Origin of the sequence: Chryseobacterium taeanense, assembly GCF_900099685.1 — a bacterium.
GTDB classification, from domain to species: Bacteria; Bacteroidota; Bacteroidia; order Flavobacteriales; family Weeksellaceae; genus Chryseobacterium; species Chryseobacterium taeanense.
Genome location: NZ_FNDW01000001.1, coordinates 576,714 through 681,630, shown reverse-complemented (window position 1 = coordinate 681,630; position 104,917 = coordinate 576,714). Strand labels below are relative to the sequence as shown.

89 protein-coding genes and 1 pseudogene (1 of these 90 running past the window's edge) are annotated in these 104,917 nt (G+C 37.4%); 37 read left to right on the top strand and 53 right to left on the bottom strand.

What is annotated here, in order from left to right; translation table 11 throughout:
* Nucleotides 1-454: 454 nt before the first annotated feature.
* From BLR30_RS03155 to BLR30_RS03140, 4 genes are all read right to left on the bottom strand, one after another.
* Nucleotides 455-1,804 carry an alpha-amylase family glycosyl hydrolase gene (locus tag BLR30_RS03155; RefSeq protein ID WP_089854657.1) on the bottom strand — a complete coding sequence of 450 codons (1,350 nt, stop codon included), beginning with the start codon at nucleotides 1,802-1,804 and terminating at the stop codon, nucleotides 455-457.
* A gap of 249 nt (nucleotides 1,805-2,053) precedes the next feature.
* Complete coding sequence (locus BLR30_RS03150; protein WP_089854550.1) at nucleotides 2,054-2,650, bottom strand: IS1096 element passenger TnpR family protein; 597 nt, start codon at nucleotides 2,648-2,650, stop codon at nucleotides 2,054-2,056.
* Between the two features lie 130 nt (nucleotides 2,651-2,780).
* Complete coding sequence (locus tag BLR30_RS03145) at nucleotides 2,781-3,812, bottom strand: sensor histidine kinase (protein WP_089854547.1); 1,032 nt, start codon at nucleotides 3,810-3,812, stop codon at nucleotides 2,781-2,783.
* 45 nt (nucleotides 3,813-3,857) lie between these two features.
* The gene (locus BLR30_RS03140; RefSeq protein WP_089854544.1) at nucleotides 3,858-4,535 is read right to left on the bottom strand and encodes a response regulator transcription factor; all 678 of its coding nucleotides are present in this window, start codon (nucleotides 4,533-4,535) and stop codon (nucleotides 3,858-3,860) included.
* Between the two features lie 192 nt (nucleotides 4,536-4,727).
* Here BLR30_RS03140 and BLR30_RS03135 point away from each other — a divergent pair, with 192 nt between their 5' ends.
* The 3 genes from BLR30_RS03135 to BLR30_RS03125 all read left to right on the top strand — a co-directional run bounded on the left by BLR30_RS03135 (nucleotide 4,728) and on the right by BLR30_RS03125 (nucleotide 10,382).
* Nucleotides 4,728-7,523: a TonB-dependent receptor gene (locus BLR30_RS03135; protein WP_089854541.1), complete on the top strand. Its 2,796-nt coding sequence runs from the start codon at nucleotides 4,728-4,730 to the stop codon at nucleotides 7,521-7,523.
* A 40-nt stretch (nucleotides 7,524-7,563) separates the two neighbouring features.
* On the top strand, nucleotides 7,564-8,988 hold the full coding sequence (locus BLR30_RS03130) for a hypothetical protein (RefSeq protein WP_089854538.1): 1,425 nt from the start codon (nucleotides 7,564-7,566) through the stop codon (nucleotides 8,986-8,988).
* 230 nt (nucleotides 8,989-9,218) lie between these two features.
* Nucleotides 9,219-10,382: a hypothetical protein gene (locus BLR30_RS03125; protein ID WP_089854535.1), complete on the top strand. Its 1,164-nt coding sequence runs from the start codon at nucleotides 9,219-9,221 to the stop codon at nucleotides 10,380-10,382.
* Nucleotides 10,383-10,874: 492 nt separating this feature from the next.
* Here BLR30_RS03125 and BLR30_RS03120 read toward each other — a convergent pair whose 3' ends face one another.
* The 4 genes from BLR30_RS03120 to BLR30_RS03105 form a co-directional block, all read right to left on the bottom strand.
* Nucleotides 10,875-11,606: a DNA-binding domain-containing protein gene (locus BLR30_RS03120; RefSeq protein ID WP_089854532.1), complete on the bottom strand. Its 732-nt coding sequence runs from the start codon at nucleotides 11,604-11,606 to the stop codon at nucleotides 10,875-10,877.
* A 26-nt stretch (nucleotides 11,607-11,632) separates the two neighbouring features.
* On the bottom strand, nucleotides 11,633-12,595 hold the full coding sequence (locus BLR30_RS03115) for a C-type lectin-like domain-containing protein (protein ID WP_089854529.1): 963 nt from the start codon (nucleotides 12,593-12,595) through the stop codon (nucleotides 11,633-11,635).
* 121 nt (nucleotides 12,596-12,716) lie between these two features.
* A complete protein-coding gene (locus tag BLR30_RS03110; protein ID WP_139164575.1) occupies nucleotides 12,717-14,492 on the bottom strand; it encodes a complement C1q domain-containing protein in 1,776 nt (591 codons plus the stop codon).
* 479 nt (nucleotides 14,493-14,971) lie between these two features.
* The gene (locus tag BLR30_RS03105) at nucleotides 14,972-15,526 is read right to left on the bottom strand and encodes a hypothetical protein (protein ID WP_175443589.1); all 555 of its coding nucleotides are present in this window, start codon (nucleotides 15,524-15,526) and stop codon (nucleotides 14,972-14,974) included.
* Nucleotides 15,527-16,391: 865 nt separating this feature from the next.
* Between BLR30_RS03105 and BLR30_RS03100 the strand changes: the two genes are divergently transcribed.
* Nucleotides 16,392-16,988: a Crp/Fnr family transcriptional regulator gene (locus BLR30_RS03100; RefSeq protein ID WP_089854521.1), complete on the top strand. Its 597-nt coding sequence runs from the start codon at nucleotides 16,392-16,394 to the stop codon at nucleotides 16,986-16,988.
* Between the two features lie 53 nt (nucleotides 16,989-17,041).
* Here BLR30_RS03100 and pafA read toward each other — a convergent pair whose 3' ends face one another.
* Entirely contained in the window at nucleotides 17,042-18,688 is a 1,647-nt protein-coding gene (gene pafA, locus BLR30_RS03095; protein WP_089854518.1) for an alkaline phosphatase PafA, read from the bottom strand.
* A 249-nt stretch (nucleotides 18,689-18,937) separates the two neighbouring features.
* Between pafA and BLR30_RS03090 the strand changes: the two genes are divergently transcribed.
* The 3 genes from BLR30_RS03090 to BLR30_RS03080 all read left to right on the top strand — a co-directional run bounded on the left by BLR30_RS03090 (nucleotide 18,938) and on the right by BLR30_RS03080 (nucleotide 21,626).
* Nucleotides 18,938-19,261 carry a hypothetical protein gene (locus BLR30_RS03090; protein WP_089854515.1) on the top strand — a complete coding sequence of 108 codons (324 nt, stop codon included), beginning with the start codon at nucleotides 18,938-18,940 and terminating at the stop codon, nucleotides 19,259-19,261.
* Between the two features lie 36 nt (nucleotides 19,262-19,297).
* Nucleotides 19,298-19,837, top strand: coding sequence for a GNAT family N-acetyltransferase (locus BLR30_RS03085; RefSeq protein ID WP_228400689.1), 540 nt, complete (start codon nucleotides 19,298-19,300; stop codon nucleotides 19,835-19,837).
* Nucleotides 19,838-19,913: 76 nt separating this feature from the next.
* On the top strand, nucleotides 19,914-21,626 hold the full coding sequence (locus tag BLR30_RS03080; protein WP_089854509.1) for a S41 family peptidase: 1,713 nt from the start codon (nucleotides 19,914-19,916) through the stop codon (nucleotides 21,624-21,626).
* A gap of 158 nt (nucleotides 21,627-21,784) precedes the next feature.
* Here BLR30_RS03080 and BLR30_RS03075 read toward each other — a convergent pair whose 3' ends face one another.
* The 4 genes from BLR30_RS03075 to BLR30_RS03060 all read right to left on the bottom strand — a co-directional run bounded on the left by BLR30_RS03075 (nucleotide 21,785) and on the right by BLR30_RS03060 (nucleotide 27,005).
* On the bottom strand, nucleotides 21,785-22,711 hold the full coding sequence (locus BLR30_RS03075; protein ID WP_089854506.1) for a malate dehydrogenase: 927 nt from the start codon (nucleotides 22,709-22,711) through the stop codon (nucleotides 21,785-21,787).
* A 204-nt stretch (nucleotides 22,712-22,915) separates the two neighbouring features.
* Nucleotides 22,916-23,470: a biliverdin-producing heme oxygenase gene (locus tag BLR30_RS03070; RefSeq protein ID WP_089854503.1), complete on the bottom strand. Its 555-nt coding sequence runs from the start codon at nucleotides 23,468-23,470 to the stop codon at nucleotides 22,916-22,918.
* A 24-nt stretch (nucleotides 23,471-23,494) separates the two neighbouring features.
* Nucleotides 23,495-25,687 carry an ATP-binding protein gene (locus BLR30_RS03065; protein WP_089854499.1) on the bottom strand — a complete coding sequence of 731 codons (2,193 nt, stop codon included), beginning with the start codon at nucleotides 25,685-25,687 and terminating at the stop codon, nucleotides 23,495-23,497.
* A 304-nt stretch (nucleotides 25,688-25,991) separates the two neighbouring features.
* Nucleotides 25,992-27,005, bottom strand: a complete 1,014-nt coding sequence (locus tag BLR30_RS03060; protein ID WP_089854496.1) for a nucleoid-associated protein — start codon at nucleotides 27,003-27,005, stop codon at nucleotides 25,992-25,994.
* A 304-nt stretch (nucleotides 27,006-27,309) separates the two neighbouring features.
* On the opposite strand from BLR30_RS03060, the gene BLR30_RS03055 reads away from it, so the two are divergent.
* On the top strand, nucleotides 27,310-27,705 hold the full coding sequence (locus BLR30_RS03055; RefSeq protein ID WP_089854494.1) for a DUF7674 family protein: 396 nt from the start codon (nucleotides 27,310-27,312) through the stop codon (nucleotides 27,703-27,705).
* Between the two features lie 50 nt (nucleotides 27,706-27,755).
* Here the strand turns inward: BLR30_RS03055 and BLR30_RS03050 are convergent, their stop codons facing one another.
* The 13 genes and pseudogenes from BLR30_RS03050 to BLR30_RS02990 form a co-directional block, all read right to left on the bottom strand.
* Entirely contained in the window at nucleotides 27,756-28,271 is a 516-nt protein-coding gene (locus tag BLR30_RS03050) for a thioredoxin family protein (RefSeq protein WP_089854654.1), read from the bottom strand.
* Nucleotides 28,272-28,381: 110 nt separating this feature from the next.
* Nucleotides 28,382-29,143 carry a phosphatase PAP2 family protein gene (locus BLR30_RS03045; RefSeq protein WP_089854491.1) on the bottom strand — a complete coding sequence of 254 codons (762 nt, stop codon included), beginning with the start codon at nucleotides 29,141-29,143 and terminating at the stop codon, nucleotides 28,382-28,384.
* Between the two features lie 6 nt (nucleotides 29,144-29,149).
* Nucleotides 29,150-30,340, bottom strand: coding sequence for a DUF3570 domain-containing protein (locus BLR30_RS03040; RefSeq protein WP_089854488.1), 1,191 nt, complete (start codon nucleotides 30,338-30,340; stop codon nucleotides 29,150-29,152).
* A gap of 30 nt (nucleotides 30,341-30,370) precedes the next feature.
* The gene (locus BLR30_RS03035; protein ID WP_089854484.1) at nucleotides 30,371-30,598 is read right to left on the bottom strand and encodes a DUF4266 domain-containing protein; all 228 of its coding nucleotides are present in this window, start codon (nucleotides 30,596-30,598) and stop codon (nucleotides 30,371-30,373) included.
* Between the two features lie 118 nt (nucleotides 30,599-30,716).
* Entirely contained in the window at nucleotides 30,717-31,646 is a 930-nt protein-coding gene (locus BLR30_RS03030) for an FAD:protein FMN transferase (RefSeq protein ID WP_089854481.1), read from the bottom strand.
* Between the two features lie 4 nt (nucleotides 31,647-31,650).
* Nucleotides 31,651-32,097 carry a thioredoxin family protein gene (locus BLR30_RS03025; protein WP_089854477.1) on the bottom strand — a complete coding sequence of 149 codons (447 nt, stop codon included), beginning with the start codon at nucleotides 32,095-32,097 and terminating at the stop codon, nucleotides 31,651-31,653.
* 80 nt (nucleotides 32,098-32,177) lie between these two features.
* The gene (locus tag BLR30_RS03020; protein ID WP_089854475.1) at nucleotides 32,178-32,567 is read right to left on the bottom strand and encodes a hypothetical protein; all 390 of its coding nucleotides are present in this window, start codon (nucleotides 32,565-32,567) and stop codon (nucleotides 32,178-32,180) included.
* A 60-nt stretch (nucleotides 32,568-32,627) separates the two neighbouring features.
* A complete protein-coding gene (locus BLR30_RS03015) occupies nucleotides 32,628-35,123 on the bottom strand; it encodes a cation-translocating P-type ATPase (protein WP_089854472.1) in 2,496 nt (831 codons plus the stop codon).
* 73 nt (nucleotides 35,124-35,196) lie between these two features.
* The gene (locus tag BLR30_RS03010; RefSeq protein ID WP_089854469.1) at nucleotides 35,197-35,664 is read right to left on the bottom strand and encodes a heme-binding domain-containing protein; all 468 of its coding nucleotides are present in this window, start codon (nucleotides 35,662-35,664) and stop codon (nucleotides 35,197-35,199) included.
* Between the two features lie 46 nt (nucleotides 35,665-35,710).
* Nucleotides 35,711-36,847, bottom strand: a complete 1,137-nt coding sequence (locus BLR30_RS03005; RefSeq protein ID WP_089854466.1) for an efflux RND transporter periplasmic adaptor subunit — start codon at nucleotides 36,845-36,847, stop codon at nucleotides 35,711-35,713.
* 3 nt (nucleotides 36,848-36,850) lie between these two features.
* Nucleotides 36,851-38,077 carry a TolC family protein gene (locus BLR30_RS03000; protein WP_089854463.1) on the bottom strand — a complete coding sequence of 409 codons (1,227 nt, stop codon included), beginning with the start codon at nucleotides 38,075-38,077 and terminating at the stop codon, nucleotides 36,851-36,853.
* Between the two features lie 244 nt (nucleotides 38,078-38,321).
* A pseudogene (locus BLR30_RS02995) lies at nucleotides 38,322-41,426 on the bottom strand (efflux RND transporter permease subunit); the annotation flags it as partial.
* 126 nt (nucleotides 41,427-41,552) lie between these two features.
* Nucleotides 41,553-41,936: a hypothetical protein gene (locus tag BLR30_RS02990; RefSeq protein ID WP_089854458.1), complete on the bottom strand. Its 384-nt coding sequence runs from the start codon at nucleotides 41,934-41,936 to the stop codon at nucleotides 41,553-41,555.
* Between the two features lie 216 nt (nucleotides 41,937-42,152).
* Here BLR30_RS02990 and BLR30_RS02985 point away from each other — a divergent pair, with 216 nt between their 5' ends.
* Nucleotides 42,153-42,890: a YoaK family protein gene (locus BLR30_RS02985; protein WP_089854455.1), complete on the top strand. Its 738-nt coding sequence runs from the start codon at nucleotides 42,153-42,155 to the stop codon at nucleotides 42,888-42,890.
* Between the two features lie 78 nt (nucleotides 42,891-42,968).
* On the opposite strand, the gene BLR30_RS02980 is transcribed toward BLR30_RS02985, so the two are convergent.
* The 11 genes from BLR30_RS02980 to BLR30_RS02930 all read right to left on the bottom strand — a co-directional run bounded on the left by BLR30_RS02980 (nucleotide 42,969) and on the right by BLR30_RS02930 (nucleotide 56,807).
* Nucleotides 42,969-43,175, bottom strand: a complete 207-nt coding sequence (locus BLR30_RS02980) for a YgaP family membrane protein (RefSeq protein ID WP_042721742.1) — start codon at nucleotides 43,173-43,175, stop codon at nucleotides 42,969-42,971.
* Nucleotides 43,176-43,185: 10 nt separating this feature from the next.
* A complete protein-coding gene (locus BLR30_RS02975; RefSeq protein WP_042721743.1) occupies nucleotides 43,186-43,485 on the bottom strand; it encodes a hypothetical protein in 300 nt (99 codons plus the stop codon).
* A gap of 32 nt (nucleotides 43,486-43,517) precedes the next feature.
* Nucleotides 43,518-46,745: an efflux RND transporter permease subunit gene (locus BLR30_RS02970; protein ID WP_089854452.1), complete on the bottom strand. Its 3,228-nt coding sequence runs from the start codon at nucleotides 46,743-46,745 to the stop codon at nucleotides 43,518-43,520.
* Between the two features lie 127 nt (nucleotides 46,746-46,872).
* The gene (locus tag BLR30_RS02965) at nucleotides 46,873-47,961 is read right to left on the bottom strand and encodes an efflux RND transporter periplasmic adaptor subunit (protein WP_089854448.1); all 1,089 of its coding nucleotides are present in this window, start codon (nucleotides 47,959-47,961) and stop codon (nucleotides 46,873-46,875) included.
* Nucleotides 47,962-48,045: 84 nt separating this feature from the next.
* The gene (locus BLR30_RS02960) at nucleotides 48,046-49,353 is read right to left on the bottom strand and encodes a TolC family protein (protein WP_089854650.1); all 1,308 of its coding nucleotides are present in this window, start codon (nucleotides 49,351-49,353) and stop codon (nucleotides 48,046-48,048) included.
* A 136-nt stretch (nucleotides 49,354-49,489) separates the two neighbouring features.
* On the bottom strand, nucleotides 49,490-49,924 hold the full coding sequence (locus BLR30_RS02955; RefSeq protein ID WP_089854445.1) for an OsmC family protein: 435 nt from the start codon (nucleotides 49,922-49,924) through the stop codon (nucleotides 49,490-49,492).
* Between the two features lie 4 nt (nucleotides 49,925-49,928).
* Entirely contained in the window at nucleotides 49,929-50,237 is a 309-nt protein-coding gene (locus BLR30_RS02950) for a rhodanese-like domain-containing protein (RefSeq protein ID WP_089854442.1), read from the bottom strand.
* Between the two features lie 65 nt (nucleotides 50,238-50,302).
* Entirely contained in the window at nucleotides 50,303-50,911 is a 609-nt protein-coding gene (locus BLR30_RS02945) for a Crp/Fnr family transcriptional regulator (protein WP_089854439.1), read from the bottom strand.
* Nucleotides 50,912-51,226: 315 nt separating this feature from the next.
* A complete protein-coding gene (locus BLR30_RS02940) occupies nucleotides 51,227-52,507 on the bottom strand; it encodes a TolC family protein (protein ID WP_089854436.1) in 1,281 nt (426 codons plus the stop codon).
* Between the two features lie 101 nt (nucleotides 52,508-52,608).
* The gene (locus tag BLR30_RS02935; protein ID WP_228400688.1) at nucleotides 52,609-55,755 is read right to left on the bottom strand and encodes an efflux RND transporter permease subunit; all 3,147 of its coding nucleotides are present in this window, start codon (nucleotides 55,753-55,755) and stop codon (nucleotides 52,609-52,611) included.
* An 11-nt stretch (nucleotides 55,756-55,766) separates the two neighbouring features.
* Complete coding sequence (locus BLR30_RS02930; RefSeq protein ID WP_089854433.1) at nucleotides 55,767-56,807, bottom strand: efflux RND transporter periplasmic adaptor subunit; 1,041 nt, start codon at nucleotides 56,805-56,807, stop codon at nucleotides 55,767-55,769.
* Between the two features lie 944 nt (nucleotides 56,808-57,751).
* On the opposite strand from BLR30_RS02930, the gene BLR30_RS02925 reads away from it, so the two are divergent.
* From BLR30_RS02925 to BLR30_RS02890, 8 genes are all read left to right on the top strand, one after another.
* On the top strand, nucleotides 57,752-58,201 hold the full coding sequence (locus BLR30_RS02925) for an SRPBCC family protein (protein WP_089854430.1): 450 nt from the start codon (nucleotides 57,752-57,754) through the stop codon (nucleotides 58,199-58,201).
* Nucleotides 58,179-58,430 carry a hypothetical protein gene (locus BLR30_RS02920; RefSeq protein WP_089854427.1) on the top strand — a complete coding sequence of 84 codons (252 nt, stop codon included), beginning with the start codon at nucleotides 58,179-58,181 and terminating at the stop codon, nucleotides 58,428-58,430. The genes BLR30_RS02925 and BLR30_RS02920 overlap by 23 nt, the downstream gene beginning before the upstream one ends.
* An 18-nt stretch (nucleotides 58,431-58,448) precedes the next feature.
* On the top strand, nucleotides 58,449-59,003 hold the full coding sequence (locus BLR30_RS02915; protein WP_175443588.1) for a TetR/AcrR family transcriptional regulator: 555 nt from the start codon (nucleotides 58,449-58,451) through the stop codon (nucleotides 59,001-59,003).
* A 99-nt stretch (nucleotides 59,004-59,102) separates the two neighbouring features.
* Nucleotides 59,103-60,008, top strand: coding sequence for an AraC family transcriptional regulator (locus BLR30_RS02910; RefSeq protein WP_089854420.1), 906 nt, complete (start codon nucleotides 59,103-59,105; stop codon nucleotides 60,006-60,008).
* Between the two features lie 145 nt (nucleotides 60,009-60,153).
* Nucleotides 60,154-61,173, top strand: a complete 1,020-nt coding sequence (locus tag BLR30_RS02905) for a sensor histidine kinase (RefSeq protein ID WP_089854417.1) — start codon at nucleotides 60,154-60,156, stop codon at nucleotides 61,171-61,173.
* Nucleotides 61,170-61,940: a LytR/AlgR family response regulator transcription factor gene (locus BLR30_RS02900; RefSeq protein ID WP_089854413.1), complete on the top strand. Its 771-nt coding sequence runs from the start codon at nucleotides 61,170-61,172 to the stop codon at nucleotides 61,938-61,940. The genes BLR30_RS02905 and BLR30_RS02900 overlap by 4 nt, the downstream gene beginning before the upstream one ends.
* A 100-nt stretch (nucleotides 61,941-62,040) precedes the next feature.
* A complete protein-coding gene (locus tag BLR30_RS02895; protein ID WP_089854410.1) occupies nucleotides 62,041-62,427 on the top strand; it encodes a hypothetical protein in 387 nt (128 codons plus the stop codon).
* Nucleotides 62,424-63,509 carry an alpha/beta hydrolase gene (locus tag BLR30_RS02890; protein WP_089854408.1) on the top strand — a complete coding sequence of 362 codons (1,086 nt, stop codon included), beginning with the start codon at nucleotides 62,424-62,426 and terminating at the stop codon, nucleotides 63,507-63,509. Before BLR30_RS02895 ends, BLR30_RS02890 begins: the two co-directional genes overlap by 4 nt.
* 70 nt (nucleotides 63,510-63,579) lie before the next feature.
* On the opposite strand, the gene BLR30_RS02885 is transcribed toward BLR30_RS02890, so the two are convergent.
* The 6 genes from BLR30_RS02885 to dnaK all read right to left on the bottom strand — a co-directional run bounded on the left by BLR30_RS02885 (nucleotide 63,580) and on the right by dnaK (nucleotide 68,036).
* Nucleotides 63,580-64,032: a DsrE family protein gene (locus BLR30_RS02885; RefSeq protein WP_089854406.1), complete on the bottom strand. Its 453-nt coding sequence runs from the start codon at nucleotides 64,030-64,032 to the stop codon at nucleotides 63,580-63,582.
* On the bottom strand, nucleotides 64,029-64,637 hold the full coding sequence (locus BLR30_RS02880) for a TlpA family protein disulfide reductase (protein WP_089854403.1): 609 nt from the start codon (nucleotides 64,635-64,637) through the stop codon (nucleotides 64,029-64,031). The genes BLR30_RS02885 and BLR30_RS02880 overlap by 4 nt, the downstream gene beginning before the upstream one ends.
* 1 nt (nucleotide 64,638) lies before the next feature.
* Nucleotides 64,639-65,343, bottom strand: coding sequence for a thioredoxin domain-containing protein (locus tag BLR30_RS02875; protein ID WP_089854400.1), 705 nt, complete (start codon nucleotides 65,341-65,343; stop codon nucleotides 64,639-64,641).
* Nucleotide 65,344: 1 nt separating this feature from the next.
* Nucleotides 65,345-65,641 (bottom strand): thioredoxin, encoded by a 297-nt coding sequence (gene trxA / locus BLR30_RS02870; RefSeq protein ID WP_089854396.1) that lies wholly within the window; start codon nucleotides 65,639-65,641, stop codon nucleotides 65,345-65,347.
* Nucleotides 65,634-65,885 (bottom strand): hypothetical protein, encoded by a 252-nt coding sequence (locus tag BLR30_RS02865; protein ID WP_139164574.1) that lies wholly within the window; start codon nucleotides 65,883-65,885, stop codon nucleotides 65,634-65,636. The genes trxA and BLR30_RS02865 overlap by 8 nt, the downstream gene beginning before the upstream one ends.
* A gap of 255 nt (nucleotides 65,886-66,140) precedes the next feature.
* On the bottom strand, nucleotides 66,141-68,036 hold the full coding sequence (gene dnaK, locus BLR30_RS02860) for a molecular chaperone DnaK (RefSeq protein WP_089854644.1): 1,896 nt from the start codon (nucleotides 68,034-68,036) through the stop codon (nucleotides 66,141-66,143).
* 392 nt (nucleotides 68,037-68,428) lie between these two features.
* On the opposite strand from dnaK, the gene ppk1 reads away from it, so the two are divergent.
* From ppk1 to BLR30_RS02840, 5 genes are all read left to right on the top strand, one after another.
* Nucleotides 68,429-70,501, top strand: a complete 2,073-nt coding sequence (ppk1, locus tag BLR30_RS02855) for a polyphosphate kinase 1 (RefSeq protein WP_089854389.1) — start codon at nucleotides 68,429-68,431, stop codon at nucleotides 70,499-70,501.
* The gene (locus tag BLR30_RS02850) at nucleotides 70,498-71,382 is read left to right on the top strand and encodes a Ppx/GppA phosphatase family protein (protein ID WP_089854385.1); all 885 of its coding nucleotides are present in this window, start codon (nucleotides 70,498-70,500) and stop codon (nucleotides 71,380-71,382) included. The genes ppk1 and BLR30_RS02850 overlap by 4 nt, the downstream gene beginning before the upstream one ends.
* 307 nt (nucleotides 71,383-71,689) lie before the next feature.
* Nucleotides 71,690-72,343, top strand: coding sequence for an NAD-dependent epimerase/dehydratase family protein (locus BLR30_RS02845; protein ID WP_089854382.1), 654 nt, complete (start codon nucleotides 71,690-71,692; stop codon nucleotides 72,341-72,343).
* Nucleotides 72,340-72,492, top strand: a complete 153-nt coding sequence (locus BLR30_RS17645; protein ID WP_175443587.1) for a hypothetical protein — start codon at nucleotides 72,340-72,342, stop codon at nucleotides 72,490-72,492. Before BLR30_RS02845 ends, BLR30_RS17645 begins: the two co-directional genes overlap by 4 nt.
* 189 nt (nucleotides 72,493-72,681) lie before the next feature.
* Nucleotides 72,682-75,723, top strand: coding sequence for a choice-of-anchor I family protein (locus BLR30_RS02840; RefSeq protein WP_089854377.1), 3,042 nt, complete (start codon nucleotides 72,682-72,684; stop codon nucleotides 75,721-75,723).
* A gap of 121 nt (nucleotides 75,724-75,844) precedes the next feature.
* Here the strand turns inward: BLR30_RS02840 and BLR30_RS02835 are convergent, their stop codons facing one another.
* From BLR30_RS02835 to BLR30_RS02825, 3 genes are all read right to left on the bottom strand, one after another.
* Nucleotides 75,845-76,459 (bottom strand): response regulator transcription factor, encoded by a 615-nt coding sequence (locus BLR30_RS02835; protein ID WP_089854373.1) that lies wholly within the window; start codon nucleotides 76,457-76,459, stop codon nucleotides 75,845-75,847.
* Nucleotides 76,460-77,063: 604 nt separating this feature from the next.
* Nucleotides 77,064-77,312, bottom strand: a complete 249-nt coding sequence (locus BLR30_RS02830) for a NifU family protein (RefSeq protein ID WP_051289253.1) — start codon at nucleotides 77,310-77,312, stop codon at nucleotides 77,064-77,066.
* Between the two features lie 40 nt (nucleotides 77,313-77,352).
* Nucleotides 77,353-78,459, bottom strand: a complete 1,107-nt coding sequence (locus BLR30_RS02825; RefSeq protein WP_089854369.1) for an Mrp/NBP35 family ATP-binding protein — start codon at nucleotides 78,457-78,459, stop codon at nucleotides 77,353-77,355.
* 129 nt (nucleotides 78,460-78,588) lie between these two features.
* Between BLR30_RS02825 and BLR30_RS02820 the strand changes: the two genes are divergently transcribed.
* Nucleotides 78,589-81,390: a GH92 family glycosyl hydrolase gene (locus BLR30_RS02820; RefSeq protein WP_089854366.1), complete on the top strand. Its 2,802-nt coding sequence runs from the start codon at nucleotides 78,589-78,591 to the stop codon at nucleotides 81,388-81,390.
* A 154-nt stretch (nucleotides 81,391-81,544) separates the two neighbouring features.
* Here BLR30_RS02820 and BLR30_RS02815 read toward each other — a convergent pair whose 3' ends face one another.
* From BLR30_RS02815 to BLR30_RS02805, 3 genes are all read right to left on the bottom strand, one after another.
* The gene (locus tag BLR30_RS02815) at nucleotides 81,545-82,132 is read right to left on the bottom strand and encodes a hypothetical protein (RefSeq protein ID WP_089854363.1); all 588 of its coding nucleotides are present in this window, start codon (nucleotides 82,130-82,132) and stop codon (nucleotides 81,545-81,547) included.
* A gap of 257 nt (nucleotides 82,133-82,389) precedes the next feature.
* Nucleotides 82,390-83,619 (bottom strand): PorV/PorQ family protein, encoded by a 1,230-nt coding sequence (locus BLR30_RS02810; protein WP_139164573.1) that lies wholly within the window; start codon nucleotides 83,617-83,619, stop codon nucleotides 82,390-82,392.
* Nucleotides 83,620-83,632: 13 nt separating this feature from the next.
* Nucleotides 83,633-84,973 (bottom strand): DUF4270 family protein, encoded by a 1,341-nt coding sequence (locus BLR30_RS02805; RefSeq protein ID WP_175443586.1) that lies wholly within the window; start codon nucleotides 84,971-84,973, stop codon nucleotides 83,633-83,635.
* A 227-nt stretch (nucleotides 84,974-85,200) separates the two neighbouring features.
* On the opposite strand from BLR30_RS02805, the gene BLR30_RS02800 reads away from it, so the two are divergent.
* The 4 genes from BLR30_RS02800 (at nucleotide 85,201) to BLR30_RS02785 (ending at nucleotide 88,313) form a co-directional block, all read left to right on the top strand.
* Nucleotides 85,201-86,184, top strand: a complete 984-nt coding sequence (locus BLR30_RS02800; protein ID WP_089854354.1) for a Kelch repeat-containing protein — start codon at nucleotides 85,201-85,203, stop codon at nucleotides 86,182-86,184.
* Nucleotides 86,171-86,479, top strand: coding sequence for a DUF4907 domain-containing protein (locus tag BLR30_RS02795; RefSeq protein ID WP_175443585.1), 309 nt, complete (start codon nucleotides 86,171-86,173; stop codon nucleotides 86,477-86,479). Before BLR30_RS02800 ends, BLR30_RS02795 begins: the two co-directional genes overlap by 14 nt.
* A 76-nt stretch (nucleotides 86,480-86,555) precedes the next feature.
* Nucleotides 86,556-87,599, top strand: coding sequence for a sensor histidine kinase (locus BLR30_RS02790; RefSeq protein WP_089854348.1), 1,044 nt, complete (start codon nucleotides 86,556-86,558; stop codon nucleotides 87,597-87,599).
* A gap of 3 nt (nucleotides 87,600-87,602) precedes the next feature.
* Nucleotides 87,603-88,313: a LytR/AlgR family response regulator transcription factor gene (locus BLR30_RS02785; RefSeq protein ID WP_089854346.1), complete on the top strand. Its 711-nt coding sequence runs from the start codon at nucleotides 87,603-87,605 to the stop codon at nucleotides 88,311-88,313.
* A 656-nt stretch (nucleotides 88,314-88,969) separates the two neighbouring features.
* Here the strand turns inward: BLR30_RS02785 and BLR30_RS02780 are convergent.
* Complete coding sequence (locus tag BLR30_RS02780) at nucleotides 88,970-89,173, bottom strand: hypothetical protein (protein WP_175443584.1); 204 nt, start codon at nucleotides 89,171-89,173, stop codon at nucleotides 88,970-88,972.
* Nucleotides 89,174-89,431: 258 nt separating this feature from the next.
* Complete coding sequence (locus BLR30_RS02775; RefSeq protein WP_089854343.1) at nucleotides 89,432-90,682, bottom strand: dicarboxylate/amino acid:cation symporter; 1,251 nt, start codon at nucleotides 90,680-90,682, stop codon at nucleotides 89,432-89,434.
* Nucleotides 90,683-90,902: 220 nt separating this feature from the next.
* Here BLR30_RS02775 and BLR30_RS02770 point away from each other — a divergent pair, with 220 nt between their 5' ends.
* The 8 genes from BLR30_RS02770 (at nucleotide 90,903) to BLR30_RS02735 (ending at nucleotide 101,008) form a co-directional block, all read left to right on the top strand.
* Complete coding sequence (locus tag BLR30_RS02770; protein ID WP_089854340.1) at nucleotides 90,903-91,397, top strand: BON domain-containing protein; 495 nt, start codon at nucleotides 90,903-90,905, stop codon at nucleotides 91,395-91,397.
* A gap of 6 nt (nucleotides 91,398-91,403) precedes the next feature.
* Nucleotides 91,404-91,823, top strand: a complete 420-nt coding sequence (locus BLR30_RS02765; RefSeq protein ID WP_089854337.1) for an SH3 domain-containing protein — start codon at nucleotides 91,404-91,406, stop codon at nucleotides 91,821-91,823.
* 173 nt (nucleotides 91,824-91,996) lie between these two features.
* Complete coding sequence (locus tag BLR30_RS02760; protein ID WP_089854332.1) at nucleotides 91,997-94,768, top strand: TonB-dependent receptor; 2,772 nt, start codon at nucleotides 91,997-91,999, stop codon at nucleotides 94,766-94,768.
* A gap of 438 nt (nucleotides 94,769-95,206) precedes the next feature.
* A complete protein-coding gene (locus tag BLR30_RS02755; RefSeq protein ID WP_089854329.1) occupies nucleotides 95,207-97,066 on the top strand; it encodes a CocE/NonD family hydrolase in 1,860 nt (619 codons plus the stop codon).
* Between the two features lie 65 nt (nucleotides 97,067-97,131).
* Nucleotides 97,132-97,701, top strand: coding sequence for a cob(I)yrinic acid a,c-diamide adenosyltransferase (locus tag BLR30_RS02750; RefSeq protein ID WP_089854326.1), 570 nt, complete (start codon nucleotides 97,132-97,134; stop codon nucleotides 97,699-97,701).
* A complete protein-coding gene (locus tag BLR30_RS02745; RefSeq protein WP_089854323.1) occupies nucleotides 97,691-98,320 on the top strand; it encodes a thiamine diphosphokinase in 630 nt (209 codons plus the stop codon). The genes BLR30_RS02750 and BLR30_RS02745 overlap by 11 nt, the downstream gene beginning before the upstream one ends.
* Before the next feature lie 306 nt (nucleotides 98,321-98,626).
* Nucleotides 98,627-99,502, top strand: a complete 876-nt coding sequence (locus BLR30_RS02740; protein WP_089854320.1) for a tyrosine-protein phosphatase — start codon at nucleotides 98,627-98,629, stop codon at nucleotides 99,500-99,502.
* Nucleotides 99,503-99,613: 111 nt separating this feature from the next.
* Nucleotides 99,614-101,008 (top strand): type III PLP-dependent enzyme domain-containing protein, encoded by a 1,395-nt coding sequence (locus BLR30_RS02735; protein ID WP_089854316.1) that lies wholly within the window; start codon nucleotides 99,614-99,616, stop codon nucleotides 101,006-101,008.
* Between the two features lie 126 nt (nucleotides 101,009-101,134).
* Here the strand turns inward: BLR30_RS02735 and BLR30_RS02730 are convergent, their stop codons facing one another.
* Both BLR30_RS02730 and BLR30_RS02725 read right to left on the bottom strand, forming a co-directional pair.
* Nucleotides 101,135-101,794, bottom strand: a complete 660-nt coding sequence (locus BLR30_RS02730) for an HAD family hydrolase (RefSeq protein ID WP_089854313.1) — start codon at nucleotides 101,792-101,794, stop codon at nucleotides 101,135-101,137.
* Nucleotides 101,795-101,890: 96 nt separating this feature from the next.
* Nucleotides 101,891-103,186: an MBL fold metallo-hydrolase gene (locus BLR30_RS02725; protein ID WP_228400687.1), complete on the bottom strand. Its 1,296-nt coding sequence runs from the start codon at nucleotides 103,184-103,186 to the stop codon at nucleotides 101,891-101,893.
* 231 nt (nucleotides 103,187-103,417) lie between these two features.
* On the opposite strand from BLR30_RS02725, the gene speB reads away from it, so the two are divergent.
* The gene (speB, locus tag BLR30_RS02715) at nucleotides 103,418-104,275 is read left to right on the top strand and encodes an agmatinase (protein WP_089854303.1); all 858 of its coding nucleotides are present in this window, start codon (nucleotides 103,418-103,420) and stop codon (nucleotides 104,273-104,275) included.
* Between the two features lie 66 nt (nucleotides 104,276-104,341).
* Nucleotides 104,342-104,917, top strand: the 5' portion of a protein-coding gene (locus BLR30_RS02710; protein ID WP_175443583.1) for a bifunctional helix-turn-helix domain-containing protein/methylated-DNA--[protein]-cysteine S-methyltransferase. The gene runs 273 nt beyond the window's last position; only the first 576 of its 849 coding nucleotides appear in the window; the start codon lies at nucleotides 104,342-104,344; the stop codon falls past the right edge of the window.

The window sequence follows — 104,917 nt, the reverse complement described above, 5'->3', positions numbered from 1 at the left end:
TTAATTTTTTAATTTGAACATCAAACTCTTTACAGAAATCATCAATTTGTACAAAAATATTTGTAATTTGGTCTTTTAAATTCATAGCAATAAATCGTTTAAATATTTGAATGTCAGAAACTTAAATATACGAATTATTGCTATTTTTTACAAAGTTTATCTCAATTATTATCCCGAACTCAGGTTAAATTTATCAAAAACAAAGGATATATTTGACCTTTAATTTTTAATAACGTATTTAAAATTAAAACGATAATAAACAAACCTCTAAGCCAAACTTTAATAAAATATATTTATGAGAAAAACTACTAATCCAAAATTTAAAAAATTCTAATTTTAAATAATACATAATTATGTAAAATTAGTTGTGTCATGCAATATTTCATAAAGAGGCTGCCCGAACAATTTGGGCAGCCTCTTTTAATTCTGATTTCCAGGTAATTTTCCGGATTATTTATTTTTCAAAAACCGCATAATCTCCCGGTTTAAAACTGAAATTTTTTCCTTCTTCAAAATTTTTATTCATTCTGGTAAATACATTTTTAAAAACACCTGATACATTTGCATCTTCAATGCTAAAATCTACAGGCTCTTTTGACATATTCAACACCACCAAAACTTCATCATTTCCATTTTTTCGGAGGTAAGCAAAAATTTTATCATTCGCTGTTGTATTCAGAATATAAGTTCCTACGTTGGGATCTCCACCTCTTAAAGCAGGACTTGTAGATTTCAAATCCAGTAATACCTTATAAAAGTCCGCCATCTGATAAGTATTCGTCCATTCTATAGGATCTTTTTCAAAGAATTCAAGCCTTTTCATATTAGGAAGTTCCTGCCCGGAATATAATAACGGAATCCCATTCCAGGTTACCGAAAATACAGCCATGGGTTTGGTGATAATACCGTATTTTTCGTATTCGGTACCGTTCCATGAATTTTCATCATGATTGGTGGTAAACCATGCTCTCATAGAACCATCACCGATATTGGAATATTGTATCAGAAGATCTTTCAGCTCCTGTAACGGGAGATCTTTCTTATAATAATCTTCAGATTTGTGCATCCATTTCCAGGAATAACTAGCATCAAAAACTTTCCCATATTCCGGATTTTCAAGTTCATCATATTCTCCGATCCAAAATAATGGTTTTATTTTTTCTACTTCCGGACGGGCCTGTTCCCAGAAATCTACTTCGACCCAGGAAGCAAGATCACATCGGAAACCATCTATATCCGTCTCTTTGATCCAGAATTTCATAGCATCGATCATCGCGAGACGCATCTCCGGATTTTTATAATCCAGTTCTATAATATCATCCATTCCCGATGCACGGTGAAAACTTCCGTCAGGATCTTTTAAATAAAATTCAGGATGTGTTTTTGTCCATACATGATCCCAGCCGGTATGGTTTGCTACCCAATCAATAATTACTTTGAAGCCGAGCCTGTGTGCTTCATTCACCATGTGTTTAAAATCATCCATCGTTCCGAACTCCGGATTGATCGATGTATAATCTGCTGCCGCATAAGGACTTCCCATGCTTCCTTTTTTTTGTTCCTGTGCAATAGGAGTTATGGGCATGAACCATAGTGTTCTTATTCCCATATTCTTTAGACGTGGCATTTCTTTTTCAAATGCTTTAAAGGTTCCTTCTTTCGTATATTGTCTTACATTAACTTCATAGATATTGGTTGTGTGCTTCCATTCTTTTGGGAGGTCCTTCATGTTTTTTGCTGTATTTTGAGTGGCACAGGAGATAATTCCTAAGCCGATTATCGCTATTAAAATTAATTTTTTCATTAATTCTCTTTTAACAAAAATAGGAATTGTGATCGGAAAACAGGAAAGCATGCTTATGAATTTTAAAGAACAACGAAATATTTAGAAATCTAAACGTTGAAAATAGAAGGTTTTCCCTAAATGTCCATAATTACTTAAAAATTTAACCTTTACTATTCAACATCATTTATGAAAGCTGCCCTATCCTTGGAAAATTGAATTAAAAAAGCCCCGAATAAAATTCAGGGCTGTATATTTTATATGTTTTGATTATCTCTCATCATCATTATCATCTTCTTCATCGAAAACATCGTCATTGTAATCTTCTTCCTCATCATCATCGAAGTTTTCGTCGTCGTCATCTGCAAAGTTGCCGGTCACTGCAAAGTCATCATCAAACCCGAAATCATCATCCATCAATGGCATTGCTGATTTCTTTTTAGATCCTCCGCTTCCGCTTTTGCTTGGCGCTTTTAAAGGAACATTTCCGAATCTGTAAACCGTGATAGGATAATTAACGCCTTTTGTTTCTTCGATCACTTCTACCAATTCGCAGAAAAATTCCCAAAGATCAAGAAGTCCGTACTGGAATTGAGCTTTATCACCCGCTTTCCCGAAAGCTTCATCAATGTACACATCCGACATAATCTCTCCGTCACCATCATCACTCATATCTTCCAACGGAACACTTTTCACGATCGTTCCGTCTTCTTCCAGTAAATTAAAAGCAGAAAGCTCATCTCCCTGCAAGCTGAACGCACTTTTAATTCCTAAATGTAAGTTCCATAGCGTCTGTTTTCCTTTAACTTCGATATCACGGAAAATATCTTCTTTCGCATCTAATATTACGCGGATTTTGTAAACCATCAGTTTAAAATTACTTTTTTGCCTTTGTTATTATGATAAATCTCTGTTGCAAATATAAAATAAATGAGATGTGACAAAAAAATATTTCTCGATTTTTTAAAATATTTTTTTTTCTTACATTTTGCAAAAACTATTTACATTTTTCAAGCATAAAACTGAATTTCGTACCCTCAAGGTAGACGCTTTCTACCGTAATATTTTCGTTGTGTGCCTCGAGAATGTGTTTTACGATAGCAAGCCCCAGCCCGGACCCGCCTTCTCTTCTGCTGCGGCTTGTTTCTACACGGTAAAATCTTTCGAAGATTCGGGGCAGACTTTCGGCTTTTATGCCCATTCCGTTGTCTATAACTTCGATCAGAACTTTATTTTTAAGAATGCTTGTTTTCACCACCACTCTGGCTTCCTGCCTGTTGGCGTAATGAATGGCATTAGAAATAAGATTAATAAAAACCTGCGAAATTTTCTGTTTATCGGCTTCTACGAAGATCTGCGGGTGCAGGGTCTGAATCTGAAGCGTGGCGTTGTGCTTTTCGGCTTCAAGATCAAGAAGATCGAAGATTTCCTTGATGAGCAAATTAACATCAAACTTGGAAACGGTAAGATTGATCTCACCTGCTTCCAGTCGGTTTATCATATCAAGATCGGTAACGATGGCAATAAGTCTTTCTACCGATTTATCTATTCTTTCTAAGTATTTGTCGCGAATGGTAAGATTATCCACGCCGCCGTCCCGCAATGTTTCCACATATCCCTGAATAGAAAACAGAGGCGTTTTAAGTTCGTGCGAAACATTTCCAATGTATTCTTTACGGTAGCTTTCCATTTCTTTCATCATATCGAGCTCTGTAACTTTCTGCTGGTTGAGATCTGAAAAACGTTCTCCAAGTTCTTTTATCGTAATGTTTTCGTTATCATTATGAACAATTTCCTGAGGCAGAAGCATCGAAAGGCCACGAACCTGTTTCTTTCCGTAATAGTTGAAAAGCAGCTCAAGCACAATGTAATTAATGATAAAAATAAGAATAAGGCAGATGAAAAGCCCGATTTTAAAGAAGGGCGTATTGTAATAGATATCTTTTAGCAGATCGAAAGTGATTACTAAAAGAAACATCACCAATGTCAGGAGACAAGAGGCGACGAGTGTAAGTCTGTAAAATTTCAATTTTACAAGTTTTTATAGGTTTATGTAAAAGTAATGAATTGAGTATTAAACAATAAGTTTATACCCAATTCCTTTTAATGTCTGAATCGTATTGATTCCTAACTTTTCTCTCAATCTTCGGATGTGTACATCAATCGTTCTTTCTCCAACGATCACGTCATTTCCCCAGACTTTCTCCAGAATCTCTTCTCTTTTGAATACTTTTTCCGTATTGGAAGCCAATAGATAAAGAAGATCAAATTCTTTCTTCGGAAGCAGAAACTGCTGACCGCTTTTTGATACCCTGAAGTTATCCTTATCAATCACAAGATCACCAATCTCAATAAGTTTTGAATTGTCGGAAACCTGAGACGTAAGCTGCAATAAAGCATTTACTTTTGAAATAAGGATTTTCGGTTTGATGAGTTTAACGATGTAATCGTTGGCTCCTGCCTGAAAACCAGCCAGCTGTGAAAATTCTTCGCTTCTTGCAGAAAGAAAAACGATGAGTGTTTTCTGAAGCTCTTTAATCTTGCGAAGTTCCTGGCAAGTTTCAATACCGTCTTTTTCAGGCATCATGACATCTAATAAGATAAGATCAGGGACAATTTCTTTGGCTTTGTCGATACCTTCGCTACCGTTTGTGGCTGTATAGATATCGTAGCCTTCCTTTTCTAAATTGTAAGACAGAATCTCTAAAATATCCAGTTCGTCGTCTATTAAGAGGATTTTCTTTTGGTTCATTTTCAATTTTTACGCATCAAAGTTAATAATATTTTAATCACAGTTTAACAAAACGGATATCGTTCACATAAAGTTAACAATTATATCCTTTTCTTAATGTTTAGTTAAGAAAAAATTAAATTTTGCTAAACCATATACCCGGTTTATTCTTTATTTCTTTGCACCGAAAGAATCGAGTAAGATATAGTAAAAATGAAAAAACAAATCCAGAAGAGCATTATGCTGCTTGCCTTGTTTTCCGCTGGTTATGCATTCGCACAAAGCCAGGTTCTAGAAGGTAGGGTATTGGACGAGAAAGATAATACGCCTATTGAAGGGGTAAAGGTAAAGGTAAATGACCAGGAGGTAACGACTGACATTTCCGGAAACTACTCTCTAAGCCTTCCGCCCGGAACTAATTACGTCATTACGGTAACTTCCAACGGCTACAACAGAAAAGAAATCAGTGAGGTTATTGTAAAAAACGATGCCAACACGCACCTGGATATCGTTCTGGATAAGCCTACTTCTACAAAGGAAAAACAAATTGAAGGAATTGTTATAAAATCCAATGCAAGAAAAGAAACCATTGCCGCTACTATCGGTTTACAAAGAAATTCCGGGGTAGTTTCACAGGTGATCGGTGTGGAAGCCATCAAAAGAAGTCCGGATAAAAACACGGGTGAAGTTCTGAAAAGAGTTTCCGGGGTAAGTTTATTCGACGGAAAATACATTGTGGTAAGAGGTTTATCAGACCGTTACAATCAGGCAATGCTTAATGGCATTCAGCTATCCAGTACAGAGCCGGACAGAAAAACGTTCTCTTTCGACCTTTTCCCAGCCAATGTGATCGAAACACTTGTTATCAACAAAACCTTTATTCCTGAATATAGCGGTGAATGGGGAGGCGGACTGATCCAGGTAAATACCAAAGACATCCCGAATAAAAACTTCTTCAATGCACAGGTGGGAGTTGGAGGAAACTCTATCACCATGGGCCACGAGTTTAAAATGCAGAAAGGAGGAAAATGGGATTTCCTGGGAATTGATGACGGAACAAGAAAACTTCCTACAGGATTCCCTGCAAAGAACTCTTTCAGTATTTTGGGAGATGCAGAAAAAACGGAATTCGGAAAACAATATGTAAAAAATCTGGGATACAATTCTAATGGTTTCCCTGAAAATGTAAGCTTGCAGCTGGACGGAGGTTTCAATACGAAGCTGTTCGGAAAAGATTTAGGAGTTATTGCCGTATTAAATTACACCAACAACAAAAGAAAAATCGAAACCAATAACAGATTTTTCACCATCAACGGTCTTTTAGCTGATACCAACTTCGATTACTATACTGAAAAATATCAGAACGATATTATTTTAGGAGGTTTATTAAATTTAACTTTAAAGCTTAACAGCAATAACAGAATTTCCCTGAAAAACATCATCACCAACAATACGGTGAACCATATGTCTTTCAGAACAGGAAAAGATTTTGAATTTGATCCTGTAAACGGAACAAACATCATCGCGAGAGAAATTGGCTTTAAAGAAACAACATTCTACAATTCAACACTTACCGGAACACATAAGATTGATGCTTTGGGAGGCCTTACCTTCAACTGGTACGGAAGCTTTGGGATTTTGGATCAATACATTCCATTATTGCAACGTTTGCAGTACAACCAATATCCTGACATCAACGGAAGCCCTTATCTGGCTTTGATCTCAAATGGTCTTTCTCAAAAATCAGGAAGTGTATTCTACTCTACTTTGAGCGATTACTTATATAATGCCGGTGGAGACGTATCCAAAACTTTTGAGATGTTTGGTCAGAAACAAACTATTAAAGGAGGATATTTATTCCAGGTAAAAGACAGGGTTTATAACTCAAGACCTTTCTCTGTAAGACTTTCATCATATAACCAGGGATTGCTTTCTCAGCCGTTTGAAACGATTTTCAATCCTGAAAACTTCGGAACGGATAGCAATAAATTTTCCTTTGATGAGATTGCAGGTAACCAATATAGATACATCGCCAATACAATCCTGAATGCAGGTTATTTACAATTTGACAATAACATCAACTCATGGTTCAGAGCAGTTTGGGGATTAAGAATTGAAAACTTCGACCAATTGGTAGGAAGCACCAAAAAGAGCGACGACCGTTTTGTAAATACGCGTGTTACCGACTTTTTACCGGCATTAAACATGACATTCAAGCTTACCAATAACATGAATCTACGTGTTGCAGGTTCGCAGACTGTGGTAAGACCGGAATTCAGGGAAGTATCTCCATTAGCATACTATGATTTTGATTTGGGAGCTACTGTGATCGGTAACAAATTTATCCAGAGAACTAAAATTACCAGTGCCGATGTACGTTGGGAGTGGTATCCTAGAAACGGAGAGATCCTTTCCGTGGCAGGTTTCTATAAAAACTTCAAAAACCCTATCGAGTTGTATTTCAACCAATCGGGGGTAGGAACAAGTAATACTTTCAACTACTTAAACGTAGATAAAGCTGATGCTTACGGAGCTGAATTGGAATTCAGAAAGAAGCTTGATTTCATGAGTGCTCTTAAAAACTTTACCTTGGGTGGTAACTTCGCTTTAATTAAAAACAGAGTGACAGACGAGGCTACAAATGTAGACAGACCAATGCAGGGCCAGTCACCTTATACCGTAAACGTAAGCCTTCAGTATGATACTGAAAAATCAGGATGGTCTTCTACTGTGCTTTTCAACATGATCGGAAGAAGGATCTTATATGTAGGAAACGATCAGGTTCCGCCGATCTGGGAAAACCCAAGACCTCTTCTTGATTTCCAGGTAGCTAAGAAAATCTGGCAGAACAAAGGAGAAATTAAACTGAATATTTCAGATATCCTGAATCGCCATGCGAAATTCTACCACGACCTAAACGACAACAAAAAATACGACAGTGCAGATGCACTTGCTATCGACAGAGTAACAGGTACAAACATCAGTCTTACTCTTGGATACAGCTTTTAATTAAAATCAATTATCTAATAAAAAAATAAGTCTTTATATCATGAAAAAATTTGTTTTATACGCTTTAATGCTTGGTACTCTAGCAACTACTGTAACAGCATGTAGAAACATAGAAGAAGATGGACAAACTATAGTTCAGAACAGTAACTCAGGTGGCGGAAGTACCGAAAACCTTATCCTTTCAGGAAAAATCACTTCAAACCTTACTCTTAAAGCCAATAATATCTATAAGCTAAGAGGATTGGTATATGTAACAAACGGGGCAACGTTAACGATTGAGCCAGGTACAAAAATCGTTGGAGAGGCTGATAAAAACGGTGCTTTGATTATTACAAGAGGAAGTAAGATTATGGCAGAAGGTACTGCTAATAACCCAATTATCTTCACTTCAGAAAAACCAAGTCCGAAAAGAGGAGACTGGGCAGGTTTAGTAATCTTAGGAGCTGCTCCTACCAATGCATCTTTCAACGGACAGGCTGGTGTAGGTGAAATCGAAGGAGGGATCAACAACACAGAAGGGTTGGGTCTTTACGGAGGAACAAATGCTGCTGATAATAGTGGTGTATTAAAATATGTAAGAGTAGAATATGCAGGATATGCTTTCTTACCGGATAAAGAAATCAACGGTATTACTTTCGGGGGTGTAGGTAGCGGAACTACGGTAGATTACGTACAGGTTTCTTATGCTAATGACGACAGCTTCGAGTGGTTCGGAGGAACGGTAAACTGTTCTCACCTTATTGCTTACAAAGGTCTTGATGACGATTTCGATACAGATAACGGGTTTTCAGGAAAAGTTCAGTTTGGTATCGGGGTAAGAGATTCTCAGGTTGCTGACGTTTCAGGATCTAATGCTTTTGAATCTGATAACGATGCCAACGGATCTTCTTTAACGCCAAAAACATCGGCTACATTCTCGAACATGACGATCATTGGCCCAATCAGCTCTACAAGTACTTCTACAAACGTAGGTACAATCAACTCTTTATTCCAGAATGCATTACAGATCAGAAGAAACTCTTCAATCTCTGTATTCAACTCTGTATTCACAGGATATCCTGTAGGTTTATTTATTGATGCTACCAAAGGTACTCCAACAGATAACAATATCGGGAATTCAAGTCTTGCTTTCGAGAATAATATCATTGCTGGTGCTGTAACGCCGTTGAAATACGGAGCTTCAACGTCATCCCCTACAAACTATACATTAGCAGATCTTACGACATGGTACACAAACCACGGAAACTCAACGTTAATGTACACTGCTGATGTTAAATTAACCAATGCATGGGCTCCTGCAGGAACAACACCAAACTTCTCTCCTGCTTCAGGTTCTCCTTTATTGACAGGCGGAGTATTCACTAATGCTAAATTAACAAGCTGGTTTACTGCCGTTACTTACAGAGGAGCTGTAAAAGATGCCAATGATACTTGGTATGCAGGCTGGACAAATTATAACTTATAATTAGTAATTAGTTTCTTCATATTAAATTTTAAAGAAGGCATCGGAATTAATTTTCCGATGCCTTTTTTTATTTATATAAAAGATTGATAAAAGAACGATTATTTAACCATTAAGAAATATTGTTTAATATTCTTTTACATCAGATTGTCTGTTCACATATGATGAAAATACACGGAAAAATGGTAATTTGGTATCCTGAAAACAGAAACAGTATTTAATCTGAAAATATTATGAAAAAAAACTATCTGAAGCTCATCATGGCAGCTGTTATTATAAGTTCGTCTTTTATCTTTCACTCCTGCTCGGAAGATGATGATGTGGCCACGATAGCAGTCGTAGGGATAGCACAGGATCCTGCCAATTTCAAAGGAGATGTTACCAGCGGGCAGGTAGTAACGCTTGATGCCACGAAAGTGTATGTACTCAACGGAGCCGTAAGAGTAAAAGACGGCGGTAAGCTGATAATCCCTGCCGGTACAAGAATCGTTGCGACGGCGGCGGCAGAATCATATATCCTGGTAGAACAGGGCGGCCAGATTTATGCCAACGGAACATCGGCTTCACCGGTGACCTTCAATTCATCTGCAGCTACTGCAGGAAGCTGGGGAGGACTTATCATTTGCGGAAAAGCACCGGTAAACACAGGAACAACGGCTTCTTCCGAGATCGGGAATGCATCATACGGAGGAACGGCAGATACAGATAATTCCGGATCATTAACTTATGTAAGAATTGAAAATGCGGGTATTAATTTCAGTACTGATATAAAATTCAACGGACTTTCACTGTTCGGGGTCGGAAGCGATACCAAAGTTGAAAATATCGCGGTGGTAAACGGTGCTGAAGACGGCATCCAACTGTACGGAGGAACAGTAAATCTCACCAATATCGTTTCAATAGGAAATGAAGACGACGCTTTTGTCTGGACAGACGGATGGGTAGGAACCGTTTCCAATATTTATACAAAAAGAAAAACCAGCGGTACGGGAAATACAGGAATCAAGGGACTCAACAATGCTACCAATGCAGATGCTTCCCCAAGATCCAAACCTACCCTAAAAAATATAACGCTCCTCGGCGCGACTTCCGGAGAGTCGCAGGCCATAAGACTGTATTCAGGAACGTATGCCAGTTTTGAAAATGTAGTCCTTTCTGACTGGACAGACGGTTTCAGCATTGAAAGCGATTCTACCGTAACCTATCTCAACGGGCAAAGCAAAATAAAAGATGTTTTTTTTGACACCACTGTCACCAATAAAATGACGGCAAAGGCTACCGATGGTTCTCCTGTCACCATACAGCCATCAACCTATACTGAAAAATCGGATGCGACCGGCGCAGGAAACAAGATAGCAAATCCGGCCTGGGCGATAGGCTGGTCTACCCTACAATAAAGAGTTTCTTTTAAAATAATAAAGCGGCATCAGAAAATTCTGATGCCGCTTTTGCTATGCTGAGAAATCGTTAAACTATTCAAAGTTCTCAAAAGAATAAAAATCGAAGCTTTTTTAAGTTATTGTGACATTTTTTCATCTCTATTCATCTACTTTAAATATAAGTTAAACTCATCTTTTGAGACTTTGGCTCCGCCGAACCTTCAGTTTGTGATTATATAAAAAGTTTAAACAGACTTACAATCATATAAAATAAAACCTTTGCGCTACAGCGTTAAAAATAAATAAAAAATTCGCGTTTACATAACCACATAAAAAAGACTGCCCTTTCAGACAGTCTCTCGTTTCAGGCCAATCGTTAAACCCTAAACTATGAATATTCATACCGTACGGTCAACACACCCACACTCGGGCGGTCAACACACCCTTGACCGAGCGGTCAACGCACCATTGATCGGGCGGTCAACACGGTGTTGACAAATACACCTGTCCTTACATCACAGTAAGAAGCTTATCAAGGGTAGCTGTTCGCGGTTCTTTAAGAAGAGCGCCTTGTGTGAACTGCGTCACCACTTCCAGATTATACGTTCCTGCCGGTAATGCAGGAATCACCACCATAAGCTCGGAGGGATTGTTCGTTACAATATCGAACGCCTCTACCATTGTTCTGTCCTGTGTAGCGGTATTGATGAAATAAACTCCCCGCGTAGGGTTATCGCCCATGATTTTGATCTTGCTGCCCACAATCCTCAGATTTCTGCCCGGAGTGAGAAGATCATTAACAGAACCACTCTTCATATCGGTTACCTGCAAGATCACCGAAGAAGCTTCTGCCACTCCCAGAATATCTACTTCAATATTTGAAATCTCAGCCCGTAACTTTTCTCCCTGATTGAACTGGAAAATAATGTTGTGCTTGTCTTTGTTAAAAGTCTCCGACGGACTGTCGAATACCCCGCGGATGGTAGTACTTGCAGTAAAATATCCGGTATTGACCGAAAAGCCATCACACAGTTGGTACGCCATTTCTTTCAGGAACAGCTCGGTAGCATGTTCCATCGCCGAAGCGGAAACATCTGCCCCACCGCGGCTGGCGGCGGCTTCACAAATCTGTTTTACAGAAAGAGAACGCTCGCTTGCGGTACGGGCAATGAAATCATTGGGATTGTCTTTGGTTAAGGTGTTATCGTAGAGATACGCTTTGATTTTGTGTAAGATTGACATTATGCTTTATTTTAAATTATTAATTATTATTGCTGAAATTCTACTATGAAACCTCCCCCAACGGTAATTACATTACCATTAGCAATATTATCATTCCATGTATGAGTACAGGTATAGCCATTATATGTTTTTGTATAGCCTAAATTTTTAGGCCAGACATGAACAAATCCTTCGACACCTGTATTATTATTAGGTTCTCCTGAACCAAACCAGTTGGACTTTCTCACCGCAGAAGTACCCCCGGCAGAATAATCATGATTGGGTTGTTCTCCTGTAATCCATTTCATTTCAGGATCGGGTGTGAGAGCAGTCCCTGCGAACCATGAAAATTTCACCATTCCAATCCATGCTCCATTGGTGTCAAATATAGAATAAGCTGTTAATAAATTAGTTTCTACATATTGCCATTCTGCATCAGAAGTGAAAGCGGCCAAATAGCCTCCCATATTCTTTGCAGCATTATAGGCTTGGTACCAGGTTACCGCGGCACTGGTAGAATAGGATGCATAGGTGTGCCCACCAAAAGTCCCTATTCCTCTACGAGTAGCAGTAGCAGAACCTAACGTTAAACTAGCCGGTGCATCTACCGAAGCTGTTGCTGTATTGCTGGGTATATAGCCTAAGATGTTGGGGTCTGCAATGGTGGTATAGCTTATGGTGCTTCCTGAGCTGTTTATCTTTTTCCATTTGGTCCCGTTGAAATAATAGAATCCCGGCTCGGTAATTTCCGCAGTAACGGTATTGGGTGCAGAAGGAACCGCAGTGGCATATACCAAAGTCCCTGTCTGGTTAGTTCCATACGGCCCGTTCTGGATATCGGTACCGCTTAATTTTGGGATAAGAAGTCCTTCAGGGTTGGTGCCTGGTGATTTAGCCTTGATATCAAGAGTAGCATAAGGAGTTTTTGTATTGATCCCCACCTGACCAAACACGGATTTAGAAAAGACTGCCATCGCTAATAAATAGGCTGTTGTAATAAATTTTTGCATTGTGTAATTGTATTTATGAATTTATTGGTTGATCTCTTTTTTTGATAATTCAGTATGTATTTAGTTGTTATTAAATCCTCACAGGTTTTGAATCTGTGAGGATATAATATTACTTTTTCCTTTAATTTGCACTTAATTTTGTTATAGAAAATACACCTGAATTATAAGTATAAGTACTTGCGGAACAACCATTACATGTTTGGGACGCGATACTTATTTGTTGTCCTGCTGTCATATAGTATGCTACTGAACCTCCCATGTCAACATTAGTATTTTGAAGATCTTTAATAGTATACATTATAACATAAACTCCGTTAAAAACTCCTTTTATATCAAATGCATTACTGAAATTATTAGGACTAACGTTAAAGGCTCCCGAAACCATATATAAACCCGATTCGCCCGCAGGTATTGTATAAATACCTGTGGTTGCATTGTATGCACCATCAGGATTACTTACAACAGTTGGAAAAGTTATAGTGGCTGTTGAATTAGTACCTATGCTTTGTGCAGTTGTTTTACGCGCAACCAATTTAACAACAGGTACAAAACCACCATATAGATCACTTTTTGCAAGGCTACTCCAGCTAGCACCATCTGAGTATTGTATATCTTTAGAAGTTGTATTGTATCTCATAGCACCCGCTCCGGCAGCACTTGCTGTCTGTGTAGTTTCCCCAATTGCAATGGCACCATTGCCGGGAGAAGCATTACCCGGATTTGTTCTGGTATCTAATTTGGTAATAGGCGCATTCGTTCCTACTCCCACATTACCGGAAGACTTTATCACCATTCTGGAATCATAATCTGTTGCATTTCTTGTAAAGAATGACAGCCCTGCATAATTATTGGTAGCGTCTCGGTCTATACCCTGTATAGAAGCCCCGGAATCCCCCAATGGATCTGTCCCAGGAACAAAGTCAATAGAGGCAAAGAGACTGTTGTTTGCCTGCGCATTATTAAGAACAATATTTTTAGCCGTACTTTGGGCACATCCCGCTCCGCAATTTACGATGGAAAAAGCAGCAATTGGGGTTGATTGTCCGGCGGGTGAAGTTACATGAAGATTAGTTTTCGGAGCTGTTGTCCCTATTCCTACCCTCCCATTTTCATCGATCAGCATACGATTGATTCCACTGGCATTAAACGTTAAACTTGAAAGATTTGTTGTACCATCCCCTTTATATCTGGCTATAATAGACGAGCTATTGGTTACATTTCCCCCTATTCTACCTGAAGATATAATATTTACCAAATCATCACCATTCTGTAAATTGGCTGGTGCAGCTGCCGTACCTCGTGCTACCCTGAATATCAGTCCCGCCGATGGAGAACCGGTAGAGTTATATGAGCTGAGAGTGAGGTCATCCTGTCCTGCCGTTCCTTTATTATCAGCAACCAGATCTAATAAAGAACCGGGGGTCGCTGTGCCTATGCCTACCTTCCCATCGTCTTTTACCACAAAATCTGTTCCTGCAGCTCTTGCTGTACCATCTGCTTTTGCTCCAAGTTTTACCATCGAATTAGTTGTATCATTAACCCAGCCATCATTGGTAGTATCTCCTGAAGAGGTTTCCAATATTCTCTGCCATGCACCGCCATCGAAATAATAATATCCCGCACTGGTAATATTAGCTGTTGTACTTATAGGAGAAGAGTCAGCGGAGGTTGCATAGATGATAAGTCCTTTCTGGTTTGATCCATAGACACCTGCTGCTGTGGCAGTATGGATATTATTACCTGATAATTGTGGGATAATTAATCCTTCGGGTTTGCTGCCGTCGGTGGTTTTAGCGGTAATATCAAGGGTTGCTTTAGGGGAAGTATTATTAATCCCCACTTGTGCGAATGCTGTCATGCTGAGCAGCAATGCGGCGGCTGTAAATAAATGTTTCATTGTTTTGTATTTATGAGTTTGTTATATTTTTAATTGTGAACACGAAGCCCACAAAGATTTTTTTAATATGATCTGCTTTTTAGTTTCACAAAGGCGTTGCACTTATAGAAGCTCACTGAGTCTATCGTCACTTCGAGTAGACTTTGCAAAAGTCGTATCGAGAAGTTTATGAGTTTGAGGATCAATGTCATTCTCGATACATTTTTCTTCACGTTGTTACGAAAAAACACTCGAATTGACGACGAGTCAAATACCCAAAATTGAGTTTCCTTACCACTCCGATTGTCATCCCGTAGGGATCCAAGCCGAATCTTTCCATGCTACTATTACCAGCTAAGCCGAGATTCGTCACTTCGAGTAGACTTTGTAAAAGTCGTATCGAGAAGTTTATGAGCTTGAGGATTAATTTCATTCTCGATACATTTTTTCTTCACCTTGTTACGAAAAAACACTCGAATTGACGACGAGTCCAATATGACTTATGTGTCAAACCCTTTTGTGCCTTCAGAGAGAAGCACAGGCGGAGGACGCACAAAGTGATTGATGATGATATTTGTAATTTGAAAAGGGTAAAAAGTCCTGTTTATAAGCTCCTTTCTATCCCTACTTATTACTAATAGTGCGAGAAATAAAGGTTTTATTGTTTTATCAATAAGTTTTAGAGAAGAGCTTCCCGTAATCCCCAACATTGAGGCATGAGAAATGCGTCCGGGGTCATGTTGTCTCCACGGACTTCCTGTATAGCATGCCTTATGGGCTGCAATATTGACTGATTTTTGAGTAGAAAATGGTGAAGATGATCTCTTAAGAAAATCTTTGGACTTTTTAGCTGATGTAAAACCTTTATTATGTCCAGAACCTGCAACAAAAACAGGGGTTTCTGAATAAACATATGAGTCTTCAGCTACAAAAATAATGGAATCTGCCGGTACAAAAGAACCGGAATATGCTTGTGAAGGGATGAAAATATACAACCAAACTACGAAAAAACGTAGTAAAGGAAAGGGTTCATAACTTTTCATCATTGTGTTCATACGTGCTATTGTAAAAGTAGTCTTGGTTGGACTACTATTTCTAGGTAATGAACACTAGATCACAAATATATAAAATAAATTAGGAAAACTGCATTGTAAGTTTGTGCGGTTTTGTGGTTTCTGTTATGAAGATATAAGAAATTAGAAAATAGGAAGTTAGTATTTGGCGGTGAAAATATTTTGTTTACATTTGTAGCTGAAATAGTAGTCCAACCAAGACTACTTCTGGGGTATTGCCGTTTTCATAGGCAATTACGGATAAAATCTTCCTCCTATTTTTACATTTCACTGATTTTTTTAACGCTATCGACGCAAAGATTTGTTGAAAGGATTGCGCTTATTTTCCGGGCGCTAGGGTGCTTCGCTCAGCAAATGAGTATTACTGTAATATTTTATTAACTTTTTTGATTGTTTATTTAACGCTATCGACGCAAAGTTTTGTTGAAAGGATTGCGCTTAATTCGGGCGCTAAGGCGCTCCGCTCAGCAAATGAGCAAAAACCATAATTTTGTTAACATTTTGTTGATTTATTTTTAGCGTTTTGGGCGAAGATTTGTTGAAAGGATTGCGTGCATTTTAGGCACCAGGATACTTCGACAAGCTCAGCATAAACTTTAATGCTCAGCAAGTGAGCGGAAACATAATTTTGTAATATTGCGGGGAATTATTTTAACGCTGAGCACTCGGTTTATTTCAAATAATGAAGTTGTTTTAAAGGATCTGATTTATAATTAGAGTATCTTACAGTGGCAGGCTTTTTCTAAGCTTGTGCATATTTTCGTATAAGGCATGTATGTGGTATTTATAAATTTTTAATCAGTCTGTTTATTTATTACTTTTATCTCAAATAAATACCAGTTAGATTATGGTCATATGCGAAAACCTCTTGTTTTCCCATGGTGCTGAGCAACAAAACTATAATTCGGGAGATTATGTCTTTGCGGAAGACAGCACTCCGAAGTTTTATATGCAAATAAAAACCGGAACGGTAAAGATAAGCAGCTTCCTGGAAGACGGCAAAGAGTTCATCCACGGGATTCCTTTCGATGGTCATTGCCTGGCAGAGACATATCTCTTTCACGACAGGAAATATGCGGTAAATGCCATCGCTGTTACCGACTGCGAGATCATAAGGCTGGAAAAGAATAAGCTGATCGCTCTTCTGCTGAAAAAGCCTCAGCTCATCTTTAATATTTACTCCTATACGGCAGACCGTATGCATTATAAACACATGACTTCTGCACCGTTTTGTTTTCAGGATCCCATCACAAAACTAAACCTTCTTCTGAATCATGTGAAGAACCATTTCGGTTTTAATGATAAGTTTTCATTTTATATTCCCTATACGCGGCAACAACTCGCATCACTCACCGGTATGCGGATAGAAACCGTGATAAGAGCCATCAAAAAGATGGAAAAGCAAAATATGCTGAAAATAGACGGCACCAAGATATTTGTATAAATTAAAAATCCTTAACATCAGCTGTTAAGGATTCTCATTGTATCTCACCAAAATTATTTTCCGATCACTTCCGTAATAGGGTTTCCTACGTTCCCACTCGGAAATTGTATTCTCAATAACGAAGCAACCGTAGGGGCAATATCTGTCATAAAATAAGCCTTGTTGCTTTCACCATGCTGAATTCCCCACCCCATAAAGATCAAAGGAATGTGTGAATCATAAGAATTCCATACACTGTGTGTTGTTCCTGTTCTGGAATAAGGCGGCAGCATAGAGTCGTGTGAAATCAGCTGAATATCGCCGCTTCGCTGCCTGTTGATTCCGTTAATAACTCTTTGCTTAATAGGCTCGGGAATGGTTGATTCCTGAACCTTTGTCACCGAAACCGCGTAAAGATCATCCGGATCATTCTCTATTTCTTTGATGGTAAAATCTCTTATCGCATCCAGATCAAGATTATTTTCTCTCATAAGCTTTCTGTCAAAATAGATCTGATAATTATCAATTGCGTTGATGAGCTTATCTACTCCGAATTTCTCTTTCAGTTTAGCATTCAGGTTTTTATCCATGCCATCACCGAAAAATCCTGTGGTAATTTTATGCTCCTGTAAAAATCCGACTGAATGCGCACCTCCGTGATCCGCGGAAAGAAAAACCGTGTATTGCCCTTTTCCCACCTTTGCATCCAGATAACTGAAAAACTGCGCCAGATCCTGATCGAGTCTTAAATAAACATCTTCCACCTCAATAGAATTAGGACCAAACTTATGACCCGCATAATCCGTAGATGCCAGATTGATCGCCAGCATATCTACCACGTCATCTCCTCCCAGTTTCTCACCATCCACGGCAGCTTCAGCGAGCTTCAGCGTTAGGGTATTTCCGAAAGGCGTATAGCGGATATTGTCTTTCTTTTCTTTATAATCTGCCGCTAAATTACTGTATGGAAAAACCGGTGCTTTCGCACTTCCCAATAGCCCTTCCCAAGGAGAATTATCCGGTGCGCTTTCTGTGTACTGACTGATCGGAAGCAGGGTATTCCATCCGTTTGCGATAAGTTTATCCGGCATTTTCTGCGCATTGAAAGCTTTTACCCACTGTGGAAGATCATTCATATACCAGCTGCTGGTGATGAAATCTCCGGTGGAATCATCAAACCAGAAGGCTCCGTTCGGCGTGTGACCTGCCGGTAAAATAGAAGCTCTATCTTTCAGGGAAACCCCAATCACCTTTCCCTGGAAATTGGTTGCCATTCTCAGCTCATCGGTAATGGTAGTCGACCATAAGTTTTTCGGGGAATGACTTCCCGCTTTTGCATTAGCTGTCCCCACCGGCTTTACCGATTCATCTGTAGTACAGTAAACGTTTTTTCCGGTTTCTTTATCCATCCAGTCGTTTCCTGCAATCCCGTGAATGGCAGGAACAGAACCTGTATATATACAAGTGTGTCCCAATGCCGTAACCGTAGGTACATAAGGAATGTGAACATTATTCAGAGAGTAACCTGTATTTAATAATCTTTTGAAACCGTCGTTGCCATATTTATTGTAAAAACGGTATAAATAATCCCACCTCATCTGGTCTACCACCAGTCCTACGACAAGTTTCGGCCGTTGCAGTTGGGAATTTTTAATCTTCTGCGCGTTGATCGGCGTAACGGACAAAACAGCTGCCACTGCGATCGAAATTTTCCTAAGCATTCAGTAAAAATTTTATTGAGGCAAATGTAAGGGTTTTGATATTTTAGTATGTGAAATTTTATTTAAATTTCACCGCAATACGTTTTAATTTTAAAATCACTTGCGCTTTTATTAGGAAATAGTACTAAAAACCTTAACAAATAGTTTATTAATGTGTTATTTATAAACTTTAAGGTATGTTATTTGTATAGAGTTTGCTTCAAATTACTTATTTTTGGAAAATATCAAATCTGTATTAATACTTAACAAATGAAACTTCTCCGACCTTTTCTTTTATTCTTTTCTATTATTTTATTCGGATGGCTTTTTGTAAGCAACATCAACCTTATCAATGTAGCAACCACACTTAATGAAGCTGAGATCAGATCGGATATAAATAAAGTAAATGAATTCACAAGCATCGAACGTCTTAAAGAATTTACTATTGAAAAAATTAACTATATGGAAGCTATCAGAAACCGGTTTTCTGAAAATGCTATGATAAGAGTGTTTGTAATCCTTACCCTGATTATTTTACAGATCGTTCTTTATGCTACCGGTGGCAATATGTTCAGTTCAAAACCAACCCGCTAGGTATTTAAGCTGTTCTAAAATTATTTACCATCAATAATGCAGATCCAAAAACTTGAAAAACTGCCTGGTAACCCTACCATTAGCTGGGGAATGAACGGTTATACAACAGATAAAATATTCGTGGTATCTGCAATTGAGGTCGAAAATACTTTTGAATTCAGCTTACGTGAAAAGCCACAGCATTATAAAAAAACCTGGGAAATAAATTCTGATGATATTCACTACCTGAATACTATTATCGAGCAGAAGCATTCTTTTGGAGCATACCATGAAGATGAGCTTATAGCATGGATAATTTGTAACTACAAAGCGCGGAACAATAGTCTTTTCATTGAAAGTTTACTGGTAAGTGAAACATTCAGAGGACAAAATATCGGGAGGCTACTCATAAAATCGGTTAACCGTGAAGCTCGTGAACTACGATGCAGAATAGTAGAGATGGAAACCCAGAATACCAATTATCAGGCTATAAAATTCTTTCAGAATGCGGGGTTTACCATTACCGGAATTAATACTAAGCTATACAATGATTCTACTGAAACGGCTTTGTTTATGAGTTATGATGTATTGATATAAAGGCAATTCGCCGATTCTTGATAATAAATATTTTTAATTAAAATTTATATTATATATTTATAATCTACTTATTATCATGAAAAAGATCATCCTTTTTATCGTATTTCTAACCTTTCAGCAAACTATTTTCGCACAGAAAAATCAATATGCGGACTTTATCAAGACATGGAATTTCATCAAATATTACCATCCGGATCTGGCAGGCAGAAATACTGATGCCGACAGTTTATTCCTGGTGAATGTTGAGAAAGTAAACCCTAAAGGAAGCTTTAATGAAGTTATTAAACTATTAATGCAAAATTTAGATACCAATTTTTCTTCAGAGCCGATTACTGAAAATAAAAAAGATGTGCTTGCGGTCAATCAAAATTTCGACTGGTTCCGGAAAAATAAAAAGATCAGTCCCGAAAATAAAAACCTGCTCAATAACATCTACAAATACCGATTCGACTACGGACTATTACCGGAAGGAAAATCAGTAAATGATGAGAAAAAGTATGAGTTTCCCAAAGAAGACAATCTTCCTCTGAAATACAGACTTCTGACGATGGCAAAAATACAGGGCATTGTCGATTATCTTTTTCCACACAAATATTTAATGGATAAAAATTTTGATTCTTATTTTAATATTTTACTGGATGAAGCGGTAAAAGCTACAACCCGGAAGGATTTTGAGGTAGTTCTTGCAAAAGCCGTATCGCAGTTTCAGGACAGCCATGCCCTCAACTTTTACACTCAGCTTAATTACAGAGATGAGATATTGTTTAATGTCTCTTATTATGCACCATTTGATTTCCAGATTGTTGACAATCATTTGTTGGTTACGAATCTAATCTTTCCTGAAATTTGTCATCAGGCCCACATAAAAATAGGTGATAAAATCACGGAAATTAACGGAAAAAGCATTACTCAAATTATTAAGGAGAAAAGTAAATTCGTTCCTGTTTCCAATCATCAAAAACTGCTGTACGTTCTCTCAACCTATGAAGACAATTTGATATGGCCTGATAAATTGCCCACAAAAAAATTAACCGTGCAGTCGAATTCAGGAAAATTCTCAACAGAAATTCCTTTCATCAATGCCGCTGATAAAACGCAGGTTTCTATTATTATCAATTATATCAACAATAAAAACCGTAAAAAAAACAATCACCGGCTAACGAATAAAGACATCGCCTATTTTAGGATTGACCAAACCCTGGATTTTATGAATAATGTTGATGATGATAAATTAGATGCTAAAATGGACAGTATTTTAGAAGATGCTTCCCATAAAAAAGCTATTGTTTTTGATATGCGTGAGTATCCGGATTGGGGAGGTTTTGTCTTTTATTATGTTTACAAATATTTCTCACCTGTCGAAAATTATTTTCATAAATATTATGAACCCGATTTGAAAAATTTAGGAACTTATTATCTCAGAGATCTCAAATATAATTATCCTGAAATTAAAGATAAAACCATGCATCCTTATTCCGGAAAAGTCTTCATCCTCGTGAATCCTGACACCCGCAGTGCAAGTGAATGGTATTCGATGAGCCTCCAGAAAATTTTCCCGAAATCCATGACAATCGGCCAGCAGACTTCAGGTGCAGACGGAGATCTCGTTAAAATTAATCTTCCGGGAGCTTACGTTTTACAATTTACCGGAAATGTGATTTTCTATCCTGACAATACACAGACGCAGCAAACAGGAATCAGGGTCAACGAATTCATCAAATATACAGATCAGGATATTCTTGATGGTCGTGATCTTGAATTTGAAAAGGTGTTAAATTCTATTAAATAGTTTTTCTTTTGGTTTTAAAAAAGAATTTGATGCTTCGCCATCGGAGATTGCCAGAGCTTAAAGCTTATTTTTTGATTTAAATTTTTTTGAAAATTATAATACAAAAACTCCGCGCCCTTCGGGCGCGGAGTTTATATATAAGGTATAAAGTTTATGTATTAAAACTTCAAATCTCCATTCACTTCTCTTACAGCATTGGCTGCTTCAGCGAATTTCAATTGCTCTTCAGCAGTAAGGGTTACATTTACGATTTTCTCTACTCCGTTTTTCCCGATAATGGCAGGAACACCAAGGCAGATATCATTTTGTCCGTATTCCCCTTCAAGCATTAAAGAACAAGGAATCATTTTTTTCTGATCGCAAGCGATAGCCTGAACCATTACAGAAACCGCTGCACCCGGAGCATACCAGGCTGAAGTTCCTAATAATTTGGTAAGAGTCGCTCCTCCTACTTTTGTTTCTTCAATTACATATTTTTGCTGTTCAGCGTTAAGGAAATCAGTTACAGGAACTCCGTTTCTTGTTGCTTTGCTCAATAGAGGAAGCATTCCTGTATCACTGTGAGCAGCGATTACCATACCGTCTACGTCAGAAATAGGTGCTTCTAATGCTTCAGCCAATCTGTATTTGAATCTTGCAGAATCCAGCGCCCCACCCATTCCGATGATCTTGTGCTTAGGAAGACCTGAAGTTTTGTGTACAAGGTAAGCCATTGTATCCATCGGGTTGGAAACCACGATAATGATTACATCAGGAGAATGTTTTACTAAATTTTCAGTAACGTCTTTTACGATTCCTGCATTGATACCAATTAGTTCTTCTCTCGTCATTCCCGGTTTTCTTGGAATACCTGAGGTAATAACCGCAACGTGAGAACCTGCAGTTTTGCTGTAATCTCCTGTAGTTCCGGTAATTTTCGTATCGAATCCGTTAAGAGATGCTGTCTGCATCAAATCCATTGCCTTACCTTCAGCAAATCCTTCTTTAATGTCTACTAAAACTACTTCTGAACAGAAGTTTTTCATTGCGATGTATTCTGCACAGCTTGCACCTACAGCGCCTGCACCTACTACAGTTACTTTCATAATATACTTATTTATTTTTATTGTTTTTTAATGGTATTATGGAACTTTACAGTTTCATAATATAACTTTTAAAATTTATTTATTTGAATTGTTTGTTTAGCCTAAAATTGAAAACTCCCAAATTTAACAATTCCTGAAAAATTGAGCAATCTTTCAGGAATTTAATTATATTCAAATCGTGTTATTTAGAATGTAAAGGGAGGATTAGCTGACATTCAGCAGGAATGTGTAGAGTTTTTTTGCTCCTGACAGCACTTCAGCATATTGCTCTTCGGGAACTTCCGCATCAAGAACTTCTTTGAAATTTTTCCACATGGCACCTGTATTTTCCTGATAGCAACCAAAAAAATTGAAAGTAACCTCATCGAATCCTTCGGTTTTAGACAGTTGTTTGGCAATAACATTTCCGCCTAAAGTAGAGCCTTCTATCACGTACATTGCACCCAAGGCTTGTTTTTCACTCGTAAATTCCAGTTCGCGTGAAGCAGCAGTACTTTTCAATGAGAGACTTTTAAGATCTTCTTCAATTAAAGGAAGTTTTTTCCTGTCATTAAGCTGAAATTTTTCCGAGAACCTTTCAGAAAGCTTTTCAAAGATCTTATCTTCCGAATGAAGAAGCATCAGATAATTGGTGTTAATTATTTTTTTATAATCTTCGAGCGTAAACGTTTTATTAAAAATTTTTTCTGAATTAAATAGCTTTTCGGCAGCATCATGATATTCTGCCGTATTTTGTTTAAGATATTCCGATATCGTCATAAGGATATAAGTATTCCTCTAAATTTAAGGTTTTTTAAAAGTTAAAATGAATGATGTGCCTGCCGGGCTGCTTTCATAGTCTACATTCCCGCCAATTCTTTTCATAATTCTATGAACAATTGACAATCCCACTCCATTTCCTTTGAATTTCTTGGCATTATCCATTCTGTTGAAGATTTTAAACATCTTGTGTTTATTCTCCTGCGGGATACCGATGCCATTGTCTGAAATTCTGTAAATCACCATATCATCATCTTCAATACCTTCAATCTCAACTTTAGGATTTTCCTGTTGTGAAGAATATTTAATCGCATTGTTAATAATATTTAAAAATGCCTGATGAAGCATGGTTTTGTCGGCAAGAACTTTTGGGCAGTCTCCGATGATTATTTCACTTTCCGGCGTACCGAACGTAATTTTTGCATTCTCACAAATCTTCTCGATGGTATAAAGCGTATCAAGACCTTCAAGCTGAATTTCACTATGTTTTGCACGGCTCAGCTGTAAGACATCATGCATCATTTCTGCCATACTATCGATTTCCTCGATGATAGAATTGATCTTATTACGACTTTTTTCTGAAGTGTCGTTGAGTGTCTTGAGCAGCATCTGCGCATTGAGTTTCATGACAGTGAGCGGAGTTCCAAGGTCATGGGAAATCGTGTAAGAAAAGCTGTCGAGCTCTTCGTTTACTTTCTTAAGCTCATCATTAAGCCTTTTGATCGTATTATAATTTTTGTGTGAAGTTTCTAAGATAAGATCCCGTACAGCCTGTAGCGCAGCAATATTTCTGGAACTCCATCTTTTGGAATTTCCCTTTATATCTTCTGTAAAAAGCTTGAAAGAAGTTCTTGGAGAAACCATTTTTTTTTCTTCTCCATCACGGTAAACTACTTCGATATTCTTTTCCGGATTTCCGGCCCAGTCGATATGCTCGTCGAATTCTTTACGGAACCAAATAAGTATATTATTTTTGCTTCTTTCCACGAAATAGATGACCACACCGGCAGCTCTTTCGTCCAGCCCGAGTTCTTCGCCATGATCTTTCAGGAAACTTCTGCTCAGATAGATATTATCTTCTGTATATTCATGCGCCCATTCTATTATTTTTTCGATAGTGGCAACATTAGGTGTAGCCCCATCCGTAATGATTTTCTCTTCGGAAATGACCGCTAGTCCATCAGCTTCAAGGAAGTCTCTGATTTCAGCCTTATTATCCGTTAAAGAATCAAATAAAATATTATGCTTTAAAAATTCTGTTTTTAACTGCGTAGATTTTTCATTCAGTTGCAGACGGTAATTCAGTTCATTTTTTGATTTGAATGATGAATAGGCATTTGAAGCCAATGCTGTAAAAATTCCGGCCTGTACCCTGTCTTCCAGATCAATATGCTTGGGTTCGGAATTCTGGCAGGTAACCAGTCCCCAAAGATAATCATCGATAATAATTGAAATACTGAAGCTCGAAGAAGCTCCGGAGTTTTTAATATACTGCCCGTGAATAGGCGACATCCCGCGGGAAGTGCTGTAAGTAAGATCTATATTTTCGAGATTCCTGCTTAATAACGGTACCGGTTCCGAATATACATTACTGAAAATTCTCTTTCTCTTTTTAAGATAAAGCTCCCTTGCCTGTATCGGAATATCGGATTCCGGATAATGAAGACCCAGATAGCTTTCTAAATTGTCATTGGTCTTTTCGGCCACTACTTTGCCGGAGCCGTCCATCATGAATTTGTACACCATCATGCGATCATAATTCACAATATTGGATAGGGTATTCAGAAGCTGATCCCATATTTCCTGATCATTATCTACAATGTAGAAATTATCGTATTTATTGGTAATCTGCTTATTAGGATTCAAAAGAACTTTTTCAAATTCAAGGAAAATATTGCCTTTACTTCTGAAGGCAGACAAATGAAATTGTTTTCCTTCGATAAAAATTTTATCAAAAAAAGTTTCGTTTTCCCTTCTCGTAAAATTAGGAAGTGAGCGATAAATATCAGAGTTGATAAGTGTTTTGAAAACTTCAGGAAAATCTGTAAGTTTTTTATCGAAAAGCAATTCAACGTTTTCGATGTTAAAAATATCCTCGATATTCTTGCTGAAAAAAGTGATGGAATGAGATTCTGCGTCAATGCCAATCAGATAGCCAAAACTTTGTATATAGCCCGGAATATGGATAGGCTCTTCATGACATTCTACAAAATTCATATTTTATTTTGAACAATCAAATATAGAAAAAATTTTAAACGTATGGCACTTTTCACATAGAAAGATATACCACAAAAAATGCTTTCCATAATACTATTTACTTGGCTTTTCTCACAAGCAACCACAGAGGATTAAACATCTGAAAACCAATTATTACACTTATTTAAATCTAAAAAAACATATCGGAAAATATATTAAAAAACAATTATGCTCCAGAGCTTCTGACCAGATTTAAGTCTTACCGATCAAGGATTTCCATCATGCACAAAATTGATTTGAAAAAATCTGTCTTTTTGAATGAAGGTTATACTTCTTTTTCAAAATACAACATATAATATTTCCCGTGTTCATCTTCTCCCTGAGCAATTTTTTTCCGATCTCCGTGAATATAGATATGGAAGTTTTTATCTAATTTGATAATACTTTTGAAATGCCTTTGTGTTTTTTTCACGGCAGCTTCACTGATGGGAAATTCTTCGGCGATATTAATCTGCATATCCTGTTCGTAATCTGTCTTAAAATTATTAAAACTTTCGATTACATGCTCATCACCCAGCACTTCATTTGCAAAATCATCTAGCTTGAATTCTTCTTTTTCTTTAAAGAAATTGATGGACTTATTTAAAAAATCTGCCTGATCTGCTTTGGAAACCTCAAATTCCTGAGGTAATTGTTTGGTAATGTAATCTTTGTAAACCATTAAGGCTTCCTGAGTATGAAAATATTCATCGTCACGCTGTTTTACCTTTAAAAAATCCTCAAACCAGTAATACATATCTCCGTTTTTATTATTGTCTACAACAGAAAGGATATATCCGGTTTCTTTATCATTATTGTAGATTAAAGCCGCCTTATCAATTTTAGAAAGACCGATTCCCTGATCTTTTTCAATTTCAAAGGTCTCTTCCTGCGGAGAAATTTTAAGGAAAGATTCTCTTTTTTCGGTTTTAAAGATTCCGATCTTATCAACTTTTTCTGTTCCTTCCCTTTCGTCTTCAAAGTAAACGATAAATAATTCGCCACCCTGAACTCTTGGGTTTTCGGCTGCTTCAAAAAGATGTTTGGCAATATTTTCGGATTCCCACATAAACTTGGCTTTATCTTCAAAAATCTCTGACACCGAGCTATACACCGGATTATTGACAAGATAAGAATCACTGTAGAAATGGAAGGTTTCCTCAGATTTGAAAGACCCTAAAAAATAATTCTCAAGCAATTCTGCCATTCCTTCATCCAGCTGCAATTCTTCCTGAGAGAGCATTAATGATTCTCCGTTGATTTTATTTCCGACTCTGTGTACTACGATTTTTGAAAACATCTCCTCAATATTTTTGGATTGCAAAGATATTAATTAAATCAGACAATCAGTACTATTCATTCTGATAAAAGACTTATCATCATGAACTTATTTTTTTAATTTAAAACAAAGTTACAAGTCACAAACAACTAATAACCAAATAGTTAATTCAATTTAAAAATATAATAGAACAGTATTACCATCGTAATTCCCAACACAAACAGATATCAATGTAAAATCTTAAACAGATTCTATTTATTTTTTCATCTTTTCTAAACTTTGGTACACTTTTCGCCTAGACAAAATTGCTCGATAAATATTAAATATGATGAATGCACAGATGCAAAAGATTAATCAAAAAATTGCTATTGAATATCTAAAGTTCTTTTACCCGCGACTTCGCACCGAAATTACCCAATTGTCTATACAAAATAATTTTGCAGGAGTGATCCAAAGTACGATCAATTATCTGAAAAACCTGCTGATGGAATCAAGAATCAATATTATTTCCCATCACATCAAATTGATGGACATGATCTACAAAAATGGCGATTCTTATGTAAGGGATATGATTGAAAATCTCTTTGTGAGATCATTTGAAAGTTTTAAAAAGCATGCTAAAATACAACACTGGAAACTTCTCTATCAATATATGCCCATCAATTTCCAGTTGATCTACAACGATCAGCGAAAACAGGACAAAATATTCTTTGGGAAGTAAGACAGTACTAAAAAATTCAGCGGCGAAACCTTTGGTTTCGCCGCTGAATTTTAATTTTTCTTCATAAAAATCTCTTTTATAATCTGAATTTCTTTATCATTAATTGCAGAAGATTTCTTAAGTTTTGAAGCAAACATATCTACTTCTTCAGCCGTTGAAGGGCAGCCGAGATTTTCGTTTTTATTATTAAAAGAATCGACAATAACTTCACCCCGAGGATTCAGAACCAGCCAGAACGGAAGTCCGGCATCCTTTCCTTTATATTGAGTCATAAGTTCTTCACCACCCGGATTTTCAAGTCTTCTCTTGTCTTCCATTTCCTGAACATCTATGTAAGCAGTTACAAATTTCTTATCGAAAATCGGTTTTGTTTCCGGAAGATTCATATTCTTCTCCATGACGTGGCACCATTTGCACCAAGAGGCATGAAAAATAAGAAATACATTTTTATTCTTTGCCTGAGCTTCAGTAAGTGCTTTTTTGAGAACAACATCTGCTTGTTCCTGTGCAAAACCTAACTGAAACAGTAATAATCCTGCTATTACAAGTATTTTTGAAAATTTCATTTGAATGGTTTTTAAATTAATCATACGAATGTAAACTTTTTCCTGCTTACTGAAATCATATTTTTTATTTTGATGTCAATTTGACAGTAAAACAAACTAATAATCAACACTTAAAAATTCAGCACCAATCCTGCTCCAAAATTTTTAGATTCTAAAACCGGATAAACCATAGTAAAATTCTTAGATTCCTTTTTATTAAACATTTTGCTAATGACAGGGAACAGCCAGTAAGCCAGTTCTGTACTTAAAATCCCGAATCCCGCTCCTGCTACAACATCCCCTACCCAATGTTTATCATTTAAAGTACGGTAAACGCCTGTAAAAATGGCAACAGGATATCCCGAAATCGCCAGCCAGAAATTCTCATCCTGATATTCTCTGAAAAGGAAATGAGCTGATGAAAAAGCTGCAGCCGTATGTCCCGAAGGAAATGAAAGCGTATTTGAACCATCCGGACGTTCTTCTTTTACCATATGCTTTAAAGGCAGCACAAAAGCAGCAGATATTAATTGTGATGTTCCGTATATAATCGTTCTGTCCTTAAGATTATGCTTTCCTTTAATGCCTGCTAAATTGTATCCATAAACCATTACTGCAGGAAGATATTGCGTATAATTATCCAGTTTAATATGCTTCGGCTGATGTTCTCCTATTTCATATTTGGTAGATCTGTTGAGATCTTTAAGCGCATCGGAGGTTAAGCTTACCACACCGTATCCGATCAAAACGGTCGGTACGATGAGTTTTTTATAATCGGGTTTATAAATATTTTCTTTATATGAAATGTTTTCTACAGATATTGAAGAATCTGCTTTAACCTGCCCGAAGGAAATTCCTGAACAGATTAAAGCAGCCAATGCTATTAGTTTCATTGGCTTTTATTTGAACCTTAAATTTAATGAAATAATATCGGACTTCATTCCCACAGATTTTGTATAATGTCCATACCTGATTTCCAGCATATTGAGACGTTCTACCCCAAACAATCCGTTTTTTGGATTGATCCGGATTCCGGCTCCGTAAAAATGGCTGTCGAATTTTGACAGATCATAATTGCTGGTATAAAAATCATCAAATGCCGTGTGCTGCTGATAAGGCGCAAAATATTTAGCCGCGGTCTGAGAATAATATCTGTAGAACGGACTTACCGACACAAACGGAGAAATCTTCACAGGGGTTTCCAGGCTGAATGTATTTGATTTCAAGCCCCAATCATCAGTGTAATAACGATAATAAGCTCTTAAAATCACTTTATCCCCAAGGAAATAATTGGCTCGTACTCCCAACGGTATTTTGAATCTTTTATCCGGTAAAGCTTCCTGATGAACGGAATTATCGGCAAAATAAACCCTATGGAAAGGCAGACTCAAGTATCCCGTCTGCTGAACTCCGTCTGCCAGAAACTCAACCTGAAAGTTCTGATTGATGATTTGAGAATAAGACAAAGACAAAGCAAATGTATTCCTTCCGCTTGTTCCGTAATTTTCGTGTTCACCGCCGGTGCTTCCATTGGTTCGCAGCTCAATTGGAGCAATAAGTTTCACCTGATCCAGATACGCCTGAAATTTCGCGGTAAACTCCCCCATCCTGTTCTTTGTTTTTTGAGAAATCCCGATATTAGCACCAAAAGACTGATAATCAAACTCTCCGGAATAAGAAATGCCGGCCAGTAAAGTTGTTCCTTTGCTATCATTTTCACGGCTCCAGCTCAATGCAGGATAAATTCTGGTATCACCATGAGAAGCAGAAGAATTAGCTTTCAGGTCAATCATATCAGAAGATGCCGATGTATAATGATCGATCCCTACGCTTAATCCGAATTTATTTTTTCTGTCTTTTTTATCATATTTTACTATGGTCACATCAATGGCATTGGAGATATCTGTCAGTTTTTCAGTTCCGATTCCCCCTGTCACTGCGGAATTGTTCCCGTCTTGCCTGTAATAGCTGGAAACTAAGTTCGCTTCGTCTAAAGTAAGCTTCTTCGGCTGCTCATTATTTGTATTTTCCTGTGCTTTTGCATTAAAAATTCCGATAAGAGTAACGATACTTATTATGATTTTTTTCATTTTCTTAAATTTTTACAATTACCCTTGGTTTTAATTACATCCGCAACCACCTCCTACTTTTCCTGCATTGGCTCCCGAAGAGCCTTCTCTGTAAGACTGAAAGCTGAGTTCGGTTTTTTCAATAGTTCTGTTTCCCAGTACCATTTCGGCATCGTTGAGCTTATTTTTTTCGTATTCTTTTACGGTTGTGCAGGACTGCATGGATACGATCGTTAGTGAGATACAAACTACACACGCTATTTTTATGAATTTTTTCATTTTGATTTCTTTTTTTAATCAAGTACACTTTTAACATCAGCAAATAATCGTTTTGAATTAAGCTTAATAAGCAAAAAACTGATTTTTTTAATGCTAAATCTGTTGTGTTCTTGTCCGGTTAATTTTTTAAGTTAATGTTCTGTGACGAGTAAATTTTGTCCTGATCGTCGATGATGATACATTCCAGATGATTGATCTGATTCACCATATTGAGTGCCGCATCAATTCCCATAATGCTTACGGGAGTTGCCATTGCATCAGCAATTTCAGCGTTGGGACAAAAAACCGTCACACTTTTGACACCCGAAACAGGCATTCCTGTTTTTGGGTTGATGGTATGAGAATATTTTTTACCGTTGATGACGACAAATTTTTCATAATTCCCGGAAGTAGCGACCGCCATATCCGTGATATTCATATAAGAAAACGGCTGTCGAGAGTTATCAGGATCGGCAATTCCGACCGTCCAGGATTTTCCGTTGGCCTGGTTTCCCCAAGTCGTCAGATCTCCTGAAGCATTGACAATTCCTGAAGTTACTCCGCGATTCTGAAGCATTCTTTTTGCCATTTCTGCAGCGTAGCCTTTTCCGATTCCTCCAAAACCTATACGCATCCCTTTTTCCTTTAGAAAAACAGTCCGATTTTCACGGTCAAGAATAATATTCTGATAATTGACCAGTTTCAAATGTTTTTTAATCAAATCAGGATCAGGAAGCTGTTTCATTTCTTTGTCGAAATTCCAGAAACTTTTATCAATTCCGCCATAGGAAATATCGAAATACCCGTCTGTAATTTTACTGATTCTCAGACTTCTTTCGATCAGATCAAAGATTTCCCAGTCAACTTTTACGGCTTGCATTCCTGCATTTTTGTTGATGAGATTCGTCTGGCTTTCCTCACTGAAGGTAGTCAGCAGCTTTTCTATTCTACGGATTTCTTCAATGGCAGCATCAATATGAAAGTTTGCAGTCTTTTCATCATCACTTACCACGGTAATTTCAAAAGCATTCCCCATTAATCTCTGAGGTCTTTTGAATTCTCTTAACATACTTTTACAGTTTTTGATTGTCTTTGATGTCTCTGATCTCCCTGACGAAAACCGTTGCATTTTCAGACGGTAAGCCTTCCCAGCTTTTCAGGATTTTCCCATCGGAATTTAGTAAAATCGTATAGGGAAAAATTCCTTTCGGATTATACTGATCGGCGAGAGAAGCATTTTCCTTTTTCAATTCGGGAGAAAGCTGATTCTTTTTATTTCTCGGAAAATCTGCATTGATGTACACCACTACATTATCTGTTTCGAGTTTTTTAAATTCATCTGAACCGATAATGTTTTTATGAAGTTTAATGCACGGAATGCACCAGTCTGAACCCGAAAAATTGAGCAAAATAAGTTCTTTATTGTCTGAAGCTTGTTTTTTTGCATTTTCTAAGCGATTTTGAGCATGAATGCCCATCGCAAATACAACCATTAATATGGCCGAAAATATTGTTTTCATTATTTAAAAATTTATAATGAGTTTGTATTTAATAATTAAGATATCCTGATTTTATATTTAAAACCAATATGCAAACTGAATTATGAAAACAAATATTTGGGAGGTTCCCAGGCTGTCCTCAGGAAACCTTTATAACAGAATCTGTCATTTTTTGATGGTATTTTCCTGGATTTTATTTGTTTAAAATGGTCATTTTTAAGTTCAAAGTTGAAAGTATCTCCTACTATAAAAACCAATGCCAGCGGCGTTGTATGAATGATAAAGGGCAATTTCTGGTCTTTACCAAAATCGCCGTCTTTCACGGGATTTTCATAGTGAGTTTTCAGAAATGCGGTAAGCGACATTTCCGGATTCAGTTTTTTATGCTCGCAGTAATGCTCTATCAAAGTCGGGATTTTCAGCAACTGATACAATTCGGTTGTAGAAACCAAATACAGAGACAGCAACAATATGGAAATCAACTTTTTCACAGATCAAAATTATAAAATAATTGATTATGTATGATTATTTTTTTCAAGTTTAATAATTTCTTAAGAAAGTCTTTTAAACAGTTTATAAACTTCAAACCAGAGTACAGAAATGGCAGAAACCAGAAGCGAAAGGCCTAATTCTTTTATGGTAAGAGCGGTTACACTGAAGAATCCGGAAACCGGTTTTACATATAAAATGAAAAACATTAACACCAGCACCAGTCCTGAAATTCCTGATAGTAAATAATTACGGTTTTTAAAACTCTCCAAAATACTATAATAAAAAGAACGGTTTACCAGGCTGAGCAAGATATTCGCAAATATCAATGTGCAGAAAACCAATGCTCTTGTTCTGACTTCATCATTTCCAATAGCAACAGAATATTGATACATCCAAAGTATTCCTGCCGTAATAACCAATCCCTGAATAATACTTACTGTAAGTTCTTTCAGATTCAGGAATGTATCGGTAAGTTTTCTCGGAGGTTTTTGCATCGCATTTCTTTCGATGGGTTCGTTTTCATAAACAATGGAACAGGTAGGTCCCATGACCAATTCAAGAAAAATGACATGAACCGGCGTGAATATATGCGGAAATACCCAGCCAAGGAACAGCGGCAAAGACACTGTAAGGATGATCGGAATATGAATGGAAATAATATACTGAACGGCTTTTTTAATATTGGCATAAATTCTTCTTCCTGCAGCAATCCCTACCACCAGTTTTTCAAGATCATCGTTTGTAATCACCAGAGCAGCGGCCGATTTGGCAATTTCAGTTCCTTTATTTCCCATAGCTACGCCTATATGAGCAGCTTTTAAGGCAGGTCCGTCATTCACGCCGTCACCAAGCATGGCAACCACATCGCCGTGTGCTTTTAAAGCATTAATAACTCTAAGCTTGGCTTCAGGAAACATTCTTGTAAATAGTGCCGTATTTTCTGTAAGTGTAATCAGGTTTTCTTCTGAACCAGTGGCAATTTCACTTCCGTTAACGGCAGGAGTATTATTTTTAATTCCTGCCTGCAATGCAATTGCTTTTGTTGTATCTGCATTATCTCCGGTGATAACTTTTACGTCGATACCGGCATCATAAATATGCTGGAACACATTTTTAATTCCCTTTTTGGGAGGATCGTAAAATACAGTCAATCCTAAAAATTCAAATATAAAATCCTGTTGTTTTTCAGGAAAATTATTTCCTTCCAAATGAGATTTGGCAACACCGAGAACACGATATCCCTGCTCACCAAATTCTTTTATAACTTTTCGAATCTTATTCTTTTCCTCTTCTGAAAGCTGAGAAACATTCAGGATAGCTTCAGGAGCTCCTTTAGCTGCAATAATCCGGTCTTTTAGTTCATTTTCAAAAAGATGGGTCATCATGGGCGGTTTTCCTTCCAGCGGATATTCATGAAACAACTGATAATCTTTCCTTTTATCGGGATTCTGTGTTTTTTCGTAAATTTTATGCAACGTTATTTCCATAGGATCGAATGGTACTGGCTCGCTGCTCCACATAGCATAATCGATAAGCTCATTCAATTCTTCCGAATCAAATTTTTCCTGTTCGTAAATTTCATCAGAGTGATAATCATAGAGATATTTCAGCTGCATGGAATTTTCTGTAATCGTTCCTGTTTTGTCTGTACAGATTACAGTGACACTCCCAAGAGTTTCCACGATACTGCTCCGTTTGATAATAATTCCTTCACGCATCAGCTTCCAGGCTCCCAAAGCCATAAAAGTCGTAAACGCTACCGGAATTTCCTCAGGAAGCACAGACATTGCTAAGGTAAGTCCGCTCAATAAGCTGGTAACAAAATCTTGTGTTTTGACATAGCTGAACACACATACTGCCAGAAAAATAATCAGTCCGACAATCGCCATCCCTTTCACAAAATTTCTGATCTGAAGCTGTAAAGGCGAGATTTCTTCTTTGATATTCAGTATAGATTCACCTATTTTTCCTACCCGGGTTTCTTTTCCTATACGTTCCACTTCAAAAACAGCCAGCCCTGAAACGGTGATGGTACCGCTATACACTTTGTTATCTTCTGATGTGCTATCCTTAAATACAGAAAAACTTTCTCCCGTGAGTGAGGATTCGTTCACGGAAAAATCGTTGCTGTGAACAATTTTTCCGTCAGCATTAATAAGACTTCCTTCTTCGGTAATGCAAAGATCTCCGACAACTATTTCAAAAGTGGGAATTTTAACAATTTTTGAATTGCGGATTACTTTGCTTAAAGGTTCATTAAGCTTTTCGAGTTCTTCCAGAGCTTTTTTGCTTCGGTTATCCTGATAAAAAGAAATTGCCGTAACCCCAACGATAGCCGCAAACATAAATAGCGCTTCCCCGTAATCGCCAATAATCACATAGATAAAAGAAACACAGATAAGAAGAATAAGCATCGGCTCTTTAAGAATATTAATGAGCAGATTTATCCAGGTTTCTTTTTTAACCGCCTCCAATCGGTTATATCCGTATTTTTCTCTGGAAACTGCTACTTCAGCTTCTGTGAGACCTTTTAAATTTTCCGGTATATTAGTCATGCGAAATGGATATAGTATTAAAATTACTGAATGTTTTTGTTCTAACAGAATATTCTTTCTGTTTTTTAACATTCTATTGTTCAATGTGTTTTTCCATTTCGGCCACCCATTTTTCTATTTCTGATTTTTCAGCATCAGACAGTTTTGCATTGTGATGAATAAATGTATAGGAAGTAAGCGGCATTTCTCCGCTTCTGACGGTTTCTGCGATCTCATCCAGTTTCTTCAGCTTTTTTTCTTTAGAATAGGTATTAAATTCATCAAAATTCAGATGCCGTTTTCCTGAATTCACATGAACTGCCAGCCACCATTTTACTGGCTGGATATTATTGTATACCGGATAAACCGTCGTATTAGAATGACAATCATAACAGCTTGTTTTTAAAAGTTTCTGTACATGATTCGGTACAGGATAATGCTTTTCAATGGCATTTTCTGAAGGAGCAATTTCTACATTTTTCTCGACATCAACAAACTGAATTACAATCAATAATATGATGATAAAGCCTGCTCCGATTTTTATTAAAGATGATTTTTTCATTGTTTTAAAATTTAATTGTTTTACCAAATACGTATTTAGTCCTCTCTTATTCGCCTTCGGTATTTTTAAGTTTCATGAGAAGGGTATAAGCATTTCTGGTGACTATTTTTTTGTTTTTAAAATCATCAGAATTGACGATTTGCACAAATCCGTTTTCGGTTTCCCCTAATGTAACGGGAGTCAATCTGTAGGTTTGCTTTTTATCTTCCACAAAAACAAAATCTTTTCCTTCAAAATTGACGATACTCTCTTCAGAAACCGCATTGGAAAAAGAAGTGCTTGTTTCTATTTCAGCATTCATATACATTCCCGGAACAAGACTTTGATCGTATTTTTCAAAATGGCAGTGTACTTCTGCCCAACCTCCGGGATTAACATCTTTACTTATTAACAATATTTCGCCGTAATATTTTTTATCAGGTTCTGTATTGGTGTAAGCCGCAAAGCGCTGTCCTTTCCGGAGGTTTTCCAGATCCTTTTCATATACTTTGAGATTGAGATGAATATCGTCCGGATTAATAAGTTCAAAAAGTACATCAGACGGATTTACATATTTACCGATGTTCACATTTACTTTGCTCACAAATCCATTAATGGTGCTGTAAACAGGAACGTTCTTTTTTATATTTCCTGAATTCAGAGATTCCGGATTGATGTTGATAAGACGGAGCTGCTGCGCCAGAGAATTCATTACAATTTTCTGGTTATTCATTTCCGACTGAGCCTGTTGCATCACCTTATCGCTGGTGGCCTGGCTTTGGTTGAGTAATTTTTGTCGGTTATAGTCCAGTTGTGCAAAATGCATTTTAGACTTTGCCATCAGGTAATCCTGCTGAAGCTGGATAAACTGAGGATTTTCGATCACTGCGATCACCTGGCCTTTTGAAACCGGTTTTCCCGGAAGCAGACTGCTCGATTTAAGATATCCGCCTAATGGAATACTCACAGAAACAAGATTTTGTGGCGGAACATCAATCATTCCATTAAGTTTTAAAACCGAAGAAATATTATGTAAAGAAAGCGTTGTTGTTTCTATGGGCGCGTTTCTCAGCTGAGAGTCGGTTAAAGTAACCACATTTTCGTCCTGTGGAATATTTTTTTCCTGATTCTGTGCTTCTTCCTTTTTACATTGAATGAATATAAAAAGGCTGATTAATAATGTATATATTGAAATTGATTTCATTTTTTATGGATTTAAAGTAAGGTATTCCAGTTCAATAGCGCTTTGGTTGAGTTTCCAGACTGCGTCGGTATAATTGTTCTTAAGCTGTACCGCCTGATTGACCAATATAACAAACTCAAGATAATTAATATCGCCGCCGATAAATTGTTTTTTTGCAGTTTCTGTAATGACATCAGCATTTTTAAGGTCAGAATTTTCGTATTTGGAAACAATTTCAAGATTGGACTGATAAATCTCACGGGCTTTTTTAAGCTGATTCTGCAGGTTGAATTCCGTATTTCTCAAATCGTTTTCAGCAACGGATTCAGCGATTTTCGCAGCCTGAATTTTAGCTTTCTGTCCTGACGAAAAAACAGGAATCAAAACACCCAACTGTACAGAATGAAACTGCGGTGCAGAACTATAGATTTTATCATCGGCACCCATGCCCCTGAAGCTGTTAAGATTGTAAGCAATCTGCAAACCGGGAAGTAACTTTGCTTTTTCAAGAGCCGTTTGCTGTTCAGAAACACTTTTCTGCTGCTGCTGCATTTTGATAAAAGGATGTGTACTCAACTCCCGCTGAATTTCTGCATTAATTTTATTTTCATCTTCTGGGATAAAATCCGTTTCCGTATTCAACAGCCACTGAAACTGGTGTCCCAGAACAGAAAGTTCCTGTTGTAATTGCTTTAGTTGAATTTCTATGGCCGATTTTTGATTGGAAGCCGTTGTTTTTTCCAGGATATTGCTTTCACCTGCTTTCAAACGGATATTTGCTTTGTCCAGAAAATCGGTGTAGAGCTTTAAAGTTTCGCGGAGAAGCTTCTCTTTTTCTTTCCAGTAGAGAATATTATAAAAGGTAAGACTTACGGCTTTTTTCAATTCATATTCTTTAAAAGAAACGTTTAGCAAAGACTTTTTCCATTCTTCGGTGTACACATTTTTCTGTTTTTTATACACTGTAGGAAAGGCAATATTCTGTGAAATCCCGAATTTCATGTCATTGTAGGCACTGTTGATCTGCCCATAATCAAAACTTACTCCCGTTTGCGGAATATCATTTGAAGATTTTATTAATGCTTTTGAATATTCCGATTTCAGTCTTTCATTTTTAAGATTTCTGTTGTTTTCCAGAGCGGTATTAATCGCAGTCTGAAGATTGATGGGTGTCTGTGCTTTAATTCCGATTCCTGCTACGATGAATAGTACAACCAATACAGCAATTATATTTTTATGATTATTTTTCATTTGGTATTAAATATTACTTTAAAGATTTTCATTTAAAGAATTAAAATTTATTTAGATTTTTGAATATTTCCAACATTGAGAAATTAAGATTTAACAGACTAAGGCTTAAAGACCTTAATTAAAATCAATATTTTGATTTCTAAGTTTTATTCATCCATTTTTTTCCTTAAAATCTTAATGTTTAAATAAAGAATAAACTTCATTTATTTTATTAAGAACATTAATGCTGTTTTCCTTTAAATCCTTTTTCAATATTTACATAAAGCAATGGTAAAACAAACAACGTAAGAAAGGTCGCTACCATTAATCCACCGATAACCACTGTTGCCAGAGGCCGCTGTACTTCTGCTCCGGCACCGTTACTGACAGCCATCGGAATAAATCCTAATGAAGCCACAAAAGCCGTCATCAAAACCGGACGAAGCCGTGATTCTCCACCGTCTATAACGATTCTCACAATGTTCCGCATACCACTTTTGTAAAGCCTGTTAAACTCAGATATCAGAACGATTCCGTTCAGCACAGCCACTCCGAAAAGGGCAATAAATCCTACTCCTGCGCTGATACTGAAAGGCATTCCCCGAATTGCCATAAGAAACACTCCTCCGATAATGGAAAGCGGAATAGCTGTGTAGATTAGCAAACTTTCTTTAACAGAATTAAAAGCCAGAAAGAGCATGACAAAAATAAGAACAAGGGCAATCGGAACAGCAATCATAAGACGTTGTCTGGCATTATTGAGGTTTTCAAATGATCCTCCGTAAGTCATATAATAACCGGTAGGAAGTTTCATTTTCTGATCTACCTTTTGTTGGAGTTCTTCTACAATACTTTGAACATCCCTTCCTTTTACATTAAAGCCTACGACAATTCTTCTCTGGGCATTTTCCCGCTGGATCTGATTGGGTCCGTTTTTCACTTCCACTTTGGCAAGCTGCGCTAGAGGAATCTGGTTTCCCAAAGGTGTGGGAACCAGTAGATTTTTAATATCCGTAATATTTTTACGGTCTTTGTTATCGAGCCGTACTACCATATCAAACCGTTTTTCGCCTTCAAAAACCAATCCTGTACTTTGCCCTGCAAATGCGGTATTAACGATTCTGTTGATATCTGCTATCGATAAATGATACTGCGCAATCAAAGGACGGTTGTATTCTATGATTACCTGCGGCATTCCGGAAATAGGTTCTATGTAAAGATTCTGAGCTCCCTCAACTGTTTCTATGATTTTTCCGAGTTTCTGAGCGTTCTGAGAAAGGATATCAAGATCGTCTCCAAAAATTTTAACCACTACATCCTGTCTTGCTCCAGTCATTAATTCATTAAAACGCATCTGCACCGGAAACTGAAAACTGGCCGTAATTCCCGGCACATCCTGAAGCTGTTTTCCCATTTTATCCGCTAATTCAGGAAAAGTGGATGCGGAAGTCCATTCTTTTTTATCCTTTAAAATAACCATCATATCCGAAGCATCCATCGGCATCGGATCGGTAGGCACTTCCCCGCTTCCTATTTTCGTAACAACTTTTTCCACTTCGGGGAACCTGGATTTGAGTATATGAGCTGCCTTCTGGGTACTTTCAATGGTTGTTGTAAGGTTACTTCCGGGCAAGACTCTTGTATCTACGGCAAAATCACCTTCTTCGAGAGACGGAATAAACTCACCTCCCATTCTGGATAAAATGAAAACCGCCATCACAAATAAGGCTATTACTATCGCAAAAACTGTTTTAGGAATTCTGAGCAATCTGAGTAAAGTTTTAAGATAAACCTGTTCTACTCTTTTCATTATTTTATCTGAAATAGTAGGCTTATCACTTCTTTTCCTGAGTAAAATGGCACTCATCATCGGGATATAGGTTAATGATAATAAAAATGCGCCCAGCAATGCAAAAGCTACAGTCTGAGCCATCGGCTTGAACATTTTCCCTTCAATTCCCTGTAAGGTAAGAATCGGAAGATAGACGATCAGGATGATAATCTGACCGAAAACCGCGCTGTTCATCATTTTTCCTGCAGAATCGATAACGACTGTATCCATTTCTGATTTTCCGACAGAAAATATTTTTTTGAATTTTGAATTATGGCTAAACTGGTGCAGGACAGATTCTACGATAATGACTGCTCCGTCGATAATCAATCCGAAATCCAATGCTCCGAGACTCATCAGGTTTCCACTCACTCCGAAAAGATTCATCATACAAATGGCAAACAGCATCGCCAGGGGAATTACGGAAGCGACAAGCAAACCTGCACGTACATTTCCGAGGAATAAAACTAATACGAAAACTACAATTAATGCCCCTTCGGTAAGATTTTTCTCAACGGTTCCAATGGCATTATTCACCATTTTGGTACGATCAAGAAAAGGTTCTATCACGACACCTTTCGGAAGTGTTTTCTGAATCTGTGCGATTTTTTCTTTAACGTTTTTAATGACCTGATTGCTGTTTTCGCCTTTCAGCATCATTACGACAGCTCCTGAAACTTCTCCTTCATCATTAAAAGTCATGGCTCCGTAACGGGTTGCAAAACCTTGTTTTACTTCAGCAATATCTCTTATAAACAGAGGAATATCACTTGTTTTTGTTGCAATAGAAATATTGTTGATTTCCTCAATACTTCCTACCAATCCTTCACTTCTGATGTATAAAACGGTGGGGCCTTTTTCAATATAAGCGCCTCCCGTATTCTGATTATTGGCCTGTAGCGCATCAAATACATCATTAATGGTTATTCCGTAGGCATTAAGCCGGTCAGGATTTACGGCAATCTCATACTGTTTCAGTTTTCCTCCAAAGCTGCTGACTTCTGCTACGCCTTTTACACCTAAAAGCTGCCTTCTCACTACCCAATCCTGAATGGTACGAAGCTCGGTGATATTGTATTTTTTTTCATATCCTTTTTCGGGTCTTACGACATACTGAAAAATTTCGCCCAAACCTGTAGAAATAGGTCCAAGCTGCGGGTTTCCTATTCCCTGAGGAATGACTGCCTGTACCTGCTGAAGCCTTTCGGCAACTTGCTGCCTTGCCCAGTAAATATCAATATCATCCTCGAAAACAATGGTAACAAGGGACAATCCAAATCTGGAAAAACTTCGGATTTCTTTTAATCCTGAAATATTATTATTGGCCTGCTCTATAGGGAAAGTAACCAACCGTTCTATATCGGTTGCCCCAAAAGAAGGTGCGATGGTAATAACCTGTACCTGGTTGTTTGTAATATCCGGTACTGCATCTATTGGTAATTTAGTGACCTGATAGGAACCAATTCCAACAAGACCTAATACCAACAATATAATGATGAGTTTATTCTTTACAGAAAACTCAATGATTTTTGTAAGCATAATGATTTATTGAGCTTATTATGAATAAATAAGTTAATGGTCTGATAAAAAATTAAAGACTGTTTTGTCTATTAATTTAATAACAGAAGTTTCTCAAAGTGATTTTGAGAATAATTCAGAATAAATTCAACAAGATTTTGGCGGCTGCCAAATGGAATTGAGAATATCTTTATTGTAAAAGATGCTTTTGTAAAAAGTCTTTTTGGCCTTAATAACCGGTTTGGATTCTTTTTCTGACAACTGAAAAGTAAAGGGTGTCGCTGGTGTGCATACAATTACAAGATGTGCTGCGTGCGAAACAAACGGAAGCTGCTGATCTTTGCTGTAATCAGAATCTTTTACCGGATTGTCATAATGAACTTTCAGAAAAGCAGTGAGAGACATCTCAGGACTGAGGTTTTTATGCTCCATATAATGCTCTATAAGAGCCGGTAATTTCAAAAACTGATACAGTTCGGTTGTAGAAACCAAATACAATGATAACAACAATATGGAAATCAGCTTTTTCACTGTAGCAAAATTATGAATTTCTTCTTTAAGAATGATTTTAAATTACTGACTTCTTTTTAAAAGTGCTATTTTTGTCTTGCTAAAATCAGGTTATTTTCCAGTAAAATATCTTAGTTTGTAATAAGCATGATTTCAACAACGCACAGACTGTATGTTTTGTATGTTTATGCTTTCAAATAATTTGTATCAGGAAGTTTTAATTTAAATAATCAATGCATGTTCAGGCATAAAGGGAAAGGGCGCACCTATTCGCATAATCTAAAACTTGCTTCCATTTTATCCTGTGTGGCAGGATTGGTAAATATTACCGGCGTACTGGCTTTGAGTACACTGACGACCAACGTTACAGGGCATTTTGCCTTTTTCTCGGAACAGCTGTTTTTAGAAAATTACAGGATGGCTTTTATTTATCTGGTTTATATTCTTTTCTTTTTATTGGGAGCTTTTGTTTCAGGAACGATTATGGAATGGGCTTCCAAATCAAGACTTCATACCTCTTACATTATTCCCATATTCATTGAAGTGGCTATTATGCTTGCTGTAAGTTGTATTCCTAAGGTGTTTCTTCAGGAAAATCCGCCTTTCCGCATTGCTGTTTCTTCTGCGCTGCTTTTCACGATGGGACTGCAAAATGCCCTGGTCACAAAAGTATCTCAATCTGTGGTAAGAACGACCCATCTTACCGGACTTTTCACCGATCTGGGTATAGAACTTTCACAGTTGCTTTTTTACCGCGAAAGAAAAGATAAAATAAGATTGCATAAAAGTGTATTCCTAAAGTTCATGATTATCAGCGGATTCTTTATTGGCGGGATAATCGGAGGCTTTACATTTCGGCATTTCGCACTGAAAACCCTTCTGCTTCCTGTCGCTCTTTTGCTTTTTGCTTTATGGTATGATCGTCTTTTATTTAGATATTATCATTTTAAAAGAAAATTCCGGCATCATGATTAATTGCATTTCAGATAAAATTTTATTGATTATATAAAAGAGGTTGTCTGCTTTTGAGACAACCTCCAATGTTAGAACACTTTATCCGGAACATTTCGTTCCATCTTTTTTTACACCTAATTTATTCAGGATCATATACATCAGGCACCAGCCGGTAAGTGCGTGAACCCACATATTCACTCCTACAAAACCGGTTAACCAGAACCAGTTTGGATTAATATAAATTCCCAAAAGCAGACTTATCAGGATGAAAGTTCCTGCTATGGCATGTACAATTCTTGTTTGCATATCTTATTTTTTACAATGATTTTTCGAGCGGAACGCTTGCCATATGAACATGGGAAAAATTTTCCTGCTCCGAATTGAGGATTTCTATCTTTTTATATATTTCATCAACAAACTCATCTTCTGCAAATACCGTAAAAAGTAAGGAATCTATTGATAAATGCTCTGTGGAAAACCACCTGTCGATATCACTTCCGTTATTTTTGTATCCTTTTACAGATTGATACGAGAAAGTTTTTACGCCGGAATGTTTAAGAATATTGATGATATCTGTTTCAAATTCTTCTACTGCGGTAATTAATAATAATTTCATAAGATGAATGTTTAATTTTGATCTGCTCAGTTTTATACTTCAAAAAAAGGATCTTCAGCATCGGAATTTTTCTCCCACTTCTTCTTTTCCGTTGCGTAATACACCAAAGGAACGACCACCAGCGTAAGCAAAGTAGAAACAATTGCCCCGAACACCAGCGAAATTGCCAGTCCCTGGAAAATAGGATCAAAAAGAATGATAACTGCCCCGATCACTACCGCGCCTGTTGTCAGTAAAATTGGTGTTGTTCTCACCGCCCCGGCCTCGATGATCGCGCATTTCATAGGAATACCTTCTTTCAGACGGATTTCAATAAAGTCAATCAAAAGAACGGAGTTTCTTACCATGACACCTGCTAAAGCGATCATTCCGATAAAAGAGGTTGCGGTAAAAAATGCACCCAACAACCAGTGTCCCAACACAATTCCAATCAATGAGAGCGGAATCGCAACCATCATGACAATCGGTGTTTTAAAATTTTGAAACCAGCCTACAATCAGCATATAAATAATGATAATCACCACCGCAAAAGCAGTTCCCAAATCACGGAAAACCTCCAGTGTTATCTGCCACTCTCCGTCCCATTTCACGGTATAATTGCTTTCATCCTCCGGCTGGTTCATGTACAATTCGTTCATTGTATAACCATTGGGAAGCTGGATTTTTTTAAGTTTCTCATCCATTCCGAGAATCGCGTACGCCGGACTTTCCAGTTTTCCCGCCATATCGGCAAGGACGTACACCACTCTTTTCTGGTCTTTTCTGTAAATGGTTTTATCCAGTTCTTTTTCTTCTACTTTCACTAGATCACTTGCCGGAACCATTCCCATTTGTCCTTTAATTTTCAATCCCGTAATATCCTGAATATTTGCTTTGTCAGCATTTTTAAGCTTCATAACAACATCCACCGGGTCGTTGGATTTTTCATCGTAAAGATTCCCTATCGGGTGTTCTCCCATCAGATAGGTCATATTTCCGACAATCTGCTGGGGCGCAATACCATTCAGCATTGCTTTTTCTTTATCCGGAACAAGTTTGAATTCTTTCTGCGGCGCTTCTACCATCCAGTCGATATCCACGACATCATCAGTTTTCTTTAAAATATCTTCTACTTGCTTCGCTACTTTTATTTGTCCTTCATAATCAGGTCCATAGATTTCTGCCACAATCGTTGAAAGAACCGGTGGTCCCGGCGGAACTTCCACGACTTTTACATTCGCATCATATTTGGCAGTGATTTTCTGAATTTCAGGTCGCATTCTTTTAGCCACATCATGACTTTGTGCATCACGGTCTTCTTTGTGTAAAAGATTTACCTGAATGTCTGCCGTATTGCTGTTTCCGCGCATATCGTAATGACGAACCAAGCCATTAAATGTAATCGGAGCCGAAGACCCTACATAGTTCTGGTAGTTTACAACCTCGGGAACAGTTTTAAGATATTGTGCAATGTCCTGCGCTACGGCAGAAGTTCTTTCCAAAGTTGTTCCTTCCGGCATATCAATCACCACCTGAATTTCATTTTTATTATCAAAAGGAAGCATTTTTACCGCTACCCATTTGGTGAAAAATGCCGCTATGGAAATCAGTAATAAAATCACAGTAACCGCCATCATTATCCATCTTTTTGATTTCGAATCTAAAAGCGGCTGCTCAATTTTCTTGTAGATTTTGTAAATCCTGTTGGTTTCCAGACCTTGCTCTTCTTTATCGTGTTGTTCATCTTTTACCTTTAATAAATGATAACCGAGATACGGCGTAACCGTTAATGCTACAAAAAGCGAAAGCAGCATGGCAATAGAAGCTCCAATTGGCATTGGCGACATATAAGGTCCCATCATTCCGCTTACGAAAGCCATGGGCAAAATCGCAGCAATCACGGTAAATGTTGCTAAAATGGTAGGATTCCCAACTTCGTTGATAGCATAAATGGCTGCCTGTTTAAACGGCAGTTTCTTCATATGGAAATGCCTGTGCATATTTTCAGCGATAATGATACTGTCATCCACTACAATTCCGACTACAAAAACCAGTGCGAAGAGCGTGATCCTATTCAGTGTATATCCTAGAATATAATAGCTGAACAACGTTAAAGCAAACGTCAGCGGAACGGAAAAGAATACCACCAAACCACCTCTCCAGCCCATTGCCAGCATAACTAGAACCGTTACCGCTAAGATCGCAATACCAAGGTGCATCAACAATTCTGAAACTTTATGAGAAGCCGTTTCACCGTAGTTTCTGGTGACTTCTACGTGTACATCATTCGGAATAAGATTTTTCTTTAACTTATCTACTTTGTCTAGAATCAGCTCAGAAATCTTCATGGCATCTGCTCCTTTCACTTTAGAAACAGAAACGGTAACCGCAGGATATTCTGACTTGAATTTCTTACCGCTTTCTACGGCATTTCCGTATCCGAAGCTTACATAATTGGCAGGATCTGAAGCACCGTCTTTAATCGTTGCGACCTGTTTCAGATACACCGGCATATTCTGTGAAGTTCCGATAACCAGATTTTCAACATCTTCGGCAGAATTCAGAAATTGTCCCGTTGTTAAAAGATATTCCAAATCCCCTGAATCAAATTTCCCGGATTGTGAACTTCCGTTATTCGCCTGAATCATCTGCATTACAGAAAGCGCATCTACATTCAGCTCAGCCATTTTATCTTTATCTAAAATCACCTGCAGCTGTCGGTTTCTGCCCCCGATTACTTTTGTAAGGGAAACATCTTTTATTTTCTTGATTTCCGAAGACAATTCTTCTCCAATCTGGCGAAGCTGAAAATCATTATAATTGGCATTATCACTCCATAAAGTCAGCCCAAGCATCGGAACATCATCAATCGAGCGTGTCTTCACCATTGGCTCCATTACGCCTTTCGGAAAGATATTTTTGTTCTTCATCAGCTCATCATAAAGCTTTACATAAGAACGTTCCGTATCTTCTCCTACATAAAACTGAACAATAATCATCGCCTGCCCGTTCATTGCCATCGAATGGATGTGTTCTACGCCTTTAATATTGGAAATAATTTTTTCCAGCGGTTTTACCACTCGGCTTTCCACCTCTTTCGGGCTTGCTCCGGGATAACCAACCATTACATCCGCCATTGGAATAATGATCTGTGGTTCTTCTTCTCTTGGTATTAATGTGGAACTGTACACCCCGATAATCATCAAAGCAATCATTAACAGAATCGTTAATTTTGAATTGATGAAAAATTCGGCAATACGTCCTGCGAATCCTTTTTCCATAATTTTGAATATTAAAAATCACAATTGTCATTCCGAGGAATGAGGAATCTCAAACATAGATTCTTCACTACACTTCTGAACTTCGTTCGTAAACCTTCAGCTTATGTTCAGAATGACAGAAGAGTTTTTATTTAATTTGAACTTTTGCTCCGTTATACAATTTTCCTGTTGAAGAAATGATGTAAGATTCTTTCGGAGCTAAACCCGATAAAACCTCAACCTGATCTCCTAATGACTTACCTGTTTTTAACCAACGTAAAACCGCCGTATTTTGAGAACTGACCACATAAACACCTGTAAGCTGTCCGTTTTCTACCAAAGCCGTTTTAGGAATCATCATACTTTCCTGAAAGCTCTGATTGATTTTCCCTGAAGATTTAAAAGGAAATTGTACATTCACAAACATTCCCGGGAGTAAACCGGAAGCATTATGGATATTGATTTTAACCATATATTGACCGCCGGTTTGGGCAGATGATTTGCTGATCTCCGAAACCGTTCCTGAAACTGTTTTATTCAACGATTTTAATGTTACCTCAACCGGCATTCCATTGGAAATCATGGCGATATTCTGCTCAGAAACCAAAACCTGCGCCTGTAAAGACGATGGCGATTCTATAGTCAGTAAAGGCATTCCCGGGCTCGCCATATCACCCTGCTCTGCAAATTTGGCAGTAACAGTTCCGGAAATCGGAGCCGTTACATTAGTATAACGATATTGTGCATTGACTTCATTCTTCATCTGTTGTGCTGCCTGCAATCCTGCCTGTGCCATTTCGTAACGGGCTCTCATATCGTCAAGCTCTTTTTGTGATGCACTTTGAGATTTATACAAATTCTGGAATCTTTCATAGTCTTTTTTAGCAATATTGTAGCTGGCTTGAGCCTGAGCAATCTGCGCATTGGCCTGTCCGCCTTTTGCTTGAATATCCGTTGCATTAATGCTCACCAAAAGCTGACCTGCATTTACATTTTGCCCCACTTCTGCATTCATTGATGTGATGTAGCCCATCATTCGGGTAGAAACATTGACGGAATTTTTGGCAACCAGTTTTCCGCTCGCTGTGGCAGATGAACCTTCCGTGCCGGCAGTTGTGCGGCTTACCGTAACTGAAATGGGTGCATCGGTATTCTGTACAGATTTTTTTTCGTCTGAGGAACAGCTTCCCAGCAGGAGCCCACTCAGAATTAAAGTTGAATAAAAGTATGTTTTCATTATTAAATTTTTTATTTTTATTTGTTCCACAGATTTCACCTGCGGCTATTGTTATTGAACCATTCAAGTCTTGGCTCCTGAAAATTATTTTCTCAAAAACTTTTCATATTCACCGGCTACGTTGTACTCAAAAACAGCCTGCTGATATTCCAGTTCTTTTTGAGACATCAGTGTTTCTGCGGAGAGCAGGTCAGCCGATTTTTCCAACCCCTGATCGTAACGGTTTTTTCGGATTCTGTAGGCTTCTTTGCTTTGTTCCCAGGCCTGTTTTGTGAAATTTATCTTCGATGCTGCATCTTCAATCTGGCGGCCGGCTTTGTTAAGTTCCAATTGGCTTTGTTTAGAATACTGCTCGATTTCTGTCTGTGCTTTGGAACGTTCTGCTTTGTATTTTTCCTGTTCGCTTTTTGATTTGAGTCCGTCGAAAACATTCCAGGAAAGCTGAATTCCGGCTAAATATCCGTTGGCATTAAATTGCGCTATTTTGTTATCATACATTTCAAAACTGCCGAACGCATTGAGCTTGGGAAGAAATTTTGCTTTTGATGATTTTATCATCCAATCGTAGGCTTCGAGCGATTTGTTGTAAGCCTGTAAATCTTTTCGGTTCTGATTAAGCTGTGCACCGGAATCTGTCATATATTCTGTGTACTCCAAGGTTTCAGCGGGTTTCAGTATTTTATTTTCTGAATTTTCGTCCAGAAGAAAATATAAGTAATCGGAAGCGTTCCTGATGTTGGATTTTGCAGTCTGAATCTGACTTTCTATCTCACTGATACGAACATCCATATACAACAGTTCGGATTTTTGAATCATCCCGTTTTTATAATAGTTTTCGATGACTTTTTTATTGGCAAGCGTCGTTTGCTTCGCATTTTCCAGAGTTTCCAACATTTTATAAGCGAGCTGAAGCATCATATAAGATTTTTTCAGTTCAAACTGAACATATTCTTTGGTTCTCTCCGTTTTGATATTTAAAACTTCTGCTTTTACCTGTCCTGCTTTTTTCTGATACACCGCATCCATATTGATAATCGGCTGCTGCACTTCTATTTTTGTGGCAAAATTTGAGATGCTTTTCGGGCTGTTCAGATTATCAGGATTGAAATCCATCATCGTGATTCTTTCCTGATTGAGCTTTGTACCAAAGGCATACAAAGGATTATTGGTATTGGAAAAAGTGTAAGATGCATTCACATTGGGAAGATACATTGATCTGGTTCCCAAAAGTTCGGCATTGGCAAGTTCGGCATCTTTTTTTGCCAGTTTTACCTGAAGATTATTATCTATGATTTTATTTTCCAGATCTGCTTTGGAAATCACAACGATGTCCTGCGAAAAAACTTCTGAATAGGTTGTCAACAATAAAATAAGTATGGCTATCTTTCTCATTTCTCTCATTTTAAAGCAAAATTAGATCGATGCACGTTATTGTACAGTAACCTATATCACATAAGAAGTTTTTTATTAAAAATGCATAAAAAAACCGCCTGAAAAGGCGGTAACATTATAACTATGGAAATGAATACTACATCAATTTTATTTCCGGAATCATCGTAATTTTTGATTTCACGGAATTGGATATTAAACAATTGGCCTCCGATTTCTGAAGAACTCTTTCTGCTTTTTCTCTTTCAGATTCGTTTTTAATGGTAATTACAGGTTCGAGAATCACTTCCGTCATCAGGAATTTACCTTCTACTTGTTCCAGTTTTCCTTTAGATTTGCATTCAAAGCCTGAAAATTCGAGTTTTGAGTTTTCTGCTATTGCGAGAAAAGTCGTCATCAGGCAACTGCTTACTGCTGCGGTGAAAAGATGTTCCGGAGACCAGATTCCTTCCATTCCTTTCGGAAATTGCGGTGGAGTTGCTACTTCTATATTCTGAGAAAGTTCAGGAGAAGACATTTCACCTTTACGGTCATTTTTCCACTCGACATTAACGTTATAAAAATGTGCTTCCATTGTTTTATATTTTATTATTTAAACTTGCCCAACCGCCGCCGTTATGTACATTTTTATAGCCGTTATTCTGAAGAATATTTTTGGCAGAAGCACTTCTCATACCGGAAGCACAGCACGTAATAATGGTTTTTTCTTTATTTAATTTTGAAAGGTTTTTCTCAAGCTGATCGACAGGAATATTGATGGAGTTTTTAATATGTCCGCCTGCGTATTCGCTTTTGCTTCTTACATCTACAATCACCGCACCTTGTTTTACAAGATCTGCATAATCGGTTTTATCCATTCCGAAAAGGTTTTTTATTGCATCTAACATTTTATTGGTTTTTAAATTGATAATGCAAATGTATGTGTAGAAAAGAAGCCGGTCAGTGATGTAAGTTACATTAGTGTAATTTTATTTCGGGAAAGTTTTATTTTGCCTTCAGTTTCGATCTGTTTAAGGACGCGGCTTACCGCTTCACGTGTAATTCCGAGTTCGTCTGCCAGCTGCTGATGTGTCACAGAAAGCTCTTTGGATTTATATAATTGGGATTTCTGATTCAATAAATGTAAAATTCTCGTATCCACTTTCTGGAAAGCAACAGCATTCACCACTTCCAGCAGGTCTTCAAATCTTCTTTGATACAGGCCAAATATAAAATCTGTCCATTCCGGATATTTGCGAAGCCATTCTTTAGCTTGCTGTAGGGAAATCATAAGAATTTCAGCATCTTCTTCCACTACCACTTTTACTTTTGAAGTATCCTGTGTAAGTCCGGAAAGAATGGAAGAAATACAACTTTCACCTGGCGTGAGATAATACAGCAGAATTTCCCGTCCGTCTTCCTCAGTACGGATGACCCTGATGCTTCCCGAAATCACCAAAGGAATATAATTGATGTATGAATTGATATCTAAAATAACCGTTCCGGCCGGAAACAGCTTAAGGTTTTCATTCGATGCAATTTCTTTCTTGAATTCGGGATCGGATATTTTGTTGATATTCATCCTCAAATATAAATATAATTAACAATAACTTTTTAAGTTTAATGATGCATTTGTCTAAAATTATATTGTTTATAAAGAGCATTATACTTAAAAAAACCGGCCACAAAATGCAGCCGGTTGGATAAATAGATTAATGAAAATATTCCCTGTTTAGAACAGGGAGATAAATTTATTTTTAAAAGTCTTGCAGATTACCTGATAGTTTTATCTGCTGACTTTTGTTGATAATTTCTTTAAAGTTTTAAAAGAACCGACTGTCGATAAACAGCCGGTTCGGTAGAAAGATTACTCTTCCTTTCTAAAAACACTTAAATATCAATCAGTCACACCTGATGCTTTCTTATATTTCGCTTCATTGATTTTATATTCTGCCTTGGCATCCAGAATCTCTGATTTTGCTTCCTGCCAAAGAACCTGAGCTTTTAATACTTCCTCTGCCACAACGGTTCCTGCGTCATATCGATCCTGGTTCAAACGTAGATTTTCCGTGGCCTGAACAAGAGATCTTTCAGCAAGCTCGATACGTTTGAGAGACTGATTAAGCTGCATGACCGCATTCTGAACTTCCAGAACCAATAATTCCTGGGTTTCTTCCATTTCAAGCTTTTGAGCATTCGTTTTATACTGTTGCTCTTTTACCTTCTCTTTTCTTGCTCCCCAGTCGTAAATCGGAATATTCACAGATAGCATTCCCACAAATCCCTGCATATTGTTTTTCATATTAATAGGATTAACGTTTTTACCAACACTGGAGAAGCCGATTCCTGAAAGCGCTACGTTAGGCTTACGATCACCATCCAGCAGCTTTTCCTGAAGCTGATTGATTTCTACCGCTTTGGCAAGAATAGAAAGCTCCGGACGATTCGTCGGCTGTACCTGGCTGTCTGCTAAAACACCGGCAAAGCTCCCGCTTACAGAATCCTCCACATCAAAATCGGAATTAGGAAGTCCCGCGATCTGGGCAAGATTTAATTTGGCTATGCTAAAACCATCTTCTGCACGTTTCAAGTTGAGCTGGGCTTCGTTCTGCTGAACTTCTATTTTCAACAGATCATTTTTATACGTTAGCCCCGCATCAAAGGAATTCTTCACATTGGTATGCAACTGATCTAAAAGTTTGATATATTCTTTGGCGAGTGCTATTTTCTCCTTGGCATTTACAATTTGCCAGTATAGGGTCTCAGCAGACAACTTTACCTCTTCTTTGGTAAGAGCTTTCTGAGCCATCTGCAGATCTACAGCAGCTGAAGAGAGCTTTTTACCGGTTTCTACTTTACCGCCGGCATACAACACCTGGGTAACATTCACATTGGCACTTCCCAATACTTCCGGTATCAGGTTAGAAAGCGGTTTCGAGAAATAATATCCTCCCACACTTCCGTCCAAAGTGGGTTTTCCTCCCGCTTCTGAAGCTGTTCTTGCCGCTTTGGCAGCTTCTATATTCTGCTGGGCTTTCCTGATCTTTTTATTGTTCTCTAATGCCAGGTTTTTGACTTCATCCAAAGAAACCACCCGTTCCTGAGCCTGAAAATTTACTGCGGCAGTGAACATCAGCACCAGAACTATTTTTGATATCGTATCGTATATGATTTTCATTTTTTTTACTTAAAGGTTGTCCTGCAGCTATAAACGAAGGAGCTTAAAAACAAGAAATTAATACAGGACAACCGGTTAAAAAATTTGATATTATAATTATTTTAGTGATGAGGTTTGGGTTTATATAAAATAACCTCATCGTCCAATTGATCTTCAGGGGTTTCATCTCTAGGTACAGGATCTTTTAGAAGCTTATAATACATCACCGGTACAATGAAAAGCGTGAAGATCATGGAGAAGATAAGCCCGAAAGCCAATACACTTCCCAATGGAGCCCACATCGGTGATTTACCCACGATCATAGGAACTACGCCTACCGCAGCTGCCGCTGAAGTAAGAAATATCGGACGCATTCTTCGTTTGGCCGCCGCCATGGCCGCTGCTTTGTGGGTGTACCCGTGTTCCCGGATCAATTCATCGGCATAGTCTACCAGGATGATTCCGTTTCTTACCACAATACCGATCAGACTGATGATTCCCATAAAGCCTGTCAGTCCCAATGGATTTCCGGTAATAAACAGTCCGAAGAAGGCTCCGAAAAGGCTCAGAAGAAAAGTACACAGGATAATGAGTGCTTTCCCCAGACTCTTGAACTGGAACAGCAGCGTAAGGAAGATCAGGATAAGACTTACAGCAAGCGAAACCATCATTCCCGGCATGTTTTCCAGCGTTGATTCTGCATCCCCCCCGTATTGGATAGTCGTTCCTGCCGGTAATGCGAGCGCATCAATTTTCGGCTGGGCTTCTTTCAATATTCTTGATGGCTTCGGCCCCAATTGGGCTTCTGCAAAAACGCTGGTATATTTAATTCCGTTTCTTCTTAAAATGACACCTGTATGCCATTGCGGCTGTAATGTCGCTACTTCTTTAAGAGGAATTTTCTCTCCGAAATAAGACTGTATGTGCAGATTTTCCAGTGCATTCATATCTTTTCTACTGATCGAATCATACCTCAAAAAGATATCAACCGGCTTATCACCTTCCCATAAGGTGGATACGGAATAGCCTTTCAGTCCGGCTCCTAAGGTTTGGGTAATGGCCTGATTGGTGATGCCAAGACGATTGGCCTTTACATCATCCACATTCAGCTTTACCCCCATATAATCGTACTCACTACCAATACGTACATTATTTGTTCCCGGCGTATTTTCAAGGATCTTTTTCACCTCAAGGGCTACTTTTCGCTGGTCGGCTTCGTTGTCACTTACGACACGGATATCAATCGGCGAACCTTCCTGGAAACTGAGCTGCTTGACTTTAAGCTGACCATCCGGCATAAAGTTCTTCAGCTTTTCCAGATATTCTTTGGCCATGTCGTTCGTTGCATCATTACTCACGGTAGTAATAAAAACCTGGGCAAAATATTTTTTAGGAGATTCCGGGGCATACGTTGTATGGAAACGAGGCGAACTCATCCCTACAAAACTGGTGATATCCACTACCCGGTTGTCTTTTTTAAGAATCTTTTCAAGTTCTTTTACCTTACCCTCAGTTTTCTCCAGCGAAGTTCCGTTAGGCATCCATACCTCCATATTGAACTGATTTCTCTCACTGATCGGGAAAAACTCCGGATCTACTTTGGTGGCAATAAACAGGGCACTAAAAATTGATAACACACCTATAAGCATGGTTGTCTTTGGCCATTTGAAGGCCAGCCCAACCCCATTATCAAAAACGGTCTGAAGGTGATCCAGCATATTTTTCTTCAGTGGCCGGTCACTCATTTTATGCTTTAACCCCTTTTTAATAAAGACATAGCATGTATATGGCGTAAGGAAAAGCGCGACAAGCATCGAGGTTATCAGTGCTATAGCAACTGTAATAGGCAATGAGAACATAAAGTCCTTTGAAATCCCATCCATAAATATAGCCAACGGGGCAAATGCAAGTATAATCGCCATCGTTGCCGTAAATATTGGAAGTGAGAGCTGCTGGGCTGCCTGCCATGCTGCCGTCCATGGTGTTATGCCTTCGTCCAGCTTCTCAATATAATTATCAACGACCACAATGGCATTATCTACCACCATCCCGAGAACTATGATCAAAGCCGCAAGGGTTACCTGATGAAGTTCCAGCCCCACGATCTGCATCAATCCAAATGTAATCAGTATAGAAATAGGCGCTGCAACAGAAGCCACACCGGCTACCCTTATAGGAAGCAGTAGCATCACCACCAATACCACAGAACCTATGGCAAGACCAAACTCCATCATGAAATGGCTAATGCTTTCCCCAACCGCCTCTGGCTGATTCACAATCGTTTTCATATGGATATCCGGCGGGAAATCTTTCTGAATGTCCTCAATCTTTTTCTCCACTTCTTTCCCGAAGGCAACGATATTATTTCCGGGCTGCATGTCAACGGTCAGCACCATTGCTTTTTCATCCCCTACCCTTACAAATGAGGAAGGCTCTTCAAATCGTCTTTCAAGGTCAGCAACATCTTTCAGGCGTACTATATTGCCTGCCGGTGTCGTATAGACGATCTGCTCGGCAATATCAGACATATTCTTATACCGGCTGTTGGTGTACACCGGAATAATGGCATTGGAACCTCCGGATATTTCTCCATTATACCCCGTTACATTCTGCTGTTGGATGGCATTCACCAATGTATTCACTCCAAAACCATATTGCTGAAGCTTCTGGTCATTGATTTTAATATAAATCTGCTGTCTCTGTCCCCCGGAACGGTTGATCTTGGAAACCGTAGGGATTACCTTCAGACCATCTTCCAGCTTATCAACATAGCTTTCGATTTCAGCATATGATCTTTCTTTGGAAGATACCGAGATTATCATCGCCGTTACATTAGCAAAATTACTGTTGATAAAAGGACCCACCACACCGGCAGGAAGCTTCGGACGCAGATTAGCATCCATGTCCAGCTGAAGGGTATGCCAAAACTTTTTACGGTCTTTCACATCGGTGTTCATTTCTACGGTAAAAAACACCTGCCCTTCTTTAACCTCAGCTTTTACTTTTTTCTTTTTGATCTCTTCAAATGAGAAAAGATACTGTTCTATTTTTTTAGCTACTTCCTCTTCTACCTGATGCTCATCAGCTCCCGGATAGAATGCATAGACTGCAGCAACAGGCATATCGATACGCGGATTTTCGCTTCGCGGCATATTTATCAGCGCATTGATTCCCAGAATCATCAACAAGAATACCAGCACGATCACCACCTGCTTATGCTTCATTGCAGCTTCCAGAAAATGCACTTTTTTATTCGTCATTTCTTTCATTTCTTTTTGAATTAAAACTTAACAGGTTTGCCATCTTCAAGACGTGTCTGCCCGGAAATAACGACCTGGTCATCCGGAGTCAGTCCGCTTTTGATGATGACATCGCTGGCACCTGCCATATTCTGCATTTCTACTCTCTTTTTAAAGGCGGTAGCTCCTTTTTTAGCAGATTTCACGGTATAAACGTAGCTGGATCCATCGGAACTTTTAAGTACTGCCTGGGCAGGAAGGATAATGGCATTTTTGCTTTTCCCTGTATTGATATTGATATCTGTAATCATCCCCGGCAATATCTGCCCTCCCGGATTATCAAGACGAATCTTTACGGTGTATGTCCTGGAATTGTTATCTGCCTGCGGATTGATGATGGTAACATTTCCGTGAATCGTACGATTGAGACTTGGAATGGAAACTTCTACAGGATCCCCTATCTTAAGAGCGCTAATCTCGTTCTCCGTAATGGATGCAGCGGCATACACCTTATCTGTTTTTACAATCGTAAAAGCAGGAACTCCGGGTGCTGCTGTGGCACCGGCTTCGGTAAGCTTTTGAGAAATGATTCCTGAAAAAGAAGCATAGAGCTTTGTATCTCTCAAATTTTTCATGGCAATATCTCTATTGGCTTTAGATTGTGCCAGCGCTACTTTTGCGGCGATATAATCTCTTTCCGGTAAACTTTTTTTAAGATAAAGCTGGTTGAGACGGTTGAAATTATCCTGAGCCTGATCCATTCCTGCGCCGGCAACAGCCAGGGCATTCTGATAAGCACTGGTTTCGATGGCCGCTAAAAGCTGACCTTTAGATACATGCTGCCCTTCCTGAACATACACCGCAGTGACACGCCCGGAAACGCCAAAGCCAATGCTCACACTATTGTCTGCGAGAATATTTCCACTGTAAGAAAATATTTCAGGCCGGGAAACCAACTCTATTTTCTGAACACCTACCTTTACAGGCTCGGCTTTGGCTACAGGCTGTTCTTTTCCGCCACATGCTGAAAGCAGCAACAGACTTCCTAATAAAAAAAGACTTTTCTTTTTTTTAACTATCATAAAATAAATTTTTACTGTTAGGAGAATTCAATTGTAAATTGGTTCACGATGCAAATTTGAGGTAAGGAAAGCCACCATAAAAGGTCTGTTTATGGCTGATATTGGTCTAAAACGAAACAGCATTGTAGTATATATTCTGCTTGTATTTAATCAAAAAGGTGGCTTAGGCTCCGCTCAGCCACCAATCATAACGCGGGCCTTCGAGTAACCTCAGGCCCCACCACTCGACAACTTTTTGACGTTCCACACAAATACTTATACCCTTACACTATAACACTTACACTCTCCAACTCAATAGTGGCTGAGCGGAGCCGAAGCCAAAACTCCGGCCGGGAAATTCCCAAAGCCGGAGTAGCATTATACTAAAATTATTCTGTTAAAAGAGGGGCGGTTTCCGAGAGGTGTTCTCATCGGTCGATGAGAACACTTTATCACGCTCGAGATAACCTTCTTATCACGTCCGATGAGAGACCCTTGTGTCGGGCGGCGAAATCGTCTCTCGGAAAATATGGATTGATTGTTTACGCTACCTTCATTATTATGACATGAGTGTATAACTTTGGTGGCTTCGGCTCCGCTCAGCCACCAAGATCCCCCCTCTCAAACTCAAAAACCCTCAAACCCAAAATCCTCCCACAAAAAAGACTGTTCTTCCGGACAGCCCTTCTTGTTTTTGTCAACGCCGCTTACATCGTACGCTTAACACATCCTTGACCGTACGGTCAATACATCGTTGATGCTACCATCTACACTCCCTTGATCGGGCGGTCAACGAGGTGTTGACAAATGTTACCCTATTGCTTCCTCTACCGTCATTCTACCCATTAATGTTTTAACAAGCTTCATCTTGTTCAGATTTTGACCAGTTTACACCGAATTCAGACCTTTTTTATTAACATTTCACGACAGAAATTTGCATTATCAACCAATATGAAAGGAAATACATGAAGAGCCGGGTCATCTCTGTAACCAGTAATGTGATTGGTAAAAAAGATGTTTGGGAACTAATTACCAATATTGACCAGTGGAGTGAATGGGATTTCAACATTGAATACTCAGAATGTATTAAAAATAAAACCGGACAAGTAAGCTTATTTAAAGTAAAGCACCGTATTTTTTTTATAACAGGCAGAGGTATTGTAGAGGAATTCAGACCTTATGAACGCTTCACATTACGGATCGGGCTTGCAGGAGCCAGACTGTACAGAAAATATATAATGGAAGATACTAAAGAAGGATTGAAAGTAAGTATTGTTACTTCTGTTTCGGGGTTTCTGGCGTGGCTGTGGAATTTTCTGGTAGTGAAAAGAATCCTGAAAGATACTCCGGAAGACCTTACCATAATTGTTGAACAAGCTAAAAAAAACAGACATGAGAAATACATTACTTTTTAAAACAAAATTCAGAAAAATCATAGATGCTTTCTGGCTTAGGGAGGATATTTTGGAAACAATCCCCAACTGCCAATGCGAATATCTGGATAACAGCTTCAAACTTTTAAGTGTTTCTTCTGAAACCTTATTTTCTGAAAATGAGCTTAAACCGGTATTTGAACAGTATAAAATGGAGTTCTCTATAGTAGAACAAAATATCTCAAGAGTGAGGTTACATACCATATCCTGAAATCCATCAGTAAAGATCTTGAATACTGAAGAAAAAATAAAGATAATTGCCAAAAATCTACTGTTCGTGGAAGGCAGATTCTATGCAACAACGCAACAAATCGCACAAAGTGCGGGTATGGACAGAACAGCAATTCACTATTATTTTCGTACGAAAGCACATCTTGTTGATATCATTATCGGTGAGATGATCAATGAATTTCCCGCACCGGCGTGGAACGACATTAAAGATCTCTCACTGAAAGATAAGCTGAAAAGATATATTGATTTTAATACTGAAAAAAGCAAGAAATATCCTTATCTGGATATTTATATGATTACACAGAATGAATTTTCAGAATTCGGCCAGAAATTATTTTTCCCATTGGCGGAAATGGTTCCTGAAATCTCAGTTTGTATCCATGAAGGAAAAACATCCTACAACAATCCTTTACTTTTTCTGGCCGATCTTATTTCTATAGTTTCAGGGTTTCTTATCTCTGTTGACTTTCTTAGGGAAAAATCAGATATTATACTATCATCATCTTTCTATCATCAACGAGCTGAAAGGATTATAAATTTATTTTTAACGTAAATATTGCATTTGAAAAATAAGTTGTATGATGAATTTTCGCATATATAACATAATCCTTCGGCTTATTTATTAACTTTACTAACGTTCATATTAAAAATTATGACTCATAAAGATATTGTTTTTCATAATCTCCACGATCTGTTCAAGATGATCGATAAAAACAGCGATCATCAACAATGCAACAATGATTTCTTTATCATCCGGGAATCTCATGATTTTGATAAAAATTCTTACAAATATCCTTTCAGAACAGACAACTGCACTATTATGCTAATTACAGAGGGAGAGGGAAATATGCAGGTTAATCTTGAAGAAATAAATATCAAAAAAGATGATATTGTTATTATCCCTCCCAATTCAATTATTCATCCTGCCAACAAAGGTTCCTATGGAAGAGCAAAGGGTATAGTTTTCAACGATTCTTTTGTACAGAAGAATATCCGTCATATGCATTACATTAATGAGATCATTTTCTTTTCTGAAAGAAATACTCCTATCTTACATCCTGACTTTAATGAAAGGGAAACCATAAGGTTTCTGCTTGATAAGATCAGCCTGGCAGATGAGCAGGAAAATTATTATTCGAAAGACATTATCAACCATTATTTCAACGCATTACTTCTGGAGCTGATGATATTATACCGGTACAGCGATGCAAGAGTGATCGATCCTAAAACATCGAGGAAAAAGGATATGATTAATCAGTTTCTTGTTCTGCTTTCTGAGCATTCCAAAAAAGAGAGAACCGTGGAGTTCTATGCGGAGAAACTTTTTGTAACGCCAAGCTATCTCACCCGTATTGTGAAAGAAGCTTCCGGGGAATCTACCCGTACGATTATTACCAATTCGGTCATTATTGAGGCGCGTGATCTGCTTTTAAATTCTAATCTTTCCATTACACAGATTGCGGAGGAACTTAATTTCAGCGATCAGTCTTTCTTTGGCAAATTCTTTAAAAAGAAAATGAAAATGTCTCCGAAGATGTTCAGAGCAAAAAATAAATGATAACATTTAGCGTATTGCCAAAATATCAAACACGTATTAGAATTTTCCTGATTCTGACTGAATAGTAAATATTTCAACCTTTAGTTTTCCAGTTTCGGTGCTTTATTTATATCATCGGATTTAATATTTTACGTTCTTTGTACAAATGATTAAGAACGAGAGAAAAATATATGTTTACAGTGCATTGCTGATTACTCTGGTAGCTAATTCTGCAAAGCTGATGGCGCTTAATTCCGATGGAATCATTGCCCGTTACTGGCAGTTTGATATCTGGGAATATGGCTTTCAATTTCTATACAATATGGCATTCTGTATGGTTTTGCTGCATCTTAATCTATCAAAGGGAAAACTTTTCAGTTTATATCGTGAGAATAAACAATGGTTAAAACTATATACATTCAATACTTTACTGGTCATGGCTGCCATCATGCTGGGAAGTTTCATTCATACCATACTCTTTGGTGCTTTAGATCTTCCGAGACTCAGGATAAGAGGATATTTTGTTCGTTTTTTACTCAGCAGTGTCATGACTGCCGTGGTCATTCGACTTATTCTTCTGATGCGTGAAAGTAAAGACAAAGACCTTATCAATGAGCAGCTGCATACCAGTTACCTTCAGGCTCAGCTGAAACTTCTTCAGGAACAGCTTAATCCTCATTTTCTGTTTAATACGCTCAGCAGTCTTTCTGCTATCGTAAGGGAAAATCCGGATCTTGCACAAAATTATATTCTTCATCTGTCTAAAGTTTTCAGATATACACTGGTACACTCAGGTAACGAAAAGGTAAGAGTGGATACTGAAATTCAGCATCTGGAATCGTATATCCAACTGGTGAAAATGCGGCTGGAAAATACTTTTGAAATTCAGATTGATCTAAAACCGGATATTTTAAATAAAGAGATACTTCATCTATCGCTGCAGCCTCTGGTGGAGAATGCTGTTAAGCATAATAAAGCTACCATTTCATATCCTTTAATTGTTGAAATTTATGAGGAAAACAACTGGCTTGTTGTAAGAAATACTCTTCAGACTGTCGCAAGTGAAACGGAAAGCACCGGGCTTGGCCTGTCTAATCTAAATGAAAGATATAAACTGCAAACGCAGCATGAAATAGAAATTCATCAAACCGCAGAATATTTTATAGTAAAACTTCCGCTATTATGAACCCAAATCTCCGCATTATACTGATAGAAGATGAGGCTGCAACCGCAAGAAATCTTGAATATATCCTGAAAGAAATCAATCCGGATATTGAGGTGGTTGTAATATTGCAGAGCGTGACAGAGGGCGTAGACTGGCTTACCACGACGGTTAGTGATTATGATCTGATATTTTCTGATATCAGACTTTCGGATGGACTTTCATTTGAAATATTTAAACAGACGAACATCAAAAAACCTGTTATTTTTGTTACGGCCTATAATGATTATGCGATAGAAGCTTTCTGGAACAATGGGATCGATTATATTTTAAAACCTTTTGACAGGGAAGAAATACAAAGAACTTTACTGAAATACAATACCCTTATCGCCTCTGATATTAAAATAAAAAAGGAAGCTTTACTAAAGCAGCTTGAGTCTGTAACGAACCGTTACAGAAAATCGTTCCTGATTCATTATTGCGGAAGGCTTATTCCTGTAGAAGCAGCTAAAATCAGCTGGTTTTATACGGCAAACGAAATTGTGTACGCCCATACAACAAGCGGCCAGCAATATACTGTAGAATTTACCCTCGAACAGCTGGAACGGGATCTTAGCCCGGAACTTTTTTTCAGGGCAAACCGTCAGTTTATCATCAACCGTAATGCAATAAATGCTGTGGAATATTTTTTCAACGGAAGGCTTTTAATCAAAATTCATCCATCATCGCAGGAGCAGATCATAGTGAGCAAGGCCAAAGCAATGATGTTTAGAAAATGGCTGGATCAATAATCGATTTCACCACTTGATTTAGGCGGTTCACCCTTTTTTATTTTAAAAGAAATTACTCGTATTGCTACATTTGTTCTATTAAAAACTAAAATTTTCCAAGATGATTCTAAAAACCAGAAAACGAATGTCTCTCATCGTAACAGCCGTTACGTGTATGGCATTCTCCCACCTTACGGCACAGTCAAAAAGCCTGAAGGACAGCACTCCCGAACAGCGGGCAAAGATGCAGACCGAATGGATGAAAACGAAACTGGCTTTAAATTCTACCCAAATCAAACAGGTGTATGATCTTAACCTTGAATATGCCAGAAAAAATGATCCTGTTTTTAAAAGTAATGACAGTAAACTGGCTAAATTCAAAAAGCTGAAAGCTTTACAGAAGGAAAAATCTTCTTTCCTCAATAAAGTTCTGAATGAAGAACAGTATAAAAAATATCAGGAAATAAAAGATCAATTAATACAAAACTTTAAAAATAAAAGAAAATGAAAAAAATATTATATTCATGGATAATCATGGTATTCATTACCGCTTCAGCATGTTCTCAAAGTAGCGATAATACTGATAATGACGGAGCTACTCTATCAAAAACCGACTCTGTCATCAGCCTTCGCGGACCTATCCAGAAGCCGACTTCTGGATACGGCTCAGATGGCAGTTATGAAGTAGCAGAAATTAATTTCGACAATCCGCAGTATGAAGGCACACAGGTTTCGATTTTCTATCCGCAAGGGATTACTTCTCCAAGACCGACCATATTTTTTTCCCATCCTTATGGTGGAGAGGAAAAATCTTACAATATAGAATTGTACAACTTTATTGCAAAGAAAGGTTTCGTGGTGGTATTTGTTCCCTATCGTACCATTGATGTAAGTGTAGATCACCGTTACCAGACTCTTTGGGAAGGATTTGTTAAAGCTGCTACTGACTATCCGAATATTATCGACACTCAAAAAGTAGGTTTTATGGGACATTCTTTTGGTGGCGGTGCAAGCATTGATTTGGCTTACAAAGCATTTACGGAAAAAGGATGGGGACAGAATGCCCGGTTTTTGTTCACCATGGCTCCCTGGTATGCTTTCAACTGGAACAGCACGCAAACAACTCAACAGCAATTGCTGAGCTTTCCTGCCAATACCAAAATGATAACACAGGTATATGATGAGGATGATGTAAACGACCACCGCATGGCTATTGATATTTTTAAGAATATTAATATTCCTAACAGCGAGAAAGATTTTATTTATTTTAAATCATCTACCGTTAACGGATACGACTATGTAACCGATCATGCCATGCCTAGCTCCCGAACAGTTCTCGATGCATTAGATTATTACGGTGTCTACCGCCTTTTGGATGCTATGATGGACTACAGCTTCAACGGAAATGCCAGCGCTAAAAATGTTGCTTTAGGCAACGGCTCAACAGCACAAATTACGATGCCTTCCTACAATGGGCAGTCGATGGCTCCTCTTGAAGTTACGGATAATCCGACTCCTAAATATTTCCAGATTAAATATCAGTTTCGTTGTGGAAACAGTACGAACCCGCGAACTGCTTATTGCAATTAAAAACCAATTTTTCTTACACTAAAAAAGCCGCTCTAAACTTTGGTTTAGAGCGGCTTTTAATTATTAAATTTTAAGGCTTAAAGACTGCCCAGCCTTCATACTGTCTGAGAATAATTTCCCCGTTTCCGCTGGGTGTATAATTCACAAAATCAAACAACTCCGATTTGTCAATTTTTTTCTCACGAAGGGTATTTTCGCACTGCACCATTGTCACGCCTTTATCTTTTAAACCCATTAAAAGTTCATAATAAGGATTACTTTTTCTGAACATTTCCACACCTCCGCCAAAAGCAAGCAATTCGACCTTCAATCTTCCTTTTAGTCTCGGATCTTCCAGTGCATTGTTGATGTTTCGGATCACAGCCCTGATTTTTGTATCATCTGATTCATTGATAACGTATAAAGCTTTATACTCCCTATCAACAGATTTTGCCGGCTTATAAACCGCTGAAGTCTTTTGCGTAAAACCTTTAAGGCTTATCAGCAACATTGATAAAGCCATTATTTTAAGTGTATTTCTCATTGCTGTTCATTTAAAAGCTGATTGATTTCCTGATAGAACGAATTTTTGCTGTAATCTGCCATTCCGGTGTGATGCATTCTTATTTTACCGGATTTGTCCAGAATAACGGTCGTGGGAAGTGAGCCACTGAAATATTCATTCGGGACAGCACCATTCGGAATCAGAAACGGAATGCTGAACTGTTCTTTTTTGAGATACATTTTTCCTAAAACTGTCTCATCATCAAGATTCACGGTAAGAAAAACTAAATTTTTGTTTCCTTTATATTTATCATAAAATGCCTGGATTGACGGAAACTCTGCACGACATGGCGGACACCAGGATGCCCAGAAATTAATAAATACAACCTTACCTCTCAGTTGCGAAGTATTGATGATTTCTCTGTTATCGTCTATCACACTCAAGTTTTGTACAACAGCTGACTGATTTTCAGAAGAAGGCTGCCGGCTTGTTTTCTCCTCAATCTTTGAGTTGAGAAACCCGGTTGAGAGAACCTGACGCATCAGCCACGCTTTAGCATCAGGACTTACAAACAATATGATGAATATTATTACTAAAATCGTCGTACTCCAGTTTTTTTGAATCCATATTTTGAATACCTTCATTCTATTGTATAATACGTTTCCTCACTTCATCTTCCGTCACGAAACCGAGATTATTCCATACTAATTTTTCTTTTTTATACAGTTTCAATACGGGAAGTGCAGATACGTTCAGTTCTTTGCAGAGTTCGGTGTTTTCGTCGGCGTTGATTCTGATAATTTTTACTTTATCGGGCATTTCAGATGACATTTTCTTTAGATAGGGTTCCATTTTTTTGCATGGCGCGCACCATTCTGCATAGAAATCAACTAAAACTGGTGTTTCGCTTTTCAGTATCTCATTGTATTGGGCAAGACTCATTCCGGCAGATGTCGAAACTTTAATTTCCGGAAGGTTGGCATTCCTCCATTTCATCATTCCGCCCTGCATTTCATAGACATTTTTAAACCCCATTTCCTGAAGCTTAGCCGCAGCCGCCGTACTTCTCGGTCCGCTCATACAATACAGGAAAACGGGTTTTTCTTTGTCCAGCACCTTTGCTTTTTCTGTGAAATCATCTGCATTCCAGTCGATGTTCATTGCATTTTTAAGATGTCCGTTACGGAATTCTCCCGGCGTTCTTACATCTACCAGCTGCGCATCTTTTGTCTGATCCAATTTTTTAGAAAATTCTGTTGCAGGAAGACTGCTTTCATTTTTACCGTTTTGTGCCTTGCTGCATCCTGTAAGTACGATAAGAAAAAATACAACAATTATATTTTTATACATTTTAAATATTTTGCCTGATTAATTTTTCCAGTTCATCAGCCTGGAATACACCGGATTGCTTCCATTTTACTTCTCCGTTTTTAAAAATCATCAGTGTAGGAACACTTCGGATTCCGAATTGCGCTGCCACTGCCTGATTTTTATCGACATCAATTTTAACAATACTTGCAGTATCGCCTATATTTTTCTTTAAATCCTGAAGAATGGGAGCCTGCATTTTACATGGACCGCACCATTCTGCAAAAAAGTCTACCAAGACAGGTTTATCCTGATTGATAAGTTCTTGAAATTTATTCATTTTGTTTTATTTTTATTTCTTCATACTCTACCTCATCGTTTGTTTGTACTGAATTTTTATTCGGTATGGAACAATTTCCCGACGCACAACATCCTAAATTGAATAAAGGCATAGCAACAAAAACTGCTCCAACAACGACAAGTAGCCACATTCCTGATTTTACTGCCTCCACGACAAGGAAAACGCCCATTGCCAGACGCAGCAACCGTGCAAAGTTCCAGTTTTTAACTATATTTTGTATCATTTCATATGTATAATTTGTGATTTAATAAACTAATGTGTAAGGATTTACCAACAATACCCTTAGAAACAGTCTTATTCTCTACATTACAAAATTATAGTTTATTTTTCCTTTTTTCAGTAACCTGGATCACATAGCGAAATTATTTTTAACGTCAAAAATACGTACCACAGAAGCTTGCCATTATTCTTTCAGTGATTAATAAAAAAGCGGGATAAAACAATGTTTCACCCCGCATCTATAACTATTTTAATGTTATTATTTCACTTCTTCAAAATCTGCATCCTGCACATCATCGGTACCTCCTGCATTTCCTGCGTTTTGTGCACCGGCTGCATCAGCTCCCGGCTGTTGACCAGCTGCATAAAGTTCTTCTGAAGCGGCCATCCAAGCTGCGTCTAAAGCTTCTGTTTTAGCTTTTACATCGTCTGCGTTTTTAGCTTCAAAAGCGGTTTTCAATTCTCCGTGAGCAGCTTCGATTGCTGCTTTCTTATCAGCAGATAATTTCTCACCGAATTCTTTCAGTTGCTTTTCAGTCTGGAAGATCAATCCGTCTGCTTTGTTGAAGATTTCAACTTCTTCTTTTCTTTTAGCATCCGCTGCAGAGTTTTCCTGAGCTTCTTTTTTCATTCTTTCGATTTCTTCGTCAGAAAGACCTGAAGATGCCTGGATTTTGATAGACTGCTCTTTACCTGTACCTTTATCTTTAGCAGAAACACTTAAGATACCATTGGCATCGATATCGAAAGTTACTTCGATTTGAGGAACACCTCTTGGCGCTGGTGGAATATCTGTAAGGTCGAATCTACCGATTTCTTTATTATCATTGAACATTGGTCTTTCCCCCTGTCCTACTCTGATGCTTACAGCAGGCTGATTATCAGAAGCCGTAGAGAATACTTCAGATTTTTTAGTTGGGATCGTCGTGTTCGCTTCAATTAATTTAGTGAAAACAGAACCCATTGTTTCAATACCTAAAGAAAGCGGTGTAACGTCTAATAAAAGAACATCTTTTACATCACCTGTCAATACACCTCCCTGAATCGCTGCACCAATGGCTACAACTTCATCCGGGTTTACTCCTTTAGAAGGTTTTTTACCGAAGAATTTTTCTACTTCTTCCTGAATGATCGGGATTCTTGTAGAACCACCTACTAAGATTACTTCATCGATATCTGAAGTTGATAAACCTGCATCTTTCAAAGCTTTAGCAACAGGCTCCATAGATCTTCTTACCAGGTCAGCAGATAACTGCTCGAATTTAGCTTTTGTTAAAGTCTTTACTAAGTGCTTAGGACCTGTAGCCGTAGCTGTAATATATGGAAGGTTGATTTCAGTTTGTGGAGAAGAAGATAATTCGATTTTAGCTTTTTCAGCAGCTTCTTTTAATCTTTGTAATGCAATCGCATCAGATTTTAAGTCAACACCTTCTTCAGCTTTGAATTCATCTGCCATCCAATTGATGATAACATCATCAAAGTCGTCACCTCCTAAGTGCGTGTCACCGTTTGTAGATAATACTTCAAATACACCGTCTCCCAAATCAAGGATAGAGATATCGAAAGTACCACCACCAAGATCGTACACAGCAATTTTCTGATCTTTATGGTTTTTATCAAGTCCGTAAGCTAACGCCGCAGCTGTAGGTTCGTTGATAATTCTTTCTACTTTAAGACCGGCAATTTCACCAGCTTCTTTGGTAGCCTGTCTCTGTGCATCGTTAAAGTAAGCAGGAACAGTAATTACCGCTCTTGTCACTTCCTGACCAAGATAATCTTCCGCAGTTTTCTTCATTTTCTGAAGCGTCATTGCAGAAATTTCCTGTGGCGTATATTCTCTGTCGTCAATTTTTACTTTTACCGTATCGTTAGGACCAGATACTACTTCATAAGGCACTCTTGAGATCTCTTTAGCATCTTCTTTAAAGTGTGTACCAATAAATCTTTTGATAGAATATACTGTTTTCTTAGGATTGGTCACAGCCTGTCTTTTTGCAGGATCACCTACCTTTCTCTCACCATCTTCTGTGAAAGCTACAATAGAAGGAGTGGTTCTTTTACCTTCTGCGTTAGGAATAACAACAGGGTCTTTTCCCTCCATTACAGCAACACAAGAGTTGGTTGTACCTAAGTCAATTCCGATTATTTTACTCATAATATTTTTATTTTTTCTAATTTTTAATTTTAATTTACATTCTCTATTTCTCAATATTTATACCATTGAATATTTTGTGACAAATTGACACATTCAGGTGAAAAACATAAGAACAAAAGTTTTTCTGACAAGTAAACAAGGACATTTCAAGCATATTCTTTAATGTCATAAATTTTAATTTTATAAAAAATGTCACGTATTTATTAGGGCTAGAATTCTCTTAAAATTTTTCAAAAGGTTATTTTATATCTGGCAGATTTTTTAATAACTTTAATCACTTACAAAAAATAAATTTCAGCAGATCTTATTCTTAAATTTAATTAAAGCTTAATGTTGAAAAATTTCTTTGAGAAAGGGTGAATCATTATTTTTGATAAATTATAAACTAGCGAATGTCATTACATTTTAATCCGAGAGATATTACCTGGCTTGCCTTTAACGAAAGGGTGCTTCAGGAAGCAATGGACGAAAAAGTCCCTTTACATTTAAGAATCCGTTTTTTAGGAATTTTTTCTAATAATCTGGATGAGTTTTTCAGAGTGCGTGTTGCCGGATTAAAGCGCGCCATGGATTTTAAGGAAAAAGTGATTGCCGAATCTTTTTACCAGCCTCCTTCAAAGATCCTTCAAAAGATTAATGACATCGTCATCAGACATCAGCAGAATTTTGATAAAACCTGGAGAAAAATTCAGGGAGAGATGGCGGATCATCATGTTTTTATTAAAACTGCAAAAAATTTAACAGCAGAACAGAAAGAGTTTGTCAGAAAATATTTTGACGAAGTGGTAGAATCTAATGTGATTCCTATTCTGCTCCATGAAAATACGCCGATGCCTTATATGAGAGATAAAAGTCTCTATCTGGGCGTGGCTATGAGAAAAAAAGACTGGCAGTATTCCAGTAATTATGCGATTATTGAAATTCCGTCCCGATTTGTGGGAAGATTTGTACTGCTTCCGACCGATGATCCACAGGAAAAGAATGTAATGCTACTCGAAGATGTAATTACCTTCAATTTACCCCATATTTTTTCTTATTTCGGGTATGATGAGTTTTCTGCCAATGCTTTTAAAGTAACTAAAGATGCCGAACTGGATCTGGATAACGATATCAGAACCAATTTTGCAGAAAAAATCGAGAAAGGTCTGAAAAACCGAAGAAAAGGAAAACCTACACGGTTTGTCTTTGACAAAGATATGGATAAAGCACTGCTGGAAATGCTTATCCGCAAATTAAATTTAACGAAAAAAGACAGCATTATTCCGGGTGGAAAAATTCATAATTTCAAACATTTTATGGATTTTCCTGATGTTTTTGAAAAGTATGAAAGACCTGTAGAAAGAACATCCTTCACTCATCCTGATTTTGAAAACGGCGAAAGAGTAACGAATGTTATTCTGAAACACGATGTACTATTGACATTTCCTTATCATAAATACAATCCCGTTATTGATCTTCTCCGTGAAGCAGCAATGGATCCGGATGTAAAGTCTATCCAGATCACGGCATACCGTCTTGCGAGCAGTTCAAAAATCATTAATGCGCTCATTTACGCGGCGAGAAACGGCAAGGAAGTAACGGTAATGCTTGAGCTTCAGGCAAGGTTTGATGAAGAATCCAACCTTGAATGGAAAGAAATGCTGGAACCGGAAGGAATTACGGTTTTAATAGGACTACCAAACAAGAAAGTGCATGCCAAGCTTTGTGTAATCAAGAAAAGATCTCACAACAAAACCATTCAGTACGGATTTGTAAGTACCGGAAATTTTAATGAAAAAACGGCGAGAATTTACGGAGACCATCTACTGATGACCGCAGACCGCGGAATAATGGCAGATATTAATAAGGTTTTCAATGTTCTTAAAAAGCCAAAAGATGATTATTTGCCCGTACTGAAAACCTGCAAAAATCTTCTGGTTTGTCCGCAATTCATGCGCGAAAAAATTGTTTATCATATTGATAAAGAAATTGAAGAAGCTAAAGCAGGAAGACATGCTGAGATGATTATAAAAGCCAATTCGGTGAGTGACAGATCTCTGATTGAAAAATTATATGAGGCTGCTAATGCGGGAGTTCACATCAAAATGATCGTAAGAGGAATATACTGTGCCGTTAATCAGAAAGAATTTAAAGAAAAAATTAAAGCCATAAGCATTGTCGATGAATACCTGGAACATGCCAGGGTAATGTATTTCTATAATAAAGGTGTTGAAGACATATACATCTCATCTGCAGACTGGATGACGAGAAACCTTGATTACAGAATTGAGGCTGCGGCTAAAATCACTGATAAAAATCTAAAAAAAGAACTAAAAGACATTCTTGACATCCAGTTGATGGATAATGTTAAAGCGCGTATTTTAGACAAAAAATTGAGTAACGAGTATATTCACAACAGTAAAGAAGAATGCCGTTCTCAGGTTGAAACCTATCGATACTTACATGCCAAAACGAACAAAAAATGAAGATTGCAGCCATAGACATCGGAAGTAACGCAGCCCGACTGTTAATTAATGAAGTAAAAATCAACAATAAGCAACCGGAATTCATTAAGCTTAATCTACTGAGAATACCTTTAAGATTGGGGATGGATGTTTTCACGCTTGGAAAAATCGGCGAAGAAAGAGAAAAAATGGTGATTGATTCAATGAAGATTTTTAGCGATCTCATGAAAATGTATAAGGTTGAACATTACAGAGCCTGCGCTACAAGCGCTATGCGTGATGCTGCCAACGGAAAAGATATCATCAATGAAGTAAGACAAACATCAGGAATCAATATTGAAATTATTTCAGGAGATGAGGAAGCTTCTTTAGTGTTCGAAAACCATATAGCGGAGGCTCTTGATAAAGAATTTGCCTATCTGTATATCGACGTAGGCGGAGGTTCTACCGAGCTCACCTTTTATGAAAACGGAAAGATGCTTTATGAAAAATCCTTCAATATCGGTACGATCCGACTGCTGAATAATCTGGTAACTCCTGACAACTGGAAAGATATGAAGGAGGAAATCAGAAAAAATATCAACAGCAAAAAACCAATCGTTGCTATTGGATCGGGAGGAAATATAAACAAAGTATTCTCGATGAGCAAGATCAAAGACGGCAAACCAATGTCTCTTTCTCACCTGAAGAAAGTGTACAAGGAATTTGATGATCTTACCGTCGATGAAAGAATGACCAAATACAACCTCCGTGAAGACAGAGCAGACGTTTTGGTTCACGCCCTGAAAATTTTCAACAACGTAATGTCGTGGTCGGAAATCAGCAGAATTTTTGTTCCGAAGATTTCTGTTGCAGACGGGCTGATTCATAATATTTACAGCAAATTAGCAGACAAGAAGTAATTATTGAACATACACTTAAAACCAGTCATTTTTCGACTGTTTTTTTGGTAGCTATTTCCCGCTTTCGCTACTCGCTTTTTCTGTTTTCGGCGGGCTTCGCCCGCCGAAAACAGAAAAGAGCTCAAACATACCGCTCAATCGGGGCTAGGACTTTGTCGTTTCAGAAGTATTTTCCGAAAAAAGAAATAGGCGGAGTACTGACTAAAGTTCTCACAAAACATATCCTATAAAATTTATCTCAATTTTGGGTAATCATATAAAGCAAAAACCCATCAGATACGTCAGGAATAATAATAACATTATAAAAATGAACTCAATTAAAATAATCCTGACAGGAGCTACAGGAATGGTGGGCGAAGGCGTTCTGATGGAATGCCTGGAGAATCCCAATGTTTCAGAAATACTGAGTGTAAGCCGGAAACCTGCCGGAAAAAAGCACGCAAAACTGAAAGAATATATTGTTCCAGACTTTCTTGAAATTGATCTTAATGATGAAAATTTTAAAGGATACGATGCAACTTTCTTTTGTGCCGGCATCAGCAGTGTAGGCATGAGCGAAGAAGAATATACCAAAATCACATATGCCACCACAATGCATTTCGCCAGAGCTGTTCTGACACAAAACCCTGATATGGTTTTCAACTACGTTTCTGGTGCTCATACAGACAAAACGGAAAGCGGTAAATTTATGTGGGCAAGGGTAAAAGGAAAAACAGAAAATGATTTAAGAAAACTTGGATTCCGCGGTGTGTACAATTTTCGTCCCGGATTTATGAAACCTCTTGAAGGTCAGAAAAATGTAAAATGGTTTTTCAAACCTTTTATTTGGTTTTTTCCTGCTATATTCCCATCAAAATCATTAACTTTACAAGAAGTGGGCAGAGCAATGATCAATGCGGTGCAAAAAGGATATCCCACCTCAACATTAGAAATTAAGGACATTAAAAATCTTGCAATATGAAAGAAATGATAAAGAGAATTTTTCTGGTTGCTTTTATTTTATTGGTTCTGACTGCTATTTCGGGATTTTTTTATATGCAGAAACATCCTCTTGAAGGACGGAAAACTACAGGGAAAAACCTGAATTTTTCAGGACACGTATCCAAGTAAAAAAACTGATATACAGTGAAATTAAAAAATCGTTTTTGGGACTTTCTAATAACGATACATTATTTACGGTTTTACATTTTATTCATCGCATCTGATAATATTAACCTATTTATTAATCATTTATTAAAATTAACTTAAAATATTTAAAAAGGAGAAGTTTCATTTTTGCATAAATTAATATCAGCAAAAATGATTAATCATTACTTTTTAAAAGGTTCTGTAATAGCTGCATTTTTCCTTCAGGGAGCAGTTTTCGGGCAGACATCTCTTATCCATTACTGGAATTTTAATAATAATACTTCTGTCGCATCCATCACAACTCCTACGTTAAGCCTAACCGGAGGATCAATGAATGCCGTAATTAGCGGCACAACTGAAATAGATTTCGCAGGCGGTACAGGACAAAATTTTAGCGTTGAAAATCTCAATGCAAGAAATGGAGATGCTGCCGGTAGCCATTTAAGATATAATATTCCTATTAACGGCAACCTCCAGTTCAATCTGCCAACGACAGGATATCAAAATGTTGTGGTGAAATTTACGACAAGAAGATCAGGTTCAGGAGCAGGGACACAGACATGGTCTTATTCTACGGACGGAACTAATTTTCAGCCATATCAGACTGTTTCTCCTCAAGATGCTAATCCGCAATTGATTACATTTGATCTTTCCGGAGTAGCAGGTGTGGCTAATAATCCCAATTTTAAGCTTAAGGTAGAATTTTCTGCTACCGGAGGAGGAACGGGAGGAAATAACCGCTTCGACAATTTTACCGTAGATGCGACCGCAATAAACGGAGCAGACACTACACCGCCAACTGTCACTTATCTTCCTTCAAATAATGCGAATAATGTTTTAGCTACTATAAATCCTACTATTTCATTTAATGAAAATGTAAGGTTAATCGATGATTCTGCCATAAACGATTCTAATGCACAAGATCTTGTTGATTTCCGTTTGGGGAATGCTTCAGGAACTCAGATACCTTTCACAACTACTTTTTCAAATAATAAGATTACCATCATACCAACAACAGTTTTAGGTCCTAATCAGACGTATTATCTGGCGCTAAAACCAAATACTGTTGAGGATACAAGTGATAATGCGGTGACATTGGTAACAGCCACAACATTTACAACAGGCGGAACTTCAGTTTCTTTAGAAAAAAATTTTATTAAGGTCAATGAAAACTCAGGAACTTTAGCATTTAAATTAAATGTTACCAATCCGTCAAACGCTACCGTAAATCTTGTGGTAAAGCCAGCTCCGTTCAGTACTGCAGACAATAATGATTTTACTTTAGCGAATCAGACTATCAATATTAATTCATCTACAACGAGCTATACCGTAAATATTCCCATCATTGATGACACTTTAGAAGAGCAACAGGCCGAATATTTCGTGGTAAGCCTTGAAAATCCCGTAGGCGCAACCATTTCCGGAGATCCTAATGCTACTGTTTATATTATTGACAATGACAAGGCTGCGCCGACTCCTTCCCATCAAATCGCATTAAATTATATCGGAAGTTTTGATCCGTCAGGAAACAACAATAGTTCTACGGAAATTGTCGTTCATGACCCTGCAACTCAGAGGTTATTTACAATCAGTTCAATCACTGATGTTTTTGACATTATTAACTTCAGCAATCCAACTACACCATCGGTAATCAATACCATTAATATGGCTCCTTATGGTGGTATTACCAGCATTGCCGTAAAGAACGGGATCATTGCTGCCGCGTCACCTAATACCAATCCACAGCAGAACGGCTCAGTCGTTTTCTTTGACATTAACGGTAATTTCCTTAAACAGGTAACAGTAGGTGCATTACCGGATATGATTACTTTTTCTCCGGATGGCACAAAAGTAATGACCGCCAATGAAGGAGAACCGAACGATGCCTACACGGTAGATCCGGAAGGAACAATAAGCATCATTGATATTTCTGGAGGAGTTGCCAATCTTACCCAAAGCAATGTAACAACACTTAATTTTAATGCCTTCGATTCGCAGGTAGCAGCTTTAACAGCAACAGGTCTAAGAAAAGTAAGAACCAATAACACGCTTTCTCAGGATCTCGAACCTGAATACATTACGATTAGCTCCGACAGCCAGAAAGCCTGGGTGACCCTTCAGGAAAATAATGCAGTGGCCGAAGTGAATTTAGCCACAAAAACCATTACAGAAATCTGGGGACTAGGTAAAAAAGATATGAGCATTCCCGGAAACGGCTTTGATACTTCCGATAACAACAATGAAATTCTAATTGCCAACTGGCCGGTAAAAACGTATTACACTCCGGATGCTGTTCAGAATTACAAGGTTGGGAATACCCATTATATCGTAACTGCTAACGAGGGCGATGAAAAAGATCTTTCAGGATTCAGCGAAAGAACGACGGTTGGAGCCAATAATTATACACTGGACGCTTCATTATTCCCTCAATCAGCTATTTTAAAAGCTTCCTACAACCTTGGAAGATTCAGGGTTTCCAATGCTACCGGAAATACCGACAGTGATGCGGACTTTGAAGAAATAGCAGCTTTAGGAGCACGCTCTTTTTCAATTTTCAACGCAGATACCCAACAGATTGTATATGACAGTGGAGATCAGTTTGAGCGATATATCTCGGCAAATTATCCTTTACTCTTTAATACCGATAACGAATCGAATACCGTAAAAAACAGAAGCCGGGCTAAAGGGCCTGAGCCGGAAGGCGTTACTTTAGGAAATATAAATGGGCAGACGTATGCTTTCATCACACTCGAAAGAACAGGAGGAGTAATGGTCTACAACATCACAGATCCAAACAACCCTACATTTACAGATTATAAAAATTCTCGTATGACATCGGCTTATGGCGGTGACAATGGTCCGGAGGGAATCATTTATATTGCTCCTGAAAACACAACAACAGGAAAAGGATATGTAATTCTTGCCAACGAAATCAGCGGAACCTTATCAATGTATGAAGTTACCGGCGCTGGTAGTCTGGCAACAGGTGAAATGAAAAATGAGAAAGCCACATTCAACATATTTCCGAACCCGGTTGCGAAAGGAAATACGCTTTATTTCAACAGAGCACAGGGTTATGAGCTGTATGATATGTCCGGAAAACTAATCGGTAAAGAAAAGAATGCTTTAACCATTGATACTTCGAAACTTTCTACCGGAGTCTATCTCATAAAGACCTCCGAAGGACATATGAAAAGAGTGGTTGTAAAATAGAATGTAATATTATTTGATTGAATTGAGCCTCGGTTGGGGCTCTTTTTTTTCATTAAACTCAAAATCTTACAATGTCCTTAAAAAAATAATTTGGTGAAAATTTAAAATTTCACCATTTATCTTAATGCATATCATCATAAATTCGCACAAGGTCAACCACATTTTTCACCTTCAGTTTTTCGAAGATTTTTTTCTTGTAAGTGCTTATGGTAGACATTTTAAGATTCAGGATATTTGATATTTCAATATTTCCGTTTCCTTGTGCCAGCAGTTTGAAAATCTGAAATTCTCTTTTTGAAAGCCGCTCTACAGAATGACTGTTTGTAGAATGAGTCACCAGCTTCTTCATCATGTTCATCGTATAGTAATAGCCTTCTTCAAACATACTGCTTACAGCTGTCAGAATTTCTGCTTCTGTGGCACCCTTACTAAGATATCCCGTTGCGCCTTCTTCAATATATTGTATCCCTACGTTTTCATCATAGGTGGAAAAAAATAGAATTTTGAGATGTTTCTGTTTTTTCTTCAGATCTTTTACCATTGCTTTAAAGATACTGCCTGGTATATCGATATCAATAATCAACAGGTCATACGTATTTTCAGAGACCATTTCTTTCGTTTCAGAATAGGTTTCTGCAAAATCTATGTTACAAGGATATTGAAGTTTTGATTTTAGCACCAGAGCTGTACCTGTCCTTACAACATAATGACCGTCAGCAATGAGTATATTTTTCATAGAGTTAGTTTTTTAAATAAAATTTCCCGGAAGAATGGAAAAAAGTTTGTCTCATTTTTTTTATATTTTCAATACAAGTTACAGACCAATTACACAGCATTATAATATACATTTCTCCTCTGTTTAAGGGCGTTTCAACACACAATTCTACTATCCCGAAATTTCCGGAATTCAAAAAATTGAAATAATTTTTAACATCGTTAAAAATTATTAAACCTCGAAAGCGTATGAATAAAAAAGTATATTACAAGCACACATCCCCATATAGCACCGTAAATATTTTTTTACAAAAATAACACATATAATATTCACAACGGAGTAGAATTATTACTATAAAATTTTCATAATTATTTTTAACATTTCTTAAATACAGATATTTACAGTGTTTTTTAACATAATAACTCCTAAAATATTATTAAAACCTTGCAAGGGTGGTTCAAATCCCATCCTTTGAAATAACACGCTTTAAAACTCGTAAAAAAATTTGAATTACTTACCCAATTCAGAAGCGTTGTTAATGATTAATATCAGTTTTTATTTTTCAAGTTAAGAAAAAAAAAGACAGACCCACCCGGATCTGTCTTAAGAATATATCTTTAAATTCTTACTCTACGCTTATCACTTTTTCGATTTCCGGAGCATGTTGTTTTATGGTATTTTCAACTCCCAATTTCAAAGTTGAAAAGTTCAACGAACATCCGGAACAATTGCCCAAAAGCTTTACATAAACCAGGTTATCTTTCACATCAATAAGCTCTATATCGCCGCCGTCTTTATTCAAAAAAGGACGAATGCTTTCCAGCGCTTCCATTACCCTTGTTACGGTATCTTCGTGTGTTATATTTGTTTCCATATTTCTTCTGTTCAGTTGGTTTTTTCAATTATTGAAAATATTATTTCGCTTTTGGTGAGCATCCTGCCATCGTAGTGATCTTAACAGCTTCCGTAGGAGGAAGGTTTTTATTTCTTTCCACAAGACTCTCCACCATATTTCTTGCCGTTTCCGTATAGATCTCTGAAATCTTGGAGTTCTCCTGCAGCGCCGCTGGTCTACCAACGTCCCCCGCTTCTCTGATACTCTGGATAAGAGGAATTTCTCCCAACACAGGTATTCCAAGATCTTCAGCCATATATTGCGCTCCCTGCTTACCAAAAATGTAATATTTATTATCTGGTAATTCTTCCGGTGTAAAATACGCCATATTTTCTATTAATCCAAGAACAGGAATATTAATGCTCTCCATCTGGAACATAGCAATACCTTTTCTTACATCCGCCAAAGCGACATGTTGAGGCGTACTTACGATCACAGCACCCGTCACAGGAACTTCCTGAATAATCGAAAGGTGAATATCACCCGTTCCCGGAGGAAGATCGATCAGCAGGAAATCCAATTCTCCCCATGCAGCATCCCGAATCATCTGGTTTAATGCTTTTGAAGCCATCGGCCCTCTCCAGACTACCGCCTGATTGGCTCCTGAAAAATATCCGATGGAAAGCATTTTCACGCCATAATTTTCAATGGGTTTCATCAAATTTTTTCCGTCGATTTCTACAGAGATCGGCTTTTGTCCTTCCGTATCAAACATGGTAGGAACTGAAGGTCCATAAATGTCTGCATCTAATAAACCAACTTTAAAGCCCATTTTAGCTAATGTAACTGCCATATTTGCAGAAACCGTAGACTTTCCTACCCCTCCTTTTCCGGAAGCAATAGCTATAATATTCTGAATTCCATGGATTTGCTTTCCTTTAATCTGGCTCTGCTGAATTTCGCTCGGCTCCGGAGAAACGATTTTCAATTTAAGGTTGATATCTTCACCAAACTCGCTGGCAAAAGCCTGTTTCATCGCAGCTTCAAGCTTTTTCTTTTCGTGCATGGCTGGCGAATGAGCTGTCATGTCAATATATACATCATTGCCCATGATCTGAAGATTGTTCACCAAATCATCAACTTCTATCTCTTTAAGGAAATCCTGAACCTTTTCTTTCGTCAACATAAAACTAATAAAATTGTTTACAAATTTACGAAAAATTAACCTATTTAGAATAAGTAAAGAGACTGATAGATATTTTCTTTTGGATAACGTAATTTTATAGTATTTTAGGGAAATTTTAATTTATATCTAATGAAAAGAATATTAATCGTTCTTTTAGGAATTATTTTTCATAATGCATTTTCACAAAATTATTCGCAATATGTAAATCCATTTATCGGAACAGGCGGTCATGGACACACCTTTCCGGGAGCTACTGTTCCTTTCGGAATGGTGCAACTTTCTCCGGATACAAGAATCGACGGAAGTTGGGATGGCTGCAGCGGATATCATTATTCAGATTCAGTGATTTACGGATTTTCGCATACACACCTCAATGGAACTGGAGTATCGGATTATGGAGACATTATGCTGATGCCGACGATGGGGAAACCAAGCCTTACCCCAAAAGAATATTCATCAAAATTTTCCCATAAGAACGAAAAAGCTACGGCAGGATTTTATTCGGTAAAATTAGATAAACATAATATTGACGTAAAATTAACAACAACAAAAAGAGTCGGTTATCATGAATATACATTCAACAATGCGGGAACTGCCAATATTATTTTAGACCTAAATCACAGAGATAAATTATTAGAAGGTGAAGTTAAAATCATCGATGACAAAACCATCGAAGTTTTCCGTAGAAGTGAAGCGTGGGCGACCAACCAATACATTTATGCAAGAATTGAATTTTCAAAACCGTTGAAAATCTCGAAAAAATTGGCGAACGGAAAAAATGAAGCGAATCTTATTACAGGAACAAAACTCGCCTTAGCTTTTTCAGCTAACGTTAAAAAAGGAGAGAAAATTCTTGTAAAAGTATCAATCTCCTCGACAGGTTATGAAGGCGCAGGAAAAAATATGCTGGCAGAAGGTAAATCGAATGACTTTGAAGCCGTAAGGAAACAAGCTGTAGCAGACTGGAATAAAGAACTGTCGAAAATAGAAGTTAAATCTTCCGATAAAGATAAACTGACCGTTTTCTACACCGCTATGTATCATGTTTTCACACAGCCCAACATTTATATGGATGTCGACGGAAAATACAGAGGCCGCGACAATAAATTCTATATGGCCAATGGCTTTGATTACTACACTGTTTTTTCACTTTGGGATACTTTCCGGGGTGCACATCCGCTGATGACTTTAATTGACAGAAAAAGAACGGCTGATTTCATCAATACTTTTATTAAACAATACGAGCAGGGCGGAAAGCTGCCGGTATGGGAACTGGCTTCCAATGAAACGGAATGTATGATAGGTTATCACTCAGTTTCTGTGATTGCAGATGCTATGGCGAAAGGAATTACAGGATTTGATTACGAAAAAGCTTTTGAAGCATCAAAACATTCTGCCATGCTTCATATTTTCGGTTTAAATGCATATAAGCAAAATAACTTCATCAGTATTGATGATGAACATGAAAGCGTTTCCAAAACGGTAGAATATGCTTATGACGACTGGTGTATTGCCCAAATGGCTAAAATTTTAGGCAAAAAAGAAGATTACCAGTATTTCATGAAACGTTCCCAGAACTGGAAAAATCTTTACAATCCTAAAAACGGATTTATGCAGCCGAGAAAAAACGGAAACTGGTATGAGCCGTTTGACCCGAGAGAAGTAAACAACAATTATACGGAAGGAAACTCATGGCATTACTCCTACTCTGTTCAGCAGGATATTCCGGGACTTATTGCAGCGCATGGAGGAAAAGAAAAATTTGAACAGTTTATTGATGGTATTTTCGCAGCACCGGATAAAACAACCGGCAGAGAACAGGTAGATATCACCGGGCTGATCGGACAATACGCTCAGGGAAATGAGCCAAGTCACCATATTGCTTATCTCTATAATTATGTCGACAAACCTGAAAAAACAGATGCAAAAATTAAATTCATCCTCGATAATTATTATAAAAATGCACCTGACGGACTTATCGGAAATGAAGACTGCGGACAAATGAGCGCATGGTACATTCTCAGTTCCATAGGAATCTATTCTGTAACGCCGGGACTGCCGGAATGGCAAACTACGAAGCCGTATTTTGATGAGGTTAAAATTCATCTGGAAGATGGAACCACAAGAACGATCACCAAAAATACAAGCAGAGATGAGCTTAAAAAACTTGGTTTTGAAAACGTGAAATCTTTTAAAGATTTTAAATATGATGAACTCACAGCATCGCCAGTAATTTCAGCAGCAAGAATTTTTGATCTGAATACGAAAGTGGAAATCACGGCATTAAATCCCGAAGATAAAATTTATTACATAACGCTCGATGAGGGAGATGCCAATGTAAGAAAGATGTTTACCGTTTATAAAGGGCCGTTTACCATCACAAAAACAACGCAGATTGCAGCGTATGCCGAAAGAAATGGTGAAAAAAGTTCGATTGTAAGAGCTAACTCCAACAGGAGACCCAATAACTGGGATATTACAGTAAATTCCACTCCTACTGCTCAATATACAGCAAGTGGAAAATTATCCCTAATCGATGGCATCAACGGCGATACCAACTGGCGAAAAGGAGAATGGCTGGGCTATCAGGGACAGACTTTTGAAGCGATTATCGATATGAAATCTCCACAACAGTTTACCCAATTGTCATCAACTTATCTTCAGGACAGCAGAGCCTGGATTTTAATGCCTAAAAAAGTGGAATATTACGTTTCCAACAACGGCAAAGATTACATTTTACTGAAAACGGTAGAAAATACAATCGATCCTAAAGACGAAAACGTTCAGGTAAAAGACTTTTCCGCTGAGGTTTTACCGACACAGGCTCGTTTTCTGAAAGTAAAAGCCTATCATTTCGGGAAGCTTCCGGAGTGGCACCAGGGAGCCGGCGGAGACGCATATATTTTTATTGATGAAATTTCTGTAAAATAAATTTATTCAGATAAAAAAGGAGACTTCTATTGTAGTAGTCTCCTTATTATTTATAGATGATCGTAGCAATGTAGCATTACCATTTACAAAGTTTCTGCTCCGTAAAGTATTTGATCGTCTTTTATATTTCGTTTAAATGACAAATAAAAAGGCATTAATTTCCTAATTTCCACTTTCCATTTTCTTTTTTAAACATCAATCCGAACGAACCATATATTCTACCTTTAGATTTCGGAATATCGATTCTCATATAAGCTCTTTCTTTCCATTTATCAAAAAGAACCCTGTAAAATTTAAAATGACCTAAATAATCATCATCTTTTATTGGCCTATTAATCCTTTTTCTGTTTTCCAAAGATTTTATTTTACTGAAATCTATTAAAATTGACGGATCATTATTTTCGAAAATATCATTATAATGCAGGTAATCCCATGTGTTTTTGGGCAGATTTGCGGTATAAAGAGTATCAGACATGGAAAATGTGTATCGTCGGTCTTTCATTCTCTCATCTATGATATCCAGTGCCTCACTTGAACTTACTCTTTCCTGCCCCATGATTTTAGAAATCTCTTTGGGATCTATTGCCTTAAAGACACATTTATTTATTGCAATGTTCAGAATTTCATATTCTTCTTTACTCGATGAGGTACAGGAACAAAAAAGAGTAAATAATAGTATGAAAAAATATCCTTTATGTATTTCTCTTTTAAGATTGTCGGCAACTATTTGTATTGTCTTCATTGTATATTTAATTTCTACAGAATGTCATGTCACTCATGAGCAAATATACAAAATGATTTTACTGCGTTATTTCCGCTTTATCTACTTTAAATATGAGATTTATTCGATAGAAATTTCATTCCAAATCAATTTCACAAAAAACCCCTTCCGGATGTTCCGAAAGGGATTTGGGTGGCAACGCTATCAACCATTCAACATGATCTTCTTCATTTCTTGAATAACATCGCCGGTATTGTTGTTTTAAAAATAAGCACTTTTTAATCCAGATAACGTTTCTTAAACCATGTATCAAGAAAATTCATACTGAGAGTAAGCATATGATAATGTTCTTTGATGGAAACATTTTTCTGAAGTCCGTGAATTCCGTAGCCGTAACCAACATTTAGATTAACCTTATTTAAGGGAACTCCCAAACCTACCGTAGCTTCCAGCTTATCGATCCTGACATTATTAATCTTATAATAGCCCGTGTCGTAATTTAATCCAAGACGGTATGTAAATGCCTCCGAAATGCTTTCAAAACTTTTTTTCGCAGGAAGCATTTCAAAACCTAAACCATACACATTCTGCCGGTAATATTGCTCCGACGTTTCTGTATTTTTCACTTTATCCCAATTGCTTTGGATGAAATCGAAAGTCATTCTATATCTTTCCTTTGCTAAAATGGAAAGTCCGGCTCCCATTTCCAGAGGAAGCGATGAATCTTTTGAAGAAAGTTTTGAGGTCAGCGTATTGGTATAATCCTGATTCTCGGTGTAAGAAACTTCTCTTTTGGAAACCAGTTTGCTTCCGAAATTTACAATTCCTCCCAGGGTAAGCTGAAAATTATCTGTAAAATTTTTCTTATACTGTGTTCCTAAATTATAACTAAAACCTGTATAGCGTACACTTCGGCTGATTTCTACTTCAGATGTTGTGGAAATGGTTTCTTTACGCACAATAGTTCCGAAGTTATTTTTCACTTTCCCTCCAAAACTCCAGTTATCATTCAGTTTATAAGCCAGACTTATCCCCCAGTTTGTAAGTCCACCGCTTCCTTCATAAGTCACAGGATATTCCAGGGCGGTTCCTTCAATCGGGATCGTAGAAGAAATTTTATAATCTGAAGAAGTTGCCGGTTGTATGTTTATACCGACAAAAGCTTTTTTTGAAAGCCGCAAAGCCGCACTGAAGTTTGTAAAATTGGAATTCAGTCTTTTATCAGATCCCAAATTGCTGGAAATTGTATTGTACTTCAAAATTCCACTTACATTAAAGATGACATTTCTGGAAGTAATAGCTGTCATTGAGGCCGGGTTTTTAGAATTGATATAATCAGGTGCCTCCAGCGCAATTCCTGTATTTCCCAGCGAAATATTCCGTGTATCATCAACATTATTGAACCCTCCGATTCCAAAATAAGAGTAAGGCGATGAGTTCTGAGCGTACAATCCCGATGCAAAAACGCACGAGAACAGTGTACATATTGTTATTTTATTTTTATTCATAAATTATTCTGCATTAATATCCCAGCATATAGATCTTCAGCTTCGCAGGATTTGTTTTATTTTTAGCATCTCCGAAAACTGTTTTCCCACAAAGAACATCGGCATAAGAAGACGGATAAATAAGCGTGTTATGATTGGAGCTTGTGGTTTCCGTTAAAATACTGTTTACATATGTTCTCATGGAAAAATTGTAAGTATGTTCGTTTTGAAACTCACTGCTGTCTGATAAACTTGTGGTGATTTCGGTACTTCCGTCGGAAGTGTAATTGCTGACAAGATGATTCAGTTTGTCGCCGACATAATAGTAAAGCGGACTTGGATTATAGAAATTATTTGAATAATATCCTGCTACAGGACTTACTGATAACGTAGCATCAATGATTTTATAATTTTCATATAAATTCTTTAATGATTTCAGATAAGGAATTTCCACTTTGGTATAGACACCGATTCCTGCCATAAGATAGGTCTTATTTCCAAGGCTTGTTGACGGAATAGAATTTTGGGGTGTAAGATTTGCCAATTCGGATCCTGTAAAGTCACTTGAAATTTTATTGTATTGAAGAGTGGTGCTCGGACTCAAATCTAATGTATATTTCACAAGTTCGGTTCCGTTTTGAGATGTTGTATGATAGTACATTCTTACCACATTAGAGACTTTCTCTTTTGTGCTTTTATTGATCTGAACCTCATAAAGAGAATTAATTCCGAAACGCAGCATCGCATTATTTTCGGATGAAGGAACAAGCGCCAGGCCTTTATAAAAGTTCAGGAAATATTCCTGATTGGTAACATCGCTGTTTTTTAATGTATTGAAAAGTGCCTGCCCATAAGACTGATTGAGCTTAATTTTTACATAGCTGCTGTCTGTATTAGGTCTTGGATAGAATTCTGCATTTCCGATGGAATTCGAAGAATAATTAAAGTTACTTTTATTGTAAAGGTATCCGTTGTTAAGTTTTATCCTGTCTGTCAAGGGATGAACAGCCAATTTGTAAGTTTTCAGGGTATCTCCGTAGTAGAAATCTGTGTTGGTAAGATACATGACCAGGGAATCATAAACCGCAGTGGAAGGTGATGATAAACTATAGCTTGAAGGAGTAAGCTCAAAAAGAGAAGAAGAAGTCACTTTTCCGAAAGTCTGGTCTTGAATGTTTCCGATCATCATTACTCTTTTCCCGGAGGTTATCGTAGAGTCCATCATGATGGTAGACATTTTCATCGTAAGCGTATCGATCATTACAATTTTCGACTGTGCATCCATCCAGGAACTTCCTACTTCATACGTATTGCTTTCATCTTCACAGGAAAATAAAAACATCAACGAAATACATAATAACAGATATTTATACATCTTTTTTTGCGCAAACATATAATGAAGATATAACGGGCTAAAATTTATTCTTCCTTTTGCTGTTAGTTGTAGACAACAGCTATGTTTGATTAGATATCTGCCGATTTTTTCCGCATCACGAATCCGTCAATAAAATCGCTTCATCTGACTATAAAAAACCGGCATTCGTCTAAAAAATTTTCAGAATACCTCAGAATGGAATTCATTTGCACAAAAAAGAATGAATAATGAATGGTAAACTTTCAATCTTAGCCCTCACTCTTGTAGGAACATTTTTAGCAGTAAGCTGTAGTAATGACGATGATGACGATGAACTCATAGGAAACTGGGTAAGGGTCTCGGATCTGGACGGTAAACCCCGTTCTAACGCCTCTGCATTTGTTGTAAGCGGAAAGGGATATATTACCGGTGGTTATGACGGAGAATTTTATTACAATGACCTGTGGAGCTACGACCCAAATGTAAATGCATGGACCCAGAAAGCAGATTTTCCGGGATCAAAAAGAAGTTCTGCCGTGGGTTTTGCCACCAATTCATACGGATATGTAGGCACAGGATATGACGGACTAAACAAATTAAAAGATTTTTATAAGTATGATCCTTCCTCAAATTCATGGACGCAGATCGAGGATTTTCCGGGAACAGCAAGATATGCAGCTTTGGCTTTCGGAATTGATAATAAAGGATATGTAGGTACTGGATACGATGGAAGCGAATTGAAAGATTTTTACAAGTATGACGAATCTTCGTCATCGTGGAGCAGCATCAACAGTCTGGGAGGCTCTAAAAGAAGAGACGGAGCAGCCTTCGTCATCAATAATATTGCGTATGTGGGATTCGGGAGCAATAACGGAAGCCTGGTATCAGATTTCTGGGCATTTGATCCCGGATCGGAAACATGGACCAGAAAAGTTGATACAAGTAATGATGATGATACCCAAAACAGAACTTCACCAGCTGCATTTGCAGCCAATGGACTGGGATATGTAGCAACAGGCTCTACAAGCGGTGTCGGAAATACAACCTGGGAATACGATCCTTCTACTAATGACTGGACGCAACGAACATCCTTTGAGGGATCGTCAAGAGAAAGTGCCTGTGCATTTTCAATAGGAAACTATGGCTATGTTCTTACCGGAAATAGTGGTTCTTCTTATTTTGATGATATTTGGGTATTCCACCCTAACGAAAGCGAAAATGATGACGACTAAAATTTTCTTCAGGATATTCTTTTCATCGGCAATCTTACTCGTGGGCTGTGAGAAAAAAAACAATACCTTTGATGTAAAGATTACAAAACAAAAGTCAGGATACGGATATCAAATACTGAAAGAAAAAAAAGTTCTTATAAATCAACCTTTTATTCCTGCAATACAGGGGGAAAAGACATTTAAAAATGAAACAGACGCACAGAAAACCGGCCTGCTTGTTATTAAAAAAATAACAAAACGAACGCTCCCAAGAATTTCTATACATGAACTGGATTCTATGAAGATAGCGTATTAGATGCTTTAATTACAATGAAAATTCCTTCAATATTTTGTATTGAGGGAATTTGTGTACCCTATAAAAAGAAAGCTTTATGACAGCATTTTTTAAACAAATAAAAACAACATACATCTATCACTGGATTATCTGGATCATTCTTATATTTTTTAAGCTGATTATGGATTACTCTGTTTTCGGCAATCTTTTTCTGCTGATGAATATAAAGCTGTTCATTATCGCTATCATATTATTTTATATCAATTATTACCTGGTTCTGCCTTTTATCATTCGTCAGACTCCAACGAGAATCATTATTATCACCGTTTCACTGATTGCGGTGTATGTAGCACTTATGATTTTTTTCCTGCCTCCGATGCCAAAGCATATGCCCATGTCACCCAAAGATTTTCCGAAGAAAGGAAAAATGATTCCTTTCCAGAACGGGATAAGCTTATATGATATTTTTTTCAGAATCGGAATTTTCTCAATCGTATTCAGCACTCTTCTTTTCTTTTTAGACAAATGGGTGGAAAACGGAAAGAAAATTAAAGCCCTGGAGTTTGAAAGACAATCCAGTGAACTTAAAATTCTGCGGGAACAGATCAATCCGCATTTCTTTTTTAATGCCCTGAACAGTATTTATTCACTATCCATCACTAAATCTAAAGATACGCCGAGGGTGATTTTGATTTTGTCGGATATCATGCGCTATGTTCTTAATAATAAAAACGGGTATAAGAATAATCTGAATGATGAAATTTCCAATATTAAAAAGTACATTGAGATACAATCTATCCGTTTCAATAAATTCAACAATATGAATTATGAATTTTATGGTAACTTTGAATCGTATGAGATTGAACCTCTTCTGCTTTTAACATTTGTAGAAAATGCTTTTAAGTACGCCGATCTAAAGAAAGGGCCACTGGATATCAAAATTTATATGCAAAATGGGTTATTGGATTTCCGGGTTACCAATTTTTATGAGAAGAAAAATTTTGAAGAGAACAATGACAGCAAGCTGGGGATAGAAAATACAAAAATGAAACTAAATCTTCTTTATCCCGATAAATATCAGCTTGATATTGAAGACAACGGCTCAGAATACAGTGTAAATTTAAAACTTCAACTGAATTAAAAAATGAATTGCATAATCGTAGACGATGAAGAACTGGCTCATCACGTTATTGAAGAATATATATCACGGATTCCGCTTCTGAACCTGGTAAAAAACTGCTATGATATCCCCGAAACCATACAGACACTGCAAACGGAAAATGTTGATCTTATATTTCTTGACATCAATCTTCCGAATATTTCCGGAATAGAATTTTTAAAAAGTTTCAGTAAACTTCCTGATGTCATTATTACGACTGCATATGACGACTGCGCCGTACAGGGCTTCGAAATGGATGTTACCGACTATCTGCTGAAGCCTTTCTCTTTTGAAAGATTTCTGAAAGCAGTATATAAAAGTTATAACAAGCTGAATAACTCTAAAATAATACACGAAAAAAATGCACAATCTCTGTTTAATGAATCATTTATTTTCGTGCGTTCCAACAATGAAGATGTAAAACTTAATCTCAGTGAAATTACCCGCATCAATGCGCTGAAAGATTATATCATTATCTACACGGAAAACCGAAAACTGATTGTCCATCAGACCATGAAATCCATCATGGAAAAAATCAACTCAGAAAATTTCATCAGGGTTCACAATTCCCATATCATTTCGCTCCAGCATCTTCAAAGTATAGGAAAAAACAATCTGATGATAGGAAATGAGAGAATTCCCATCAGCGAAAAATATAAAGTCTATTTAAATAAAGTCGTAGAAAAGTATAAGTAATGATCTTATTTACAACGCTGCTCTGTCATTCTGAACGTAGTAAAGCGGAGTGAAGAATCTCTCTGCATTTATTAACGCAACGTTCGCAAGAGGTATTTACTGTACGCATATTCTTTCGAGCACAAAGGTACTTCGGCAGGCTCAGCATAAACTATAACGCTCAGCAAATGATAGCAACTCTTAATAAAGTCTCGGTAGCTGAGTGGAGCTGAAGCTACTACTATTTTACAACTTTTTGTCATTCCGTAGGAATCTCGGCATAGCTGTTAAAGTTAACATGGAAAGATTCGGGATTAGATCCCTATGGGATGACAGGGGAACGTATTGGAATCCGTTAAATGGTTGCTAAGCGGAGCCGAAGCCATCAAGATCCTTCCATTCTAAAACACTAAAACTCTAGTCCTGCAAATGCGGCTGAGCGGAGTCGAAGCCAAAACTCCGGCCGGGACCCAAAACCCAAACCGGAGTTTATTCATACTATAAAATTATCCTGCTAAAGACAGTCGGTTTTCGAGAGGTGTTCTCATCGGTCGATGAGAACACCTTATCACGCTCGAGATAACCTTCTTATCTCGACCGATGAGAGACCCTTGTGTCGGGCGACGAAAGCATCTCTCGGAAAATAGAGACCTAAACGCTATGCTACCGTCAGTATTTTATCGTGAATAGCATTTCTGGGGGATTTCTTTTAAAAACTGCCGGATGGCAAAAAGGTCTTCCGATTTCCTGAAAGTTTCTTTGGAAGTATCTATATTTTGAATTACCTCACTGATCTTTTCAATTTCTTCATCCGAAAAAATATTGTTGATTATGGTAAAGCCTTTTTCTTGTATTGAATCTTTATGATTTTGTAAATTCATTTTTATAGTTTATTCTGGAGAATAGTTTAAAACACAAAGATGCAAAGATTTCTTTCAATGATTGAGAATATTTACGGGTGTTTTTCTAGCCCTGATCGAACGGTATGTTTGAGCTTTTTTTGTTTATTCTGCGGCGGCTTTGCCGCCGCAGAATAAACAAAAAAGCGAGTAGTGAGAGCAGGAAATAGCTCCTAAAAAAATGGTCAATAATGAATATTCACTATTGACCATTCACCAGCTAAAGCTGAAATTTATATTTTACAGATTTCCTCCATGATTGTCAAGCTGACCTTCCCATTTGGAGACCGCTGAGGTAGCCAGCGCATTTCCCAAAACGTTGGTCATACTTCTTCCCATATCGCAGAAATGGTCGATCGGTAAGATTAAAGCGATTCCTTCCGGCGGAATTCCGAACATGGAACAGGTAGCCACGATGATAACAAGTGAAGCTCTTGGCACGCCCGCAATTCCTTTTGAAGTGAGCATTAATACCAAAAGCATCGTGATCTGCTGACCTAGGGTCATTTCAATACCGTAGATCTGGGCAATAAAAATAGATGCGAACGTCATATACATCATACTTCCGTCCAGATTAAAAGAATACCCCAAAGGTAAAATGAATGAAACTACTCTGTTATTACATCCGAATCTTTCTAATTCTTCCACCAGTTTCGGAAAAACCGCCTCTGAACTTGTTGTTGAAAAAGCGATCAGTAATGGTTCTTTAATTCTTCTCAACAACTCAAAAAGCCTGTTGCCGATGATTAAATACCCTACGATTAAAAGCACCAGCCAAAGAATACCCAAGGCAAAAAAGAAGTCCCTGAGATAAATGGCATATACTTTAAAAATATCAAAACCATTGGTTGCTACCACTGCAGCAATAGCGCCCAACACCCCGAGCGGCGCAAACCACATGATATATCCTACCATTTTAAGAATTCCGTGTGCTACAATATCAAACAATTTTACTACAGGCTGCGCATATTCGTCGCCCAAATTAGCCAAAGCAACCCCAAACATGATCGAGAAAACAACGATCTGCAAAACTTCATTGGTGGCAAAAGCTTCAAACACACTTTTGGGAATAACATGTTTTACAAAATCTTCCATTGAAAAACCTTTGCTGCTTTTCAATAGCTCTTCTGCTGAAGCAGCGTCCTGAATCGGAAGTTTTGTAACGTGACCAGGCTCCAGCCAGTTGACCAGCATAAGCCCTATGAAAAGAGATACCAGAGATGCAGAAATAAACCACAGCATGGCTTTAGTCCCTACCCTTCCGATCATTTTGATATCGCTCATCTTGGCAATTCCCACCACCAGAGTGGTAAATACCAGAGGAGCAATAATCATCTGTACGAGCCGGATAAAAACAGTTCCTAAAAGCTTTATATTTTTAGAAAAAGGTTCTGCACTTTCAGGATACTGTATATGTACAAATCCGCCGATTGCTACACCCAGGATAAGTGCAATGACAATAGCTATAAATAATTTATTCTGTCCTTTCATATCTATAATTCAAGTTTGGCAAATATAATATTTTTACAATTGCTGCCAAGCCTATCTCATTCAGATCGATTTTATATAATAATTCTGTTAAAACTAATTTTTATTTCCACCATAATTGTATGACATCTAGAATATTTTAATAAAACTGATGTAGTTTTTATGTTTTGGTATAAATTTTACTGCTAGATTTAAGCATACTAACAAATCAAAATATACTACTATGAAAAAAACTATCGCAATGGCTGCACTGGCTGTAGCCGTGTCTTTCGGATCGGTTTCATGTAAAAAGAAAGTTTCTGACGCTGATCTTCAAACTCAGGCTACTACGGTGGTAACTTCTAATCCCGGGGCTTCCGTGGAAGTAAAAGACGGTGTTGCGCACCTGAGCGGTACTTTTGAATCCCAAGAGGCAAAAGATGCCATGATTAATCAGCTTAAAGCTATTAATGGAATTAAAGATGTTCACGATATGGCTACTGTAGCTCCTGCTACCCCAACTGCTACAACTCCGGTAGAAACACAATCGGCCGTAGATCCTGCTGTACAGCAGAAAGTAAAAGATGCGGTAAAGGATATTCCGGGAGTAAATGTTGAAGTAATCAATGGAGAACTGACCCTTACCGGAAATATTTCTTCTTCAGATGCAAGAAAGGTTAAAGAATCCGTAGATGCCTTAAAAGTAGGAAAAGTAAACTATAACTATACCGTAAAATAAGAAATCATGAGTACATTACAAGATAAATATTCAGGAGTAGTTTCTGCGGCTCAGTCTGCAGGAATCTCTGATCTTAAAGTTCAGGAACAGGATGGAATTCTTTACGTTTCGGGAAGTGCTTCCAATACCGCTGCAAAAGATGCCGTTTGGAATGCTTTAGGGACGATTGATTCTACCTATTCTGCTTCAGATATTAATATTGACGTGCAGGTTTCCGGTTTGGCATCAGGCACGGCGCTTACTGTAGCTACGGATAACTCTAATCTGAACATCAGACAGGAGCCTTCCACAGACGCTGCGGTTATCGGTAAAGCAACCAAAGGATCTTCCATAACATTGATAGAGCAGACTTCAGACGACTGGTGGAAAGTAAAAACTTCAGACGGACAGGAAGGATATGCTTACTCGAGATATTTGAGAGCTTAGTATCTTTAATCATATAAAATTAAAAAACATCCTTTGTTAGAGGATGTTTTATTTTTTATGGGAAATTAACAATTCACGATAATTTCATGGAAAAGATTAACGGTCTTTAACTCTGTTAATTGTGAATTAAATAAGATTTTTTATACTTTTACGGCTCTAATAATCTATATTACATGAAGAAATTAGCAATTCTGCTTATCCTGACATTCAACGTTTTGATTCTTAATGCACAGAAATTAAATATCGACGGAAAGATTCTCAACTTCGAAAAAAAACCGATCGAAAACGCAACGGTTTATCTTCTTAAGGAAAAAGACTCCTCTATCATCAACTATACAGCGACCAACCGCGAAGGTAAGTTTGCTCTGAAAGCAGATGAATTGAGTGAGCCCAGCATTTTGAAGATAGATGCTGATAAAATGATTTCTTTTTCTAAACGTTTTGAAACGATCGACAAATCTTTTTCATTGGGAGATATTGAACTGGAGAAAAATTCGGTAACCAATATTGAGGAAGTCAAGCTTACGGTATCACCTGTAAAGATTAAAAAGGATACGATTGAATTTAATGCTTCGTCCATAAAGGTTCGTCCTGACAGTAAAATTGAAGAACTTCTTAAGCAGATTCCCGGTGTTCAGATCGATAACGATGGAAAAATTACGATCAATGGTAAAGAGGTTGACCAAATTACCATCAACGGGAAGCCTTTTTTTGACAAAAACGGAAGAATAGCGCTGCAAAATTTACCTGCGGATATTATCAAAAATATTCAGTTTACCACTACCAAAACAAAAGAAGAGGAACTGAGTGGTAAAGCTTCAAAATCCAATAATGCCACCATCAATTTCAATATTGATGAAAAGAAAAATAAAGGACTCATTTCAAGACTTACGCTGGGCTATGGCTCTGATAAGAGGTATGAGGGCAGCGGATTGCTGAGTTATTTTAAAAACGATACGAAAATAAGCCTTCTGGCCGCATCAAATAACATCAATTCACAGGGCTTTTCCAGCGATGAGGTTTTCGACAGTATGGGGCGCGGAAGAAATTCATGGCTGATGCAGGGCGGTTCCGTATTCACTTCAGGAGGGGTTACCTATTATTCTTCGGCAGGGGCCAACACCAAAGGTATTCAGAAGTCTACAACTATCGGGTTGAACTACAGTGATAAATTCGGGAAAGATACCGATCTGGACAACCTGAGCTTAATTCATATCGACAATAATCTTGAGACAAGGTCCAAAGTATCAAGAACTACCTTACTTCCTGATTACACTCTAAAAACAGATTCCGAAAATAATGGTGAAAATGAATCGAAACAGTATAATTTTGATCTTTCAGCCAGAATACGACTGGATTCTCTCACGAGTATTTACTTTTCTCCTTCATTCTCAAGAAATGAGACACATAATTTCAGCGCTTCGAATTCCCGTACGTTTAAAGACAACAATCTGCTGAACACAAGTGATAATTACACCAAAACAGACTCTGAGAACAACTCCTTTAGCCCTAATATTTATTTCTCAAAGAAGTTCCGGAAAAAAGGTCGGGAAATGCATGCCAATATGAGCAGCAGCATCTCAGAAAACAAGGAAAACAAACTGAACAGATCTGAAAACATTTTCTATACACAGCCTCAATCTTTTGATAACAGAAACCAGTATTCAGTAAGGAAAAATCTCAACAACAACTATCGTTTCAGTTTGGGATATTCAGAGCCTCTTTCGGACTCGTTGAATATTGGTATAGGCATACGCTATAATTCATCCAATATGAGAAATCTACGTGATGTAAATGATTTCAATGCAACAACACAGGATTATTCCAGCTACAATGATATTTTATCAAACAGGATGAATCAGAAGATCGATGAGTTTACTCCCGAATTATCATTTGAACTCAACAAAAATAAAATAAGTGCTTGGGGAGCTTTGAATGCTGACATTTCGAATATGAACGTAAATTCAAGCTATACCGGTCAGAATTACGACTTGCAAAAAGACTTCATTCTCCCAGGCTATAATGTGGGGTTAAACTATCAGTTTTCCCAGAATAAAAGATTAAATCTTTATCATTATTCAGACTTTACCATCCCGACTGCAGAACAACTTACTCCTTACCGGGATATTTCAAATCCTTTGGTGGCTTTTCAGGGAAATCCGGATCTGAAAAACACATGGAGCAATTCTACGTATCTTTATTTCAACAATTTCAATATGGTAAAAACTATCAGCTATTACCTGAATATTGGATTTACTTATAAGAACAATGATATCATCAATTACTCTTCATTCGATGAAAGTGGAAGGCAGCTGATCACCTATGCCAATATCAGCGGTAACAAAAATTTCAACTTGGGAGGAGGTTTCAGCAAAACATTCAAATGGAAAGAAAATAAACTGACAATCAACCCAAGACTCAATACCAATTATGCATTCAATAAAGGTTTCATAAACGGCCAGGAATTTATAAGCCAGTCATACAATATCAATCCCGGAATAAATTTAACGTACGAAATCAAAGAAAAACTTACCGTAAAACCTTCTTATACAATTGGATATAATTTATCAAAATATAAAAACTACATCATCGACGATGTGAATACCAGCAACCAGACCCTGAAGCTGGAACTTACCAATTATATTTTCAAAAGCAGACTGATCTTAGGAAACGATATGGAATACAATACCAGCACCAATATTGCTCCCGGTTTTAAAAGAGATTTTTATTTCTGGAATACGAGCGTCGGCTATTCATTCTTCAACAAGCAACTAACTGCTAAAGTAAAAGTTTATGATGTGCTGAATCAAAACCAGAGTGTAAGAAGAGTGATCTCAAGCACCTATTTTGAAGACCGTGACGACCTGATCCTCAAACGTTATGTCATGTTCTCGTTAACAATGAAACTTAATAAATTCGCAGGAAAAAAGACAAAAACCCAATAGATTAAAATTATTTTACACAGGGCATCCTCTTCCAGGGATGCTTTTTTTTGGTTTGTAAGTAAACAAATCTGTCATCAACCCTATTTTCGACAAAGCTGTAAAGTACTGAAATGTAATAAATTGTACTTGATCGCTTCTTCGGACTGGTTGAATGGCTCTTCGGACTGGTTGATCGCTTCTTCGGATCGGTTGAACGGTTCTTCGGACTGGTTGATCGTCTATTCGAAATGCCTGAACGCTTCACCGGAATGCTTGAACGCCTGTTCGGAATGCCTGTACGTCACTTCTGACAGGTTAGAGCGGTTATTAAAATAAAAGGAAGGCCTACCGGAATTTTTGCTTTTAGTACAGGTCACGGATGCCAATTCTTTCAGAAATCTTGTGCCGGCCAACAGTATATAAAATCATTTATCATTAAATTAGCCCCAAATTTTATATATGAAGGTTCATTTTTCAATTTTATTCATTTTATGTTTCGTTTTTGGAAACGCACAAAATACAGCTCAGGAAGATACTTTTGTAAAAGATAATTTCACAAAAAAAGAAATGTATATTCCGATGCGTGACGGGGTGAAGCTTTTCACAGCGGTTTACATTCCTAAAGATATTTCCAGTAAAAACAAATATCCGTTTCTGATGCAGAGAACCTGCTACAGCATTGCGCCGTACGGTGAAAATGATTACAGAACGAAGCTTGGTCCCAATCAATATTTAATGAAGGACAAATATATTTTTGTACTTCAAGATGTACGTGGAAGATACATGAGTGAAGGAACTTTTACCAATATGACTCCACAGGTTGACCGAAAAACCAAAAAAGATGTCGATGAAAGTACGGACACTTACGATACGATCGAATATCTTCTGAAAAATATTAAAGGAAACAATGGGAAGGTTGGTCAATACGGCACCTCTTATCCCGGATTCTATACCGCAGTCGGGGTTCTGGCACAGCATCCGGCATTGGTTGCTTCTTCACCACAAGCTCCGATCTCAGATTTCTGGAATGATGATTTTCTTCACAATGGAAAAGTAATGTTAGCCTATTTTAGAACCTTTCCTGTCTTTGGAGTTCAGAAAACAAAACCGGAAAATAAAGCATGGTACACAGATACCATGATTAAACCCACTTCTGAAGACGGTCTTAAATTCTACCGGGATATGGGAACTTTGAAAGACGGATATGAAAAATATTACAAGGATAATTTCTTTATGACGGAAATTATGAACCATCCCAATTACGATGAATTCTGGCAGAAAAGAAGTCTTTTACCTCATCTTAAAAATGTAAATCATGCGGTTATGACTGTCGGAGGCTGGTTTGATGCAGAAGATCTTTCCGGACCGCTGAATATTTATAAAACCATCGAAAAAACAAGCCCTAAAGCTAAAAACACCATCGTTATGGGACCTTTCTCGCATGGAGCCTGGGCCTATGAGCAGGGAAAACATTTCCACAATGATATCTATTTCGGAGACAGCATTGCGACGTATTATCAGAAAAATATTGAGACGAAATTCTTTAATCATTATTTAAAAGGAAATACAAAACAGGATGCAGGATTACCGGAAGCGCTGATGTTTGACACCGGTGCAAAACAATGGAGAGAATTCGCTAATTATCCGCCAAAAGAAGCTGAAAAAGTAAACTTTTATTTATCCGATGGAACATTGAAAAAAGCAGCAGGAACAGGTTTTTCAGAATACTACAGCGATCCGGACAATCCGGTTTTAAGTTCCGACAACCTGAAGGATTTTAACGGCTTCACTCCAAGAAATTATATGTCGGAAGACCAGAGATTTGCAGAAGGAAGACCCGATGTACTGACCTTCACAACGGATGTTTTAGCAGATGATATTACTTTCGCGGGCGAAATTATGGCTAAATTAAATATCGCTTCCACTTCCACCGATGCAGATTTTGCGGTAAAATTAATTGATATTTATCCTGAAGATTATAAACCTGCTGAAAAGAAAGACGGTGTGATTTATGGAAATTATCATCAAATGGTAAGAAGCGAGATTATGCCTGCAAGGTTCAGAAATTCCAGGGAAAAAGCTGAAGCACTGATTCCGAATCAGAAAACAGCAGTGAATTTCAGGCTGCAGGATGTGGTTCATACCTTTAAAAAAGGACATAAAATCCAAATCCAGATTTCATCGACATGGTTTCCGCTGTTTGCCGTCAATCCACAGAAATTTTTAGACAATCCGAACTTTGCAACGAAGAAGGATTACACTAAAGCGTTTATCAAGATTTTTGACGACAGCGCTATTGAAGTTGAAGTTCTTAAATGAAAATGAATGATAAGGAAAGCGATCCAAAGCTTGTAGCCTTTAAGATAAAAAAGTAATTTAGTCCTATGAAAATTTACACAAAAACCGGCGATAAAGGTCAGACCGCTTTATATGGTGGAACGAGAGTTTCAAAAGCGAGCGCCAGAGTCGACAGCTACGGAAATATAGATGAATTGAATTCTTTCATCGGAATTGCGAAAAGCCATATCGAAGATGAAGAAGTCTTAAAACAACTCAAAAAAATACAGTTTGATTTATTTACCGTGGGTTCTGAGGCTGCAACTCCTGTTGATAAACTGATGCTGGCAAACGGAAAATCGCGTCTGACACTTCTTATTTCGGATATTGAAATTGAAGAACTAGAAAAATGGATGGATGCTTTTGATGAAAAACTGGAACCACTGCAATATTTCATCCTTCCCGGAGGCGGAAAAGCAGCCACTTTTTTACATGCAGCACGAACCATCTGCCGCCGTGCAGAACGTTCTCTGGTATTTTTAAATGAATCTGAAGAAGTACGCCCTGAATTAATAAAATATTTAAACCGCCTTTCAGATTACCTGTTTGTATTGGCGAGATATATTTCAAAAATCAATAACGAACCGGAAGAATACTGGAATCCGAATGAAAGATAAAGCATTACTTTTCATCAACGGAGACGCACCAACATCCTTCCCAAATCCTGAAGAATACAGCTTAATTGCCTGTACGGACGGCGCTTTTCACTATCTGAAAACACTTCATTTCCCTTTAGAAAAACTGGATTTTATTTCCGGTGATTTTGATTCGCATTCCGGGAAAGATGAAGACATTTATGATGAAAAATTCATTTACACTCCGGATCAGGATAAAACCGATTTTCAGAAAGCGTTAGAAATTATTATTGAAAAAGGCATTCAAAAAGTAGATATTCTCGGAGGAAGCGGAGGAGAACAGGATCATTTTTTGGGAAATCTTACAGTGGCTTTCGGATGTAAAGATCAGTTGGACATCAAATTTTATGATGCGTTTTCTGAATATTATTTTATTCCTAAAAGTTTTATATTACATAATGTCAAGGGTAAAATGATATCACTGTATCCTTTTCCTTCAGTTGAAAATATCACAACAAAAGGTCTGAACTGGCCTTTGTCCAAGGGAAATTTAAATATCACCTCAAGAATCGGAACAAGAAATTTTGCCGTTGAAGATGAAGTTTCCATCGAATATGAAAAAGGAGATTTGCTGGTTTTCATTGGAAAAAATTATTTGTAATTTAAATTCGTATTATCCAAAAGCTGGAAAATCTGTGCAAATCCGTAAAATCTGTGGGAATGTAAAACAAAATTACAGTAAAGATTTATTAATTTTCATGGGTAAAAATTGTTCGTAATTTAAAATTCATATTATCTACAAGCTGGAAAAATCTGTGGAAATCCGTGAAATCTGTGGGAATATAAAACAAAATTATAATAAAGATTTATCAATTTTCATCGGTAAAAATTATTCGTAATTTAAATTCATATTATCAACAAGCTGAAAAATCTGTGGAAATCAGTGAAATCTGTGGGACGTAAAAAAATGAAAAACCTAATCAAAATATCATTTCTAATCATTTCATTGCTTTGCATTTTTTCATGCAGAACACAGCACTTTTCAACACCCGAATACGGAAAAATTATAACCGCGAAAGATATTAAAATTAAAAAAGTTAATAATTTCAGATCCGTTGGAAATATCAGAAATATTGACGGAAGAACTTTAAAAGAAGGAAAACTCTACAGAAGCGCAAATCTTTTCAAACTGAAAAGAAAATCTTTTAAAGAAATCGATCGTTTAGAAATCGGGGAGATTATTGATCTGAGAAATTCAAAGGAAATTGCTAAAAAGCCAGATAATCTTCCACCTGGAATTATGTACAAAAACTATTCAGCTTTTGAAGATGAAGGCGATCAGCTGGATCAGGCTAAAAAATTAGTATTAAAAGGAAAAGTCAACGGTTCTGATGCTGAAAAAAGAATGCTTGACTTTTATAAAGATTATGTAACTGAAAACCCCGAAATCATTAAAAAAATCATCACAGAAATTTTAGAATCCAACGAGCCTGTTTTATACCACTGCACAGCCGGAAAAGACCGTACAGGAATTATTACCGCATTAATTTTAACAATTTTAAAATTCGATAAAGAGACGATTTATAACGATTACCTTTTATCCAATAACTACCGGAAAAAACTGATTAACAAACGTCTCAATCTTGCCGAAAACCTACATTTCCTGTACCCTAAAATGGATATCAAAGTTCTCGAAAAATTAAGCTGGGTAGAAACAGCTTATCTTGACGCTTCCTTTAATCAAATCAATAAAGAATACGGATCAACTAAACGATATATTCAAGAAGTATTAGGAATTACTGAAGATAAACAAAAAGAATACATTCAAAAGTTTACGTATTGACAATACTTATAGATTTTAAGATTGAACGCAAATGGAAATTTATAACAATTTTAACGTTAAAAAACCAAACTTTTTTAGCAATTTTGCATCTCTTAATTCACTTGTTTAGAAATGAAAATAAAATACTCGGAACTTATTGATCAGACATTGTATTTTCCTACCGAAGAATTCAATGTTTCTGAGAACAATTTGTTATTTCACGACATTCCTCTAATGGAAGTTGTTGAAAAGTTTGGCACTCCGCTAAAGATTAGCTACCTGCCGAGAATTTCTCAGAATATCCAGAAGGCGAAAAGCTGGTTTAGGGAAGCTTTTGAGAAAACCGAATATAAAAAGAATTACACCTATTGCTACTGCACAAAATCGAGTCATTTCAAATTTGTGCTGGAAGAAGCCTTAAAAAATGACATTTCCATAGAAACTTCATCTGCTTACGACATGGATATTGTAAAATCTCTGTACGAAAGCGAAAAAGTTGAAAAAAATATAGAAGTAATCTGCAACGGTTTCAAAACGGATGATTATCTGGCAAAAATTTCAGATATGATTAACAGTGGTTTTGAAAACATTACTCCGATTCTGGATAATTACCGCGAACTGGATAAATTGACGGAAAGCATTGATACCACTTTCAACATCGGGATCAGAATTGCCTCTGAGGAAGAACCAAAATTTGAATTTTATACCTCAAGATTAGGAATCGGATATAAAGATATCATTCCTTATTACAGCCAGAAGATCGCAGAACACCCGAATGCAAGACTGAAAATGCTTCACTTTTTCATCAACACTGGGATCAAAGACACTGCTTATTACTGGAATGAATTATACAAATGTCTTCGTGTTTATGCTCGTCTGAAAAAAATCGCTCCGGAAGTTGATTCGTTGAATATTGGTGGTGGTTTTCCTATCAAAACTTCTCTGAATTTCGATTACGATTATCAGTATATGGTAGAGGAAATCGTTTCCCAGATTAAAAAATTCTGCGAGGAAGAAGGCGTTGAAGAACCAAATATTTATACAGAATTCGGGAGCTTTACAGTTGGAGAAAGTGGTGCGAACATTTATAAAATTATTTCCCAAAAACGTCAGAACGACAGAGAAAAATGGAACATGATCGATTCTTCTTTCATGACCACACTCCCTGATACCTGGGCTATTTCAAGACACTTTATCATGCTTCCTCTCAACAGATGGGAAGATACATACGAAAGAGTTTTCCTAGGCGGATTAACCTGTGATTCAGACGATTACTACAATTCTGAACAGCATACCAATGCAATTTATTTACCAGTATTCAGTGATACAAAACCTTTATACATCGGATTTTTCCACACCGGAGCTTATCAGGAAACGATCAGTGGATTTGGTGGAATTCACCATTGCCTGATGCCTCAGCCGCAACATATTTTGATTCAGAAAGATGAAAACGGCGAGCTTCAATATGAAGTTTTCCGTGAAAAACAAGAACCGGAAGATGTACTGAAAATTCTTGGTTATAAATAATGTTTTAATCGTCATTGCGAAGAGCGAAGCAATCTCACAAATTACAGAGATTCTCACTCCACGATGCTCATTCAGAATGACAGAAATGCAATAAAAAAGCTCTCAGATGTTGAGAGCTTTTTCCTTTTAAAAATATTTTGAAATTTTATCCAATTCTAATTCTTCGTAATCAGAAACCACCATATCCGCCAACGTATAATCCTGATTTTTAGAATTCGTGCTTCTGTAGGCTGCACAGAAAATCTTTGCGCGATGGGCTGCTAAAATTCCATTGGTAGAATCTTCAATCACCATACAGTTTTCAACAGGTTCGCCCGCCATTTCAGCAGCCAATTGAAAAACTTCAGGATGAGGCTTAGATTCTTTTAAATCAGCCCCACTTATTTTACCACTGAAATATTTTTCCAGTTCAAATTTTTCGAAAACCATATTGATGGTTGCCATTGTTGCAGAAGAAGCCAATATCAGCGTAATTCCGTTTTCATAATAATGTTCGATCAATTCCTTTACACCGGGAATTAAGTCAAATTCTTCATCGTTATAAAAGTAATCTTTGAAGTATTTTCTTTTGGTGTCGGCAATTTCCTCGTACGTCGGTTTTAAATGAAATTTATTAATCAGCGTTTCACAAACACTTTTCGTGGAAGCTCCTGTAAAATAAGCATATAAATCTTCGGAAACATCAATTCCCAGTTCATTAAATGTTTTAAAATAGGCTTTTCTGTGCAATGGTTCTGTATCCACAATAACGCCATCCATATCGAACAGCACAGCTCTTAACGACATACAATTTAAATTTTAGCAAAGGTAATAATTTTGACTGGAAGGGGGAAGTTGGAGGATGGAAGTTTGAAATTGGATCACGTAATTTTATTAGGTTAATTATTTGAATTTAAAATAAATGTCATAGCGAATATTTAGTCTTGAAAATTGTGAATTCAAAAATATAGTTGAACACAGATCATTTAAAACATGATGCGAAGGGTGTCCAAACTTATTACCATAACCAAAATTACATACTGCAACCACATGATTCCCCCAACGACTAATATTGTCCCCAATATTTAATGCAGCAAATTCAACAAGGTCCCAATTCTTTGAAGAACCATGATGAGGTACTTGAACTATGTGAACATTAACTAGTTTATCTTTAAATGCCTTGGGAAAAACAATAGGATTATTGTTCGGATTTAATGAAGTATCACCTAACAAGAGAGTTCCCAACATTGACCTATTATTGCTATTAAAATGATGGTAATCGTAAAAGGGGCAATAATTACGAAAATAATTTAACTCGCAATTAGAATAAATGTCCCCGCATAAGTGTTGAAAACGAATTGGTCCATGTAAAAGTACGAGACCGTGCGAATTGATATCACCAATACATTCAGTGTAGCATTTGTGAGTTTCTTTTCGATTAACTAATACGATATTCTTTAAATCCTCAAAAGATAAATCATCTGCTGTTTTCTTATTCAATTTACTTTTTAAGCAATTGTGTAATTTATCAATTGCGGTTTCACTGACGTTTTTTGCAAAAGTTGTAAACTCCCAATTGCGTTTAATAAAAAATTGTAAATTATTCTCATATACAAAAACATTTGGCTGACCAACTAACTCAATTATGTCAGTATTTTGTGTTCCTCTTGGGTAGATATTTACTGATTGATTGTCGCTATTATCGTAATCTTGATATTCTATCTCATTATTACTATTAGGTTTAATATAAAACTGTTTAGTTCCATCGCTGTTTTGTGCAATAAACTGGTGAGGGCTTTCTATAAATGAAATATATTCATCAATTGTTAGGTTGTTATCAGGATCATTATTTTCAAAAATTGATATCAAAAAGAATTTTCTGTGTTCTTTTTTTATGTATGGTAAAATAATATTTTTGACTTGAAATTCTTTTAAAAGTCGTTTTAGTCCAGAAACATGGTCATAGTCTAAGTGCGAGATAAATAGCAATTCAATTTCATTATTGTTTTGCAGAAAATTATGATGCATATTTTTGAAATAACTTATTTCATTATTTAATGATTGGCTATTTCCCGCAATAAAAGGACTTGTTCCACAGTCATAAACAACTGTATAAACTTGATTAGTTTTATGCAGCCATATTCGTCCACCATAAAAAGAACCTTGTCCAGCTTTAAAAAAAATAAATTCAGATTCCATTTTCCTCATTTAGTGTTGGTTTAAACTTTAAGTTAATTAAATGCACACCAATAAAATTATAAATATCCAAATATAAAAAAACTAAGTACATAATAATTAAGGTTTTCCATAAATTAGGAAATATAATTTTACAAACAATTTGGAAGATCATATTTGCAATTTTCCATCGTCCATCCACTTCTCCAAAGTTCTTTGTATCTTTGCTGAAATCATTTAATTTTAAAATAAAACATGAAAACATACGCAGGAATTCCTGAAGAAAATGCATCGCTGGAAAACTCGAAAGTAATGTTGGTAACTGTTCCTTACGACGGAACTTCAACCTGGGGAAAAGGCGCCGACAAAGGCCCGGAACTGTTTTTAGATGCTTCTGAAAATATGGAGCTTTATGACATTGAAACTCAGACAGAGCCTTATCTAGAAGGTGTTTATCTTGCCGGAGAAATTTCTGAAAATTCTTCGCCTGAAGCTATGACAGAAGCTGTTTACCAAAAAACAAAAGAATTGTTGAATCATGACGATAAATTGTTCACCCTTTTCGGGGGAGAACACTCAGTTTCTATCGGTTCTATCCGTGCGGTGGGTGAAAAATTTGAGAATCTGACAGTTCTTCAGCTGGATGCGCATACAGATCTTCGTCCGGAATTCCACGGTTCTACTTCTAATCACGCCTGCGCGGTTTTTGAAGCCAATCAGAAGCATAATCTGGTACAGGTGGGAATTCGTTCCATGGATATCGAAGAAGCACAGTACTTACCGGAAGGAAGGGTGTTTTTTGCTCATGAAATTGCCAACAACGAAAACTGGGTAAATGATGTATTGGAAAAAGTTTCAGGAAATGTATATATTACCATCGACCTGGATGCTTTTGACCCTTCACTTTGCCCATCAACAGGAACTCCTGAACCAGGTGGCTTACAGTGGTATCCGACCTTGGAACTGTTAAAAAGAGTATTTGAGAAATGTAATGTGGTAGCTTTTGATATTGTAGAATTAATGGATTCTCCGATGGCAAAACCAAGTGCATTCCTGGCGGCGAAGTTATATTACAAAATGCTTGCTTACTACCATATTTACAATAACAATTAAATTTCGCAAGAATCGGATTTTTTCGGTCGCGTATTCTTTAGAAATTTGTGAGGTAAAATAAATGCGATGTCCACACAAAATCAGATAGATTACGAAAGAGTTGCCAAAGCGATAGAATATATCCGGAGCAATTTTAAACTTCAGCCAAGTTTGGAGGAAGTGGCAGAAAAAATTCATTTGAGTCCGGCTCATTTTCAGAAAATGTTTTCTGATTGGGCGGGAACAAGCCCGAAGAAATTTTTACAGTTTATCAGCCTCGAGCACGCTAAAAATTTATTGAAGGAAGAAAAAGCAAGTTTATTTGAAACAGCTTATGAGACAGGACTTTCCAGTACGAGCAGATTACACGATCTGTTTGTAAAAATTGAAGGAATGTCTCCGGCAGAATATAAAAACGGAGGAAAGAGCCTTGCCATCAATTACAGTTTTTCCGAAAGTCCTTTTGGAAAAATAATCGCAGCTTCCACAGAAAAAGGAATCTGCTATATGGCTTTTGAAAACGACAAACATAAAGCATTGGGAGATTTACAGATTAAATTCCCCAATGCTTCTTTTTTTGAAAACCGGGACGAATTTCAGAAAAATGCTTTATCTATTTTTAATAAAGACTGGAAAGAATTAAATACTATCAAATTACATTTA

Coding starts and splice junctions, on each gene's coding strand:
- BLR30_RS03155 (WP_089854657.1), bottom strand. CDS start 1,804: ATGAAAAAATTAATTTTAATAGCGATAATCGGCTTAGGAATTATCTCC.
- BLR30_RS03150 (WP_089854550.1), bottom strand. CDS start 2,650: ATGGTTTACAAAATCCGCGTAATATTAGATGCGAAAGAAGATATTTTC.
- BLR30_RS03140 (WP_089854544.1), bottom strand. CDS start 4,535: ATGAACCAAAAGAAAATCCTCTTAATAGACGACGAACTGGATATTTTA.
- BLR30_RS03135 (WP_089854541.1), top strand. CDS start 4,728: ATGAAAAAACAAATCCAGAAGAGCATTATGCTGCTTGCCTTGTTTTCC.
- BLR30_RS03130 (WP_089854538.1), top strand. CDS start 7,564: ATGAAAAAATTTGTTTTATACGCTTTAATGCTTGGTACTCTAGCAACT.
- BLR30_RS03125 (WP_089854535.1), top strand. CDS start 9,219: ATGAAAAAAAACTATCTGAAGCTCATCATGGCAGCTGTTATTATAAGT.
- BLR30_RS03120 (WP_089854532.1), bottom strand. CDS start 11,606: ATGTCAATCTTACACAAAATCAAAGCGTATCTCTACGATAACACCTTA.
- BLR30_RS03115 (WP_089854529.1), bottom strand. CDS start 12,595: ATGCAAAAATTTATTACAACAGCCTATTTATTAGCGATGGCAGTCTTT.
- BLR30_RS03110 (WP_139164575.1), bottom strand. CDS start 14,492: ATGAAACATTTATTTACAGCCGCCGCATTGCTGCTCAGCATGACAGCA.
- BLR30_RS03105 (WP_175443589.1), bottom strand. CDS start 15,526: ATGAACACAATGATGAAAAGTTATGAACCCTTTCCTTTACTACGTTTT.
- BLR30_RS03100 (WP_089854521.1), top strand. CDS start 16,392: ATGGTCATATGCGAAAACCTCTTGTTTTCCCATGGTGCTGAGCAACAA.
- pafA (WP_089854518.1), bottom strand. CDS start 18,688: ATGCTTAGGAAAATTTCGATCGCAGTGGCAGCTGTTTTGTCCGTTACG.
- BLR30_RS03090 (WP_089854515.1), top strand. CDS start 18,938: ATGAAACTTCTCCGACCTTTTCTTTTATTCTTTTCTATTATTTTATTC.
- BLR30_RS03085 (WP_228400689.1), top strand. CDS start 19,298: ATGCAGATCCAAAAACTTGAAAAACTGCCTGGTAACCCTACCATTAGC.
- BLR30_RS03080 (WP_089854509.1), top strand. CDS start 19,914: ATGAAAAAGATCATCCTTTTTATCGTATTTCTAACCTTTCAGCAAACT.
- BLR30_RS03075 (WP_089854506.1), bottom strand. CDS start 22,711: ATGAAAGTAACTGTAGTAGGTGCAGGCGCTGTAGGTGCAAGCTGTGCA.
- BLR30_RS03070 (WP_089854503.1), bottom strand. CDS start 23,470: ATGACGATATCGGAATATCTTAAACAAAATACGGCAGAATATCATGAT.
- BLR30_RS03065 (WP_089854499.1), bottom strand. CDS start 25,687: ATGAATTTTGTAGAATGTCATGAAGAGCCTATCCATATTCCGGGCTAT.
- BLR30_RS03060 (WP_089854496.1), bottom strand. CDS start 27,005: ATGTTTTCAAAAATCGTAGTACACAGAGTCGGAAATAAAATCAACGGA.
- BLR30_RS03055 (WP_089854494.1), top strand. CDS start 27,310: ATGATGAATGCACAGATGCAAAAGATTAATCAAAAAATTGCTATTGAA.
- BLR30_RS03050 (WP_089854654.1), bottom strand. CDS start 28,271: ATGAAATTTTCAAAAATACTTGTAATAGCAGGATTATTACTGTTTCAG.
- BLR30_RS03045 (WP_089854491.1), bottom strand. CDS start 29,143: ATGAAACTAATAGCATTGGCTGCTTTAATCTGTTCAGGAATTTCCTTC.
- BLR30_RS03040 (WP_089854488.1), bottom strand. CDS start 30,340: ATGAAAAAAATCATAATAAGTATCGTTACTCTTATCGGAATTTTTAAT.
- BLR30_RS03035 (WP_089854484.1), bottom strand. CDS start 30,598: ATGAAAAAATTCATAAAAATAGCGTGTGTAGTTTGTATCTCACTAACG.
- BLR30_RS03030 (WP_089854481.1), bottom strand. CDS start 31,646: ATGTTAAGAGAATTCAAAAGACCTCAGAGATTAATGGGGAATGCTTTT.
- BLR30_RS03025 (WP_089854477.1), bottom strand. CDS start 32,097: ATGAAAACAATATTTTCGGCCATATTAATGGTTGTATTTGCGATGGGC.
- BLR30_RS03015 (WP_089854472.1), bottom strand. CDS start 35,123: ATGACTAATATACCGGAAAATTTAAAAGGTCTCACAGAAGCTGAAGTA.
- BLR30_RS03010 (WP_089854469.1), bottom strand. CDS start 35,664: ATGAAAAAATCATCTTTAATAAAAATCGGAGCAGGCTTTATCATCATA.
- BLR30_RS03005 (WP_089854466.1), bottom strand. CDS start 36,847: ATGAAATCAATTTCAATATATACATTATTAATCAGCCTTTTTATATTC.
- BLR30_RS03000 (WP_089854463.1), bottom strand. CDS start 38,077: ATGAAAAATAATCATAAAAATATAATTGCTGTATTGGTTGTACTATTC.
- BLR30_RS02985 (WP_089854455.1), top strand. CDS start 42,153: ATGTTCAGGCATAAAGGGAAAGGGCGCACCTATTCGCATAATCTAAAA.
- BLR30_RS02980 (WP_042721742.1), bottom strand. CDS start 43,175: ATGCAAACAAGAATTGTACATGCCATAGCAGGAACTTTCATCCTGATA.
- BLR30_RS02975 (WP_042721743.1), bottom strand. CDS start 43,485: ATGAAATTATTATTAATTACCGCAGTAGAAGAATTTGAAACAGATATC.
- BLR30_RS02970 (WP_089854452.1), bottom strand. CDS start 46,745: ATGGAAAAAGGATTCGCAGGACGTATTGCCGAATTTTTCATCAATTCA.
- BLR30_RS02965 (WP_089854448.1), bottom strand. CDS start 47,961: ATGAAAACATACTTTTATTCAACTTTAATTCTGAGTGGGCTCCTGCTG.
- BLR30_RS02960 (WP_089854650.1), bottom strand. CDS start 49,353: ATGAGAAAGATAGCCATACTTATTTTATTGTTGACAACCTATTCAGAA.
- BLR30_RS02955 (WP_089854445.1), bottom strand. CDS start 49,924: ATGGAAGCACATTTTTATAACGTTAATGTCGAGTGGAAAAATGACCGT.
- BLR30_RS02950 (WP_089854442.1), bottom strand. CDS start 50,237: ATGTTAGATGCAATAAAAAACCTTTTCGGAATGGATAAAACCGATTAT.
- BLR30_RS02945 (WP_089854439.1), bottom strand. CDS start 50,911: ATGAATATCAACAAAATATCCGATCCCGAATTCAAGAAAGAAATTGCA.
- BLR30_RS02940 (WP_089854436.1), bottom strand. CDS start 52,507: ATGAAAATCATATACGATACGATATCAAAAATAGTTCTGGTGCTGATG.
- BLR30_RS02935 (WP_228400688.1), bottom strand. CDS start 55,755: ATGAAAGAAATGACGAATAAAAAAGTGCATTTTCTGGAAGCTGCAATG.
- BLR30_RS02930 (WP_089854433.1), bottom strand. CDS start 56,807: ATGATAGTTAAAAAAAAGAAAAGTCTTTTTTTATTAGGAAGTCTGTTG.
- BLR30_RS02925 (WP_089854430.1), top strand. CDS start 57,752: ATGAAGAGCCGGGTCATCTCTGTAACCAGTAATGTGATTGGTAAAAAA.
- BLR30_RS02920 (WP_089854427.1), top strand. CDS start 58,179: ATGAGAAATACATTACTTTTTAAAACAAAATTCAGAAAAATCATAGAT.
- BLR30_RS02910 (WP_089854420.1), top strand. CDS start 59,103: ATGACTCATAAAGATATTGTTTTTCATAATCTCCACGATCTGTTCAAG.
- BLR30_RS02905 (WP_089854417.1), top strand. CDS start 60,154: ATGATTAAGAACGAGAGAAAAATATATGTTTACAGTGCATTGCTGATT.
- BLR30_RS02900 (WP_089854413.1), top strand. CDS start 61,170: ATGAACCCAAATCTCCGCATTATACTGATAGAAGATGAGGCTGCAACC.
- BLR30_RS02895 (WP_089854410.1), top strand. CDS start 62,041: ATGATTCTAAAAACCAGAAAACGAATGTCTCTCATCGTAACAGCCGTT.
- BLR30_RS02890 (WP_089854408.1), top strand. CDS start 62,424: ATGAAAAAAATATTATATTCATGGATAATCATGGTATTCATTACCGCT.
- BLR30_RS02885 (WP_089854406.1), bottom strand. CDS start 64,032: ATGAGAAATACACTTAAAATAATGGCTTTATCAATGTTGCTGATAAGC.
- BLR30_RS02880 (WP_089854403.1), bottom strand. CDS start 64,637: ATGAAGGTATTCAAAATATGGATTCAAAAAAACTGGAGTACGACGATT.
- BLR30_RS02875 (WP_089854400.1), bottom strand. CDS start 65,343: ATGTATAAAAATATAATTGTTGTATTTTTTCTTATCGTACTTACAGGA.
- trxA (WP_089854396.1), bottom strand. CDS start 65,641: ATGAATAAATTTCAAGAACTTATCAATCAGGATAAACCTGTCTTGGTA.
- BLR30_RS02865 (WP_139164574.1), bottom strand. CDS start 65,885: ATGATACAAAATATAGTTAAAAACTGGAACTTTGCACGGTTGCTGCGT.
- dnaK (WP_089854644.1), bottom strand. CDS start 68,036: ATGAGTAAAATAATCGGAATTGACTTAGGTACAACCAACTCTTGTGTT.
- ppk1 (WP_089854389.1), top strand. CDS start 68,429: ATGTCATTACATTTTAATCCGAGAGATATTACCTGGCTTGCCTTTAAC.
- BLR30_RS02850 (WP_089854385.1), top strand. CDS start 70,498: ATGAAGATTGCAGCCATAGACATCGGAAGTAACGCAGCCCGACTGTTA.
- BLR30_RS02845 (WP_089854382.1), top strand. CDS start 71,690: ATGAACTCAATTAAAATAATCCTGACAGGAGCTACAGGAATGGTGGGC.
- BLR30_RS17645 (WP_175443587.1), top strand. CDS start 72,340: ATGAAAGAAATGATAAAGAGAATTTTTCTGGTTGCTTTTATTTTATTG.
- BLR30_RS02840 (WP_089854377.1), top strand. CDS start 72,682: ATGATTAATCATTACTTTTTAAAAGGTTCTGTAATAGCTGCATTTTTC.
- BLR30_RS02835 (WP_089854373.1), bottom strand. CDS start 76,459: ATGAAAAATATACTCATTGCTGACGGTCATTATGTTGTAAGGACAGGT.
- BLR30_RS02830 (WP_051289253.1), bottom strand. CDS start 77,312: ATGGAAACAAATATAACACACGAAGATACCGTAACAAGGGTAATGGAA.
- BLR30_RS02825 (WP_089854369.1), bottom strand. CDS start 78,459: ATGTTGACGAAAGAAAAGGTTCAGGATTTCCTTAAAGAGATAGAAGTT.
- BLR30_RS02820 (WP_089854366.1), top strand. CDS start 78,589: ATGAAAAGAATATTAATCGTTCTTTTAGGAATTATTTTTCATAATGCA.
- BLR30_RS02815 (WP_089854363.1), bottom strand. CDS start 82,132: ATGAAGACAATACAAATAGTTGCCGACAATCTTAAAAGAGAAATACAT.
- BLR30_RS02810 (WP_139164573.1), bottom strand. CDS start 83,619: ATGAATAAAAATAAAATAACAATATGTACACTGTTCTCGTGCGTTTTT.
- BLR30_RS02805 (WP_175443586.1), bottom strand. CDS start 84,973: ATGTATAAATATCTGTTATTATGTATTTCGTTGATGTTTTTATTTTCC.
- BLR30_RS02800 (WP_089854354.1), top strand. CDS start 85,201: ATGAATGGTAAACTTTCAATCTTAGCCCTCACTCTTGTAGGAACATTT.
- BLR30_RS02795 (WP_175443585.1), top strand. CDS start 86,171: ATGATGACGACTAAAATTTTCTTCAGGATATTCTTTTCATCGGCAATC.
- BLR30_RS02790 (WP_089854348.1), top strand. CDS start 86,556: ATGACAGCATTTTTTAAACAAATAAAAACAACATACATCTATCACTGG.
- BLR30_RS02785 (WP_089854346.1), top strand. CDS start 87,603: ATGAATTGCATAATCGTAGACGATGAAGAACTGGCTCATCACGTTATT.
- BLR30_RS02780 (WP_175443584.1), bottom strand. CDS start 89,173: ATGAATTTACAAAATCATAAAGATTCAATACAAGAAAAAGGCTTTACC.
- BLR30_RS02775 (WP_089854343.1), bottom strand. CDS start 90,682: ATGAAAGGACAGAATAAATTATTTATAGCTATTGTCATTGCACTTATC.
- BLR30_RS02770 (WP_089854340.1), top strand. CDS start 90,903: ATGAAAAAAACTATCGCAATGGCTGCACTGGCTGTAGCCGTGTCTTTC.
- BLR30_RS02765 (WP_089854337.1), top strand. CDS start 91,404: ATGAGTACATTACAAGATAAATATTCAGGAGTAGTTTCTGCGGCTCAG.
- BLR30_RS02760 (WP_089854332.1), top strand. CDS start 91,997: ATGAAGAAATTAGCAATTCTGCTTATCCTGACATTCAACGTTTTGATT.
- BLR30_RS02755 (WP_089854329.1), top strand. CDS start 95,207: ATGAAGGTTCATTTTTCAATTTTATTCATTTTATGTTTCGTTTTTGGA.
- BLR30_RS02750 (WP_089854326.1), top strand. CDS start 97,132: ATGAAAATTTACACAAAAACCGGCGATAAAGGTCAGACCGCTTTATAT.
- BLR30_RS02745 (WP_089854323.1), top strand. CDS start 97,691: ATGAAAGATAAAGCATTACTTTTCATCAACGGAGACGCACCAACATCC.
- BLR30_RS02740 (WP_089854320.1), top strand. CDS start 98,627: ATGAAAAACCTAATCAAAATATCATTTCTAATCATTTCATTGCTTTGC.
- BLR30_RS02735 (WP_089854316.1), top strand. CDS start 99,614: ATGAAAATAAAATACTCGGAACTTATTGATCAGACATTGTATTTTCCT.
- BLR30_RS02730 (WP_089854313.1), bottom strand. CDS start 101,794: ATGTCGTTAAGAGCTGTGCTGTTCGATATGGATGGCGTTATTGTGGAT.
- BLR30_RS02725 (WP_228400687.1), bottom strand. CDS start 103,186: ATGGAATCTGAATTTATTTTTTTTAAAGCTGGACAAGGTTCTTTTTAT.
- speB (WP_089854303.1), top strand. CDS start 103,418: ATGAAAACATACGCAGGAATTCCTGAAGAAAATGCATCGCTGGAAAAC.